Here is a 115,343-nt window from a genome sequence, read left to right as displayed (position 1 = left end):
CTGCTGCAGCATGGTTAGATTTTGTAGATATTGAACAAATTGAAGTTTTGAGAGGCCCTCAAGGGACTTTATTTGGTAAGAATACAACAGCTGGTGCTTTTAATATTACATCAAGATTACCTCAATTTAATCCTGAAGCCACGGTAGAAGTCAGTTATGGTAATCTTGGGTTTATTCAAGCTACAACTTCTATCTCTGGTCCTTTGTCTAAGAAATTAGCTGCTCGTGCTTCTTTTTCAGGTACACAACGCGATGGTGCTTTATTTAATGTACATACTAACAGTAGGATTAATGATATCAACAACTTAGGGTTCAGAGGGCAGTTGTTATATAACCCCCATGAGCATATAAAAATAGTGTTGGCAGGTGATAAATCTGTACAGCGACCAAATGGATATGGCTGGGCTGTAGCAGGTGTTGTGGAAACTCAACGTGCTGATTATAGACAGTTCAATAATATAATAGCTGATCTTGGGTATGAATTGCCTTATCAAAGTGCATTTGAACGTAAGATAGATTTAGATACGCAATCTAAAGCGGATAATGAATTGGGTGGGGTATCCTTGAATGCTGATTTTAAAATCGCTAATGGTACTTTGACATCGACTACAGCATGGCGTTATTGGGAATGGGTGCCATTGAATGATAGAGATTATCTAGGCTTGCCTGTGTATACGATCTCTGCGGGTAATTCTGTGCATAAGCAATGGTCTCAAGAGTTTAGATACTCTGGAAAGATTTCTGAAAATGTAACTGCTGTTGCAGGTTTATTTGGTTTGTGGCAAGACCTCGGAACAGATCCTGTGCATACGGAAGAAGCGGGATCTGCATTATGGCGATTTCAACAAAGCTCTACTAGTCCTCTATGGTCTACTCCAGGCTTATTTGATAATTTTGGTATACAAACTAAATACGGCATCAAAAGCACGAGTTTAGCGGCCTACACGCAGATCGATTGGGCCATTACGGATGCCTTACATCTCTTGCCAGGATTGCGTTATAATTACGATAAGAAGATCGCTAATTATGATCGTAAGACCTATGGAGGGTTGCAAACTACAGATCCAGCACTGATAGCACTTAAGAATGGTGTTTATACGGACCAAACTTTTGATGTCAATGCTGATGATGGCAATTTATCTGGTCAATTGGCCTTACGTTATAGAATTAATCCTAAAATAAATACCTATGCCAATTATTCTATTAGTTATAAGCCTATTGGAATTAATGTTGGAGGGTTGCCAACAGCCAACGGTGCTGTATTAACAGAGCTGGCAGAAGTAAGGCCTGAAGCGGTCAACTATTATGAAATAGGAATAAAAACTAACCCTACGCGAAATTCAATACTTAACTTCAATATTTATCTTAATGATATTAAGGATTATCAAACTCAAGTACAAACACCTGAACCAGGTGTAAATCGTGGCTATCTGGCCAATGCAGAGAATGTTCAAGTAAAAGGGTTTGAGCTAGATGGTTCTTTAAATATTGGTTACTTTTTGCGTATAAATGGTGCTTTTGCATATACGGATGCTAAGTACAAAAAATTTACCAATGCGCCAGTGCCTTTGGAAGAAGTAGGTGGGCCACAAGCGTTTAAAGATATATCGGGTGAAGTATTGCCTGGTGTATCCAAATGGGCTTGGTCACTTGGTGCTGAAGCTAATAAAGGCGGTAAATTGATCGGTATCAATGGCTCTTACTTTGTCGCTGCTGATGTGTTTTACCGTTCCAAATTCTCTTCCAGCTCTTCTCCATCTCAATTCCTAAATATTGATGCTTATGCTTTGTTAAATGCCCGAGTAGGTTTCAAAGGTTCAAATGGTATCACCCTGTATATATGGAGTAGAAATCTTGGTAATAAAGATTATTATGAACAATTATTAGCCGCTCCAGGAAGTTATGGTCAATATGCAGGTGTTGTCGCTGACCAAAGAACCTATGGTGTTACCTTACGCTATACTTGGAAATCATTATAATAATTTAAAAGAATATAAATGATAGCACGAATAGAAGATAAGATAATACAATATTGCATTTGTTATAAAATGCGAATGTGTAAATAAAGACTTCATTTCCCTTAGAAGCGTACAGGAGAATTTTGGTTCTCCTGTTGCTTCAATCTTTGAAAAATAATGTTACAAGTTATCAATTTGGCGTTGGCACTTGTAAGAATTCACTATTAACATTTCTAAAATATGAAAAAAATTGGAGTATTCAATTACTCTTTAGCTGTGCTATTCGCAATATTTTCTTTGCAAATACTGCATGCACAAGAAACGAAACCTATTATCAATGCTGCTCTAGCAGGGCAAGTCATTGATTCAGAAACTAAAGAGCCTATAGAAGGCGTTACCATTCAGTTGGACGCAGTAACGCATAGTGTCAAAACCGATCGTAATGGTAAATTTCAATTTGTAACAGGTCAGAATTTACCTTTCAAAGTGAAAATCTCTTTTATAGGGTATGCACCTCAAGATTTAGTGATTAGACATTCTCCTGTAGTAATTGCTTTAGTGCCTGCTCCTGCTAGTTTGGACGAAGTAGTCGTTGTTGGTTATGGCACACAGAAAAGAAGAGATTTGACTGCTGCGGTATCTTCTATTCCCAATGAATTATTGAAGCAAAATGTATCTTCTTTGGATCAAGTACTCAAAGGTGGAGCATCAGGGGTTCAGGTAACGCAGACATCTGGTCAACCAGGTGGAGGAGTAAGTGTGCGTGTCCGTGGTGGGGCATCCATCCAAGGTGGTAATGAACCATTATATGTTATCGATGGATTCCCAGTTTACAATCAAGCTGAAAGTACTGGTATAGGGTCGGGGGCAGCCCTGAATCCATTAGCAAGTATCAATCCATCAGATATCGAAAGCATGGAAATACTAAAAGATGCTTCTGCTACCGCAATTTATGGCTCAAGAGGCGCCAATGGTGTAGTCTTGGTGACAACAAAAAAAGGATCTGCAGGACGTTCCAAATTGACTTATGACGGAAGTTATGGAAGCCAATCTGTGATAAAAACTATCGATGTCTTGAATGCAAAAGATTTTGCAATATTGCGTAATGAGGTGCTGTATGATGCTTATCCTGCATTGGGGTCGAATCAATACCTGTCGCAGCACGCTATAGATAATTTAGCGGAAGGAACGAATTGGCAAAATGAAGCTTTTCGTACAGCTCCTATTTCGAATCATCAGCTTTCTTTAACGGGTGGTGCAGAGCGTGTTCAGTATTACTTGGGCGCTAATTATTTTGATCAACAAGGGGTAATTAAGAATACTGATTTCAAACGTTTCGGTGTACGAGCAAATATTAATGCAAAACCGTATCAGAAACTATCCGTAGGATTTAACCTCTCTATTAATCGTACAGATGCACAGATAGCTCCCACAGGAATAGTCAACTCTTTACTGATAATGCCTCCTACTGCTACGATTTATGAAGCAGATGGATCATATACGCTACGTAATCCTTTTGAAAATATTTTTGCTAATCCGATAGCAACTCTGTTAGAGACAACGAATCAACAAGTTGGGGTACGTTCATTGGGGACAGCATTTGCACAGTATGATATCATACCTGGTTTGCAGGTGAAGGTTTTATTTGGCGCTGACTTGAATAATAGAAATGATAAATATTATCTGCCTTCATATATTTATGAAGGATCAGGGAATAAAGGAAGAGCAGATCTTGCGAATTTGGACAATTATTCATGGCTAAATGAGAATACAATTACTTATGATAAAACTTTAGGTCATCATAATTTTAACCTTCTATTAGGTTTTACACAGCAAGAAAGTAGAAATTCAATTTTTTCAGCAGGAGCAGAGAATTTTGTAACTGATGAATTATTATATAATAGTTTGCAAAGTGGATCTACTTTGTTAAGACCTGTTTCAGATTCTTACAAATGGGTTTTACATTCTTATTTGAGTCGTATTAATTACAACTATAAAAGTAAATACTATGCATCCGCAAGTATCCGAAGAGACGGTAGTTCAAGATTTGGCGCTAACAACAAATTTGGTAATTTCCCTTCTTTAGCGCTATCATGGCGCGCTTCTCAAGAAGATTTTGTTAAGGAAAATTTGTCTTTTCTGCATGATTTGAAAATTCGTACGAGTTTCGGTACTACGGGAAATCTCGAAATTGGACAATACCAATCTTTATCTACGTTATATGCTTTGAATTATTACTTGGGTGATGCGATTTCAACGGGGTTTGCCCCTCAACGTGTTCCTAATCAAGATCTGGGTTGGGAAACAACCTATCAATATGATGCAGGAATTGATTTTTCGGTGCTACATGATAGATTGCAATTTTCTTTCGATTGGTATTATAAGAAAACTAAAGATTTATTGTTGAATGTGGAATTACCATGGACTTCAGGTTATGCGAGTTCACTCCAAAATTATGGATCAGTAGAAAACAAGGGGGTGGAGATCAGTCTTAAATCCAAAAATATAGCAAAAGAGTTCGTTTGGAATACAGATTTTAATATTTCGTTCAATAGAAATAAGGTCCTTTCATTAGGTTCCACTACACCTTACATTACGGGGAATTATAGAATAGAAGTTGGTAGGCCATTAGGAACATTTTATGGTACAATTACAGATGGTATTTTGCAGTTGGGTGAGGAAAGTGTTAAGGGGGCTTTTACAGGTAATGCTACTCCTAAGGCAGGAGATCGTTTGTACAAAGATGTTGATGGAGACGGCAAATTTACAACAGCAAATGATAGAGATATTATCGGTAATGCACAACCTGATTTTATTTTTGGTTTAACAAATACATTTAAATACAAAGGATTTGATTTGAATCTGTTGTTGCAAGGAACTGTTGGTAATGAAATATTAAATATCAATAGGCAAAATTTAGAAATGTTCACCGGACAGCAGAATGCTTCTGCAGATGCATTGTTGCGCTGGACAGCTTCAAATCCTTCTCATGCTTATCCACGTGCAAAATTAGATCCAGCGCCAGTTTTTTCTAATCAATTTGTGGAAGATGGTTCTTTTGTACGCTTGAAATCCTTGCAATTAGGATATATTTTTCCTAAATCTTGGTTGAAAAATTCATTATCCAATGTGAGATTATATGTAGTAGGTCAAAATCTTTGGACATGGACGAAGTATACTGGTTTTGATCCTGAAGTGACATCAGGTAGTAACATTCAGATAGGTTCTGATGGAGGGATATATCCAACAGCCAAGTCATTCGCTTTCGGAGTATCTATCACATTCTAAAAAGGAGGAATTAACATGAAAAAAATATTTTTATTATTAGCTATAACTTCTGGTTTGTTACTCGCATCTTGCTCCAAATTGGAAGAAAGTCCTGATGCATTGATTGTATCGGAACAATTTTATAAAACCGAAGACCAGGCGACTTCTGCACTTACAGGTACCTATCGTAAGTTATTTGAAAGTGGTCAATCCATCTATAATGGTCTTTTTCAGATTGGCGTAGAAATGGCAACAGATGATTATGAAGCTGGACCACGTGCCCGTAATGCGCATGTTCGTGCCATTGCTGGATTGACACATGATGCTTCAAATGATAGAATGGAACAACTTTGGAAGCAGAGCTATGATGCAATTAACGCTTCGAATGTCAATATCAAAAGTATTGAAGCCATGACAAATGATCAAATATCGGCCACAATAAAATTACGTTTGGTCAATGAAGCAAAGTTTTTAAGGGCTTTACATTATTTCAATTTAGTGAGATGGTTTGGTGATGTACCCTTGATAACTGTGCATTTGACTTCCTTAAGTACTGATCAGTTACATGTCACAAAAGCTGAAGAATCAACAGTATATGCGCAGATCGAAGCAGATTTGATAGATGCCGAGCAACTCCCTAATTATTTGGAGTATGGAGAAAAAGATAAAGCTAGAGCTTCTCGTGGTGCTGCTAAAAGTTTATTAGCTAAAGTATATTTGACACAGCAGAAATGGTCGTTAGCACGCAATAAAGCTAAGGAAGTAATCGATAATGAAGGTTATGAATTGTTTGAAAATTTTGCAGATGTATTTGCAGTGGATAAGAAAAATGGGAAAGAGCATATTTTCTCGGCACAGTTTAAAGGTAATTCAGGTTATCAAGGTAATACCTTAGCTAGCCGTTCTGCACCAGCAGATATTCCAGGTATTAATGGTGATTACGCTGATGCTTTGCACATAGAAGGTGGATTATATAATTCATATGCAAGCTATGACGCGCGTTTGCCTGTAACTTTTTCTACAGGTAAAGTGTCGCCTGTTGATAGTCGTTATTACGCACTCAAAAAGCCGCAATTCAATAAGTACTATGATGAATCAGTTATTGGAAATCAGAGTCAATCTTCCAAGAATTTGCCCATTATACGTTATGCTGAAGTGTTGTTGATGTTTGCTGAAGCGGAAAATGAATTGTCGGCTGAGGCAACAACAGATGCTATTGCTGCTTTAAACGAGGTGAGATCCCGCTCGAATGCTGATTTATTGAGTTCCAGTGTAAGTAAAGATGATTTTAGAGAATTGGTGTTTGAAGAAAGAAGAAAGGAATTTGTGTACGAATACCAAAGATGGTTTGATTTAGTCCGTCGAGGAGCGTCCTATTATATTACTAAATTAAGTGCTGCTGGTAAAACGCTTGCAGCAAGTCGTCATCTTCATTTTCCGACTCCTCAAAGGGAATTAAACTTAAATCCTAATTTGAAACAACACCCAGATTGGGTCAATAATTAATTAAAACGATACATTATGATTAAAGGAATACAAAGTATATTACTACTGTTATTATTCAGTTCTTGGGTAGTAGCACAGGATAAAAGGCCCAATATTATACTGGTCTTGGTAGATGATTTGGGTTTTTCGGATATTGAACCTTATGGTGGTTTGGAGGTGCAAACACCCAATTTATCCAAATTGGCGCTCGAAGGGACGCGTTTTCAAGAGTTTTACAATAACTCTATTTGCGCACCTACACGAGCATCCTTATTGACAGGGCAATATGCACATAAAGCAGGTATTGGCTACTTTAATGTTAATTTGGGCTTACCTGCTTATCAAGGGTTTTTAAATAAAGAATCTTTAACTTTGGCGGAGGTATTGAAAAATTCGGGTTATTCAACTATTATTTCCGGCAAATGGCATGTAGGTGATGACTTTGATCAATGGCCTGCACAACGTGGCTTTGAAAGGTCTTTTGGTTTTATTCCCGGTGCAAGCAATTTTTACGAGATAAATGAACCTGATAAGCGTACAGTCCATTTGTTAAAAAATAATGAAACTTATTATTTACCTAAAGGAAGGTACCTAACGGATGAAATTACTGACCAAGCTATTTCTTTTCTGCAAGAGCAAAATAAAGAAAATAAGCAAAAACCTTTCTTTTTATATCTAGCTTTTAATGCACCACATTGGCCATTGCAGGCTCCCGAAGACGTTATTACGAAGTATGATGGTATCTATAAGATAGGTTGGGATAGTTTACGTATAGATCGATATAGACAAGCAGTTGAGAAGGGCGTTTTTCCTAAAGGACAAAAAATTAGTGAAATAGATGCATCTATTAGACCGTGGAATAGACTCACTTTTGATGAACAGCAATATTGGCAACGTCGTCAGCAAGTGTTTGCAGGTATGATAGATCATATGGATCAAAGCCTAGGTAGAATTTTGGGTACATTAAAGGATCTTAAAAAATATGACAATACAATCATCGTGTTTTTATCAGATAATGGAGCGCAAGGGGGAGATAATACCCGTATTTACACCGTTCGAAATACTGAAACCGTTGGAAGGGCTGGCTCGTATGATATTCAAAATAGTAATTGGTCACAAACAGGAAATTCTCCATTGCGAAGCTATAAAGACAACCCGTATGAAGGAGGCATAGGAGCTCCTTTTATCGTTTGGTATCCCAAAGAAGTCAAAGCCAATGTAATTAAAAAAGGAACTGGCCATATTATAGATATTGCGCCTACATTGTATGATTATGCTAAGGCAAAGTATCCTGATAATTATCAAAATAGTATAACGAATAAATTAGTAGGTGTAAGTTTGCGGAGTACCTTATCTTCCGAGCAACAGCAAGTGGATAGATCGACTCCATTATTCTGGGAGAGAGCAGGGAATAGAGCCGTTAGAAAAGGGAAATGGAAGATGGTTTCCTTATTTAAGAATGGAGGGAAAGTTGAATTGTATAATATCGATGACGATAGGGGGGAGAATATAGATGTTGCTTCTCAATATCCTGAAGTTATTAATGAATTAGAAGCCTTATACAGCAATTGGGCTAAGGAAACAGGTGTTGTAGATTATAATCGTATCAAAGTGCAACGTAACCCTCTAAGATAAATTAAAGAAAATGAAAAAGATATTATTATTAATATTTGCGATAGGGTATAGTTTAATTATTTTTTCGCAGACAAAAAGTAAACCTAATATCATATTGATATTAGCAGATGATTTAGGATATTCGGATTTGGGCGCTTATGGTTCAGAAATAGCAACACCAAACTTAGATAAATTGGCGTCAGAAGGTTTGCGATTTAAAGAGTTTTATAATAATTCTATTTGCGCACCTACCAGAGCATCATTGCTCACTGGTCAGTATCAACACAAAGCTGGTGTAGGATATTTTTCGAATGATTTAGGTTTACCTGCTTATCAAGGGTATCTCAATGCGGAATCGTTGACCTTGGCAGAAGTACTTAATGCTAACGGCTATTTGACGTTAACATCGGGGAAATGGCATGTTTCGGGCAATGGCAAGAGCTATCCTGCAGACAGAGGTTTTGAAAGGGTGTTTCCACAGGGTACCTCCGCAAATTCTGGAGCGCCTACTTTTGGTAAACCTAAAGTGGATGCTGAGGGTTATCCTTTGAGCGAATATTTAGCAACAAATGTAATTCAAGCAAATGCAGGAAAGTTTTTGGATGACGCAAAATCTGTAAATAAGCCTTTCTTTTTATATCTAGCACATACAGCGCCACATTGGCCATTAGTAGCATTGCCTGAAGATATTGCTAAGTATAAAGGTAAGTATGATAAAGGATGGACGGCTTTACGCAAGCAAAGATTTGAGAAACAAAAAGATTTAGGTTTATTTGATGGTACGGTGAATCTTTCTATTCCAGATCAAGATTTGTATGATTGGGAGAGATTGTCCTTTGATCAAAAAAAAATGTGGGCTAAAAAGATGGAAGTATATGCGGCAATGGTTGATCGACTAGATCAAAGTATTGGTTTGTTGATTGACAAATTGAAAGAAAATAATCAATATGATAATACCATAATTTTCTTCTTATCGGATAATGGTGCTCCGGCAGAGGATTTGGTGAAATGGTATGATGGAGCACGCAAAAATACAGGTCCTGTAGGTACAGAAGGTTCTTTTGAGTCTCAAAGTAAGAATTGGTCGTACGCTTCTAATACACCTTTCAAAGCATTTAAAGATTATATGCATGAAGGAGGAATTAATACACCCTTTATTGCATGGTTTCCAAAACAGATAAAGCCTAATGTAATTGTGAAAGGTACAGGTCACATTATTGATATTGCGCCTACCTTATATGAATTAGCAGGTGCTAATTATCCACAGACTTATAAAGATACAGTTCTATCCAATCCATTACCTGGGCGAAGTTTAGTGCCGGTGTTATCAGGGATAAAAAATGAGGTAGATAGACCCGAAGGATTATTTTGGGAGAGAGCAGGAAATAGAGCAGTACGTATTGGTAATTGGAAGTTGGTTTCGACCTATCCGTCATACAATTGGGAGTTATATGATTTAAACAATGACCCTACAGAAACTACCGATATAGCTAGACAACATCATGCTGTCGTTTCTCAATTATCACAAGCTTATTTTCGATGGGCTAATGATAATGGTGTCGTTGATTTTGCGGAAATTGAAGATAAGGAGCCCAAAACGATGCGCAATTTTAGAAAGAGCAAAATACAGGAGCCTGTGGGCTCAGCTTTTGGTTGGTAGGATACATAAAGACATATCTACACAAACTTAAATTATTGTTGTATATTGTATACTTTTGTTTTGAATATAAATTTTTGTTATGAATCCTAATCAATTTTTTTCATTTAGTATTTTCATGTTATCGTTTTTGACTAGTTATGCTCAAGATAGCCTTTCTTGTTGTGCAGAAACAGTAGCGTCTCGATTTGAAAAAATATCAGCAGCTGTGCAAGTCAATAAGAAGATTGGTGATTCAAAAACGACTAAGATGATTTTTATTAAAGGAGGTGTCTTTGCTATGGGTTCTGATTTGTATGCTGACACAAAACCTCTTCGTAATATTGAATTATCTGATTTTTGGATGGATGAGCACGAGGTTACGAATGCACAGTTTGCCCAGTTTGTAGAAGAGACTGGATATGTTACACTGGCAGAGCGGAGTTTAGATCCGAAGGATTTCCCGGGTGTGGATACAGTTTTGTTAAGACCGAGTTCTGCAGTTTTTGCAGCTCCAGAAAGAGTTAGAAACCTTGATGATCATATGAAATGGTGGCGTTTGGTAGAAGGTGCTTGCTGGAAATATCCTGAAGGGAAGAATAGTACTCTTGTAGGACGTGAGCATCATCCTGTTGTGCATATTGCTCATGAGGACGCTGCGGCGTATGCGGCTTGGGCAGGAAAGCGATTGCCTACAGAAGCGGAATGGGAATATGCGGCAAGAGGAGGTAATTCTGGTACTCATATTTATTATTGGGGAGATGAATTAAAGCCAAATAATAAATGGGTAGCAAATATCTATCAAGGGAATTTTCCTATTTCTAATACTAAGGAAGATGGCTTTGAAACTACATCGCCTGTAAAAAGTTTTCCCGCTAATCCTTATGGTTTGTATGATATGGAGGGTAATGTGTGGGAGTGGTGTTCTGATTTTTACCAACCGCGATATGAGCTGACAACGTTGAAAAATCCTACAGGGCCTAGTTCTTCTTTTGATCCTCGCGAACCTCATGTTGTAAAAAAAGTACAGCGTGGAGGCTCTTTCTTATGTACGGATCAATATTGTGAGCGCTATAAAGCAAGCACCAGAGGTAAAGCAGATGTCAATACCTCAACCAATAATGTTGGTTTTAGATGTGTGAAGGATATATAGTATAGCATTTCATTGCGATTCTTTGCTGTAGCATAAAGGATAAATTTGCTTAAGGAAGTTCTTCATTATAAAATATTCGCTGTAAATTTAATACTAATTGAAAAAATACGATGCGATCATAATAGGTTCTGGTCCTAATGGCCTTGCCGCTGCAATAACCTTGCAGCAGCAAGGCCTTTCTACGTTGGTCGTAGAAGGGGCAGAAACCATAGGTGGTGGATTACGCACCAAAGAACTTACGTTGAGTGGATTTAAACATGACGTTTGTTCGGCAATCCATCCTATGGCGATGGCATCCCCATTTTTTCAATCTATTCCATTACGTGATTATGGTTTAGAATTTGTACAGCCGACTATTGCGGCAGCGCATCCTTTGGATAATGGTGATGCTGGTATTTTATATCAGGATATACATCAAACGGCTAAGGCCTTAGGAGCTGATGGGAAAAAATATCTTCATTTGTTGAAAAGTATGGTAGATAGCTATACTGATCTATCCGAAGATACGCTAGGCCCGTTGAGGCTTCCGAAGCATCCTTTTACATTAGCATCTTTTGGGCTGAAAGCACTTCCACCAGCGAGTTGGATTGCTAAGCTATTTAGCGAAGAGAAAACCAAAGCATTATGGGCAGGTATGGCGGGGCATGGTATGCAGCCATTATCCAATTGGACGACATCAGCAATAGGATTTATGTTGATGGCGGTAGGGCATCGTTATGGTTGGCCTATTCCAGTTGGTGGGTCACAGGCTATTGCAGATGCGTTAGTACGTTATTACCAATCGCTAGGAGGAGAAGTGCAGACAGGTTTGTGGGTCAAAGATGTAAAGGATCTCCCCGAGCATAAGCTTTTGTTTTTGGATATGACACCAAAACAAATTCTTGCATTGAAAGGGCTAGATTTAAAAGAAACCTATCTCCATCAATTAAAGAAGTATCGTCAAGGGATGGGGGTTTTTAAGATGGATTGGGCATTGTCCGAACCTGTTCCTTTTACAAATAAAGATACCCGACAGGCAGGAACCGTTCATCTAGGGGGTACATTTGCTGAAATTGCGCATTATGAAAAAACAGCACATCAAGGGCACGTTTTGGATAAGCCTTTTGTGCTCTTTGCACAGCAAAGTATATTTGACAACACACGAGCACCAGAAGGTAAACATACAGGATGGGCATATTGTCATGTACCCAACGGTACAGAAGCGGATTATACGGCGGCAATCGAAAGTCAAATAGAGCGCTTTGCACCCGGTTTTAAGGATACAATATTGGCAAAGCATACTTTTTCGGCAATACAGATGGAGGCGTATAACCCCAATTATGTAGGAGGTGATATCAATGGTGGAATAATGGATATAGCGCAGTTATATACACGGCCGACTTTATCTTTGACGCCATATCGTACCACCAATGCTTCGGTTTATATTTGTTCTTCTTCTACTCCTCCGGGGGGCGGAGTACACGGAATGTGTGGTTTTCAGGCCGCAAAAGTAGCCCTCAACGATCATTATGGTTTAAATATAAATCTCAACATATGAAAAAGGTAGTTTTAGCAGGTGGTACAGGCAATTTAGGCCAATTGTTGACTACAGCATTCCTTAATAATGGATGGCATGTAGTGATATTGACACGAAGGATCGCACAGCCAAATACAGACCAGATTACATGGGTCGAGTGGGATGGCAAAAATATAGGTAATTGGGCACAGTATCTTGAAGGTGCCGATGCTGTAATAAATCTTTCGGGTAAAAGTATACAATGCCGTTTTACGGAAGATAATAAAAGGGAATTGTGGGATTCTAGAATTCTTCCGACCAAAGCAATTGGTATGGCTATACAAACACTTCATAATAAGCCCAGCATATGGGTTAATTTTTCTGGTGTGTCTATATTTAATCAATTATCACATTTACAAGATGAGAATAGTAAAGAAATCGGAACGGGTTTTTTAGCATCGCTAACCAAAGATTGGGAACAATCCTTTTGGGAAAGCAATGTAGCAGATGTCAAGCAGGTTATCCTCCGGATAAGCCCAGTATTATTGAAGGATTCAGGTTTTTTCGCTGAATTACTGCCTTTAGTAAAATTTGGTTTAGGAGGCAAAGTTGCCGATGGTAAGCAGTGGATGAATTGGATTCATTATGCCGATTTGATAGCACTTATCTTTTGGATACTGCAACAAGAGAATCCTTCGCCCATTTATCATGCCTGCTCCCCAAATCCTTCTTCCAATGCGCTATTTATGAAAACTTTTAGAAGTGCTGTCGGCATGCCCATAGGTTTTCCATTACCTTCATTTATGGCCAAAATAGGGGCTTTTGTCAAAGCTGTGGATGCTTCCCTATTATTGGACTCCGTCCCTGTAACGACTACAGTTCCAGCACAACAAGGATTTGTTTTTAAATATCCTAATGCAGAACTTGCAATCAAACAATTATTAAAAAAATCAACCTAAATAATTACATGTCAGTAAAAAAATCATTTTCATTTACAGAGGATTGGGTAGTTGTTATCTTAGGATTAGCTATCATCTTTTTAGCCTTATCGGGTATAATAATACCAAAACCTACCTTTAGTTGGGATTCAGTAGATTCTTTACAAAATAAAGTATTAGCAAAAGATAATCTAATAAAAATTGGTCAGCAGTTTTTACTTGTATATGGTGCTGCCATATTAGGAACTTTATTCCTTAGGAAAAATTTGAATGCGCTATTGGTCGTATTCCCTATTGTGTTTATATTGACTTGTATTGCTATGCTTATTGCAGAAAACGCTCTTATTAAAGACTATAATCTTGATGCAGTTATTTTTGCCTTAGGAATTGGTTTAGCGATAGGTAACTTTTTTAAATTGCCTCTTTGGTTCAAGGAGTCACTAAATACAGAATTATATGTCAAAGTAGGTTTAGTATTGTTGGGAACAACGGTGATTTTTGGTGATATCCTTAAAGCAGGTTCTTTGGGATTAATTCAAGCTTTGGTCGTCGTAATTTCCGTTTGGTACTTTGCATTTTGGCTTTGTAAAAAGTTGAAAATTGATAAAGAGATGTCTTTGATGTTATCCAGCGCAGTTTCTATATGTGGTGTTTCGGCAGCAATAGCTACTTCAGGTGCAATAAAAGGGGATGCTAAGAAATTGTCCTATGTGATTTCTTTAGTGCTTATCACAGCCATTCCGATGATGATATGTATGCCTTATATGGCCGAATGGATGGGCTTATCGCAAGAGGTAACTGGTGCTTGGCTTGGGGGTTCTATTGATACAACAGGTGCTGTAGTTGCTTCGGGCTCTTTAGTAGGGGAGGAAGCTTTGAAAATAAGTACTATCGTCAAATTCTCTCAAAATGTATTGTTAGGAATTGCTGCATTTGCCATTAGTATATACTGGACCTATGCCAAATCCGTTGATGACGAAACTAAAAGAGAAAAACCTACCTTAAAAATTATTTGGGAACGCTTTCCTAAGTTTGTGATCGGATTTGTCTTTGCTTCGTTATTATTTTCTTTCTTTATTTCGCCAGAAACGAATGATCTTGTAAAAGGAAGTTTAAAGAGTATTCAGGGCTTGTGGTTTGTATTGGCTTTTACATCGATAGGATTAGAAACTAATTTTAAAGAACTTTTTGTACACAGCAATAAAAAACCATTATATGCCTTTTTGATAGCACAGACATTTAATGTCTTGGTTACTTTAGTGATCGCTTTACTTTTATTTCGTTAAGTGATTTTGTTTTTTTAAATTATGGAATTGCGACAACTAATGCATCATATAATTGAAATATTCCGTTTATGAGTGAAAAGGAGTTATTACTTCAGTATAAGGTCTCTGGAAATTTAGAATCTTTGGGAAAGGTATATGCTCCTTACATGTCTTTATTGTATGGTGTTTGTTATAAATATCTACAAGACGTAGACCGAAGTAATGATGCGGTAATGCAAATTTTTGAAGAACTGATTGTCAAGTTACGGATTCATGAGGTTGATAATTTCAAAAGTTGGCTGTATGTCTATGCTAAGAATTATTGCCTGATGCAACTTCGTAAAGACAAAAAACAGCAGTATGTAGATCTTGATCACTTTATGTATGAAAGTGAACAGAAATTAAATGATATAAATGATTCACGTTGGCAAGAGCAGCATTTTCATAAATTGGAACTGTGCATGCAAACCTTGAATAAAGAGCAAGAGGTTTGTGTTCGATTGTTCTATTTGAACCAACAGTGTTATAAGGATATTTCAGAAGAAACTGGTTTGGATTTGAATAAGGTAAAAAGTGCCATTCAAAATGGTAAGCGTAACCTTAGGATCTGTATGGAAAGTAAGAAAAATGGAGAATAATTATCAATTATCACGTATTCATAACTATGTCAATGGCTTGATGTCTAAGGAGGATATGTATACCTTGGAACGTGAAGCTTTGGAAGATCCTTTTTTACAAGATGCTATTGATGGGTATAGAATGCAAAATGGGGTTGATGCCAAGCAATTAAGTTTATTGCAACAGCGATTGGCAACACGTGTCGAGCAACATTCTTCTAGCCAGCACAAACGCTTTTACAATTGGCAGCGATTGGCGATTGGTATGGCCGCAGGAGTGATGTTTATTACGGTTTGTACTTTATTGCTAATAAGATATATTCCCAATCATAATAAGACAGATTTGAAAGAAGTTTTGATTACTGATGCACTATACGAATACGATGTAATGCCATTAACGGATCAGAATGATGTATTCCCTGTCGGAGGATGGGAAAAGTTTTATGAAGTATTAAATACTAAATATGCTAATCATCAAAATTATAAAGGAACATTGGATATTCGTTTTGACGTAGATGCTTCAAAAAAAGCGAATAATATCATTATTTCTGGTGCTGATTTTGATAATGATAAAGAGCTCGTTGATCTGATAAGGAATAGCATTACCTGGAATGGTCAAAAAGCTCATTTTAGTGTAAAAATATATCAAATAAGTTTATAATGTTATTGAGAACATCCTTTTTTGGTATTTTTTCTTTACAAGAAATACCGACTTGTAGGTATTTTTAAATGGTTGAATCCTATGTAATATTGCATCAACATATACCATTTGAAAAATATTCTCTCTTCTTGGGGGAGTTAAAAATAAAAGGCCTGCAATTCTGTAGGCCTTTTATTGTTGTTGTTAAAATGCGGAATTATTCTTCCCAACGGATTTTATCCTCTATAGGAGAGCGTGCTGGCTCGCGAGGTTCAGCATTGTGATGTCCTAAATAGAATAAACCGATACATTTTTGGTTTTCTTCGAGATTTAAGAATCCTCCTAAGTGATGGATTAAACCTGGAGTTGCCCAGTAACCACCAATGTTAATAGAATGAGCGGCTAACCATAAGTTTTGAACTGCACAAGATGTCGCTGCAAGTTCTTCCCATTCTGGAAGATCTCCGGTGTAGTTAACAACGATAGCAATAGCTACATTTGATGTAGTTGCTTTCTTAGCCATATTTATTTCTGTGGCTTCACTATATTTCTCAGAAGGTGTAATATTCTTATAAATACGTCCTAACTCAGCACCCAATCTTTCTAATCCTTCATTACGAAAAATTACAAATCGCCATGGTTGTGTACGTTTGTGTGTAGGAGCAGCATTTGCTGCATTTAAAATCGTTAAGATATCTTCTTTAGTTATATCTTGATCCGTAAAACTGTTTTGATTAACCGTTCTACGGTAGTGGATTGCATTTAAAATGTCGTTTGCCATTTAATTTATTTTAGGATTAAAGGTACTAAATATTAAGCTTTTTCTTCCCATAGTGTAGCAATATGAAGAATTGTCTTTACCGCTTTCTCCATATCTTGTTTACTAACCCATTCCATCTTACCATGGAATGCATGTCCTCCCGCAAAAACATTAGGACATGGAAGACCCATGAAAGATAGTCTAGAACCATCTGTACCACCACGGATACTGCGTTGTTCTGCTTTCATACCTGCACGTTCGATTGCTTCCAGTCCAATAGCCATTATTTGTGGGTATTGGTCTAGTATTTCTTTCATATTGCGGTATTGTTCTTTTGTCTCAAAAGTATAGGTAACATTTGGATATTGTGTAACAACAGCTTTGACAAGTTCTTCCAATTCATGCTCATGCTTTGCTAAATTTGCTGTAGCGTGATCACGGATAATAAAATCTATTGTTGCTTTTTCTACAGATCCTGCTATTCCGGTAGGGTGTACAAAACCTTCTTTGCCTGATGTACTTTCTGGGGAAAGTCTTTCGGTAGGAAGTGAATCCACTATTTTAGCTGCAATTTTGATTGCACTTTGCATTTTGTTTTTAGCAAAGCCTGGATGCACAGATACACCATGAATCGTTACTTTTGCTGCATCTGCAGAAAAGGTTTCATCTTCAATAGTTCCTGCTTTTTCGCCATCCATAGTATAAGCAAACTGAGCACCTAATTTCTCTAAATTTACAAAATCAACCCCTCTGCCTATTTCTTCATCTGGTGTAAATAAAATCTTGATATCACCATGCTTGATCGCAGGATTACTCATAAGTATACGTGCGGCATCCATTATTTCTGCTACACCAGCTTTATCATCAGCCCCCAATAGCGTAGTTCCTGATGCAGTGATGATATCATTTCCTATTTGATCGGCTAGGTCTCTATGTTCATTGTATTTGATGATAATCGAATTGTCATCTGGTAAAATGATATCTTGACCTTGGTAGTTGCTATGTACAATAGGTTTTACATTTGTTCCTGAGCAGTCTGGTGAGGTGTCAACATGTGAGCAAAAACAGATAACAGGGACTTTTTTATCACTATTAGAAGGAATAGTAGCATATACGTACCCATTTTCATCCAATTGTGCATCTTCAATACCCAATTCCAATAGCTCTTCAAGCAATAGCCTACTTAGATTTAATTGTTTGTCCGTTGATGGAAATGTTACAGAATTTACATCTGACTGTGTATCAATTTGTACATAACGCATAAAGCGATCTGCAACTTGAAAATTATCTATATTATTTATTGTTGATTTATCCATTTGTTAACAAATTGTTCTTCACACAAATTTAAAAAAGAATATTCGGAGGAAAGTATCTTTTTTGTAAAGAATAAGAGAAGTTGATACTTTGTGCACTATAGCTGTAGATCGTGATCTATTGATATTATAGCTAATTTTTAACGCTTCGTTAGCTAATAATAGGGATAATCTAGGTATTACCTTTTGGGGGAGATAAGCGTTTATATTTACGATTACTTTGTTTCTTGTTAAAGGCAATGCCTCGTATTCTGTCATTAAATGGGCCAATATATTGTCAATATATTGGCCCACTCTCTTCGCTCTGTTAGATAATATCTTTTCGTTGAAGATATAGATAATATGCTCTATTTATATAATTGAATAAACATCGCTTACCACAATAATTCTGCAAATACAGGGAAATGATCCGAAGGAAATTTTCCCATGTAGGTATCCGTTAGGATTCCAAATTTCCGAACTTTAAATGGCTTTGTAACAAAGATATGGTCTATTAATCCAGATTCTTTAATTGTTTTTCCCCATCCATTGAATGTTGAATTGGGTTCATATTTAAATGCTGTTAAATTATAAACATCTTGTACTACTCCACTATTTGCTAAAGTTAGATAAGCTTCATCTTGTTGATTAACATTAAAATCTCCCGTCAATATCAAAGGTAAATCTTTAGCAAATTCCTTTGCTTTTTGAAGAATCAATTTAGCACTTTCTTTGCGTGCAACTACGCCGATATGATCAAAATGTGTATTCATGAAGATAAATTTCTTACCATTTTTACGGTCTTTAAATATTCCCCATGTACAGATACGTGGCAATGCGGCATCCCATCCTTTATTTGGTGTCGTAATATCAGTTTCAGAAAGCCAAAAAGTGCCGCTATTAAGCACGGTATATCTATTTTTATTGTAAAATATAGCCGAATACTCTCCTTTTTGTTTGCCATCATCTCGGCCAACTCCGATATATGAAAAATCTGGAAGGTTTGCTTGCATATCATTTAATTGTTCAATAAAGCCCTCTTGAATTCCGAAAATATCAAATTCATGAAATTTAATAAGGTTGGTAACGGCATTTTTTCGATCGTCCCACATGTTGCCGATATCGCTATTATTTTTTTGACGTATGTTAAACGTCGCAACATTAAATTGTTGAGCTACTATGTTTAAGCTATATAAAAGCGCAAGCAGTGATAATGTTAGATATCTCATTTTGTTAATATTTGTTTTAATAATTCAGGTTCATCTGTGGTTATAAAGTCTACTTTTTCATTGATAAAGTATTCCATTGATTCTTTATCATTTACAGTCCAGACATTGATCTCCATTTTCTTTGATTTAGCCTCTTTTATATATGAAGGGTTGTTTTTAAAGACCTTAAAATTGAAATCAATACCATAAATACCATTGTTAAATAATTCTTGAGGCGTCTTGTCACTTCCTAGATATTGAATTTTTACTTTTTTATCTAATTTTCTTAAATGAAGGCAGGCATCATAACTGAAGGCAATAAATACAGTTTGATTAAGTGCTTTTAAATCTCTCACTAGGTTGTATGAAAGTTCTGCCGCTTTCAGCGTTCTTTCTAAACCTAACTTACTAGATTTTATTTCATAAACCATTTTAGTCTTTTTCTGCTTGATTCCTACGCGCATATATTCCTCAGCAGTGGGAAGCTTTTCACCGTTGCTGAGTTTCTGTTGACTCAATGTTTTGTAATCTGTTGTAGCGACATCAACACCATTAAAGTCATTGTCATGATTAACTATTAAGACATCATCTTTGGTCAAGCAGACATCAAATTCTGATCCCCAGTATTTACCTTTAATTGCTTCTTCAAGTGCTGCGATGGAATTTTGGGGTACTTCAGTGTTTTTCCAAGCACCTCGATGGGCTACAATTTGAGTTTTTTGTGCATACGATAATGTAATCATAGACAAAATAAATAGTGTACTTAAAATTTTTTTCATTGTTTAGGTTATTTTAAATAGATGATATTTGAAACTGTTCTTTCGCCAAGATGGTCAAATTGCTTATTGTCTGAGGGATAATTAACAATACCATGTGCAGGTTGGTCTTTTATGTACATAGCAGTACTACCGCCACCATCCAAATTCATGGCTGTGCTGCAGCCATACCAACGGAATATATCGGCTAGTTCGTGGAGGCTAAGTCCTTCAGCATTGGCATTACGTCCATCCGCTGTCAAAAGGATTAGTTTATGGTTTTTTAGGGCTACCGCAGTACGTGGATGACGATTATTATTAAAAGCGTCTTTACCCAATTGTATATTTTTGCCATCTTCTAATAAGTAGGGGCCTGCTAATAATACATTTTTGAATGGAATGACAGCAATAGAATCGGGGCTAATGCGCAAATTATGCTCATCAAATGCTAAATACGCATTTGCTCTAGCTGATTTGGTACGGGTATAATTGATAACTTTATTATTCACCTTAATATAATCAACAGCACCACCATTTTTCATATCAAAGAAACCACCATTTATGGCAACTAAAGCATGAAGGCTATCAGCGAGTGTAGATGTCTTTCTTCTACTATTGGGTAGTCCTTCTAGACCTAATTTTTGGAGGTTTTTTTTATTTAGCTCAATTTCTATGATATTGATTATCTGGTTACTATTAAATAGTCCTTTAAAATGTCCCTTTTTCCAAGTAACTCCTTCTCGAAGGGTCGATTCTTCCCAGCGGTGATTGACAATATGTAATGAATCCTTGTTTTGTGCTTTGCTATCTAGTTGTAGGAAGGCTAAGACAAGGATAATTAAGCTTAAATAGGTAGTTTTCATATTGATATCTAATTTAAGTATCTAATATGAAATTAGAGTTAATTTATTTTAATATTAATGGTTTATCATAGAATTGTTGCATTAGTGCGCCTCTACTTTTTGTAGTAATACAAGAAAGCGATAATTAATTATCGCTCGCCATTCCATTCGCCATAAAATTGGGCTAAGAAGTCTTCCATGTATTGATGCCTTTGGGCTGCTATTTCTTTGGCTGTAGGCGTATTCATTTTATCTTTTAGTAACAGCAATTTCTCATAGAAATGATTGATAGTGGGAGCTGTTGTATTTTTATATGCTTCCTTGCTTTGGTTTTCTAATACTGGAATTGTAGGGTTGTATATCTCTCGGTTTTTGAAGCCTCCATAATTGAATGCTCGCGCAATACCTATGGCGCCAATAGCATCTAAGCGGTCTGCATCTTGGACGATAGCTAACTCTTTAGAATGGAATTTTACTTCGCCTAAAGATGCTTTATAGGACATATTCAAGATGATGTTTTGAACATGCTCAATCGTAAGTGGATCTACACCTATACGCGACAAAAATTCACCTGCTATACGTGGACCGATAGTCTCATCTCCTCCATTAAATTTGCTATCCGCAATATCGTGTAGCAATGCGGTCAATTCGCAAACTAATCTATCTGCAGATTCTGTCTCTAAAATCAGTTTGGTATTATTCCAAACACGTAATATATGCCACCAATCGTGTCCTGATTCTGCTCCTTCTAGCATTTCTTGGACAAATGCAGCTGTTTTTTCTATGTGTGTCATATGTGTAAATGCAAAAAGCTAATATAGATATCTATATTAGCTTTTTGTGTTAAATGGTATTATATTTCTAACTTTTTTTACCGTCGTATAATTCGTATTGTAACAAACGACAATCTAATTTACCGTTGAAAAATTCAAATCTACGCGATGCTTGTAGCCCTATTTTTTTTGCTAAATCCGGATTTCCCGTAAATACATAGCCTCTATAACCTTTACATTTTTGTTTCATAAAATCACCCATACGTTTATAGGTAACTTCTAGTTTGCTATGAGTACCTAGACGTTCCCCATATTCAGGGTTAAACATGATCACACCATGTTCTTCGGGTATTGTTGTGTCCTCAAAATCACAAACCTCAAAATCTATCAAATGCTCAACACCTGCTGTTCTTGCATTCATCTTAGCGATTTCTATTGCTTCTTCTGAAATATCTGAAGCTACGATTTTTGGAATGTTATGCTTGTCAGCGATGTCTTTTATATATCTTCTATCCTCAAAGAATACTTCTTCATCATAACCGATGAAGTGCATGAATGCATAATTCATACGTTGTAATCCTGGCATACGTTTCTGTGCGATCAATGCTGCCTCAATAGCTAGCGTTCCCGAACCACACATCGGATTTATAAATGGAGATTTACCATCCCATTTTGTAGCCATGATCGTAGATGTAGCTAAGGCCTCCAGCATGGGTGCTTTACCAGGGTGCTTACGGTAGCCGTGTTTTGCTAACGTTTCGCCCGAAGTATCTAAGAAAATCTCCGCACGATCTTCCATCCAGTGTAGGTGTACTGCCGTTTTATGTAAGTCTGGACCGGAGTCTGGACGAACCCCTTTTACTTCTTTGATACGGTCTACGATAGCATCTTTAACTTTTACATTGGCAAACAATGGCGTCAAGATATGTTCGTTATGTACCGTAGAAGTTACCGTGAAATAACCATCAAAAGGAATTACTTTTTCCCATTCTATTTTCACTAATTGTTCGTATAACTCTTTTGGGTCTGCTGCTCTGAATGCACCTACTTCATATAATACTTGACTTGCAGTACGCAAATTTAGATTAAGCTTGATACACTCATTTACTGTCGCATACAATTCCACTCCCGTGTTGAATGCACGTTTTATTTCAAAGCCTAAGGCTACAACTTCTTCCTGAAGATATGGTGACAAGCGTCTATTGCAGGTCACGATTACTTTACTTGCTGTGTTGAAAACTTCCTTCATATTTATGCAAAGTTAACTATTCTAGAACGCAAAAAATATGTATTTTTACGGTTTAATATTTTTAATATGGAATTAAGAGGAAAAGTACACGAAATAGGTGCCACACAAAATGTTACAGATACATTCAAAAAAAGAGATTTGATCGTAGCTTACGCTGAAAATCCGCAGTTTGTTGAATATATTCGTTTTGAAGCAACCCAAGATAGAGTAAACATTTTTGATAATTTGTCAATCGGTGAAGAGATCGAAATATCTTTCAATCTTCGTGGCCGTCCTTGGACAAATAAAGAAGGTGTAACGACTTACTTCAATTCTATAGTAGCTTGGAGAGTGACTAAATTGGCGAATACTGCTGCTGCAGCACCAACTCCTGGCTTTGCAGATATGCCTGCACCAGTAGATATCTCATCAGCAGGAGCTGACGATGATTTACCTTTCTAATCTAGCATAGTATTTTACAATATAATCAAAGACCTTCCCAAAACGAAGGTCTTTTTTATTATCCACTGATGTATTTCCCGCCAGGGATAAGACGAATAATATAGGCTATAATCATAGAAGCTGCTATAGAAAGGACTGTGGCGACAGGTATCACATATACCGTATCCATGTATTTGGATATCCATGGATGGATATAGTTTAATGGGAGGATATGAATCAAGTAGATACTGAAGCTATATTGATCAATTAATGTAACCCATTTTGGCATTGTATGTTTGTCTGCACATGTGATTTTTAAGGCCAAGAATAAAAAGGCTGTAGCCAATGCGGTATTAAAAAAATTATAATTGTAGTAGATAGGATCTAATTTGTGAATCTTAGCACTAAGATACCAGGTGATATAACCTGTAAATAGAATGACAAGGAAATAGGCTATATATGGAATACTTCGTGGTAAAGAGATTGTTTTTTTGCTTAAATAATACCCTAATACCAGATAACCAACATAGCCAGAGAAGAATGTTAAATCTATCTTGGGAACGTAGTCATAGAATATTTTGTAATTTACAAACATAGATAAGAACCAGAGTACTAAGAATATTTCTATTTCTCGCATACTTGCTAGTAGGATTATTTTTTTTAGAAATGGTATCGTAAAATATAATCCTACAATCATATATACGTACCATAAATGTGCATTAGCGCCATGTAAGACTTTATCTCGAGCGATATTCAACACTTGTGATATGGGTAGTGCTGTGAAATTTGTATACCTGTAGAAGTAATATATCAGATAGATCAGCGTCCAAAAGGCAAAAGGATATAGAATTTTTGGAAATCTCTTTTTGTAAAAAATCAATGTATTTTCTTCTTTCGATAGTAACAAAGCACCAGAAAGCGCGACAAATAATGGAACGGCACATCGTGTGGCGGCATTGATCCAATTGGCGTAATTCCAATTGAAGGAGTAGCTATCAAAGTGATTTAAGAAGCCTGTAGAAGCATGTATTAAAACTACAAAAATGGTGGCTATAACACGCAAATAGCTTATATAAATATTTTTTTCTACCATATTGTAAAAATATGTTTTCTACGCTTAACTTGTGGATTAGTGTAAAAATATATTAGAGTTGGTTTTATTTTTGATAATTTAGGAGTAAATTAATAATATGAAAAATGGGTTGGGTAACTAAAAATAGTAGACGGTGGGAATTAAGTCAATTGAAATGGACTTTTGCATCTATTTTGTTAGTGCCGTTTCCTATACATCCATTTGTGATGATGGCACAAGCTTCCAAAAGTAAGGTGCGTTCTTGGTTTGCTTTATCATGGTTACTATTGGCCGTGCAAGTAGCCTTATTTTATTCTCTTTTTATTTTTGTCGGGACTGTATCACAGGGATTATTTTTTACGCTTATTGGCTTCTTTGGCTCCTATATTGTTGGTAATGGCTTATTGTTGAGTCAATCAAAACCTTATTTGAGACGATTGGAACAAGGCGAGGTAAGGGAACTAACATGGATTTCTACTTTAGAAGACCAACGTCGATTAGCATTAGCACAAGTAGAAATGGAAACGCCACAATCTTTTGTGAATAAATTACTTTATTATAAAAAGGAAATTGACAACAAAAGTATCCAATACAATTTGGATAAGATAATTCGTCTTTTCCATTTGGTCGAACAACGCGATATTATGGAAGCCGAAAAATTCTTAGTACGACATGGTACTGTTGTCAATCTTGCTAGAGAATATTATGATTTACAAAGCACTAAATTAAATAATAAAATCACTGCTGAATCTAAAGAAAAACTTGCTAATGTACTATCAAGAGCAACAGAAGCAATAGAATTGGATGTGACTACCTTAATAAAAAATCGTTTGTTAGATGTGTCCGCCGAATCGGATGTCTACCTTCAAACGTTGAAAAATAAAAATTTATTAAAAGATTAAACGATAAAATATGTCTACAATAGATCTTACGACGACAGAAGGAAGTGAAAAGGACAAGAGTCAAGAGATTCAAGTGAATTTTACACCTGAAGAAAAAGCTTTAATACAACAATATAAAGATAATATCAACTTGACGTCTACAACAGATATTATTCAATATGGTGTGGCTAGTCAAACCAAAGTGAGCAATTTTTCTAATGAGATTTTGAAGCAAGTCCGTACTAAAGATATGGGAGGAGCCGAAGAGATTTTATTAAATCTACGTTCTGATATACGTTCTTTTGATGAAAATATTAACAAAAAGCCTCTTATTCCTTTCTTTGATACATTAAAGAAAAAAGTACAGCGATTGCGTACGGAGTATGCTTCTGTAGAAAAGAATATCCATCAGATAGAGTTAAAGCTTGAGGGTCATTATAAAACGTTGCTAAAGGATGTGACTATTTTTGATAAGCTATTCGTAGAGAATCAAAATTATTTTAAAGAATTGTCTCTTCACATTGCGGCAGGGGAGGAAAAATTGCAAGAGGTTCTTACAGTTACATTGCCCCAAATGCGTAAGGAAGCGGAAGAATCTGGTGATCAACACAAGATTCAAACCTACAAGGATATGGAGCAACATGTCGTGCGTTTTGAGCGTAAGATTCACGACTTAAAGCTTACACGAATGGTTGTACTGCAAACGGCGCCTCAGATCCGTATGATCCAAAGTAATAGCAGCTCTTTGATGGAGAAAATCCAATCTAGTATTGTCAATACCTTGCCACTATGGAAAAATCAAATGGTATTAACATTGGGTATCGCGAATGCACAACGCGCATTGGAAGCACAAAAGGCAGTAACGGATGCCACTAATGAATTGTTACGTAGAAATTCAGAAATGCTAAAAGAGTCAACAATCAATGTAGCACGTGAAACCGAGCGCGGAATTGTTGATATTGAGACAATAAAAAAAGCAAATGTCGATATTATTCAGACCATCGAGCAGGTATTGCAAATCCAACGGGATGGTAGAGAAAAACGTAAAGTAGTAGAGCAAGAGCTGTTACAAACTGAAAATGAATTGAAACAGAATCTTTTGAAGTCATCTGCTGATTCAAAATTGATAAATTAATAAAAGAACCGCGTTAGCGGTTTTTTTAGTTTTACGGCTAAATCTTATTTATCGTGGTATTTTCTTTGGGAATATAAGTACGAAATAGTCTTAGATTAAAAGTACTTGTAGTATATACATACTATATTTAATAGTAGTGACTAAAGTTCCATTCAACTATTATTTTGGATACTTTTTTAAGCATAAAAAAAGTCACAATTTTGATTGTGACTAGTATGCTACATTTCCCAACGTTTCTTGGGAACACACGTAATATCTTTTACTTTGCGTAGTATGATAGGTTTCGAGTCTGATTGACTTTCCAAGACCACTGAATCTGCAGAATGGTATTTTAGTTTGAAACGCGGCAAATATTGACCACTTTTATAACAGCCTGAAATTTTTTGCTTTTGATTTTCTTTCGTATAAAGACCTTCTACAATGATCGAATCTCCACGTTGAACATATACACCTTGTGCGTATTCTTTCCAATTGCCATTCTTAAAACAACTATCTGGCATTGTTTTGGTTTTTGCATGCATATCCATTACGGTATACACCGAGTCACATCTAAAGGTGAATTGATGTAAAGTATAGTTTAGCATTTGATCTTGATAAGGAATGCTATCTTGAACCCATACGCCTTGAAGAAATGGCACCCCTTCTGTTTGCATTTCCGAATGCCTTTGGCAGCTCGATAAAGCTATAAGCATACCTATTAGTGAAAATAGGTATGCTTTATAGTATTTTGATATATTTAATAGTTGTCTCAAACTCTTATTTTAAACTTCCAACCATTTCTTCAGGTTTTACCCATTCATCGAATTCTTCCGCTGTTACATATCCTAATGCTATAGCAGTTTCTTTCAACGTAGAATTGTTTTTATGTGCTGTTTGTGCTATTTCAGCCGCTTTGTAATAACCAATTTTTGTGTTTAATGCAGTTACCAACATTAATGAATTGTCTACTAATTCTTTGATGCGTGCATAGTTAGGTTCGATACCAATAGCACAGTGCTCCTCAAAAGAAATACATGCATCACCAATCAAACGTGCTGATTGTAAGAAGTTAGCAGCCATCAATGGTTTGAATACATTCAATTCGTAATGACCTTGTGTACCACCGATAGTGATAGCAACATCATTACCCATTACTTGAGCAGCTACCATTGTTAACGCTTCACATTGTGTAGGATTAACTTTACCTGGCATGATTGAAGATCCTGGCTCATTCTCCGGGATGATGATTTCACCAATACCCGAACGAGGACCTGAAGCTAGCATACGGATGTCATTAGCTATTTTGTTTAACGAAACCGCTAATTGTTTCAAAGCGCCATGTGACTCAACAATAGCATCGTGAGCAGCTAATGCTTCGAATTTATTTGGGGCAGTAACAAAAGGATGACCTGTGAATTCAGCAATATATTTAGCAACAGTAACATCGTAGTTTGTTGGAGTATTTAAACCTGTGCCTACAGCAGTACCACCTAAAGCTACTTCTGACAAGTGGGCTAATGTGTTTTTTATTGCTTTGATACCATAGTTTAATTGTGCTACATAACCTGATAATTCTTGACCTAATGTCAATGGAGTAGCATCCATTAAGTGTGTACGACCGATTTTTACTACATTCATAAATTCTTGAGATTTACGTTGCAATGTATCGCGTAATTTTTCAACACCAGGAATAGTTACTTCAACGACAGCTTTGAAAGCAGCGATATGCATACCCGTTGGGTAGGTATCATTTGATGATTGGGATTTATTGACATCATCATTAGCTTTTAATACGGGCTCACCTTCACCAATTTTGCCACCTGCTAATACTTGCGCACGGTTAGCAATTACTTCGTTTACGTTCATGTTTGATTGCGTACCCGAACCCGTTTGCCAGATTACTAAAGGAAATTGGTCGTCCAATTTACCCGCTAATATCTCGTCACATACAGTAGCGATAGCATCACGTTTCTCTACGGGTAATACGCCTAACTCGTGATTAGCATAAGCCGCAGCTTTTTTCAAATAGGCAAAACCTTCGATGATTTCTTTTGGCATTGAACCAGAAGGGCCAATTTTGAAGTTGTTACGTGAACGTTCTGTTTGTGCACCCCAGTATTTGTCTGCTGGTACCTGAACTTCACCCATTGTATCTTTTTCTATTCTGAATGACATAAATATTTATTGAAAAATAAAAAAATCTAAATAATCAAGTGTTCCACTACTTGATCTCCTATACAAAGTTACTGAATAATAAATAGAATAGGAACTTAGATTAAGAAGCATTATACAACTTTATTGTTAAAAGTTTGTTATATTTATTAATACTTGATAACCTAAATTTTTCTACTATGAGAGTCCTATTTAATCTTTTTAATCTTGGAATAGGCTTGCTTATTGCAAGTCTGAATTATTCTTGTTTTCAGGATCCATCAACAACAAAAGAGGTAGTGACTGATTCTCTATTACAGACAACTAATGATGTAGATTCTTTAGAAGTTCCGCTGTGGGAGTATGATGCTAATAATGACAGCATGATAAAAAATCATATCCCTAGCCAGCTAACTACGGAAATCGTACTGAATGATTTTAATAACCGTTACGAAGGTACTATTCATCTAGATCTTTTGAGAATAGGCCAAGACACTATTTTCTTGACTATAAAAGACGCTAATTATTTGACCCATCATATGGGTACTACAGGCGCCTTCGCTTTTATGGCAGAGTTGGTGTATTCGTTAACAGAAGTTTCTTCTATCGAAGTAGTAAACCTTGAATTTGAAGAAGGAGATCACGCTTCACCAGGTGCTTATAGGCGGGCTGATTTTGATAATTACTTATAATATTATAAGGCTAATCTTTTTTGGATATATTCATTTACATGATGATATAACTGTTTAGGCTTTAGCGTACGCCATGGAATCTCATTGAGCAAACCTCCAAAGTTAATATAGTAATCTATGTTCTGTTGCTGAAATTCTTCGATTACATGTTCTCTAAAATGAAGACCAGCGATCCATCCATCTTCTACTTCTTGAAACCATTCCTCGTAATAGGAATCGTCCGAAGTGTGAAAGTTTAGAACATTTTCGCCAATAAGGATAAAATGATTTATTCCTTCATCGATCATTACATCTAATACTTCTCGTTTCAAGGCCATGATATCATTGTAGATAGCATCATTCCATTCGCCAATAAATTCTATAATCCCATAACCTAAATCATAATCCGCATATAGGACTTTTATATATAGCGTTTGAGAGCCAAAGTCATCCCATTGAGGGTGTAATAAATAGTTATATACTTGTTTATCGAACTCGAATTCATTATATTGAGTTCCGTAGAATGGCGATCTTTCATCTTCCGATGAAATGTAGTCATGTCTCCAATTGTAAAAAGGTTCAATAGCGTGCATTATCAGTAATTTTTTAAAAATTAGCAATTATTTATTGATTATTTAAACATATTAAACCTTATTTTGTTGTTAGTTAATATTTGTATTTCATTATTAAGAAGTTAAAATTACTGCTTACTTTTGTGTAGTAATTAAATCCATGGAAAAAGGAACAGTAAGAAATATTTTTGTTGCTGCAACTTATGCGGCTACACTTCTTTTGGGGTTGATTTTGGGTCAAAATTATGTTGATCAACAAGGTAGTAGCCCCGGCAATTCTTTAATCCCTATTGGATTATCTGATAATTCTTATAAAGTCCAACAAGTACTCGATTTACTCGTTAATAACTATGTAGATAGCCTAAATCTTGATTCACTCGAAAATGGGGCTATCAATCATATCGTATCACATTTGGATCCCTATTCAAGTTATTTATTGCCTAATGCTTCAAAATCTCAATCTGAAGCCTTGGATGGTACTTTTGAAGGAATCGGTTTAGAGTACTATAATTTGAATGATACTTTAATGGTTGTGGGGCTTATGCGAAATGGACCTGCTGAAAAAGTAGGCATTAAAGTAGGAGATAAAATATTGAAAATTGATACTACGGTGGTGTCAGGAAGAAATACACCCCTACAAACAGTAGAAAAATTGATTCGTGGTAAAAAAGGATCAACTGTAGATTTGTTTGTTGTGCGGAATACAGATAATATAATTAAAACATTCAAACTCAGAAGAGACCAGGTGAGTGTTAGTGCTATTGACGTAGCATATATTTTGCAACCTACTGTCGGCTATATAAAAATTAGACGTTTTGGCCTGAAGACAGCTGAAGATTTTAAGCAATCTCTTATAGAGCTGAAAAAGCAGGGTGCTACAAATTTGATCTTAGATTTGAGAGATAATGCAGGTGGATATTTTCATATTGCTATTCGCTTAGCAAATGAATTTTTTAGCGACAAAAAGCTCTTAGTTTTTACCAAAGGGGCGCATGAAGATAAGCGAGAATACTTCTCTGAAGGCAATGGTGATTATGCAAGTGGTAAATTGGTGGTTCTAATTAATGGAAGGACAGCGTCTGCATCTGAAGTTGTAGCCGGTGCTGTACAAGATTGGGATCGAGCATCGATTGTGGGACGCAGATCGTATGGTAAAGGAATCGTACAGGAGCAATTTGATTTTCTCGATGGCTCAAGGATAAACCTTAGTATTGCGCAGTATTATACACCCTTGGGAAGAAGTATACAGCGCGCATATAAAGCCAATTGGTCCAACATGATAGATTATGCTTCTATGTATCGTGGATTGTGGGTTTTGGATACAGCTTTTGTACAAGGACAATTATTTAAAACCTTAGAAGGGCGTGAATTATATAGTGGTGGTGGTATTACGCCAGACTACATAGTGCCGATTGATTCTAATGCATTAAGTATGCTTTATCAAGAGATTGTAGGATCTAATTATTTAGAAGAATTTGTTTATGAACGATTCACTAAAAAATCACCGGCATATAGTGTAGAGAATTTTATCCAAGGTTATCATTTACCTATACAAGAATACAACGATTTTATATCTTATCTAAATACACGAGGTATTGCAGTTTCTGCGAAAAAGAAAAATGATCTTTTGGGGTTAATTCAATCTGATATCGAAGCTATCGTTGCTCGCTATTACTTCGGTAGAGAAGCTTTTTTTAAAGTTAAAAATAGAACTGATCCATTCATAGAAAAAGCAATTGATGTTTTGAAACCGATGAATATAGCTTCTTAAATTAATAGGTTAAATCTGCCCAAATAGGGTAGTGGTCTGATAATCGCTCATTGATAATACCATAATTATCTATTTTGATCTCTTTGGTACAAAAAATATAATCAATTTGGAATATCGGAAGTAATCCAAAATGGGTAACGCCCCAGCCGAATCCTTTTTCTAAAAAAGCATTGTTCATGCCTGCAGAAATTAAATTTACGCTATAAGACATGGGCGTATCATTAAAGTCGCCCATAATTATATATGGATAAGGGCACTCGTCAATATGTGTTCGTAATGATTTCGCTTGATCACTTCTATTCGAGAAAGCACGTTTTAGTTTACGACCTACGCGTTTTGTTTTTTTTTCATCACTAGATTGTAGATTTGTTGTGCTTTTCTGGACAAATTCTTTGTCCTCTTCTTGTAATGCAAATGAACGAAGATGGACATTATATACCCTTATGGTATCTCCTTCACGTTTTATATCAGCATAAATAATTCTATTGAGACCATAGCTATTATGATGGATCGTCCCATAATTGATGATAGGATCTTTTGAAAAAATAGCTTGGCCATAGCCTTCATAGTCATTTTTTGTGCTAGGCTCGAAATAATAGTCCTCAAAATCACCTGCATTTTTCAGCGTTTTTGTAAATTGTTTGGTTCCTTTGATGCGGCTATAAAATTCTTGAAAGCAAATGATATCTGGTGTTAATGCTTTTACTAATTCTAGTGTCTCTTCTCTGAAATTGTCTTTGTCATTATTGTACTTTTTAAACATATGTACATTAAAACTCATAACGCGTAGGTTTGCGTTTGATTTAACAACGATCTTCTCTTTATTATTTTTGAAATTGATATGTTTACTCATCAAGTTCCATCCAGATAGAATGGTGATTAAACTAATTAAGGCATATTTTCTTTTACGTAAAAACCAATAAATGATAAAACCGATATTGATAAGTAAGATTGGAAGATAGGCTAAACCAAAGAATGCTATTGGCCAAAATTTTTGCGGATCAATAATTGAAGCCGAATAACTCAATAGCAAGGCTAATGCTGCAAATATATTAGCGGTGAAAATTGCTTTACTGAAATAGCCTAATTTAGCCTTTAGAATGGTTCTTCTTTGCATTATCAGTTTTTCTTACTTGCTTTAAAAAGTATTTCTTTTTCGTGTTTTGTTAAGTTTTCATACCCTTTTTCAGAGATCTTATCTAGTATTTGATCTATCAATTCTTGATCAGGCTGTTCATTTTTTGGGATATTATAATTTTTGTTCGATCCGTATACAACCTTTAAATGCCTTTTTTTGTTTTTCTTAAATATCGTAGTCCAATCCTTTCCATTGTGCATTGATCTAATAAATAATAGACCATAGCATGTCGCTATGGCAAAAGATAAAGCTGTGGCATATTGATTTTTGCTAATAAATAATATTATTTCTATACCTAGGTATACAAAAGCAATCGTCTTTAGGCTGACATTACCAAATATCATTAATCTTAATTCTGCCTTTGGGGACAATATTAGAAGGCTTCCTAATAATGCAGCAATACCGAAAGAAATAGAAGTCCACTCTATACTGTTGATGCCAAAGAAAGGAATGCTGTTCAGCAAGAGAAAAGATATGGCCCCGACTAATATACCACCAAAAAATGCAACTAAAAAATACTTTGGCTGGAGTAAATTTAGAAACATATTACCTATCCAATATAGCCACAAACAGTCAAAAAGTAAGGGAAAGAAATCTGTATAAATAAATGGATGACTGACAATGGACCATGGTTGACTAATCAAACTACTAAATAAAGGAGGGAGGCTTAAGCTAGTTAATAGCTGTAAATCTGAAATAAAAGTACCTTCGGTCTGAACTAATCTCAAAAAATTAGTTATTATAAATAGTAAGACTGTTATCGCGATGATAATAGTAATAGCCGAAGACGATTTATACGTTTTTTGAACGAATGTGTTGAAGGTACTATTTTTCATATAGTATTAAATTTAATAATAACCTTTCTTAATTCCCCATGCTTTTATTAATAAATAACCAAATAATGCTCCTCCTACGTGTGCCAAATGCGCAATTGAAGAACCATTGTTATTAAAGCCTAAGTAAATTTCGATCAAGATATAACCACCTACAAAATATTTTGCTTTGATAGGCACAGGGATAAACATAAAATACAAGGGCATATTTGGAAAAAAATAAGCAAACGCTAATAACAAACCAAAAATAGCTCCGGAGGCACCGACCATAGGGATTCTATAAATAGTCCCTAATGTCTGCAATTGGTCGCCTGTAAGCTGAAGATTGCTTTGTATTGTATTCTCTACAAGATTGATAGCGATCAAATCGCGCGCAAATGGTGTTCCTGCAATCTGATATACTTCAAAGGCTTGTACCCCATATTGTAGGACTAATGCTCCTAGGGCGCAGATCAAATAATAATTTAAAAATCGTTTAGAACCAAACATACGTTCGATAATAGGTCCGAACATCACCAAAGCAAACATATTGAAGAAAATATGACCTATATCTGCATGCATAAACATATAGGTAATAGGTTGCCAAATATGAAAAAACTCAGAGTCTGGGTAATAAACACCTAACCAATCGTTAGCAGGTTTGACCAATGATGATCCTATAAAACATATTACACAAATTATAAGTATGTTTTTTACGACCGGTGAAAGATTGTTTAATAAATTATTCATCTATAATTCGCGTTTAAATTTTACCAAATTTATCCATTAATTCTTGTAAAGTAATAGTAATAATTGTCGGTTTACCATATATAGAAATGTTAGGGCTTTCGCAAGCAAACAACCTGTCAATAAGGTCTGACATAGAATCATTATCTAATGGTGTACCCGTTTTTATAGCACTACTTTTTGCTAAACTACGGGCGAGATTGTCTCTTTTATCTAATTTTAGCTCTGCTTTATTATTCTTGAAATCTTCCAGCAGTTGCTCGACTACTTTAGTCTCATTTACATTATTACCTAGATCTGCAGGAATACCTTCGATGACGTAGGTAGTCTTTCCAAATGGACGTAGTTGAAATCCTAATGATCGTAATTCAGGCAATAAATCATTCATTAGCTCAAAGTCCGCTGACGATAGCTCTATGGTGCTAGGGAATAAACTTTGTTGACTGCTTCCTTTATTGTCATCCAAATGTGCTTTATATTGCTCAAAAAGGATGCGTTCATGTGCTGCTTGCTGATCTATAAGCATTAATCCTGAGTGTATTTGCGATACAATATATTGATTATGTATCTGAAAGAATAGCTTTCTTGATTCAGCAACAGTTGCTTTTATATCATCGTCTGCTTCGATTTCTTCTACAGGTAACAAAGGCAACTGTACAGCTTCTTCTTGCTCCGCGATCTGGTATAGGCTGTCCCAATTTTCGGGAATACCTATCTTACGATCGATCCCTCTAGCATAGCTGTCGCCACTTTTGTATTTATTTATGGAGTTTCCTTCACCATCGACTTCAAAAGGGTTGAAGTTGGGATTGAAAGTAATGGTAGGAAATTGAATTTCTTCTAACGGTTTGGAAGAGATCATATCACTAAAACTAGTCTCTTGGTCGAAATCTAGTGAAGGCGTGATATTGTATCTTCCTAATGAACGTTTTACGGCAGAGCGCAATATCGCATATATAGATTTGTCATCTTCGTATTTGATTTCCGTTTTTGTAGGATGTACGTTGATATCTATCTTTGCAGGGTCTATATCGATAAATAGTACATACAACGGAAATGTCTCCCCCGCAAGAATCTCCTCATAGGCATTCATCACCGCATGATTGAGGTAATGATCTCTGATGAACCTTTTGTTGACAAAGAAAAATTGCTCCCCACGTGTCTTTTTGGCATATTCCGGCTTCCCCACAAAACCTTGAATATTGATGATGGTGGTTTCTTCCTCTACAGGGACTAATTTTTGATTGTAGTTATTACCAAAAAGATGAACAATACGCTGTTTTAATGATCCTGCAGATAAATGAAACAATTCGTTGTTGTCACTATGCATGCTCAAAAATATATTGGGATATGCTAAAGCAATGCGTTGAAATTCTTCGATGATATGGCGCATCTCCACAGAGTTACTTTTCAAAAAGTTTCTGCGTGCAGGAATATTGTAAAATAAGTTTTTTACAGATATGCTTGTGCCATTCGCTAGAGCTTCAGGAAATTGATTGATAACTTTCGACCCTTCGATTTGTACAACTGTGCCCAATTCATCTTCTACACGTTTGGTCTTCAGTTCTACTTGTGCAATTGCCGCAATGGAAGCCATCGCTTCACCTCGAAAGCCCATTGTGCGAATCGCAAATAGATCCTCAGCTTTACGAATCTTGCTCGTAGCGTGTCTTTCAAAACAGATCCTTGCATCCGTGACACTCATGCCACAGCCATTGTCAATAACCTGAATTAATGTTTTACCAGCGTCTTTTAAAATTAATTTAATTCTATCAGCACCAGCATCTATAGCATTCTCGATTAGTTCTTTAACAGCTGACGCAGGTCTTTGAACGACTTCACCCGCGGCGATCTGATTTGCAACTGAATCTGGAAGTAATTGAATAATATCCGACATACGACGCAAAGTTACAAAAAAAACCCTGCTTAGGGGGTGTAAAATGATGGTCTTTTGCGCTATAGTTTAATAAAAAAGGCGATTTTTTAAATCGCCTTTTTTATATGCTTTTTTAAAGTGTAATCTGTCTTTTGATACTCTCTTCTAGAGAGATAATAGTTTCGGTACGTTGAATACCTTTTAATCCTTGGATATCTTCATTCAGCACCTTTCTTAAATGTGCTGTATCTTTACAAATTATTTTGGCGAACATACTATATGACCCTGTGCAATAGTGTAATTCAACGACTTCTTTCACCTGTCTCAATTGCTCTACTGCATCTACATATTGAGAGCCTTTTTCTAAATAAATCCCTAAAAATGCAGTGATATCAAAGCCTACCTTTTGAGGGTTTATGATTAAATTAGATCCATGAATGATGCCCAATTCTTCCATTTTTTTCATGCGTACATGGATCGTACCTCCAGAAACAATAAGTTTCTTTGCTATTTCGGTATAAGGAATAGAAGCATCTTCCATTAATATGGATAGAATCTGGATATCTAAGTTGTCTAAGTCGTAGTTCGAATAGTTTTTTTCCATAAAATTTGAACAATTATATGTTGTATTCTTTTTTATACATAATAATCTCTAAAGCTATTCTTTAGCGTTCAATACGTAGATTAAGCGGTATAATAGTAGAGAGAATCTTTATTAAATCCTTGTTTTAAAGATCGATAATAGCCTATTAAATTTAAAGCTGGTCCATATAGTGTAGTTGTGACCTTAAAAGAGATTCAAAACTTCAAATACAACCTAAATATACAAGTTATTATTTTTTCTTTTATTTATATTTTACAAAAATAGCAACTAATATTCATTTTCTTTTTTTATTTTCTAAAAAAAAGGAAAACTATTTTACGATATTTATATATTCAATATAAAATGAATACTTTTACTTTTTGTAAATAGTAGCAAAGGTGAATGGCAATGGAGATCGATGATGTAAAAATATCAAGAAAAAAGCCTATTTTTTCTGTTAGTACTGGATTAGCTAAGTATTTGAAAATGTACCAAAGGGACGCACGATTACCCATTAATTATGCTGATCTGCTGAATTTTCAAGAAACCGTTCCTGTAATGGACAAATTTGGGAATGATACCCATTGGGAAACACCATTGTATCCTCCATATGTGCAAGATCAATTGTATGATGGGCTCAAAATTATTTATGCTATTCTCAAAGCTTCTGGTAATACACGTATTGTACAACATAAAATAATTGATAGAATTGAATATTGTGCTTTTGGTAATACAAAGCCATTCCGTATTCGTATCATTAATAGATTGAATGACGTGTATGATTATTTCTATATTAAGCAAGCAGATGCTTCGCGGATATATGGTTTAGAATTAGAAGAAATATTGTCCCCAAATCAAGTCAATTATGTATATGACGGTAATACATTAATTGAGGAACATATAGTAGGGATTCCTGGAGATACATTCAGCAAAACCCGTTTAGGAAATCCTGATTATAATTTGACCCGTATTGCCAAGGAGTTTGTTAAATTTAATGAAAGATGTGCTATCTCCTTGTTGGGGGATATGCGTGCCTATAATTATGTGATGCAAATTACCCCAGATTTTGATGATTTTCAATTTCGCATTAGAGCCATAGATTTTGATCAACAATTTTTTGAAGGCAATCCTCGCGTATATAGACCGCAGTTTTTTAAGGAGAATTTCCCTTTTGTAAAATTGTGTATGGATTACCTAACGGATAAAACTGTACAACAGTACCAACAAGAAGAACGCTCTTCCATCGTTCATCGTGTACGAAGCGAAAGGCACCGCATAAAAGATTTGCGTGATGCTTCTCGTGGACAAGAGTTATCCACCCTTGAGAATATTATGCAGCTTAGAGATGGTTATGCTAAGTCTTATAACGACAACAATTATTATAACTGTAAAAGTATGCCTGATATTGTGGAACTGAATGTTAAGAATGTAATTCGTCAGGTACAGCTCTAGCGTACTCTTTTTTCATTGTCTTTTACAAATGCTGACCAAGTAGAATAACTTTTGTTTCCAACGCTTGTGTTTTGTTGGAAAGAGTGACAAACAGCTACGGCTAATCCATCTGTAGCATCCAGAAATTCGGGGGTTTCTTTAAAGCCTAACAAACTTTGAAGCATCGCAGCAACTTGTTCTTTGCTGGCATTTCCATTGCCCGTCACAGATTGTTTTATTTTGCGCGGCGCATATTCGTGAATAGGAATATCTCTGCTTAATGCTGCAGCCATCGCTACGCCTTGGGCGCGACCCAATTTGAGCATCACCTGAATATTTTTTCCGTAAAAAGGTGCTTCTAGAGCGACACAGTCAGGTTTATATTCTTCTATTAGTGCTAATGTTTTCTTGAAAATGCGTTGCAATTTAAGACCATGATCATCGAGGTGACCCATTTTGATGACCCCTAAAGTCTCCAAGGAAATCTTTTTACCGACTTCCTTGATGATTCCATACCCCATTACAACTGTACCTGGGTCAATGCCTAAAATGATCCTCTCTTTTGCCTTTTCCTTCTGCATGCCCAAAATTACATATTTAATTGGTACTGTTTTTTCTTATTTGTATCGATTTCAGGGAAATATTCTTAAAATTGTGATTAAAACAAATAGTGTTGACAAAAAATCAAAAGAAATATCTTAATATAATCATTAAACTTACCATAGTTGGATTAGCCCTATGGTTTGTTTATACCAAAGTTCATAATCAGAAAAATCTTGCTGCATTCACTAAGCTTGTTAATGGGTTAGATGATAATGTGCTGAATTATGCCTTGATTATTGTTGTTCTAATGATGTTTGCTAATTGGGCTTTGGAAATTGTTAAGTGGCAATATTTGACACGATCATTACAGAAGCTCAGCTTTTGGACCGCTACCAAGTCTGTTTTCTGTGGTTTGACATGGGCAATATTTACGCCCAATAGAATTGGTGAATATGGCGGACGGATTATGCTGTTGAAGAGTGATAATCGCGCTAAAGGTGCTGTATTGATGGGGGTAGGCCTATTTGCACAGTTGGTGCTTACGAGTTTTTTTGGTGCCTTGAGCATAGCTTGGTTTGTCACTACATTTTTGGATACTCCTGTGGCCATCAATTTTGGGATTTGGATGATCGCTATTATCTACGCTCTTGCGTTTGTCGTATTATATTTTAATGTTCATTGGGTAGATTATTGGGTAGGTAAGTTTAAGTTTTTAGCTCGGATAAAGCCTTTTTTTGGCGTTTTGCTTGAGGTAAGTCAAAGGGAATTGCGCTATGTTTTAGTATTATCTTTATTTCGCTTTATAATATTTACTACGCAATATATTATCTTGATGGTTATCATATTACCTGATATTTCGCTCGTAGCGATGGTACTAATGATATTTATTCTTTTCTTTGTGCAAGCGGCTTTACCGACCTTGGATATCTTTGACTTTAGTGTTCGAAGCTTCGTAGCGAGTAATTTATATGCTTATATTACGACACAAGAGATTGCTGTCATGGCGATAGTTTCTTGTGTATGGTTTGTGAACTTAATATTGCCCGCGTTGATAGGGTCTTTTTTTGTGTTGAACGTTAATTATTTAGGTGATAGTAATACTTAATTTTATACTTGTATTTTTTGCGCTAATTTATACATTGATTGTATTGTATATGCGCAAAGGGTGGTCAGTAATACCTTATTTCTCCAAAGAAAGGAAGGTCAATACTGCTGTTTCGGTTATTATTGCCGCACGAAATGAAGAAGATAATATAGCCAGAACAATAGATGCTATTATAAATCAAAATTTCCCTCAGGATAAGCTTGAGCTTATTATTGTTGATGATCATTCCACAGATAATACAGCAGCCATAATCTCTTCCTACGCGGATAGGGGGGTTAGGTTATTACAGCTGGATGTTGGTGATGCCTTGAATTCCTACAAGAAATATGCTATTACCAAGGCGATAGAAATGGCTTCGGGTGATATCATTGTATCTACGGATGCCGATTGTAGGATGGGTAATAATTGGTTGAAGACCGTAATTAGTTATTTTGAAGAAAATGATAGTTATATGGTTTCTTCGCCAGTATCTTATTCAGAAGAAAAAAACCGTTTCGAAGAATTACAAACGTTAGAATTTCTCTATTTGATCGGCTTAGGAGCTGCAGGTATAGGGAATAGATCTCCTACAACTTGTAATGGTGCTAATTTAGCCTACCGTAAATCGTTATTCTTTGAGCTTGGTGGGTTCAATGGTATTGATAATTTAGCATCTGGTGATGATGAATTATTCTTACACAAAGTAGCGGAAAAGTATCCTCATAAAATAGGTTTTTGTAAATCTAGAGAAGCAATTGTGTACACAGATGCTAAGCCTGATTTGAAATCTTTTATTAGTCAACGCAAGCGTTGGGCTTCCAAGAGTACAAAATATAAAGACAAGAAAGTTGTTGCTTTGGGCGTTAGTATTTGGTTATTTAACCTTGCATTGATTCTATCTCTATTAGGTTTTATCCTATTATTGCCACAGTTTAACTGGTTGCTTTTGGTGGCTTTTGTATTGAAGATAATGGTAGAATTTATATTTATGATACCTGTTACCAGCTTTGTAAATCGTACTTCTTTATTGTGGTATGTACCTATACTATCTATCATACATACTGTTTATATTGTATATATAGGCGTTGCCGGCAATATAGGTAAATATGATTGGAAAGGTAGAAATGTTAATTAACCTTCTACCTTTGCACGTATCGTAGTTTCCGCCAATTTGACGATTTCTTCTAATGTTAATCCTTCAGTATTAAGTGGCTCCATAACTTCCCAGCTCATGTCGATGCATGTATTTAACGGATAAGAGCCATATTGAACCATTTCGTAGGATCCTTTTATGGCAATAGGAACAATCAATGCATTAGGATTCTTTTTTACAAGAGTCGCAATTCCACCGATAGAAAATGCTTTCATTTTACCGGTTTTGGTTCTTGTGCCTTCGGGAAATATAAAAGCTGACCAATTGTGTTCCTTCATGTTATTCGCAAGCTTTAAAATCTCCGCAATAGACTGCTTTGTGTCTTTACGGTCAATATTGGCCGCTCCACCATGTTTCAAATTAAAGGAGATGCTCGGAATACCCGCTTTCGCTAATTCTATTTTAGAAATAAATTTTCCATGAAAACGTCTCAAAAAATAAATCAATGGAGGGATATCAAATGTACTTTGATGATTAGCAACAAAGATGATAGGCCTATCTAGAGGCAGTTTTTTATTGTCAATAAATGTTATTGTATTTCCTAAAGTATAATAGCTATATGTCAACAAGAAGTTAAGAATATCGACTGTTTTTTTATGCGCACCGTATCCTCCTAATTTTAAGGCTAACCATTGAATAGGATGAAATATAATCAAACAAAGGCCGAAGCAGATGTAAAATATCGGTGTTAGGATATACCCAAAGATTTTTTTCATAACATTTAAAAATGCAAATATACTAATTTGCCTTAAATGCTATTTTAAAAATATTATTTTGAATAATGTTAATTGTGTTATTAATAATAGTTATATTTAATTCAATAATGTTTGTTTTTATATGAAATTACCTGTGCGTTGCCCTAGCTGTGATACACAACTTGAAGTTATAAAATTGAGTTGCCAGCAATGTAAGACAGAAGTAATAGGATCTTATAAGGTTCCTGTATACAATCAACTGGATGCTGATGAACAAGAATTTATTATCCAATTTTTATTGAATTCAGGAAGCTTGAAGGAGATGGCTAATATTTTGAATAAAAGCTATCCTACAGTACGAAATAAACTAGATGATCTTATAGCTAAAGTAAAAAAGATAAGTGATGAAGAAATATAATGAAAGTCAGAATTTTATGAGTAATTGGCTGATTATTTTGCTTATTATTCTGTTTGGTGTCGAATTTTACGACGTGTATGAGAATTATCAAATTAAGCATTCTGTTGAATTTGGCGTTAGTTTTTGGATATTTTTAGCGGTACTGCTCAGTTTAATTTTGGTTCGATTGAAAGTCGCTATTGATGATGATGGAATAGCTGTGAAATTTTTTCCATTTGTATTGCAAAAGAAATGGAATTGGGACAGTCTAGAATCTGCTCATATCGTTCAATACAGCTTAATGGATTATGGCGGTTGGGGCTATAGAATTAGTAAGAAAGGGATCGCCTATACGACAAAAGGGAAGTATGGCATTCAATTGGTATTGAAAGATGGAAAACAAATTTTAATAGGTACACAGCAACCGAAAGAAGTAGAATTAATCTTATCAAAATATTTTGTTAATACGAATGAACATTAAGCTTGCCAAATTACTAATCAACCCATTTGAAGAGATTTCTTCTACTAAATTATTGATTATTGGTTTGCTAGCATATCTTGCCAGTAGTGTGTTCGTATTTTATTCAAAGTGTCATTTTGAAGGTTTAATTGGTATTAAATCCGGAAGGAACACTAATTTGGCCTTAAGCTTTTATAATAATGGAATAGCTATTGTATTACTTACATTGGGATGCTATATCTTTAGTTACCTCAAAAAATCGAACTTTAGGCTGATTGATATTTTCAATGTTGTATTAATTAGTAGAATCATTATTTACGCATTACTATTAATTTTAATAGAGCCATTTATAGTTAAAAATACCTTGTTAAAAGTGGAGATGGCTATTTTGGATGATGATTTTATGTTGGCTACTTTGACAAATTTTGATCGAACGGTACTCACGATTTTTGGTTTTTTGTGTATCTCATTTATAGTGTATTTCTTTTACTTCTTTATTACAGGACTTCGATTTGTAATAAATTCAAAAACAAAAATGGATAGTATTTGGATTTTACTTATTGTTTTTGGACTGGAAATTGTATTTACATTGTTTCATTTTAATATTATTTAGCCTATGAAAGGTATTTACTTATTGTTGCTGCTTTTAATGCAAGCCTGTACTTCTAGTGCTCAAACTTTTGATGGTGTATGGAAGGGTAGTTTGGATATTCAAGGTCAGCAGCTTCCTTTAGTTTTTGAACTAATAAAGACTGGGGATAAATGGGAGGGATTTATGCAAAGTCCAGCACAAAGTAATGCTAAATTTCCTATATCAACAGTTTCCATTAAGGGGGATTCTATCGCTATTCGTGTGAATGCTATAGGACTAGCCTACAATGGTGTACGAAAGAGTAATATAATTGACGGACACTTCAAGCAAGGCGCTTTTGAGGCAGAGATGAAACTTCACAAAGCTGAAGATAAAGAGAGTAATAAAGTGTTGGTGCGTACCCAAGAAGTACTTCCTCCATACGATTATGATACGATAGATGTTAAGATAAAGAATAGTTATGACAATATTGAGTTGGCAGGAACACTGACATACCCTTCAAAAAAAGGTAAATACCCTGCTGTACTTTTATTGACAGGTTCCGGACCACAAAATAGAGACGAAGAATTGTTTGGTCACAAGCCTTTCAAAGTATTAGCTGATTATCTTACACGCCATGGTATTGTCGTTTTGCGTGTTGACGATCGTGGTGTAGGACAGAGTACGGGAGATTTTTCGAATAGTACAATAGAAAATTTTAGTAAAGATGCTATTTCGGCTTTTGATTATCTAAAAAAACTACCACAAGTAGATAAGGCCAAAGTAGGTATTATTGGCCACAGTGAAGGTGGTTTGATCGCTGAGCTGTTAGCGGGGCAGCATTTGCCTGATTTGGCATTTATAGTTTCTTTGGCTGGGCCTTCATTTTCTATTGATCAATTGATGGTAGAGCAATTGTATGCTGTAGGTAAAGCTTCGGGAATGACGGAACAAGATTTAATTAAGGCTCGAACCATTAATACACGTAATTTTGCTATCGTAAAGAGTGATTTGAATACGCAGGATGCCTATCAGCAATTGCTGCAAAATATGTCTATGGCAAATATTGGTAATAGCAATAAGCAGATGGAAAGAGAACTATTGACCATGCTGGCCCCCGCATATCGTTATTTTATGCGTATAGAGCCAGAACGATACATTGCGCAGATAAAGGTTCCTGTGTTTGCAGCATTTGGTACCTTGGACGTGCAAGTACCTTCAACGCAAAATCTTAAAAGTTTATATAATCTATTACCAAAGAATTCTAAAACGGTACTCAAAGAGTATAAAGGATTGAATCATCTATTTCAAAAAGCTACAACAGGACAGGTATCTGAATATATGGATATACAAGAAACAATGAATCCGCAAGTGATGACAGATGTTGCGGAATGGATTAATGGGTTATAATGTCCTATTTATACCCTAAAAAAAAAAAAGGATTTACTACTAGTAAATCCTTTTTTAATGATTTTTTGATTGCTATTAAGGAGTAGTATTTGCTACTGGTAAAATTTTACCATTGTAAAATTTAGCGCCAGTTTGTGCAAATTCGGCTACATATCTGCCCATTTCGAAAGCCAAGGTGCCTGCTTGTGCGTCAGGGAATGCTTCTTCAAACATTTCCGTTTGCGATGAGCCTAGGGCTAAGCAGTTTACTTTTATGCCTTTAACTTTAAATTCTTCTGCTAAAACTTCTGTAAGTATAGCTAAAGCACCTTTACTTGCCGAATAAGCACTAAGTCCTGAAAACTTAACCGATCCTTGGACACCGCCCATGCTACCAATATTTACAATATGTGCACCTTCAGACATTAATGGAACGATATGTTTGATCATGTTGACATGCCCCAATATATTGGTTTGAAGCATTGAAGCGAACTCTTCGGTACTGGTTTCTAAAAATGGCTTATTAATTAATGCACCAGCATTATTGATCAGAATATCGACTTTATCGAATTTAGATTTTATAAAGGGAATTAAGGAATCCGTATAGTTGTCGTAAACAATATCAAACTGTGCAGGATATAATTGTCCTCCATCAAAATTGAGGTCTTTCGCTATTTCGTGCAGACGTCTCAATTTATCCGCTGAACGTGCTAATGCGATTACATTGTTTTCTTTATTTGCTGTAAGGTCTAGAACAGTTTCAAAACCTATTCCGCTACTCGCGCCAGTAATAATAATATTTGCCATTATTCGTTTTCGTTTATTTTGTCGTCAATAATTTCTTTCTCTACTTCTTTAGCTGATGGTAATTTATCTTCACCAAGGCCTGAGGGTTTTAGTGTGAAATATAATCCAGGGAGTGAGGTGATAAGTGAAATGAAATAAAATATTAAACTTATTGTTGCTGCCAATTGGAAATCTACCTGAAGGTATTTCCCTAATGCTATAGCTGCCGAATCACGCACGCCCAACGCACCTCCTACAGAAGGAATGATCGCTGTGATAGAGGATATGAGAAATATTAATAGATGGGGTGAAAATTTATCATTGTGATTTAATGCTAATAAAATAAGGATAGCGGTGAGAATCTGAAAACCCTGTACGCCCAATGCTTTAACATGTGTCTGTATAAAACGCTTGGCAAAAGGGCGAAAAAATAAATACAATATATAGAGGTAAGCTGCTGTACCAACGAAAGCTAATAGAATCGTTATTTCGTTAGGAATGGCAAAGCGGGGCATGAATACTATAAATGCGCATGAAAAAATTGCTAAGGCCCACAATCCACTTAAGCGGTCAAAAAATACAGCACTCAATAGCTGTCTTGTTTTAAAGCCATATTTCTTCTTTAGAAAATATACTTTATACGCATCTCCACCAACACCACCAGGTAGGAAAAAATTGTACAACAAGCCTAACCAATAAAGCTTTAGGTTGTAGCTTTCAGACAATTTAAGATGGATTGTTTTGAAAAAACTATTTAGGCGTGAAGAAGCGACTACTTGTGAAGTGATATAGCTTAATAGTGCCAAAAATAGGTACCAAAAGTTAGCATTGATAATAGATTGTTTAAACTCTTCGAAATGAAGGTTGCGCGATAGCCAATATAACGCTGCTAAAGTCACAATAACTTTAAAGGCATTTTTAGCAATATTTAAAAAATTTAGTTTAGACATATATCCTATTGTGCAGAAACAAAAGTAATTAATTATCTATAATGTTTCGTAGATTCTTGTGTACAACAGGATCAAGTAAATGCAAAAAAATGCTGTAGCTAGTGAGAATAACCAGTTTAATTCAATTAGTGCATATTTATTTTTCAGTACGTAGATTAATAAGGTGAAAACAGTTAAAAATAATAAAAGTGGAAAAATTAGGACCCATTCATTTGTAAAATGAAGTGTCATATTCATATTTTTATCTGAAAAAAATAAATAAACTGAAAAGGCTAATGTGATTATTAATAAACGTAAAAATGTTTTTGCAACAATTTTACTTATGGTATGATTTTTGGCATTCATGATTTAATAAGATTTGCTATCTTGCAAAGATAACTAAAATGAACTTTTATAATTTATAATACTATGCGAAAACACATTCTAACTATTGTATCAATATTGACTGTTGTATTGTTAGTTACTTCATGCGGAGCTCAGAAAAAGGGGTCTTCGCCTGCTAATTCCTCTACTTCGACAAGTGCTACTGGACCTACGGCTTCTCAATGGAAAGCTGGCGTAAAAGGAACATGGGTACTACAGTCTGTAGAACGTCAAGATATCCCTCAGTCGTATGTTATAAAAAATATATTCGATGAAGCTCCTGTAGATTGTTTTATAGGAAGTGTGTGGAATCTTCCAGGTGGAAATCATAGAGGATCGATTACGTTCAATTCTTCGGGTACTTTATGTGCTAACGGTGCGGTAAGAACTATTGTATGGTCTATTTACAATCCTGGAAATATGGGAGGTAACCCTGAATTTCAATTTAAAAAAATATATGCAGGTGATAAGGCGAGCAACGTAACATCAGGCTATAGATTAGAACTTTCTTATGCTGATGATAGTAGATTAGATATGAAAATGCCTATCCCATTAAATGATGGAAAAACAGGCTATTTACTGTTTAATTTTGCTAAAACAAATTAATCGTATATTACTTAAACATCATAAAAAAAGCAGTTAAAAGAAGTCTTCTTTTAACTGCTTTTTTTATGGAGCCTAGCGACAAAAATACAGTTCGATTATTAATTCTTATATTTTTAATTATCGCTTTTGTTATAGTACTGTGCTTTTGGTAGTTTACCATTTAATGCTAGAAATTAGCATCGCTGCGCTTATAGGTATATCCCAATGAAACCTATTTTTTGAAAGGGGTAAAATCCTAGTAACTGATCTATTCCTTTATAAAATAGCCACTAACATAGATAATGCTAATGGCTATAGTATTTATGTTATTTCTTTATTTAGAAAAATGTATCGTCTTTCTTTTTTAAAAAGTATAATGATATACAAGATAATGCTATAAATAAAACCAATAATCCGAGAATAATTAAGCTGTAATCACCTTTACTTTTTAGTATTGAATATAGACCATATGCAACACAAAAAGCAATAATAAAATAGAATAGTCCTACAGCTAATTTTTTCATCCTAGTTATTTTAAGCGTTATGTTTTCTTAAAATTAACTACAATTATCAAGCTATTTTGTTTGTTCTAATGCCTGTAATATATCATTTATAATGTCTTCTTGATCCTCTAAGCCTACAGATAAGCGGATGGTGCCTGGACGGATGCCCAAATGTATGCGTTGATCTTCTGTCAATTTAGCGTGGGTCGTAGTGGCAGGGTGAGTTGCAATGGTACGTGAATCACCCAAATTGGATGTGTATTTTATCATTTGCAAGGCATCAATAAATTGGAATGCTCTTTCTTTACCTCCTTTTACTTCAAAGGTTACGATTCCTCCACCTGCCTTCATTTGCTTTTTAGCTAACTCAAATTGCGGATGTGAAGGTAAGAATGGATACTTAACATCTGCTATTTCTGCATTTTTTTCCAATTCTGTTGCTAATGCTAGTGCATTGGAACAATGTCTATCCATACGAAGACCTAGCGTTTCTAAGCTTTTAGAGATTACCCAAGCATTGAATGGGGACATAGCGGGGCCTGTGTGGCGTATAAAGAACATCATTTTATTTAATAATTCTTCATTACCTACTACCACACCACCTAATACACGACCTTGGCCATCCATGTATTTCGTCGCCGAGTGGATAGATAAATCAAAACCATATTTCAATGGTTGCTGTAAATATGGTGTAGCAAAGCAATTGTCTATGGAGAAGATGATATTTGGATATTTTGCCTTTAATTGGCCCAATTTCTCTAAATCATATAACTCTAATCCTGGATTAGAGGGGGATTCTAAAAATATAATCTTTGTATTTGGTTGAATAGCATTTTCCCAATCTTCGATATTTGCGGTATCTACATAGCTATGTGTTACACCCCAACGTGGAAATAACTGCGTCAACAATTGATGGGTAGAGCCAAAAATAGCTCGGCTAGATACGATATGGTCACCGCTTTCGATGAATGCTGCAAATGAAGCAAATACTGCTGCCATGCCTGATGAAAATGCTAAGCCTGCTTCTGCCTTCTCTAATGTACATACACGATCAATAAATTCAGTAGTATTTGGATTGGCATATCTAGAATAAACCATACCTTCTTCCTCTTCCGCAAATATTGCTCTACCTTGCTCTGCGCTATCAAATATAAAACTCGATGTCAAATATAATGGTACAGAATGCTCCCTTGTAGCTGATCGAGGAGCTTGTTCTCTGATGATTTTAGATTGATTTTTTTTCATAACTGTGGTAAAGTTAAATATTGTTGAATGAAATGTCGATAAAAATTGTAGAGTTTTTTATGTCAATATGAATTGTCGTGTTAGTCAATCGGTTGAATGAGTTGATGTGGTTTTGGATAAGGGTATTTATAACCATATATAACGGTTTTATTACTTAAAAATAAACCATATGTATAACATATAGATGTCTATTATTATTATCTTTGATTTACAACCAAATGTATTGTTATGAAAACTAACCTTGGCTTAATTCTATTAGGATTATCCCCTTTATTAAGTATAGCTCAAAATATAGCTCCTAAGCCCTATGGAGTTATCCCATCTGAACGTCAATTGAAATGGCATGAGATGGAAACGTATTGTCTTATACATTATACTCCCACTACTTTTCAAGATAAAGAATGGGGATATGGTGATGCTGACGCTAAAATATTTAATCCTTCACAATTTGATGCGAATCAAATCGCTCAAGCAGCAGCTTCAGCTGGATTTAAAGGATTGATATCCGTCGCTAAGCATCATGATGGTTTTTGCCTTTGGCCGACTGCTACTACCACATATAGCGTAGCCAGCTCGCCATGGAAAAATGGTAAAGGAGATATGGTAAAGGATTTTATGGAAGCTTCACATGCCAATGGTATGGAGTTTGGGGTTTATCTATCTGCTTGGGATCGTAATGATACGCGATATGGAACCAGCGATTATACGGACGCATATAGAGAGCAGCTGAAAGAATTGATGTCAAACTACGGAACCTTATTTGCCTCTTGGCATGATGGTGCCAATGGGGGAGACGGTTATTATGGTGGAAAGAATGAAAAACGTGTTATCGATCAAACTACATATTACGAATGGTTTGAGAAAACATGGCCTATTGTGCGTCAATTGCAACCCATGGCGTCAATATTTTCGGATATAGGACCGGATATGCGTTGGGTCGGCAATGAACATGGTTTTGCGGCAGAGACTTCTTGGGCTACTATTACGCCAATCGGGCACAATGGTAAACAGGCGATGCCTGGGGCAACAGATGCTAAGAATCTTCCTACGGGTGATCGCAATGGCGAGCTATGGATCCCTGCAGAATGTGATGTTCCGCAACGACCAGGGTGGTTTTACCACAAGAATCAAGATGCCAAAGTAAAGACTCCAAATCAATTGTTTGAAATCTATATGAAGTCTGTGGGGCGTGGCGCTAATATGAATTTAGGATTAGCGCCTATGCCTGAGGGGTATTTACATCCCAATGATGTTAAGTCTTTAGAGTATTTTGGTAAGAAAGTAAAATATACTTTTGCCAATAATATGGCCAACGGTGCCACAGCTGTAGCTTCAAGCAAACGTAGCAACAGTAGTGAGTTTGATGTGGCAAATATATTTGATGCAGACAGGTATTCCTATTATGCTCCTGCAGATGCTATATTGAATCCTTCGATTGAGATTAAGCTAAAAGGAGAGAAAGAGTTTGATATTATTCGTTTACGTGAAAATATTAAATTAGGCCAACGATTGGATAGTGTACAAGTCGAAGTTTATAATGATGGTAAATGGACAAAATTGGCCTCCGCGACATCTATCGGGGCTAATCGATTGATAAAATTGGAAAAGCCCGTAAAAGCACAACGTTTGCGCGTCAATTTATTTGCTCCTGTCGTACCTACATTGAGTGACTTTGGATTGTTCAAGGAGTTTGATGAGCCTTTTTCTTTTGATGATGATAAAACAAATTATACAAAGTTAAAAAAGAAGGATTATAGCTTCAGTCCTGTTGTCAATGCTGCGTTAGATGGAGATATCAATACTTTTGTGGTATTACCAGATAATAGTAAAGAAATGTCGTTTCAATTAAATAGGCCTATTCAAGCTTTGAGTTACCTACCTCGTCAAGATGGAAATATGGAAGGTACAATTTTGAAATACGAAATATTAACTAGTGATAATGGCAAAGATTGGAGCACCATTCAAATAGGTGAATTCGCTAATATTAAAGCTAATCCTATCGAACAAACTGTAGATTTTTCTCAACCCGTAAAAGCTAAGTTTATGAAACTTGTTGCTACTGAGGTGATCGGTAAAAATGTGACGGTAGCTGAAATAGGTCTTTATAATAAATAATACCTGCATGAAAAATATTTTTGTATGCTTGTTGATTTTTGCCGCTGTACACAGTAAAGCACAAAATCTAATGATGTGGTACGACAAACCTGCCAAACGATGGGAAGAGATGGTGCCTCTAGGCAATGGCTGGATAGGCATGATGCCTAATGGCAATCCAAAGGATGAAAGTATTGTCTTGAATGAGATTTCTATGTGGTCTGGTGGTCCTGAGGATCCCAATAATTATGATGCGTATAAGAGTGTTAAGCAAATTCAAGATCTACTGTTAGCAGGGAAAAATGATGAAGCTGAAAATCTCGTTAACAAGAATTTTGTTACCTCAGGTAAAGGATCGGGGTATGGTAATGGTGCTCAAGTACCGTACGGCAGTTTCCAAAATTTTGGCTTTCTTAATATTTTGCACAATGAGATAGGAGAGGTTTCTAAGTATAAAAGAACATTGGACCTTGCCTCAGCAATTGCTACTACTACATTTACCGCTGATGGTATCAATTATCAGAGAGAGTATTTTACTTCCCAAGATCAAAATGTCGGTGTTATAAAACTAGGCGCCGATAAGAAGTCTGCTATTAATTTTGCGCTTCATTTTTATAGAGAGGAAAATATTAAAAATTATAAAATTGTAGGGAATGAGATTCTTATTCAAGGAGTTTTGCCCAATGGTATTGGTGCTGATGGTATTTCATTTGCGGCTAAGATCAAAGTGGTCACTAAAGGTGGAACTATGATGAATCACGATAATGAGCTTATCGTAAAGAATGCTAATGAAGCGATTATTTATTTTACTGCGTCCACGAGCTATTACGGTACTGATCCTGTACAGACGGCAGCTAATAATTTGAATAATAGCGCTAAATGGAAGTATGATGTACTTAAAAAGAAGCACTTAATTAAATATAAAGAAGTATTTGATCGTGTACAGTTGAATATAGTGGATGCCGAAGATAAAAGTAATGTTCCTACCGATGTACGTATCAAGAGCTTTTATCAAGATCCGAGTCAAGATAATGCTTTAGCAACGTTATATTATCAATTTGGTCGTTATTTGACGATAGCTAGTACGGCACGAAATTCGGATGTCGCGCTACCTCCAAATCTTCAAGGATTATGGGCGCACCAGATTCAAACACCTTGGAATGGTGATTATCACCTCAATGTAAATGCACAGATGAACCATTGGGGAGTCGAAGTCAGTAACCTTTCCGAATACCATGTTCCGTTTATTAATTTGATAAAGCGTATTGCTAAGGAAGGGCAAAAAACGGCTAAGGCATATTACAATGCACCAGGTTGGGTAGTGTACATGATGACTAATGTATGGGGATATTCGGCTCCTGGGGAGAATGCATCCTGGGGATCTAGTACGGCATCGGGCTGGCTTTGTAATCACCTTTGGGAACATTATCTTTTTACAAAGGATCAGCAATATTTGAAGGATATATATCCTGTGCTGAAAGGCGCTGCTCAGTTTTATAAGTCTACTTTGGTATTTGATCCTAAGACACGTACTTATGTAACCTCACCATCTGTTTCTCCTGAGAATGGTTTTAAAATGGCCAATGGAAAGACTGCTTCTGTGGTAATGGGGCCTACAATTGATAATCAAATCGTTAGAGAGCTTTATCAGGCGGTGATAGCCGCTGATTCGATCCTAAATATGAACGATTCATTTGCCCAAGTTTTACGTTCCAATCTATCAGTTATTCCTCCTGCAGTAGTGATTAGTGAATCTGGTAGAGTGATGGAATGGATGGAAGATTATAAAGAGATTGAACCTCAGCATCGTCATGTGTCGCATTTATATGGTTTATATCCAGCAGCTTTTATCTCCCCGATTACTACGCCAGAATGGGCAGAAGCAGCAAAGAAAACATTGCTAGTGCGTGGCGATGAAGGTACGGGATGGTCTAGAGCATGGAAGATTTTATTTTGGGCACGCTTGCATGATGGTGATCATGCGCTCGAAATATTACGTCAACTGATGAAGCCTGCATTCAAAGATGCGGAAACATATAATGGTGTTGGGGCAGGGACCTATCCGAATTTATTCTGTGCACATCCTCCTTTTCAAATAGATGGTAATTTTGGTGGCTCAGCTGGTATAGCAGAGATGCTCTTGCAAAGTCATGATGGTTATATTCATTTATTGCCCGCATTGCCCACTGTATGGAAAGATGGTGAAGTGAAAGGTCTAAAAGCTAGAGGTGGATACACTGTAGATATGAAATGGAAAGATGGTAAGGTGGTTGATTATGCTATTAGTGGTGGTGATAATAAGCACTTAAGGGTTAGAGTTAATGGCGATTGGGAAGAATTAAAAATAGCTAAATAGTTTATTCTAGAAATAATATTAATTGTGAGTTAAATTTTGTATCTTAGGTTAGCGATTTCGCTAACCTAAGATATTTCAAATAACCTCATAAATATGAATAGTCTCCAAAATATTTTTTCTAGACTTTTAATTTTTATCATTGTTTTCTTAAGTATTTCCTGTAAGAAAGTTGATGGCATTAATGATCAAAATGAAGAGGTACATGCCGTAAGTTTTAAGTTCTCCGGTTTTACGAATCAAATATCCCCACTATTAGGTGCTTCAAAAAATAATACCAAATTAGCAACAACTGATAATAACCAAAATTATTCTGAAGGCTACCTATATTATTGGTCTTTCAATAACGACAATTTACTGCCCGATATTAAATTCAATAATCAGTTAATTCCTTCTATTTCTTATAATAATGGTGAAATCCCCAATACCTTTGTCAATTCTACATATTCCTTCGAAAATTTTGCCGCTGGTAGAGCATTAACTTTTGCTGGAGCAAAGGAAATAATCATAAAAATGCCTATAAAAGATGTACTGGAAGTTACAAGCTTAGGCTTTGATCTTGGAAGCCCGGGAACGGGACCCAAGGATTTTGAATTATATTATTCTATTGATAATGGGCTGTCTTACCCTACGTTAGCCTTCAATAATCAATTTGGTAATACCAATACCGCAAACCAGAAGAATACGTACTCATATGATTTGAGAGACATAGATTTTGGTACTGAAGAGTTTTGGGTGAAACTAATTCCAAAGGCTGGCGACAGAGGAAACAGCAGTACTTTTAATGAGAATTCTGGTGTATTAAGGATGGATAATTTCCACTTGACAGGTATAGCGCCTGTTTCCCAAGGAAGTAACGCTATTGATAAAATATATTATTTTCTCTTTAATATGGATAAAGCTGATGTTGTTATTTCCGGTGTTAGTGAAATGAATGGAGATGATGTATTGGATTTAGCAATTCCGGTGGGTGCATACCAGGTTTGTTTTATTACAAATACGTCAAATACAGAGCTTCTGTTTCCAGCCAATCCAACCTTAGCATCCTTCTATGTAAGTAATCTGTTCTCGAATTCCAAAGCTGATATTTTCGGCTATACAGGAGAGCTGGTCGTTGCAGCTGTTCAATCCGAGAATATTGAATTAACGCGCTTTTTTAGTCAGGTAAAAATAGAGTTTACCGATGTTAGAGGCTTAGATCAAGTAACAAAGATTGTAATAGATCAACAACATGATCCTTTTTTCTATGCCCCATTTAATAACGAATTGGCTAATCCTATTTTGGACCAATCATCGATAGAAAGTATTGCGGATTTTTCAGCCAATAAGCAACTTGTTTTTAATCAGTTTTTGGGAATAAAAAATGATATAGTGCCTTTATCTTATGTTGTTCAAGTTTACAATAAAGATGGAATATTACGCACAATTAATTTATCCAGTACATTGAAAAATAATATGCAACTCGTATTTCGTGGAAATTTATTAGATGGTGTAGATTATAATAATTCATTCTCTATTTTTAAGAATGAAGTGTGGGATGGTGAACAAACAACAGATTTTTAAAGTATAATGCACATATTAATTATCATGTTTTACAGGGTAATCTTTGCGTAAAGCCAATAAGTAGATAAGTGAACCTATAAATGGTGCTAATAACAACAATAGAATTAAAAGAATCCGTTGATTTTTATCTTTCGAAAAATCCCTTTTGAATAAATCGAACATACAATAAATCGGTAATATTACGGTAGGAGTCAAAATGATCAATAGAATCAACATTTCCATTACTCCAATATTTATAAATAGGGATGTCATAACTGGTTTTTTTATAAAGATAGAAAATATCTTTAACTTAAAAAATTGTGAAGCAATAGCAAAAGGCTACCCGAGGAGTAGCCTTTTGCTCTGTATGATAGATGTCTATTTAGTGTTTAGATTTGTCATCGTTAGTTCGATCCCAATATTAATGAAGCTTTGAATCATTTTTACCGAATGGTCAATTAACCCTGGTAAATCTTTCTGCTCTTCTTTGTCAAATGGACCTAGTACAAAATCTACTTGGCGTCCTTTTGGATAATTATCTCCAATGCCAAAGCGTAGCCTCGGGTATTGTTGTCCGCCGCAAGTAGCCTCTATGGAACGAAGGCCATTATGCCCTGCTGCCGAACCTTTTGGCTTGATGCGTAGTGAACCAAATGGTATAGCTAAGTCGTCGACGATCACCATTATATTCTCGATAGGTACTTTCAACTGCTGCATCCAATAGTTAACGGCTTTTCCACTCAAGTTCATATAGGTCGTCGGTTTGATGACATATACATTATGACCTCGTTGTTTGAATTCCGAATAATAGGCATGCTTTAATAAAGACCATGTTGCTCCCGCTTCTTTTACCAATTGGTCGGCAACCATAAATCCTATATTATGGCGTGTATCTTCGTATTCCTTGCCTATGTTGCCTAAGCCGATGATTAAAAAGTTCATACTACAAAAGTAAAAAGTTAAACCTCAAAAGTGAAAAAATGATTGTATATAGCATAAAAAAAGGCACCGATAAACGGTGCCTCAAATTTTGTCTTTAGACAAAAATTATTTTTTCTTACCACCTTTAGCAGCTTTAGCAGCTTCTTGCTCTGCTTGACGTAAAGCACGAGACATGATTACTGAAACGATAGTGTCATCAGAATTGTTTAACACTTTAGCGTTATCTAAAACTACTTGACGTACGCGGAAAGATTTACCTACTTCTAAAGATTCCATAGGAACTTCTACCTCTTGAGGTAAGTTCGCAGGTAATGCTTTAATACGAAGTGTACGTAATTTTTGTACTAATTTACCCCCCATTTTAACACCTGGTGAAGTTCCTGTCAATTTGATAGGAATATTCATAGATACTTCTTTATCATCTGATAATTGTAAGAAATCGATGTGTCTTACAACGTCAGTTAATGGGTGGAATTGAGCGTCTTGAACGATAGCCTTTACTTGTTTTCCATCAATGTTTAATTCTACGAATACAACTTCTGGAGTGTAAAGAACTGCTTTCAAATCAGCTGCGGATACAGAAAGGTGAGTTTGTTCGTTGCTTCCGTAAAGTACAGCAGGTACTAAACCTTGGTAACGTAATTCTTTTGCATCTCTTTTCCCTACGTTCTGTCTTACAGAACCGCTAATAGCAATTGATTTCATTTTATGTAATTTATTTATTTTGAGGAGCAAAGATAAGCAAAATATATATAGACGACAATTTGTTTTTTAATAATGGTAAAATCTAAGATACATAATTGCTTTATTACTAGAAAAAGAAGATTGTTTTTTTATATTTGGATTGTAATAATGAGTTATTACATGATTTAAACCTAAGCAAATCATTATAAAGATATGGAAAAACAAAATTCTTCAAGACGTGATTTTATAAAAAAATCATTGATTGGAGCTGCAGCATTTACTATTGTACCTCGTTTTGTCCTTGGTAAGGGATTTTTAGCTCCTAGTGATCACTTAACAAAAGGTGTCATCGGTGTAGGGTCAATGGGAAGAGGACATTTTAATTATGCCGGTACCAAGACTATTGCCATTTGTGATGTTGATACACGCCATTTGGCATTAGCACAAAAAGCTTTAGGTGGGGGAGTAAAAGAACACCATGATTTTAGAGATTTAATTGCTAATCCTGAAGTAGATATTGTACATATTGCTACGCCTCCTCATTGGCATGGTTTAATGTCTTTAGAGGCCGCTCGTGCCGGTAAAGATATTTGGTGTGAAAAACCAATGACCAGAACTATCGGTGAAGGTAAAAAAGTGAAAGAAGCTGTTGCGCAAAATGGAAATATCTTTAGACTAAATACTTGGTTTCGTTTCGATTCCAATTTTTATGGTATGAATGTACCGGTTAAGAAGATTAAAAAAGTAGTTGATACGGGGATGTTAGGATGGCCTTTGAAAGTTACTATTAGTAAGCACACAGGTTTTGATTGGAAATTCTATTGGGTAGGTAAAGAAAATCTACCTATTGAGCAAGTGCCAAAAGAATTAGATTATGAGATGTGGCTAGGTCCAGCGCCAGAGAAACCATACAACTCGCATCGTGTACATACAACGTTCCGTGGATATTGGGATTATGATGGTGGTGGTTTAGGTGATATGGGGCAACATTACTTAGACCCTGTACAATATTTCTTAGGTAAAGATAACGAAAGCCCTGTGAAAATAGAGGTAGACGCTCCTCAGCAACACTCTGATGCAGTAGGTGTTTGGCGCAAAATTACTTATACTTATGCTGATGGCTGTCAAATTATTTTAGATGGCGAAGGTACCGAAGTAGGTAAAGCATATATAGAAGGACCTAAAGGTAAATTATATCGTGGATTTAAGTCTGATATTCCTGATTTGGAAAGAAAATTAGCGCAATATCCTGACCCGGCACCACAAATGACAGATTTTGTGGAAGCTGTGCGTACACGTGAAAAATTCGCCTTAAATGAAGATAACGGTTATTATTCTTGTACATTAGTTAATCTTGGTTTAGCGGCATTACGTCTGAATCGTACGTTACACTATGATTCTGCAAAACAAGAATTTATTAATGACGAAGGAGCTAATAGATTAATTAATCAACCTATGCGCGGTCCTTGGACTATGTAACCTAACTGATCAAATGAAAAAGATTTTTAATACCCTATCAATATTATTGTTGTTGCAAACGGCATCCTATGCACAACAGCCTATTCATCGCTCTTCTGATACAAAAATCGCTGATGTATTAGCCCAACAGCCTGCTGAAGATTACGCTAAATATATGGCGGTGATGAAAGAATTAGAAGGATTTACATCGGAAGATGTTACGATTCTATTACAAGGATTAGGCCCTCAAGGTTCGAATAATGCGCCTCGTGAGTTTGCTACAAACTCTTACGCGTTATTTGTAATGCAGCCTGGTAAAGAGCAATTGCGTGAAACTTATGTAAAAGGTTTATTAGCATCTCTTGATAAAGTAAAAGATCAAAACAATAGAGCATATGTTCTTGAAACATTAAAATTCTGTGCTAAGAATGAATCTATTAATAAGGTCGCTTCATACTTGAAAGATGATTTCTTGACAGAAAAAGCAGCACGTGTATTGTCGGCTATTCATACGCCAGAAGCTGCACAAGCATTAAATGCTACGCTGGCTGCTGATGTCAATGAAAAAGTAGCTACCGCTATTGTCACAGCGTTAGGCGCTTTGAAATCTGCTGAAGCTGAAGCTAGAATTATTGCTTTGTTAGATACATATGCTAACTCTCCGAATTTTGTATACACAGGCTTAACTGCTTTGAGTAAAATAGGTGGTACACAATCTTATGATGTATTTTATAAACATGCTAAAGCCGTAGATCTAGCTTTTGATAGAACCAATGCTGCAGGATTAGCAATAGATTATGCAAATACATTATTAAAAAATAATAATAAAGTGTTAGCTAATAAATTAGCAACACAAATCTATAAAGAAGCATCTGTAGATAAAGGAATTGGAGCGAAAATCGCAGCTTTGGAATTGTTAACTCGTATGAATCCAAGTGCACAGAAGAAAAATTTATTAAAATTGTCTTCGGATAGTAATCCTATACTTCGTAATACGGCTTTAATGTTATTGGCATCTGAAGCAAATACTGCTGATTTAAAAAAATTAGCCTCTTCTATTACAAAATTATCACCTGAAGCACAAGAGTCCGTATTAATTTTCTTAGCAGCAAATGATGCTAAAGATGCTGTACCTGTATTGCAAAAGAATTTAAAGAAAATAAAGGATAGTACTGCAAAAATAGCTGCTTACAAGACGTTGACTGCATTAAGTGGTGGTACAAATACCGAATTTTTAATTGCACAATTGGGAGAAGCAAATAAGGAAGAATCAGTAGCCCTAAAAAATCTTTTACTTACTTCAAAAGGAGCTAATGTAATGGAAGTGGTTAATGTTTCCATGCCTAATGTAAATGAAATTACGCAGTTGGCGCTTTTAGATGTATTAGCTAAAAGATCAAATGCTAATTCAGCAAATCAAGTGTTTGCTTTAATTGAAAATGGATCTCCGGCAGTGCGTAAAGCAGCATTTGCAGCATTACCAAATGTCGTTAATGATCAGGATTTTGATAAAATAATTGAAATATTAGGTAAAGCGGATGCTAGTGAGATTGCTTTTGCGCAACAAGCAGCAACTGTAGCATTGCAAAATAATACCGATAAATCTGCTAAAGTCGCTAAATTGGCAGCAAATATTTCTCGCTCTTTATCTCCGTCATCGGCGAGATATTTCCCAATATTTGCAGGTGAAGGTAGTCCGACTGCTTTACAAGCTGTTACTAACTATACAGGAAATACTAATCCTTTGAAAGGTGATGCTATCGCTGCATTAGCTGCATGGTCTAACACTTCTTCTTTGGATGAATTGACAAAATTACTTCGTACTGAGAAAGATCCCCAAGTATTTAAAACGGTATTTGCTGGTTTTATTAAGCAACTGAATGCAAGTGCTATTCCTGGAGATCAAAAAACAATTTTATTACGTGATGCTTTTGCTTTAGCGCAAACTCCAGAACAGCGTAAATCTGCATTGGCAAGCCTGAAGGCTACAAATACATATATGGCTTTAGTTTTTGCTAGTAAGTATTTGAAGGATGCTGAGCTTTCTGCTGTCGCTACGGATGTAGTAATGAATATCGCGATGGACAATAAAGAGTTTGTCGGTACGGATGTTCGTAATTGGTTGGATATTGCTCAAAATAATCTATCGGGTAGCGAAAGCTCTTACCTAAAAGAAGCTATAGTGCGTCATTTGGCTGAAATGTCAAAAAAAGAAGGCTATGTTTCTTTGTTTAATGGTAAGGATTTGACAGGTTGGAAGGGTTTGGTAGAAAATCCTATCAAGAGAGCTAAAATGTCTGCCGCTGAATTGGAAGCTAAGCAAATCGAAGCTGATAAGAAGATGAATGCTACTTGGTCTGCTGTTAATGGTGAGTTAGTTTTTAATGGTCACGGTGATAATATTGCGACTGTAAAACAATATGGTGATTTCGAATTGTTGTTAGACTGGAAGTTAGATAAAAACGGTAAAGAACCAGATGCTGGAGTTTATTTACGTGGTACTCCTCAGGTTCAGATATGGGATATTTCTAGAACTAATGTGGGTGCAGAAGTAGGTTCTGGTGGTTTATACAACAATCAAAAGCATCAATCCAAACCATCTACAGTTGCAGATAATCCACTTGGTGAATGGAACAATTTTAAGATCAAGATGGTAGGGGAGAAAGTATCTGTTTGGTTGAATGGTGTTTTAGTAGTTGATAACGTTCCTTTGGAGAATTTCTGGGATCGTAACCAGTCCATCTTCCCTATGGAGCAAATTGAATTACAAGCTCACGGTTCTCAAGTATGGTATAGAGATATTTACTTAAAAGAGATTCCTCGTAAAGAAATATATTCATTGTCTGAGCAAGAGAAAAAAGAAGGCTTTGAAATGCTATTTGATGGCACTAATTTAGATAAGTGGACAGCAACCTCTGCTTATGAAATTAATGAAGAAGGGGCATTGCGTTCTAATCCTGATGCTAAATATGGTAAAAATTTATATACCAAAGAACAATATGGTGACTTTGTATATCGTTTTGAGTTTAAATTAACGCCAGGTGCTAATAATGGAGTTGGTATTCGTACGCCTTTAGATGGTGATGCCGCTTACCAAGGTTATGAAATTCAAATATTAGATGATGATGCTGATGTTTACAAAAAATTAGCTCCATACCAATATCATGGTTCTGTTTATGGTATTATACCCGCTAAAAGAGGAGCATTAAAACCTCTTGGTGAATGGAATCAAGAAGAAATTCGAATCCAAGGTGATAAAATTAAAATTACATTGAATGGTAAGGTAATCGTTGATGGTGATATTAAGGAAGCATCAAAAAATGGTACTTTAGATAAAAAAGATCATCCTGGATTGAAAAATAAAACCGGACATATTGGATTTTTAGGACATGGTACTGAAGTGTTCTTTAGAAATATCCGCGTGAAAAAAATCTAGTATAGAATAGGATTTTAACAAATACTAAAAGCAGTTTCTTTAATTATTTTAAACTGCTTTTAGTATATTTCATTGACTTGTAGGACTTAAACTACAAATACATTTATACTTTTAAGATTTATAATTAGAATCTAAATTATACTTATGTTTGTTTAGATTATTGATCTAATAGGATTTTACTGTGGTCAATTATAAAAAATATTAATAGCACACTAACTATTAAATTAAAGGGGCTGTCTCAAAAAGACAGCCCCTTTTAATATGTGATTATATACGAAATTAATCTACACTAAATAATTCTGCAATGGAAGCGTGTTGGTTGACACTTTTGATTGCTTTACCAAACAAATCTGCTGTAGATAATACTTTTATTTTAGTACTATTTTTAGCTTTCTCAGGATCTAATTGAATAGTATCTGTGACAATCATTTCTGACAACATAGAGTTTTCAATAGTTTCGTATGCTTTGCCTGATAATACAGCATGTGTACATACCGCTCTCACTGAATTAGCACCATTTTCCATGATCAACGCTGCTGCTTTTGATAATGTTCCTGCTGTGTCACAGATATCATCTATCAATACAACATCTTGGCCTGTAACATCACCGATAATTGACATCGATTCAATTTCATTTGCACGTTTACGACGTTTGTCACAGATGATAACCTCTGCATTGAAAAATTTAGCAAATGTACGCGCTCTGTATGAACCTCCCATATCTGGAGATGCAATAGTCAAATTAGGAAGATTTAATGATTTGATGTAAGGAACGAAAATTACCGACCCATCTAAATGATCAACAGGGATATCGAAGAAGCCTTGAATCTGAGCTGCGTGTAGGTCCATCGTCATAATACGAGATGCACCAGCGGCTGTAATTAAGTTTGCAATCATCTTTGCTCCAATCGCAACACGAGGCTTATCTTTACGATCTTGTCTTGCAAAACCAAAATATGGAACAACAGCAGTAATATAGTGTGCTGAAGCTCTTTTGGCTGCGTCGATCATTAATAATAGTTCGAAAAGATTGTCGGTAGGTTGATTTGTTGATTGGATTATAAAAACGTCACTGCCACGTACTGATTCGTTGTAGAATGGCTGGATTTCGCCGTCACTAAATCTGGAAAGGGTTTTCTCTCCGAGTGGTTTTCCATAAGCCGTGGAAATTTTTTCTGCAAGTTCTTGTGTGCCAGAACCAGCGAATAATTTAACCGTGTTAAATTGCAAAGGCATGCTGTTGTATATTTAAAAGTAATATATAAATGATTATTCAATCAGAGCGCTCATTTTTAGATTCTGTCGTTACTTAACGTAAATTTCAAATCATTAAATGATAAGGCAAATTTAGAGAATAGAAATTGAAATAAAAAGATAAAGATTAGGATATTACAATTAAGTGTGCCTAGTACAAAAAAAGAGAGCTACTTTCGTAACTCTCTTTTTTATGTTGTCCGACCTGGATTCGAACCAAGACAAACAGTACCAAAAACTGTCGTACTACCCTTATACTATCGGACAAGCATTTTTTTGCTGATGCAAAGATAATAATTGATGACTAAATTGCAAATAGAAATTAATTTTTTAAAAAAATATTATAAAAAAGAAAGAGAGCTACTTTCGTAACTCTCTTTTTATGTTGTCCGACCTGGATTCGAACCAAGACAAACAGTACCAAAAACTGTCGTACTACCCTTATACTATCGGACAAGCGATTTTTTGCTGATGCAAAGATAGCAAATCAAGATTAAAATACAAATATTAAGATATTATTTTTTTATCAAAATAACTGTAAAAAAAGAAAGAGAGCTACTTTCGTAACTCTCTTTTTTTGTTGTCCGACCTGGATTCGAACCAAGACAAACAGTACCAAAAACTGTCGTACTACCCTTATACTATCGGACAAGCGAATCATTTGTGTTGTTGTCAGTATGACTTCGTTCACATTTGATGATGCAAATATACGGCGCTTTCTGAAATACACAAATATTTTTTTGCATTAAATTGTTTCGTTACTGATTCTCAGGAGGATATTTTTTTATTGGTTGCTATAGAAACTTCTACTTGACGCCAAAAAGTATAAAATCTATGTTAAAATGTTATTTAATTATTCATTTATATAGATCTAATCGTTATTTTCGAAGCAAAGTTTTAAAATGACCTAATGTTACCTATTGTAAAGCTATATGGGAATTGGGAACTCAAAGAAATCGTATGATGAATTATAACAAGATTAATAATCTATTAGGGTGGTTTTGTGCTATTCTTGCTACATTGGTGTATGTAGTTACCGCAGAAAAAACTACCAGTTGGTGGGATTGTGGTGAATTTATTGCTTCAGCTTACAAGATGCAAATTGTACATCAGCCAGGTGCTCCTTTATTCTTGATGGTACAAAATGTATTCTCAAATTTAGCATTGGGCGATGCGACACGAATCGCTTATTGGATGAATATAGGTTCTGCAGTATGTTCTGGATTGACAATTTTATTTTTATTTTGGACAATCACTGCTTTAGGACGTAAGATTTTTATTGGTAATGCTGATTTGTCGGCGCCATTAAATGAAAATGATGTATTGAAAGTAATGGGTGCTGGACTTGTCGGTGCTTTAGCTTATGCTTTTACAGATACTTTTTGGTTCTCGGCTGTAGAATCTGAAGTATATGCCATGTCCTCACTTTGTACGGCTATTGTTTTTTGGGCGATATTGAAGTGGGAAGTACGTGCTGATGAAGAAGGGGGCGATCGTTGGTTGATCTTAATCGCTTATGTGATGGGCCTTTCAATTGGTGTTCACTTATTGAATCTTTTGGTTATTCCAGCGATAGCATTGGTTGTTTATTTTAGAAGAGCAAAAGACGTAACTACCAAAGGTGTTATCCAATCGTTGTTAGTAGGTGTTATTATTCTTGCTTTGATTCTGTGGGGGGTTATTCAATATTTAATTAAGTTTGCTGCATTCACAGATTTGTTTTTTGTAAATACATTAGGTTTAGGATTTGGTACTGGGGTCACATTCTTCGCTTTACTAGTCGTAGGTGGATTGGTATTTGGAATCTGGTATTCTATCAAAAAAGTGAAACCTATTCTTAATATTGCATTAATATCTTTAGGATTTATAATATTTGGATACAGCTCTTTTGCGATGATTTTGATTCGTGCAAAAGCTAATCCAACCTTAAATAACTCTGATCCTGATAATGTGTTCACCTTTTTAAGTTATTTGAACCGTGAGCAATATGGTGATGAACCACTGTTTAAAGGGAAATACTTTGATGCCAAACCTATAGATGTATTTGATAAAGGTAATGTCTATCGTAAGGATAAAGATAAATATGTAGTTGCTAAGAAAAAAAGTGATTATGTATATGAACGAGAAACTATATTTCCACGTATATATAGTGATAAAGGGGATCACCCTAATTTTTATAGACAATATTTGGGTTTAGGGCCAAATGAATCTCCAACATTTGCGGACAATTTGAAATTCTTCTTTGGTTATCAAATTGGGCATATGTATGGTCGTTATTTTATGTGGAATTTTGCGGGTCGTCAAAATGATATTCAAGGGCAGGGGTCTCCATTTGAAGGAAATTGGATATCTGGAATTAAGCCCATTGACAATGTTATGTATGGTGGTCAATATGATTTGCCTGCCGGTGAATTGGACAATCCAGCACGCAATGTTTATTTCTTTTTACCGCTAGCTTTGGGGCTGATAGGTGCTTACTGGCATTTTGGGAAAAATCAACGGGATGCCGGCGTGGTATTCTTATTGTTTTTCTTTACCGGATTAGCAATTGTATTATATTTAAATCAGTCGCCTCAGCAACCTCGAGAGCGTGATTATGCCTATGCAGGGTCATTTTATGCCTTCTCGATATGGGTCGGTATTGGTGTGCTAGCTATTGCTGATTTCTTAGCTAAAAAAATAAAAGCTAAAACAGCGAGTATGGTTGCTATTGCGGCAGGTGTATTAGGTGGTCCTGTGATATTGGCCGCTCAAAACTGGGATGATCACGATCGCTCAGAGAAATTCTTGGCTAGGGATATGGCTAAAAATTACTTGGAATCTTGTGAACCTAATGCGATACTATTTAGCTATGGTGATAATGATACATACCCATTATGGTATGTGCAAGAGGTAGAAGGTTTCCGTAAAGATGTACGTGTTGTCAACTTAAGCTTGCTTTCATCCGATTGGTATATGCGCCAGATGTCAGACAAGGTAAATGATGCTGATGCATTACCTATCAATATTGATCCTGAGAAATTTAAAGATGGTGTACGTGATGTAATCTATTATCAAGATTTTCAAATACCAGGATATGTCGATGCGGATGACTTGTTAACTATTATGTTGTCTGATGACAAAAATAATATGGCACAGTTGCAAAGTGGTGACTGGACAAACCTATTGCCTACTAAAAATATGCAATTAGCGGTAGATAAAAATGCGGTTATTGCCAATAAAGTCGTTCCTAAGGAATGGGAAAATGCCATTGTCGATACGATGAAATGGACATACTCTATGAATTACGTGAGTAGAGCTGAATTGTCTCTGTTAGCCATATTGGTAAATAATAATTGGAAGCGCCCAGTTTATTTTACTACGACTACTCCGGAGACAAATTATATTGGTTTAGATAAGTATTTAGTTTCTGAAGGCTTTGCATTGAAATTAATGCCGATCGATAGATCTATTCTTATTGCTGATGAAGAAGAACAGTTGATGAATGTTAATAGTATTTACAATAATATTATTAATAAGTATACTTGGGGTAATTTATCCAAATCTAAATATTTAGATCCTGATTCTTATCGTTATATCAGTTTGTATGTAAGTGGTATATTTGGCGAAACTGCTCAAAATTTACTCCAACAAGGTAAAAAGGAAGAAGCGCGTAAGGTCGTGAATAATGCTTACGACAATATGCCTAAGCGTACCTTGCAAATGAGTGAGCCGATGAGTTATGTGATTTTAGTAGATGCTATGTACAAAGCAGGTGAAGCAGCCAAAGCTAGGGAAGTGTCTCTACGTAACTTAGAATACATTAAACAGTATATGAAGTATTATTCCTCGGCCAAAGATCAAGCGAGTCTTAGTAATGAGCGTAATGTTCGTATGGCTTTAATTGGTTTGCAACGGTATAAAATGCTAGCTGATGAGTACAAAGATAAAGATGTACAAAAAGTAGCTGATGAATTGTTGAACACGTATAGTTACTATTTTCAACAATAGTTGATTTTAGGGTATGATATATATAAAGGGAAGCATTCTAAAGTGCTTCCCTTTTTTTGTTGTAATAAAGAATATAAAAATTTATATTTGGCCATTATAAATCGCTACAGCCTAAAGAAGAATAAAATTTTGACACTGAAAACATAAGTTGGCAACCTTTTTTCGGTAACGTTAACAATTAAAGTGATTCTTTCATTTTTACTTCAGTCAGCCTGTAAGGAAAAACAATATACCGTTAGTTGTGAATTAATGACCAACATACTAGAACCTAATTTAAAATTATATAAATAATGTTTACAAGTACTAACAATCTATTTTATGATCGTAGTAAATATGTTAATAATGCTTCTTGGAGGACATCATTAGCATTGTGCTTACTATTTTCATCCTCATATCTGAATGCTTCTGCTTCAGATTATCCTAGCATAGGATCCGAAACTACTGGTTATAATTTTTCTGCTGTTGCAATACAATCAGTAATTACTGGTAAAGTAATAGATAAAGATGGTAAACCTATAGACAGAGCAACAGTTGCCGTAAAAGATGGGGTATTGTCTGTAAAAACTGATGATAGTGGTCATTTTAGAATTAATGCTTCTACGGGTAGTGTCTTGGTTATATCTAGTGTTGGTTATAAATCTTCTGAAATAAAAGTCTTACCTAATAAAAATAGCTATGATATTATCCTAAATAATGAGTTACAGGATCTTGATGAAGTAGTAGTCGTGGGCTATGGTAGTCAAAAGAAAGTAAATCTTACAGGTGCAGTTTCTGTTATAAAAGGAGATGATATTACTAAACATCCTGTAGGGCAGACATCTGCAGCATTGCAGGGCGCTGCACCCGGGCTGACAGTGACCCAGGGCTCTGGACAACCTGGACGGGATGTCGGTACATTGCGTATTCGTGGGATAGGAACTATTGGTGACGCTAATCCATTAGTGCTAATCGATGGTATTGAAGGAAATATTAATAATGTGAATGCGGCTGATATTGCTAATATTTCAGTTTTGAAAGATGCTTCATCCGCTGCGATCTATGGCGCGCGTGCTGCTAATGGGGTTATATTGATTACAACAAAACGAGCTAATGAAGGTGGCTTTTCATTAAGCTATAATAATTATTTTGGGATACAAAAACCAACTGAAGCACCACAAATGGTTAATGGTTTAGATCATATGTTATTGCTTAATGAAGCCTATACAAATGTTGGTTTATCTCCTGTGTTTACGGATACCTACATTGATCAATATAAAGTAGGGATGAATTCTAATCCTGATCTTTACCCTAATACGGATTGGACTAAATTAACAATGAAGGACAATGGCTTTGTGCAAAATCATCATGTTAGTGTTAGTGGAGGATCTGATCGTGTGCGTGTATTTAGCTCCTTAGGATTGGTAGATCAAAAAGGAATTATTGCTAATACTAATTTTAAAAGGTACAATTTTCGATTAAATACCGATATGAAGATCTCGGACAAATTTTCGTCCGCTGTAGATATCGCATTTGCTAAATCTGAATTGATAGAGCCTTCCTCTGGTGTAACAAATATATTTCATTATATAAGGCGTATTCCTGCTAACCAAGCTGGATTGCTGTCCTCAGGTCAATATGGTGAAGGCTGGAATGGTAATAACCCATTAGCGATGGCCAAGGATGGTGGGATAAATGCCGAAAACCCAATTGATTTGATGTTCAATTTAGATCTTAAGTATAAACCTTTTGATGGTTTTACAGCTCAAGCGGTTTATTCGCCTAAATTTTTAACGTCACACAATAAGAGATTTACTAATACAATTCAATCTTATTATGCCGATGGATCCAAGGCGTATTTGACGCCTCAAAGGAATTCATTGGATGAACAATTTAATCAAACTTGGTACAATAATTTACGTTTTATATTGACGTATGACAAGAATATTAATGATAACCACCATATTACTTTGATGGGTGGATATCAGCAGGAAGATCAATCGTACAAATATTTGAATGCGTATAGAGAAGTATTTTTGCTGCCTGAGTTTCAAGAGATAAATGCAGGTAATAGCGAGAATCAACAAAATGGTGGTTCTTCTTCTGTTTGGGCATTGAAATCTTATTTTGGACGCGTTAATTATAATTATCAAGGGAAATATCTGTTTGAAGCCAATGCACGTTATGATGGATCATCGCGATTTGCAACTGGCAATAAATATGCATTTTTCCCTTCTTTTAGTGCAGGATGGAGAATTAGTGAAGAAAGCTTTATGGCAGCTACACGTGATGTAATTACAGATATGAAATTCCGTGCATCTTGGGGTAGATTAGGAAATCAAAGTATCGGAACTTACCCTTCTTCTTCGGCGATTTCACTTGGGTCGACCAACTATAATTTTGGCAATAATCTATATACTGGAGCCGCATTAACGACAATGGCTAATTCCGAAATTAAATGGGAAACTACCACAGTTACTGATATCGGTATAGATCTTAACTTATGGAGAAATCTAACTATTACAGCTGATTATTTCTATAGAAAAACAGATGATATTCTTTTACAATTGGATATCCCTAAAGCATTAGGGTTAAGTAATCCTTACCAAAATGCAGGTGTTGTGGAGAATAAGGGATGGGATATAGCGGTCGCTTATCGCAATGTTTTGGGCGATTTAAAGTATAATATAGCTGTCAATTTATCAGATGTTAAAAATAACATATTAGATATGAAAGGTGTTCTTAGAACTGGTTTAACTGTAAATCATGAAGGAAATCCTATTGGGTCATTGTATGGCTATGAAGCATTGGGGTATTTTCAATCTGATAGTGAAATAGCTTCTGCAGCGAAGCAATTTGGTGTAGTGGCACCGGGTGATATCAAATACAAAGATCAAAATGGAGACGGTGTCATTAACAGTGCTGATGAAGTAATAATTGGTAGCCCTATACCACGATATAGCTATAGTGCCAATATTGGCTTAGAATATAAGGGCTTTGATCTTTCGATCTTTTTACAAGGTGTAGGTAAGGCTGATGGTTATTTGTATAATCAAGGGATTTTTCCTTTTTTTCAAGGAGGAACTGCTCAAGAGCAACATAAAGATAGGTGGTCAGCAGATAATCAGGATGCTTCATTCCCAAGGTTAGCATTTAATGGTACTAATAATATTCAGAATTCTACATTTTGGATGAAGAATTCCGCTTATTTACGATTGAAAAATATTGGACTTGGTTATACTATTCCATTAACAAAAATTGGAAGTACAACCATTAATAATTTACGTGTATTTGTAACAGGTCAAAATCTTTTTACTTCAACTAAATTCTGGAAAGGATTTGATCCAGAAGGGCCTATTAGTACAGGAGGATGGTATCCACAAATGAAAGTTTATAGTATGGGCCTAAGTGTGAAATTTTAATACTTACAATGACAATGACAATGACAATGAAAAGAAATTTATATAGCTGTGCACTTATCCTAGGATTATTAAGTGCTTCATGTAGCAAAGATTATTTGAATCGCTATCCTACAGATAGCCCATCTAGTGATACCTTTCTAACGAATGAAGATCAGTTAGATATGGCTGTAATAGGTGCTTATAATACGTTATATAGCAATCCAAGTGTAGCTCCCCTTCCTTTTGCATTTGCAATAGATTATGCCTCTGATATAGCTTGGGAAAGAAATACCAATGACTTACAAAAATTAGGCGGTGGGCTGGCGGATGTAAATAATACATTCACTTCAAATTATTGGTCTCTCCTTTATGCAGGCATAAGTCGATGTAATGCTATTCTAGACAAGGCTAATCAATTAGCTTTAGTTGTACCAGCAGAAAAGCTAGATACAAGAATTAGTGAAGTTCGTTTTTTGCGTGCTTATTATTACTTCTATTTGAATGAGTTATTTGGTGGAGTACCGCTGATTACTCGAACCTTAAATCTTTCTGAGGCAAATGTACCAAAGTCGACCAAGGAAGAGGTCAATGACTTTATATTGAACGAATTGGATGATATCACCACTAAATTACCTATTACCATAAGTGCTGAGAATACTGGGCGGATATCGAGGGGTGCAGCATTAGCATTAGCTTCTCGTGCAGCGTTGTTTAACAAAAAATGGGCTAAATCTGTCTCTGCTGCTAAAGCATTAATGGATTTAAATCATTATGAATTAAATCCAAATTTTGGCGAATTGTTTACCTATAGTGGTGAAAATTCTAAAGAGATTATTTTAGCGACACAATATAATAAAGCTTTAGATAAGATTCAGGGTATTCCATCCCAATATTTATCAAGATATTTAGGTGGTTTTTCTAATAAAATCCCTGTCCAATCTTTGATTGATTCATATGAATGTACTGATGGTCTTAGCATAGACAAATCAACTTTATATAATGTGAATAAGCCTTTTGAAAATAGAGATCCTCGATTGGCACAAACTATTGTATTACCACAATCTTTACTATGGGGGACCGTGTTCGAAACTCATCCCGATAGTTTGCGTACTTGGGATTATTCATCAGGGTCTGCTGTTCGTGTGAATAATACGGATGCGACCAATGCTTATAGTACTTTTTCGGGGTTCCTGTGGCGCAAATATACCGATGAATTGGATCGTCCTGATAGAACAAAATCTGAATTGAATACTATTCTTATTAGATATGCCGAAGTGCTATTGAATTATGTAGAAGCTAAAGTTGAATTGGGAGAAATTGACGACTCGGTATATGATGCTATTAATGAAATTCGTCAAAGGCCTAACGTGAATATGCCTATTATCACCAAAGGTAAGTCCATTGATCAAATGCGATCAATAGTACGCAAAGAACGTAAATATGAATTGTCAGGAGAGGGATTGAGATGGTTTGATATTCGCCGTTGGGGTATTGCACACGAGGTCATGAATGGTCCATTATTGGGTAGAATTCGTAATGGATGGTTGTCTAATCCTCCAGAAATTGATGCTAATGGTACTCCGGATTATACCAATGTCCGTAATAAGGCAGAAATGCGTATTATTGAAAATCGTATTTTTAATAAGGATAGAGATTATGTGTGGCCAATTCCAAGATTAGAAACGGAAGTTAATACTAGTTTAGAACAGAATAATAATTATTAAATAAATGAAATAAGGCTCTTCGAAAAATTGAAGAGCCTTTTTTTGGTTAAAATCATTTATTTTTTATAAAAAAAAGTCTATTTTTGTTTAAATATTCCAATAATGAAACAATCTATTTTATTAGACGGTCCTAAGTTTCAAATAACAATCAAGCGATTGTGTCAACAATTAATTGAAAATCATGGTGATTTTAGTAATGCAGCCTTTGTCGGTATTCAGCCGAGAGGTACCTATTTGGCGAAGCGTATAGCCAAAGAACTAAAACAAATGATCGGTAAAGACGTTGATACAGGTATTTTAGATATTACATTCTTTCGAGATGATTTTAGAATGAAAGGTAGTACACCTTTACTCGCCAATAGTACACAGATTGATTTTATTGTTGAAGGCAAAACGGTTATTTTTATTGATGACGTTTTATGGACAGGTCGTACAATACGTTCAGCAATGGACGCTATTCAAGCTTTCGGGCGCTCCCAGAAAATTGAGCTTTTGGTCCTGGTAGATCGTCGATTCTCCAGACAAATCCCTATTCAGCCGGATTATATTGGGATTCAGGTAGATTCGATAGATTCGCAGAAAGTAATTGTCAGTTGGGAGGAGATAGACAAAGAAGATAGTATAGTTTTAATAACAGAGAAGAAATAAGTTTTTCAAGCGAAAAATATTACACCATGTCAGCAATTACAGAGCAGTTAAGTACACGCCACTTATTGGGAATTAAAGACCTAACTGAAAATGATATTCAACTTATATTAAATACGGCAAAGAATTTTAAAGACGTATTAAATAGACCTATTAAGAAAGTACCCTCATTACGTGATATTACAATAGCTAACGTATTTTTTGAAAATTCAACTCGTACACGTTTATCGTTTGAGTTAGCAGAAAAAAGACTATCTGCTGATACGATCAATTTTGCAGCATCTTCTTCTTCGGTAAGTAAAGGTGAAACGCTAATTGATACTGTTAACAATATATTGGCGATGAAAGTTGATATGATTGTGATGCGTCACCCTTATGCAGGAGCAGGTATATTTTTGAGTAAACATGTTAATGCACAAATTGTCAATGCTGGTGATGGTGCACATGAGCATCCTACGCAAGCATTATTGGATTCTTTTTCCATACGTGAGCGCTATGGTGATGTAGCAGGTCGCAAGGTTGCTATTATTGGTGATGTGTTACACTCTAGAGTAGCCTTGTCTAATATCCTTTGTTTGCAAAAACAAGGTGCTGAAGTAATGGTGTGTGGGCCTACAACATTGATTCCGAAGTATATATCTTCATTAGGTGTAAAAGTAGAACACGACTTGATGAAAGCATTGAATTGGTGTGATGTTGCTAATATGCTACGTATTCAGTTAGAGCGTCAAGATATAGCATATTTCCCTTCTTTGCGTGAATATTCTATGTTATATGGCTTGAATAAGGAGATTTTAGATTCTTTAGATAAGGAAATTACGATTATGCATCCAGGTCCTATTAATAGGGGGGTAGAGATTACTTCGGATGTAGCTGATAGTAAGCATTCTATCATTCTTGATCAGGTGGAGAATGGTGTTGCGGTACGTATGGCCGTATTATATTTATTGGCTGGCAAACGCGGTTAACAAGATATTTATTAGTTTAACAAAGGCCTTGATTTAGTAGATCAAGGCCTTTGTTTTTTAGCTAGATTTTGGAGGAAAGAAGAATTGTTTTGGGTTGATTTTGAACAGTGTCCATACTGCTCTAAACATATGTGAGATCTCTGTATATTCTATTTTTCGCGCTTTCATCGCCAAATAAAATGATAATGTAAAGCTAACAATGAAGTTGAAAAATCCGATTACTATCATACCTATAATAGCCCAAGTTATCATCTCTGTAGGGGCATGATTATCACTTCCAAAAATACCTAATGCTATATTGCCACTGGCAAATGTAATGTGTCTAATATCTATGTCAAGGCCTAGAAATAAACCTATACTTCCGGTTGACCCCATAAATACACCAAACCAAAAGTTCGAAATTACGCCGGCCCATTTGTCCTTGTACCATTCCGCAAATTTGTTTGTTTTATCCTTGCCTAATATTTTCTTCAGTAATGGATGTTGTTGGATACGATAATAAACAGCGTTGAACTTATCCCTATTAGCTACATTGCCGGCAATTATGCCCGAGAGGAATAAAAATATCCCTGCAATAGACGCATGGAATATTGCCGGTGAATCTATAGGGTCCAAGTCATGCAGTAGATGCTGCCATTTGCTTGCTGCTATATTGATCGTTAATAATTTGTCAATACCCCATATAAGGAATAGCGCAATAGGAAATGCTACAAAAATATTACCTATAAAAGCGATAAATTGAGAACGAGAAACTTGAGATACAAAAGTGGCAAATGACCAATATCTATGGGCAATGCCTTCATTTGTATTCACATTTCTTTCTAATGAACTAGCAAGGGCTGATGCGGTCATGGATGGTTGCTTGGTGGCTAGTGTTCCACCCAATAGATAGATTGCTATAAAGCCTATGGAATAGTTCATACTGTATAAAAAGGCATGACCAAATTCACTGGTTTCTACATTGCCTAGTAGTAATTTGATAATACACATAATACCCACTATAAGTCCGCCGCCACAAGCGGACCATAGCATATTGATGTATTCTTTTTTGGTGCTTGTGATATAATGCTCTCCTGTATTAGCTTTATGCTGTGTGATTTCGTAAGCTACAGATTGTGTACTTTCTCTTATTAACTTCGAAACATCAGTCTTATTACAATTTATAGTGATTAAGAGGATGATGAAATCAATGTTTTTTTCATATGCTTCATTTTTATTATCTAATGCTAGGTAAGGCAATACTTTTTTTATCCTTTGAAGTTGCTGACGTACTTTGAATAGGGATTGGTTTACTTTTATAGAGATACCTAGTTTGTTCGCATTACTATAGGCCGTATCTATATATTTTTCACACTGATTTAGGAGTACAAATAGTTGTTTGTAATTCAAATCATCGGATCGCACATAACGTATATCTTGCTCTCTTAGTTGGTTAATGAAGAGAGTCGTTTCCCGTTGTAAACCAATAAAAGGGCTGTCAAAATTTCTAGAATTAGGAACCATCTTGCATATATCTGGCTCCATTGCTCTTCCTGTAACACGTTGTGTTAATACCTCTACTGCATATATCAATTCGTAGAACGGATGATTGCTCGTTTCCGTATCATAAAAAGTCTTATAGCCTAATAGTTGTAATAGTTCATACAATTGTTTCTTCGGAATTTGATTTATCCATTTTGGATCTTTTGCAGAGTAGAAGATTTGATTTAAAACAAATTCCAACGTGTCTGGAGCTGGTTGATAGGGCAATATTTTTTCTATAATTCGTTTTCTTACTTCATAGAAAAAGTCACTATAATTTATAATACCAGAGTCAGAAATAATTTGATCGAAATCTTTTTCCGATATTAATTTATCTAAGACCTCTTTGAGAAATCTTTTATAATTATCGTTCTCTTTCAATAATAAGTTGAGTGTATGAATATTGATTTCCTCCTCCCAATTTTTGCTGTCTTGTCTATAGTAATTGCCCAATGCAATAGCGAAGTCAAAATAACTTTCGGCGCCGTTTAATATATGTTTTTCAAATATGGTATGAAGCTCTAGGCTATTTTTACTGTCAATAAAATTCATTTTTATTTCCTCAATAGATACTGATTTAATCAAATGTAAAGAAATGACAATGTTCTTTTTGCATTTGATGGATAATAAATTTATTAGATTGATTATATGATGTGTTAAAAAAATGTTAAAAGATGGAGTTATTAACACATGTTGACAACTTTTGAGGAAAACTTGCGATTATAGATTTAATTTAGTATCCTGAAGAATAGTGTTTAGCGAAAGCTAACATTTTAGTGTAGAATTGAGTAGTTAGAAAAGAAAGATTACATTAAAAGATTTAAATATTGCTATGTACAAAAAAATATATGGTATCGGTGTAGCTTTAAGTTTGATGTCGGTGACAGCTTTTGGTCAACAAACAGCTTGGCAAGATATTAATAGAGCCTATAAATCCGGTTTAGAATTATTTGAGAGAGGAAAGTTTGGCTCGGCAGCAAAGCAATTTGATCGAGTCGAAGAACTTCGTACAAAGACGTCTTTACAGCTAGATGAAACAGAAGAGTTGTTGTTAATCAAGGAGAATGTACGCTTTTATCAAGCCGTATGTGCATTGGAATTAGATGATACCAATGCAGAGTCACAACTGTTGAAATATATCAAAGATTTTCCTGCAAGTGCTAATGCTAAAGCGGCATATTTTCAAATAGGTCGTTCTTATTATGCTAAGAAGGATTATCCTGCAGCTATAGCCTGGTTTACTAAGATCGATGCTAATAATCTAGCAGGTGCTGAAGGTCAAGAATACCGTTTCAAATTAGGATATTCATACTTCATGACTAATGATTACAAAGCGGCAAAGCCTTTGTTTGATAAGCTAAAAGATGAAAGAAGCCAATATCAAGAAGCGTCGATCTATTATTTCGCTTATTTATGCTATTTGGATGCCGAGTATAAGACAGCATTGAATGAGTTTGAACGCTTAAATGGATCGAAGACTTTTGAAAATTCTTATCCATATTATATTACAGCTTTGTATTTCTTAGATAAGCGTTATGACGATGTATTGAGTTATGCTTTGCCTATTTTGAAAACGACTAAACAAGAACATGAAACGGATATGTTTCGTATCATTGCGGCGACGTACTTCATCAAAGGTGATTTGGCATTGTCAAAAGACTATTATGATAAATTTCAAGCTTTAGATCAGGGCAAGACACAGAATAATCAAGATAGTTACCAAATAGGTTATATTGCTTACCGTCTGAAAGATTATCCTAAAGCCATTCAAGAGTTAGAAAAATTGACCGAACCAGATGCATATTACCAAAGTGCAATGATTACATTAGGTGATGCATTTATAAAAACTGGCAATAAACAAAGTGCGCGTAATGCTTTCTTCCGTGCTTCAAAATTAGATTTTGATCCTCAGTTGAAAGAAGAAGGTTTGTTTAATTATGCTAAATTGTCATACGAATTAGAATTTCATCAGGTAGCATTGGATGCTATTCAAGAGTATTTGAATACGTATAGATCAACGACAAGAAAAGAAGAAGCTAACACATTGCTGGCTGAAGTATTAGTAAGTACTAAAAATTACCGTGCTGCGGTTGATGTGTTAGAGAATATTCCGCGTAATTCAAAGGAAGCGAAGACTGCTTATCAAAAAGTAACTTACTATAGAGCGTTAGAATTCTATAATGAACGCGCTTTTGAAAATGCAATCTCTATGTTCATGCGTTCAGAAGAAAATCGCTATGACGAGGAGTTATACGCTATGTCTAACTATTGGAAAGCCGAGGCTATGTACGAAGTACGTAAGTATAAAGAGGCGACATTAACGTTCAATAAATTCTTACAATTGCCTGGAGCACGCAAAACTGATGTATATCATTATGCAAATTATGCCTTAGCATATGCAGCTTTCCGTAATGATAATTATAATACTGCAGCAAATTATTTTGAAAGATTCCTTGCTGGTGCTGGTAAAGATGGTATCGAATTGAATACACGTAATGATGCAGTAGCACGATTAGCAGATTCATATTTTGCCACCAAAAATTACGGTAAAGCATTAGCTTATTACGACAGATTAATTAGTGCAAATGCGCAAAGCCAAGATTATGCATTATTCCAACGTGGTATTATTCAAGGCTTACAAGGGGATAATGATACAAAAATAGCAACCTTAAACTCCGTAATTAGCAAATATCCAAAATCTAATTACGCTGATGATGTCGCTTTTGAAATTCCTTATACATATTTCTTGATGCACCAATATGATAAGGCTATTGCTGGATTACAAAGCATGGTAGAAAAATATCCACGTAGTTCCTATGTGCCACGTGCTTTATTGACGATCGGTTTGGTACAATATAACCAAGATAATAATGCAGCAGCTTTATCTACATTTCAAAAAGTCGTAGATCAGTATGCGACAACGGATGAAGCTAAACAGGCGATTCGTTCAATAGAAAATATTTATTTGGACAATAATGATGCTACAGGATATATCCGTTACGCTAGTTCGACCAATATCGCTGACTTATCTACTGCGGAGCAAGATTCATATAATTTTGGAATAGCACGCAATTTGTTTGAACGTGGAAATTGGCAAGGTGCTGTAGAAGGCGTTAATGCTTATTTTGATAAATATCCTAAGCCTATCAATGAAAAATTTGCGCGTTTTATTCGTGCAGAGAGTAATGCTAATTTAGGTAAAGATGAGGAAGCGCTTCATGATTTTAATATTATCATGAATGACTGGACATCTGCGTATACAGAGCGTACTTTATTAAGCGTTTCTAAATTGCATTTAAGAAAAAAAGCATATAATGAGGCTGTTCAGGTATTGAAAAAATTAGAGCTTACTTCCGAATACAAAGAAAATTACGGCTTCGCCATCAAAAATCTTTTAATTAGCTACTATAATATTAATAATTATGTTGAAGCCCTTAATTATGCTAAATTATTAAAAGAATACGAAAAGGCTTCTCAAGAGGAAATCGGTCTCGCTCATTTATATGCTGCTAAAGTTTATTTAGCAACTAATAAGGCAGCTGATGCTACTAAAGAGCTGAATTTAGCAGCCTTAAAATCTAAAACAGAAACGGGTGCAGAAGCTCGATATTTAGTCGCAGAGCAACAATTGAAAGCTAAACAGTATGACAAGGCTATTGAATCTGCTTTTGATATATCAAATTCATTCTCATCTTATGATTTCTGGGTGGGTAAAGGTTTTATATTGATGTCTGATGCCTATGTAGGCAAAGGGGATAAATTCCAAGCTAAAGCTACTTTAGAGAGCGTAATTGATAATTACGAAAATAAAGAAGACGGAGTGTTGAAAACAGCTAAAGAAAAATTAGCTAAACTAAAATAACAAGAAGAAGGAAATAAGATGAAGTTGCACAAAACAGTATTTAAGAATTACGGCATAGTAGCTTTGTTACTGGGATTAGGTACACAAGCTCATGCTCAACAGGTAGATCCTATAAAACCTGTAACCGTAGATTCGTTTGATGTAGTACGCGATTACAAACCTATTCTTGCTGATGCGGTAAAGATTCGACGTAGCCCAGATATGACTAATAAGCGTAGTTATATGCCTAAATTAAGCTATGGTAATGTCCCTGACAAAAAATTGGATATTAATACAGGCTTAAGGGAATTGAATGTTCAAGAATTACCTTTTACTAGAACGCAAGATCCAAAAAGTAATTATGCTAAATTTGGCATAGGTAATTTGGGTACTATTTTAGGGGAAGCATATATTGCAGTTGAAGATTATCAAGATCTTCGTTTTGGGGGATATGTCAAACACTTGAATCAAAAAGGAAGCTTGGATGATCAGAAGTTCTCACGTCAAGAAGTCGGCGTTTTTGCTAGACGTGTGATGCCTGGCTTTACAATTGATGGTACTTTGGGTTATAATCGGTATGCTACTCGGTTCTATGGTAACCCTGTAGATATAGCTAATATTTCACTAAACCCAGCTCGTGAAGCACAAAATTTTAATGATATCTATTTCTTAGGTGAGTTAGTAAGTAACTATGATCCTAATAATACAGAAGCATTGTCGTATTCAGCTAAGATCGATGCATATACTTACAGTGACAAATACAAAGCAAGTGAAAATTCAATAGCCTTGTCTGGTTATTTGAATAAGCGCTTAAAAGCTTTTAATGTCGGTGGTAATGTTGCGGTAGATATCAATAGTATTGGTGGTGCTGGAAATGTACAAGGCGATAAGAAAATCAATAATTCTTTAGCGACGATAAATCCGTATATAAGTTTCAAAGGAACTAATTATACCTTGACTTTTGGTGCTAATTTGGTTTCTGAATTTGGGGATTCTACACGTTTCAATATTTTCCCTTCAGCAGAAATTGATTTTGCTTTGGTACCGACCTATATGCATTTGTTTGGGGGAATTACTGGCGGTGCTAAAAAAGCATCTTATAAATCTTTTACCCAACAAAATCCGTACTTAGGACCTGACTTGAACTTCCAAAATATGATTGAGCGTTTAAGTTTCTTTGGTGGTATCAAAGGAAATGCAGGAGCTACTTTCGGCTATAAAGCCAAAGTAATGTACAAATCTATTGAAGGTTTACCATTATTTGTGAATAATGAGAATACACCTTTCCAATTTGATGTCGTATATGATGGTAATGCCAACGATAAGGTTAAGTATTTCGGTATTGAAGGGGAATTAAATGTACGCCTGTCGCAATTGATTAATATTGGTGGGCGTTTGAATATTGATAACTATACAACAGTGTCCCAAGAGGAAGCTTGGTTTACACCAAAATTACGTGTAGCAGCAAATGCTAGATTTAATATCTCCGATAAATTGTATATCGATGCGGAAGCGTTATTCCATGGCTTATCATATGCTAAAGCCTATGACTACGATGTTAGCTTATTAAATTCTGGAATCTCGAATCCTTCAGCTGTTATTCCTAATTCTTATCACAAAGTAAATATCCCTGAATTTTTTGATTTAAATGCAGGTGCTGAATATAAAGCTACCTCTCAATTAGGGATTTTTGTTAAAGTAAATAATATATTTAATAAGGAATACGAGCGCTATTTGTACTACCCAAAAATGGGTTTCAACATGATAGGTGGTGTTAATTTTTCTTTTTAACTTTGTATAAAATAGCAGTCATCGATGAATTTAGGTAAACTAATAGATTCTTTATTAAGAAGACATACATCTGTATATGTAAAAGGATTGGGTGTATTCAAAAGAGTATATACACCGGCAACATTTGATTCTAAAAGAAATGTTTTTTTGCCTCCGATTTCATTGATTGAATTTGATCATTTTGAAACGCAGGGTTATGATTTCTTAACTTACTTACAGCAATTGGAGCATCTAGAAGCAGTAGAAGCACAATTAAAGTTAAATAATACTGTAGCGGGTCTGATGGATAAAATTCATCAAAATGGTGAAGTTGTCCTTGAAAACTTAGGTACCTTGGTTAGCTATGGTAATTCTTTTGTCTTCAAGCCTTTAGATTTAAGTGGTTTTCATTATACTGCTATTAGTGACGACCAAACAGAAAGCGTATCTGCTGTTACGACGCACGATATACTGAAAGAGGAGTCTCTTACAGATAGTAATGAGCAATTAATAGTAGATAAACAAAATGTTGATCTAACGGCACCTGTAGAACAGGCGGCTGAGGAGGATATAGCTATTTCGGAAAATAATAGTCTCGAGCAAAGCAGTAATGCAGTACAACCAGAGATGTATGAGGCTGCTGAAAACAATCATCAACCTGCTAAACGTAGTAATGCCGGTATTTTTGGATTAATAGCGATTATCGCCATATTTATTCTAGGAGGTCTATATTATTATAGTACATTTGAATCCTATAGTCCGGTCATCGAACCTTCAGCAGTTATGGAAGTACCTGTTATTGACAGTATTTCTTCTAACACTGATTCGGTAGGACAGTACACGGATTTGCCTGTTGATTCAAGTTCTTTGGTTGTAAAAGATAGTCTGCCTGAAGTAGTAAGTGAAAAGATAATCGTCGATAATAATAAATATATTATTATTATAGGAACTCATCCTACTTTAGAATTAGCTAATGCTCAAGCTCAATCTTTTAATAAAAAGGGCCATAAGACAGTACGTGTTTTAGAACCTAATTTGTCGAAAAATAAAAAACGTGTTATTTGGGATTCATATCCTACACGCGAATTACGTGATTCGGCAATGAGAGAAGTTCGCAAGCACTTCAAAGAAGATGCTTGGGGAACAGAAATAAAATAACAATAAACATAAACCAAAATATAATTTTTTTAATACTATGTCATTATTACAAGGTGCTTTACCAGTGGACACATTGAACCAAGTGCAGCAGCAAGCTGTACAGTTGGCCGCTCCAGTTGAGGATTTGAATTTAATTGAATTACTAATGAAAGGTGGTTGGATTATGATCCCCATTGTTTTATTATTCTTTTTAGGGTTAGTAATTTTTATTGAACGTTATATTACAATTCGTAAAGCTTCCAAAGCAGATGGAGGACTAATGGCACAAATTAAAAGTAATGTATTATCAGGTAAATTGGATGCAGCAATTGCAGTAACAAGATCTAGTAACACTGCGCTAGCTCGTATGTTGCAAAAAGGATTGACGCGTGTTGGCCGTCCGATTAAAGATATTGAAGGTGCTATCGAAAATGCTGGAAAATTAGAAGTAGCTCGTCTAGAGAAAAATATTAATATCCTTGGTATTGTAGCGGGTATTGCACCAATGCTTGGTTTCGTAGGTACTATTTTTGGAGTTATTCAGATCTTTCGTGATGTTGAGTTAGCAGGTGGTATTGATATTGGTTCCGTATCTGGTGGTCTTTATGTAAAAATGATTGCTTCTGCTTCTGGTCTTACTATTGGTATATTAGCATATATCGGTTATCATATTTTGAATATGATGGTTGAGCGCTTGATTCTAAAGATGGAGACTGAAGCTGTAGAGTTTATTGATTTATTAGACGAACCTGGAGTTTAATTTTATAAGATTTAAAAGTCTTATAACACTTGTTGTATGGAATCGTAGATTAATATGCATCATACACCTAGCTATAGACTTTTTACAATTTAAATTACTTTGTAAATAGTATGAATCTAAGAAATAGAAGAAATAAACCAACCGCTGAAGTACATACTGCAGCATTGAATGATATCATGTTTTTTTTGATGTTGTTCTTCTTGTTGGCTTCAGCAGTAGCAAATCCTCAAGTAGTCAAGTTATTGTTGCCAAAATCGAGTGCCGGAGAACAATCCGTAGCAAAGAAAACAATAACGGTTTCAATAACGGGTGATTTAGCTTATCATGTAGATAAGCAGACTGTACCGTATGAATCCTTAGAATCCGTCCTGCAATCCCAAATACATACGGGGGAAGATGTAACTATTATGCTTTATGCAGATAGTACTGTGCCTATTCAAAATGTGATTGCTGTAATGGATGTTGCCAATCGATTAAAAATCAAGTTGGTATTAGCTACTGAGCCTAAAAAAGATTAGTGATAGTATACTAAGTTCTTTTTATAATTTTTAAGGAGCTTGATTATAATTAAATTGATATTATGTATTATCATTTAAAAGAAGAAAATAATATGCCAAAAGCACTAGGGATTTCATCCCTAGTGATGGTTATTTTAATTGTTATTGGTTATTTTATCGTGTTTTCTGAACCCGATCTTCCTGAATATGGAATGGGTGGGATAGTGGTTAATTATGGAACCTCCGAAGAGGGAATGGGGGATGATTATATGAGTATTGAAGAGCCTTCGATGGATGAAAATGCTAATAATGTAACGCCTGATAGAATTGTCCCAACAGAAACACCTACGCCAACACCTACTCAGCAAACGGCTGATAAAGCGGTGGCAACTCAAGATATGGAGGATGCTCCGGCAGTAGCAAAGGCTGCAAAGCCAGTGAAGAATGTAGCGCCAGAAACAACCAAAGAAGTGAAAAATAGTACGCCTACCGTCAATACCAATGCCTTGTATAAAGGGAAGAAAAATGACGGTAAAGGCCAAGGTGATGGAACGGGTTCTACCCCAGGTAATCAAGGTTCTGCTCTAGGTGATCCATTGGCATCGAATTATGGTGATGGTGGCTCAGGATTTGGTGATACACCTATTTCTTTGTCTAGTAGACATTGGTCACAACGTCCTAATATAGATGATAAAAGTCAATTTTCGGGTGTAGTCGTTTGTGAATTAGTCGTGGATAAGAATGGTAATATCATCAGTGTACGCCCTGGAGTCAAAGGAACGACTTATTCGTCTCCTACTGTATTCAGTATGTTGGAAAGGGAGCTGAGAAAAGCAAGATTCAACGCTGTGCCGAATGCACCTGATAGAAGGACTGTACATGTCTCTATCAATTTTAAACAACGCTAATTTTATTGAAATGAATACTTATACAGAGGTAATCGATTATTTGTATAGTCGATTACCTATGTTTACAAGAGACGGTGCTTCTGCTTACAAGAAGGATTTAGACCGTACTATAGCATTATGTGAGGCCGTAGATAATCCGCATAATAAGTTTAAAACTATACATGTAGCAGGTACGAATGGGAAGGGCTCATCCTCTCATATGTTGGCTGCTATTCTCGCCAAATCTGGTTATAAAACAGGTCTTTATACTTCTCCTCACCTTGTAGATTTTCGGGAAAGAATTCGAATTAATGGGGAGCAAATAACAGAACAGTTTGTGGTGGATTATGTAAATAATCAGAAAGACTTGATGGAAGAGATTCAACCTTCTTTTTTTGAAGCTACTGTAGCAATGGCTTTTGATTATTTTGCCCAAGAGAAAGTAGATATAGCAATTATAGAAGTAGGATTGGGGGGTAGATTAGATAGTACTAATATTATTACTCCTGAAGTATGTCTTATTACCAATATTGGTATGGATCATATGAATCTTTTAGGTGATACTATCGAACAAATCGCTGCTGAAAAAGCAGGTATTATTAAAGCAAACATACCGGTCATAATTTCTGAAACTAATCCTAATACAGCACCTGTTTTCATTGATAAAGCTACTGATGTACTTGCTCCTATAAAGTTTGCCGATCAATACATTACTGCTACACGTCTCTATAAAGATGAATTACTGCAGCATGTACGAATTGAATCTGATTTCAAGAGTAAAGAATATGATTTGGATTTGACAGGTTCTTATCAATTAAAGAATGTTGTCGGTGTGCTGGCTGTTGTTCATGAGTTATGTCGATTAGGGTTTAATATTACGGAGGATAATCTAAAGTATGCCTTAAGTCATGTCCAAGTATTGACTGGTCTGCAAGGTAGATGGCAGACATTAAGTAGTTCACCTTTGATTATATGTGATACTGGCCATAATGAAGATGGTATCAAAGAAGTAATAAAAAATTTGAATGAGGTATCGTATAATACGTTACATATCGTCATCGGTGCCATGAAAGATAAAGACTTGGATCATATGCTACCCTATCTTCCTAAGGATGCAAAATATTATTTCGCTAATCCGGATATGCCTCGTGCTATGGAGGCCTCAGAATTAGCCCTCAAAGCACAAACACATGGATTGAATGGAAATGTATGTGGTTCTGTAATTAATGCCTTAGAGGAAGCTAAATCGTGTTATCAACAAGGGGATTTAATTTTTGTAGGAGGATCCAATTTTGTCGTAGCCGAAGTGCTCCAAGGGATGGCATAAGATAATCGTCTTTACCATATTTAAGAAAGGTGAGTTTGTAATTAGTGTTACATTTTTTTAGCAGTAATTATTTTGATATTGTAATTAATATGCTTCTACAGCTATTTAAAGTAGTTTTTTGAATAAATGTCTGAAATACAAATTAATTATTTTCAATTATTTTCAAATAAAATATAAAATATGAATTTTTATGCCTAACCTTGTATCAATAAAAATAAAATAATATGAATAAAGGAACTGTAAAGTTTTTTAATGAAACTAAAGGATTTGGTTTTATTACACCTGAAGATGGTACTGCTGATGTATTTGTACACATTTCTGGATTAAGAGACCAAGTAAAAGAAGGTGACTCTGTTACTTATGATGTAGAAAGAGGACCTAAAGGCTTAAATGCCTCTAATGTAAGAGTAAACTAATTTCTATTATATTTCTTGCAAAAAAGGCGAATCTTACGATTCGCCTTTTGTTTTTATATAGTGTCTGACACATTATAATGAGTAGACACAATAAATACCGATATTATAAAACTATAACCTCAGTTACTTGTAGTCCTTGTTTAGAAGATCTTGATTTAAATTTCACTTTTTGATCTTGTTGTAGTACAAAACCTAGAATTTTGAAATTAAAGTAAACATTTTCACGTGTTTCATTATCTCTAATAAAACCGTATTGGCCTGCTTCATTGTAAAAAGAAACTTTACCAAAAGAATAGACATCTTCGAATGTAGGTGTTAATAAATCTTCCTCTTTGAATTCGTATTTTTTTACGGGTGGAGTATCTGATATATTACCATTCTCATCAACATAAGCAAACATCTCTTCTAATGCTTTACCTTTTTGATTGTTTTCACCTCTAGATTCTCTTTTTTCTTCTTTGGCTTTTCTTTTTTGCAGTTTTTGTTTAGCAATTTCTTTTTTTCTAAATGTTTGTTGGCTTTGACCCATATATTGATATTAATTTTAAAATTTTAGAAAAGTCTTGATAACCGACGAGATATTCTGATGAGAATTATGGAACGCAGATATGATGGCTTTTGGTAAAGGTACTCAAAATGTAGGTATTTGTCAAGCATATTGTAAAGCTAACAGTATGAAGCGACTAACAGATGTACCCAATAATACGCTTTATAAGCATTTGAAGCCATTTATATATTTTACTGCTACTGAAAAATATTTTTTTTAGTAACAGTAATTATTAATCATTTATAGTCAATTCACCTCGAATATCTCTTTCTACCCAATGTGCTACATTCTTCTGATCTTCAAATTCGCCTTGTAGGTACATTAATTTCGTTACTGCAGCTTCGAAAGTCATGTCATAGCCATTAAGTACGCCGATTGCCTTGAGGCCTTGGCTAGTTTCATATCTCCCTAGCTCTACAGATCCAACTTTACATTGAGATATATTTACAATATTCTTTCCTTGAACGATAGCTTCTTTTAATAATGCTAAAAACCATTCTGCCGTTGTTGTATTGCCTGAACCAAATGTCTCCATTACGATAGAACGTACATCCGAATTTAAGACTGCTTGTATACTTTCTTTTGTAATGCCTGGGAATAGTTTTAAAACACCAACACGATTGTCCAATGCATGATGGTATTGTAATGTTTGTCCTGTATTATTTAGTAATGCTTCGAGGTTATACTTCAAATGTATACCGGCTTCTACTAATACTGGATAATTAGGAGATCTGAATGCTTCAAATTTTGCTGAATTATATTTGAAAGATCTGTTTCCTCTAAATAACTTATTATCAAATAGAATACATACTTCTTGAATGATAGATTCGCCATTATGTTTTGCAGATGCGATTTCTAATGCTGTCATCATATTCTCGCGCGCATCGGTACGTATTTGACTAATTGGTAGCTGTGAACCTGATAATATTACGGGTTTACGTAAACCCTCCAAAAGAAAACTTAATACAGATGCCGTAAATGCCATCGTATCTGATCCGTGAAGGATTACAAAACCATCGAATTCTGCATAATTGTCTTGAATAAGCTTGACCATGGTCAACCATATTTCAGAAGTCATATTTGAAGAGTCTATGATAGGGTCAAAGGAGTGAACTGTAAGTTCGTAATCTGTTCGACTTAGGTCTGGAAGGTTTTTCTTTATCAACTCGAAGTCAAATGGTATGAAAGTACCTGTTTCATCCTCAACCATTCCTATGGTTCCTCCAGTGTATATGATAAATATCTTTTTCATTTTATATGCCAAATACTACTCGTGAATTTTCCGTAGTGATCGCTGCTAATTTCTCGATGCTAATCTCATGCAAATCTGCTACTTTTTCTGCAATATAATGCAAGTAAGAGCTTTCATTCTCTTTTCCTCTAAATGGGCTTGGTGCTAAATAGGGAGCATCTGTTTCCAAAACAATATCTTTAAGATCCAATTCTTTAACGACCGTATCTAAGCCTGCTTTCTTGAAAGTTACAACACCACCTATTCCCAATTTGAAACCTAGATTTATCGCTCTTTTTGCTTGCTCCAAATTACCCGTGAAACAATGGAAGATACCATATAACTTGTCATCATGTAGCTCTTCTAAAATTTCGAATGTTTCATCAAACGCTTCTCTACAATGGATGTCTATCGGTAAACCTAATGCTTTGGCCCACTTTATCTGTGTTCTAAAAGCATCTTGCTGAATAGCTAATGTGCTTTTATCCCAATACAAATCCAATCCTATTTCTCCTATAGCATATATTTTATGGGCATGGATAGCTTTCTCAATTAGCGCTAGTTCTTCAAGGTAATTTTCTTTTACACTGCAAGGATGTAAACCTAGCATTGGAAAGCATATCTCTGGATACGATTTTGATGTGCTTAATACTGCTGATACCGATTCGCTATCTACATTGGGTAAAAAGAGACGTTTGATGTTTTGGTCTAAACACCTATTTATTTGGTCCTCTAATGTATTTGTTCCTATATTATAATAAATATGGGTATGTGTATCGGTAAGAGTATAGCTAGAATTCATCTTTTTTCTTATTGCTTCAAAAATACTAATTTGTTAATAATATATTGTTAACGTAACGAAAAAACGCGATTCTATTAATAGAATCGCGTTTATATTTTAAATATGGCAATACTGGCCTGTTATTTAAATAGATTTTTTAATCTTAGTTTGCAGGTATCTCACCCGGTGCTGGAGCAGGTGCTGCGATTCCTTGACCTTTGATTACATCAACCAATTCTACTTCAAATACTAATGGTGCATAAGGAGGGATTTTTTGGCCTGCAGGACGGTCACCGTATGCTAATGCTGAAGGGATGATAAATGTAGCTTTTGTACCTTTTGTCAATAACTGTAAACCTTCTGTCCATCCTTGGATAACGGGTTGGTTACCTAAACTGAAACGCAATGGCTCAAAAGTACGCATAGGATCCATAGCTAATTTAGCTTTTTCAGCTTCCGCTTTTATTGATGAATCGAAAACAGTACCATTTGTTAATTTACCTGTATAGTTTACAACTACTGTATCACCTAATGCTGGTTTATTACCTTTACCTTCTTCTGTAACTACATATTGTAAGCCTGAAGCTGTTTTCTTAGGTTCTAATTTATTATCGGCTACATATTTAGTGATTTTTCCAGCTTCAGCTTTTTGAAGACCTTCTAATTCACCTTTAAAATAAGTATCTAGTTGACCATATAATGCTGAATCAGTTAATTGACCTTTTTTGAAGTGCTTTCTAACCTTAACAGTAAATGTAACAAATTTATCAGCAAATTCTGGTTTTGGTTGACCTGTTCTAGCTGCCATAGTATCTAAATTTAATTTGAATACTGCAGAGTCACCTTCTCCTAAGAATCTGAACATCGAGTTATAATCACCTTTGTATCCACCAGGGATTGAATCTCCAGCGATTTGAACAATTTGAGGTAAGCCTAAATCGTATGTACTGTTTAATAATGAATCGTTTCTGTCTGATTTGATTGTCATATCTACTGATAAGAAATCACCTGCAATAGCTTTGTCACTACCTGCATCTTTAACGATATTATACTCTAAACCACCATCACCTTTTTTAAAGTTTTGGCATGAAACAGCTAGCAAAGCTGCTGCTGATAAAAATAAAATTGATTTTTTCATTTTATTGATTAATACTTATTTTCTTGTTAATATTTCTTTATAATCTGGTAATATAGATTTAAATAAGTTGACTACTGTATTCAAATCGGATGATGAACTACCGCCTGAAGCATTTAAATGACCCCCACCGCTAAAATATTTTTTACATATCTCATTACAAGGTATTTCACCGATTGAGCGTAAAGATAATTTAATTAATTCACTTCTGTCAATTATTAATGCAGCTAATCTTATTCCTTTTATAGAAAGGGCATAATTGACTAACCCTTCTGTATCTCCTGTGCTTATTTCAAACTTCGATAAATCTTCTTTGCTTATCGCAAAATAGGCTGTATTATATTCTGGAATTACTTCCAAACAATTTAAAAGCGCATAGCCCAAAAATTTTAATCTACGCTCAGATGAACTGTTGTAGATTTGCTCATGGATCTCCCAGTTTTTTGCGCCTGCATCTATTAAGCTAGCGATGATATGGTGAACAGCCGATGTGGTATTCCTAAAGCGGAATGAACCTGTATCTGTCATTATTCCTGTATAAAGGCAGGTCGCAATAGCAGCATCTATTTTTTCGCCTCCTTTTAGTACATCGTCGATAAAGGTGTATATTAATTGTGCTGTTGCAGCAGCATTAGAATCCCAATATACCAAATCAGCAAAATTCTCTGGATCCAAATGATGATCTATCATCCATTTCTGACCTTTAGCATTCGCAATAAGAGGTTCTAAGACATTTGTTCGTGACAAGGCACTATAGTCCAAGCAAAAGATAATATCTGCCTCAGCTAATAATTCGCCCGTTAGAGCTGGTTGCTCAGGATATATAATTACTTCTTCTCGTCCTGGCATACAATCCAAAAATGATGGAAAGTCAGATGAAACAACAACATGTACCGTGTGATTATATTTCTTTAAAAAATGGTATAATCCTAATGATGAGCCTAAAGCATCTCCATCTGGTTTGTGATGAGTTGTTATAACAATTCTTTTAGGTGTGGTCAGTAATTGTAAATTTTCTTCTCCTGTAAACATAATTATAATAAGACTACAAACGTACAAATTATTCGTGTTGGTATAAAATTATTTTTTTTGCTTGAAAGCATATAGTTTATGATCTCTGCGCATACACAATAAATATATTTCAGAGTTGTAGTCTATTTTGCCATAATAAAATAATGGTTGACCTTCTACAGGAAATCCATTCACCAATTGACCCGTTTCATTTATTAAATATAACAAATTAGTTGATTTTGAAGCTATTCCTAAATAGGATAGGTCTTTATTTTGCGTGTTGCTGAAAAACTGTAACTCATCTGTTATAGGTTTGGTGAAATTATAGATAATTGCCGTTTTTAATGTGTCGGCAATATCAAATACCTGTAGTTCATTACTATTCACAATAACAACATTACTATTTGTTGTATTTGTAATACGACCAAAATCACCTATATATCTTATGGAATCTGCTAGGATGCGCCATCTTTGATGTTCTTTTTCATTACTAAATAGATTTAATCCTCCTTTATCATCTAATGCTACTATTTTGTAATTAGAGTTTATCTCGATATTTTTTACACCTGTATTATTTAGTTTTACCTCGTTTGTTTTTTGACCATTTTCATTCAACCAATAGATGTTACCTTTATTTGTGCCAATGATATAGTGTTTTTCATGTGCTATAATCGTGGTCGTTATTTTTCCATCCGTTGTGAAACTATTCCAATTTTTAAGGGTATTGCCATTTAAATCATAAGCTAACACTTTGTCTGTTGTAGGTACAAGGATTACTTTTTCACCATTAATAATAGTGATTAGTGGGCTAGCAGTTGCTGTTGATTGTATATTTACAGGGAATCCTTTTAAAGATTTGCCCTCGGTATCGAAGCGGTATAAATTGTTCTTGTCTGTAATCAGTAGGATTGAACGATCTTCTAATTGTTGCATATTACCGATGACGCGTCCCGCAAATACTTTGGACCACATTTCTTTACCCGATGGGTGAATTGCATGAATCGTATGATCTAGCTGTTGAATTAATATAAATTGATTCGTATCGGATTGATTGAATATAAAAGGTTGCGTGATTGCTTTATTTCCCAACTCAATACTCCACTCTGCTACCGTGCCTAATGTATTCTTACTTTTATAGATACCGTATATTTGTGACGATATATTACCGTTGTTGCCTGATAATTGTATCGACCATGAGAAGAAATCTTGAAAGCCATAATTCTCCTTATTTTTATAATTATCTCTGAATGGTTGATTTAATGAATTTAAAAACTTGGAACTTGCATTTTTTGTATGGGCAAATATAGTAATGTTAGCTTCCTTTCCCTGAAGCTTTTCAAGCTTGATGAATCCAAGTGTACCTGTCAATAAATCGTTCTCAAAATAATCTTTGCGATACGCTCTTAACGTAGAAAGATTATTAGCGACGATCATCACGCTGTCCACAACAGTATAATAAGGACGTTGAAAATCTTTAAATGGATCACCATAATGTTTATATAATATACCCGATGTAGCAAAACGGCCTATAGAATCACCTGTTGATTCCATGATGGTCTTGGTAAGACTTTGAAAGGCTAGGCTGTCATTGATTTTTACAAAACCAATATAATTTTGAGCATTAGTTTCTACTAGAGCAAATTGATTGCCCAATGCTTTGGTAATTAGTTCTGCTGCTTTAGTGGTATCTATCTGCTCGATTACCTTTTCCTCTCTTCTTTTTTGAAGATTATGTAAGTCTTTTTGAAATGTAGGACGGTTGCTAATGCTAAATTCGGCATAGATAGCCGTATTGGACGGAAAATAAGTATATAAATCTTGGGGCGCTTTTGCTTGATTCTTAAAAATAGAAGCAAAGTTATCGGGGTATTGATCCAGTTGACTCTCACCAGTGAGGATTAAAGCATCTTGTTTGAAATTAATATTCCATGCTGATTGCCCTTGTAACTTTCTAAATAAATTAATAAAGGGACCTTTGTTGTTACGCTGTGTGATGTCTACGATCGAATCATATTGTTGGTGGGGAAAATAAATACTTAAGGGCGTATTTCTAGGATTATTCTTTAAGAAAAATTCAATCTGATCTTCGGATAGATGTTTACTATGTTTATCAACTATTTTTGGGATCAAGGAAATAGAAGGCGTTGCAAACAATATATCTTTAAAGTAAAAGGCATTTAAAATAGAGTCCTTTTCCCCATATTTGATTTGAAAAATTTTTTGACCTAATGTATCGATGGTTGTCGTTTTGAAGGTTTTACTAATTTCGTTTACCATACCTACCAATTCAGCTGATGGAATATCTGTGGAAGAAGGAATTGTGAACAATGGTACTATTTTCTTATCTTCAGGATGGAATGAAATGTAAATGTCTGAGTCCGCTATATATGTTTTTGATTTTTCGGTGTTTAATATTATTGTTTTGAAATCATTCCATAATTTCATGTTATCGACACCTAAAATAGCATCGAAAATTTCGAAATCTTTAAATACATTTTCAGACGTTTCATCATTGCCTACAGCAGCTATAAATAGTGTGTTTTGTGGTAAATATCGCAATGATCGAGACGATTGACTATGCTCATTATCTAAGTTTTTGAAATAATATATTGTGGCAGCAATTACGGTGATAAATAGTACTGCTGTTAGAATAATCGTATTACGCATATACAAACCTAACTAATTATGATTAATTTTAGTAAGTTTACGAAGGAAATTGACGAAAAATTTTATTGTTTTGTTATATATTTTAATACATTTATAAATATTAAAATACATTAGATATTTTTTATATAATTCATGAATAAACAAATTATACTTACAGCCTCATTATTTGGCTTGATAGCGGTAGTTTTGGGCGCTTTTGGTGCACATGGCTTAGAGGGTAAAATAAGTGAGTATCATCTAGGAACTTGGAAGACAGCAAATGAATATCAGTTTTATCATACTTTTGCTTTATTGTTTTTATCTACTTTCTCTAGAGCCAAAAGTCAGTCTATCCGTGTTTCTTTTATAGCCTTTACTATCGGTATAATCTTATTCTCGGGCTCTCTTTATTTATTAAGTGTACGATCATTGTTAGGTATTGAGTCTGTTTCTATTTTGGGACCTATTACGCCATTGGGTGGATTGTGCTTTATGATAGGTTGGATCGGATTATTTATCGCTGCTGTTAAAAATAGGGCTTAATCTTGCTATTAGTTAATAATATCTATCTTTTTACTGCTTTTTTTCTTGCTTCCCTTTTAGGGTTCTTATCTGCTTAAATTAGTCATGAAAGTTTTATTACCTTTGTGTATATGTCTAATGCCGATTTATTTGCTGATAGGAAAACACTTTTTGTAGAAGTGGTTTTACCACTGTCTATAGCTAAAACGTATACTTACCGTGTTCCTTTTGAACTGAATGATCAAATCCAAATTGGTCGTCGTGTAATCGTTCAATTTGGTCGAAATAAAGTTTATTCGGCTATCATAAAGTCCATAACAATGGATGCTCCACAGAAATATGAAGCCAAGTATATAATGGATGTCGTAGACGAGCATCCTATTGTAGATGAAGGTCAATTACAACTGTGGCAATGGATGGCAGATTATTACTTATGCTATCTTGGTGAAGTAATGCAAGCTGCACTTCCGGCTGCACTTAAATTAGCATCCGAAACAAAAATAATCGCCGCCAATAATAGCGATTTGGATCGCTCTCAATTATCGGATAAAGCATTTTTATTGTTGGATGCTTTGGATATTGCTGGTGAATTGAAAGTTAGTGATGTCAGCAAAATATTAGGACAAAAATCTGTTTTCCCTTTATTAAAAACTCTTTTTGAAGATGGCTATATTCTAATATCCGAAGAAATAAAAGAACGGTACAAGCCAAAAACAAAAAGCTTTTTGCGATTAGCAGCGGAATATAACGATGGGGAAGGTAAACGCCTCTTGTTAGATAGCCTCAACAGAGCACCTAAACAACAAGATGCCGTAATTGGTTATATTCAATTGTCTAAATCGAAACCAGAATTAACCAGGCAAGAATTGATGGAAGCTACTTCTTGTGGAGCTACTGCCATTACTGCATTAATAGATAAAGGTATTTTTGAGCTTAAAGAAAAAGTTGTTAGCAGATTTCAAGGGACGGATGTTCTTTTAACCAAAGAATTCTCCTTTAGTGAAGATCAAACACGTGCTTTTGCGGAAATAAACGACTATTTTCAGACCAAAGATGTGGTTTTATTGCATGGCGTGACTGCATCAGGAAAAACACAAATATATATACGCCAAATTGAACAAGCTTTAGCATCGGGAAAAAATGTATTATATCTTTTGCCGGAGATAGCCCTAACTACGCAGATAACTGAACGCTTGAAACTCCATTTTGGAAATGACCTTGGGGTATACCATTCTAAATTCAATGACAATGAGCGTGCTGAAGTATGGCACAAAGTATTGAAAAATGAGTATAAGGTTATTATTGGTGCTCGTTCATCTGTGTTCTTACCTTTTCATGATTTAGGCTTAATCATCGTCGACGAAGAGCACGAAAACTCATATAAGCAATATGATCCTTCGCCACGATATCATGCCCGTGATACTGCTATCTATTTAGCGTATTTACATCATGCTAAAGTTTTATTGGGATCAGCGACACCATCTGTAGAAAGTTATTACAATGCTAAAGCAGGTAAATATGGCTTAGTTCAGCTTTTTAAACGATTTGGTGATGCTCAGCTACCCATAATAGATGTCATCAATGTAACAGAGGAGGGACGTAAAGGAAATATGCATTCTTATTTCAGCTCCAAATTATTGCATGCAATGGAAGAGGCTGTCAAGAATAAGGAACAAATAATATTATTTCAAAATAGAAGAGGGCATACGCCATTTTTGCAATGTGGAACCTGTGGCTATGTTGCCAAATGTGTCAATTGTGATGTTAGTTTGACCTATCATAAAACTTCTCATTTATTACATTGCCATTATTGTGGGCATTCGGAGCAGAATATAAATGTATGTCCGGGATGTGGTATGCCGCATATGGAAAGCAAGGGCTTTGGAACAGAAAGAATAGAAGAAGAGCTAGAGATTTTGATGCCTTCTCTGCGCATAGGTCGTTTGGATTTGGATTCTACCAAAGGGAAATATGGTTTTGATAAAATAATATCTGCTTTTGACGATTATGAATATGATGTCTTGATTGGTACGCAGATGGTAGCCAAGGGCCTAGATTTTGGACGCGTTAGTTTGATTGGAATTATTAATGCTGATTCTATAATCAATTTTCCTGATTTTAGATCCTATGAAAGGTCGTATTCTCTTTTTTCGCAAGTTGCAGGTCGAGCCGGAAGGAGACAGAATCAAGGTCAAGTAATTATACAAACCTATACTCCTAATCATCGTGTATTGGAGCAGGTCGTGCAGCATGATTATGAAGGCATGTTTATGAAGGAAATAACCGAAAGAAAGAATTTTCATTATCCTCCTTTTTATAGACTAATCAAATTAGATATCAAACATTCGGATCAACAACAAACCTTAGATTCTGCCCAAAAGTTAGCTAACTTATTAAAGGTGCATTTAGGAAATAGAGTGCTAGGACCAGAGCCTCCATTGGTATCGCGTGTTCGCAATAATTATATTCAGACAATCATATTGAAGATTGAACGGACGAATGTCAGTATTGTAAAAGTCAAGGAATTGATTCGTTCTTCGATATTAACTTTTGAATTAGATAAATTGAATGCTGGAGTGCGAATAGCGATCGACGTAGATCCATATTAACGAAAAAAGGGCTTTGAATCATTTCAAAGCCCTTTTTTCTTTTACAATTTTACTGTTGTTATTTTCCATGGATTTTTGACAGCTTTGTGTGCCGCATCTTTCGCTATGTTAGCTTGCAATTCTGTGACCTGATCTGGTTTGTAGTTATTCTTTCTTACATCGAGATTGAATATTTTTTCATACCATGTACATGCAGCCGTAAATCGGCCATAATCTAAGTTTAGATGGTAGCCATCTCTTGTATAATGATCTCCAATACTGGAAGTACGTGCATTTTGTATCGCTGTACCTGCTGGTATTACCATGGAGAATACTTTAGATTTATTGATCTTTTGAGTAGCAGCTATAATTCCTTGGTACATCTCCAGTTGATTATTATTGTAGTTTGCAAATCCTTTGTGAGGAGAGTCTTGTTGATACGCCCATGTTTGATGGTATATTAATTTTGTTTTTTTAGGTTTCAACATATTTACATATGTAACTAAAGCGGGAAGATCTTTTATAATTACAGCGTATTGTCCAGAGTAAGGACTTGCTTGTTGTAAGCTGATATAATCCCAATCTTCCTCCTTAATCACTTGCTCTATACTACTATTTTTAGTGTTCGTTTTGACGCCATCTGTAGTTACTTTTCGGTACGAATAAGTAGGCTTGTTTTCGGTAGCATTTTTAACGTGTAATTCGATCGAAGCGCCTCCGATATACATATTCCCTATAATGACTTTTTTATCTGCTTCTTTTGCTAACTCAAATAAATAGTTCTCTATAGCATCTTCTGAAAAGCTATTTCCAATAGCCAATATTTTTATTATTTTTTCTTGTCCATATGTTGGAATCGATAGCAAAATCCCAAATAAAATAGTACAAATAGTTGATCTCATAAATTATATAATTTTTATGTATAGATGTTTAGTTTATTATTAATTCATTTAAATAGTGTTGGAAATTAACCTTAATATTTAAATGTGTAAATATGATTGCTTATTTTAGAAGGTGAAAATACAAAATCTCTTGTAAAGACCTAATAAAAAGCTAACTATACTGTGCAGAAATATTTTGTATTTAATCTTTAATAATGTCCTTTAATTGGGGTATTTTTGAAAAAGAATGGCATATAAATTCGTAGATAATTATAGAGAAAAGGGTGCTCGAAAGAAATTAGTCGCACATTTAGAAAGTAGGGGGATTCAAGATCGAAATGTCTTGAAAGCCATAGGTAAAGTGCCTAGACATTTCTTCTTTGATGAAACATTTTGGAATCAAGCTTATCGTGATATTGCTTTCCCTATTGGGGATGGTCAGACAATATCTCAACCTTATACGGTAGCTTATCAGTCCGAATTATTACATGTGCAAAAGGGTCATAAAGTATTAGAAATTGGAACAGGATCAGGTTACCAAACTTGTATTCTCTTAGAATTAGGTGCTGAGGTGTATACCATTGAAAGACAGGAAAATATTTATAATCGTACTATTCAGGTATTGCCATATATGGGGTATAAACCAAATTTTTTCTTAGGTGATGGCTCTAAAGGTATTCCAGAACATGGTCCATATGACAAGATTATTGTTACTGCAGGAGCGCCATTTGTTCCCGAAGTAATGCTCAAGCAGTTGAAGCTTGGTGGTTTACTTGTTATTCCGGTAGGGGATGAGAAATCTCAAAAGATGGTCACTATTCTGCGCATAGCAGAAAACGATTTTGAACGTATTGAATTAGATACTTTTAGGTTCGTACCACTGGTGGGTGACAAGGCATGGTAAAAATAGTTTAATATGAATCTACTTCTCAAAGGCTTTTCTTATATTAGCTTTGATGAATGAATTTTATTATAATAATATCAAAAATACCGAAGAAGTTCTCATTTCTTTGGAAAAGCAAATTAATAGGAATAGTTTATTTCGCTTGGCTGTAATTATAGGCGGTTCTATTATTTTATTTCAAATCTTTCAGACCAATAACGTTTGGCTGCTATTACTCGCTGTTTTTCTTATCTTAATTCTCTTCGCTTTCTTAGTAAGGAGACAAAGTCAATTGGAGAAAAATAGAGACGAAAACTTGGCTTTTCTTCGTGTCAATAAAAATGAAGTTTCCATAATTGAAGGGGAACTAAATATGTACGACCATGGTGTTTTATATGATAATGGTAAGCATCCTTACGTTTCTGATTTAGATATATTTGGCCCTAATTCTGTTTTTAACCTTGTCAACCGTGCAGCAACAGCTGATGGTGTCGAGCGATTAGCATCTTGGTTTTTAGCTCCTTCATCAAAAGATGTAATTGTAGCTAGACAAGAGGCTGCAGCTGAATTGGCGAATAAACATAGTTGGAGTCAAAGGCTTCAGACAAAATTACTTTTCAATCTCGGTAAGCAGATTAATATTAAAACTTTTTTAAGCCGCTATTTAAGTGATGATGCGCTCAAATTTGGTTCTTCATTCTTGAAGGTATATGTTGCTATTGCTCCTTATTTATTTGTTGTAGGTACTATTGTTTCATTGATATTTTATCCAGTATGGAACTATATGTTATTACTCGCTATCGTACATTTAATGTGGACATTGGCCTTAGCCGGAAAAGTGAGCTATTTCTCTAATCGTATCGATAAAGTCGGTGTTACCTTGATAGCTTATGCGGATGCCATTAAAATGCTCGAAGATGAGCAGTTTGAATCTACTTATACCAAGGATTTACAAATTAGTTTGAAAACAGATAAATCAGAAAAACTGTCTATCGCATTCAAAACCTTGGGCTCTTTGGTCGATAAATTGGATGCACGCAATAATATCCTTGTAGGTGCCTTACTAAATATGATATTCTTGTGGGATTTTAGACAGGTATTAGCGATCGTAAATTGGAAAAATAATTACGAAGGTGATGTGTTGAAGACTTTTGATATTGTTGCTGATTTTGAATCTTTAGTTAGTTTAGCGACACTAAAACGCAATTCACCACAATGGACGACGCCTACCATCATGGACAATCCTTTGGTTGATCGTATACATGCGATTCAATTAAATCATCCTTTAATTCCCAAGAAAAATGCTGTAGCGAACGATTATGATGCAAGTTCACACAGGCTAGCTTTAATAACAGGGTCTAACATGGCAGGTAAAAGTACATTTCTCCGTACCCTAGGGGTCAATGCGGTTTTGGCATACGCTGGTGCTGTAGTTTGTGCGGAGCAATTGAGTTTACCGATTTATAAGTTGGTATCTTATATGCGTATCAAGGACAACCTCAATGAAAGTACATCTACGTTTAAAGCGGAGTTAGATCGTATGAAATTTATCCTTGAACTGGTTGCGGTAGCTCCGGATTCATTTGTCCTTATTGACGAGATGTTGCGCGGTACCAATTCTGTAGATAAATACCTTGGTTCAAGAGCTATTATCAAAAAGCTGATTTCAATGAATGGTATGGGAATGGTGGCCACACATGATTTGCAATTGGCTACGCTGGAAGATGAATATGAAAGCATTCTCAAAAATTACCATTTTGATATACAAGTGATCGAAGGTGAAATGCTGTTCGACTATAAGTTAAAAAATGGTAAATGTACCGTTTTTAATGCTTCAATGTTGTTAAAAGGGATTGGTATTGATGTGGAAAGCTAGGTTATACCTATCTTTGCACAAAAGTTTATAGTAATGACAATCGAAGAGAGAATTGAGCAATCGGAAACGCGTATTTGTACTACTGTTTTTCCTTTTTTAACGAATCATCATGATACATTGTTCGGTGGTAAAGCAATGGCAATTATGGATGAGGTAGCATTTATGGCTGCTACTAGATTTTGTCGTAAGACAATAGTGACGGTTTCGTCGGATAAAATTAATTTTGAAAAGGCAATCCCTGGAGGAAGTATTATTGAAGCTATAGCGCGTGTAGATAGTATTGGGCGGACCAGTCTAAAAGTTAAAGTGGAGATTTATGTGGAGGATATGTATAAAGAAGGTCGTGAACTAGCAATTCAAGGGATGTTTAGCCTCGTGGCATTAGATGATCAAAAGAATCCTATTCCAGTAATGGAAGGATTAGAAAAAGATAATTAACAAAACAAATTAGGCTGTGAATCTTTACCACAGCCTAATTTGTTTTTTGTCCTTCAGATTATTTCTCTATTTATACCTAATTATATACAAAGCCGTAAGAGAGATAAGTATCCCAACAATATATTAGACACTACGCTTGACAGGTGCTAAATCTTTCAATTCTTCTTCATTGAATAAGCGATAATGTACTTTGAAGGTTTTACCAAGTGGTGTCTCTAAAGAGAATCCCCCTGGCCCAAATCCTTCGAGCACATCTAATGTAAAATGAGAATACTGCCAGTATTCAAATAAATCACGATCGATCCAGAATTCATATCCCTCTACTAATCCGATCATTGCATCATTCATCCGTGGGAAGTAACCGCCTTTTTCAAAACACTGCGGTTGTGTTCCTTCACAACATCCTCCAGCTTGATAGAACATTAATTCTCCATGCTTTTCGGACAAAGTATGAATAAGCTCTTTAGCAGCTTCGGTAATAGCTAATCTACTGACCATAATTTTATGTTTAAAAATAAATGGGGTTATCTAATAATAACCCCATAATCATTGTTTTATTGTGTTAATCCTAGAAGAAACCTAATTTTTCTTTACTGTAAGAGATTAACATGTTTTTTGTTTGTCTGTAATAATCTAACATCAGTTTGTGGTTCTCACGACCGATACCTGACTGCTTGTAACCACCAAATGGTGCGCCAGCAGGATATGAATGGTATTGATTAACCCATACGCGACCAGATTGAATAGCACGTGGAACAGTATACAACTGGTGCGCATCTCTTGTCCAAACACCTGCACCTAATCCATAGATCGTATCATTAGCAATCTCAATAGCTTCTTTTTCATCTTTGAATGTAGTTACGGCTAATACTGGGCCAAAAATTTCTTCTTGGAAGATACGCATTTTGTTATGTCCTTTGAATAGCGTCGGCTTAATATAGTAACCTTCTTCAAGACCATCACCTAAGATGTTCTCGTCGCCACCAGTCAATAATTCTGCTCCTTCTTCTTTACCTAATTTGATATATGATAAGATTTTATCTTTTTGAATTTTTGAAGCTTGTGCTCCCATCATTACGGTAGGATCTAATGGATTACCTACTTTGATTTGGTTTACTCTTTCGATCACACGAGCGATAAATTTGTCATATATATCTTCTTGTATTAAAAGACGAGACGGACAAGTACAGATCTCTCCCTGATTTAAGGCAAATAAAACAGCTCCTTCAATAGCTTTGTCTAAGAATGCATCATCTGCATCCATTACCGAGCTAAAGAATACATTAGGTGATTTACCGCCCAATTCTAATGTAACAGGTATAATGTTTTCTGTAGCATATTGCATTACCAAACGGCCTGTAGCTGTTGATCCGGTGAATGCTGCTTTAGAAACTTTAGGATTCGTTACCAAAGCACGACCTAATTCTGAACCAAAACCATTTACTACGTTGATAACGCCTGCAGGGATTAAATCGCCAATCAGCTCCATTAATACCATAATAGAAGTAGGCGTACTTTCGGCAGGTTTTAATACCACTGTGTTACCTGCAGCTAATGCTGGTGCTAGTTTCCAAACTGCCATTAATAATGGGAAGTTCCATGGGATAATCTGTGCTACAACACCGATAGGCTCATGTACAATAAGAGATACAGTATTAGAATCCAACTCGCTCAATGATCCTTCTTCAGCGCGAATAACGCCCGCAAAATAACGAAAGTGATCGATTGCTAATGGGATATCGGCATTCAATGTTTCGCGAACTGCTTTACCATTATCTACTGTTTCTACGGCGGCGATATATTCGAGATTTTGCTCGATGCGGTCTGCTATTTTATTTAAAATAATGCTTCTTTCGGTAGCTGAAGTTTTACTCCATGTTTGGAATGCTTCGTGTGCAGCATTTACAGCTAGATCTAAATCCTCCGCTGTTGAATGTGCTACTTGAGTAAACACTTTACCATCGATAGGTGATAAATTGTCAAAGTACTTTCCTAAAACTGGAGCAACAAATTTTCCTCCGATGTAATTGTCATAACGCTCTTTAAACGTTGGTCTTTTAATAGTACTCATGTTGTTTTATTTTATAATAATTAATACTTTATTAACAAATTTATAACGAAAGAGTTCGCTAGAATAGTATTATAGACTCAAAACATAGCACAAAAATGACGCAACGAAGTCATGAATTTCTTCTTTAGAACACTATATTTGATAACTGCCAATTATATATTATTTTTAGTCATGGGGAATAATACATTAATACATACATTGCCATTTTCACAACGTAAAGAAATTAGTACGCTGATTGAAAATCGAAGAGCATTTACCTTAGGTGATATGGAATTGAATGTCTTTGAGACTTATCAACCTGCTTCGCTTGTGCCGTTACGGTTTGATGATCTTGTCTTTATTAATATGATACAGGGGAAAAAGGTAATGTATCTCAATAATATTAATGCATTCGATTATTTACCGGGACAGACAATTGTATTACCGGCTTATACAACTATGGAGATAGATTTTCCCGAGGCAAGCATGATGATACCTACTCAATGTACTGCTTTGACGGTGAGTCAAGATAAAATAAAGGCGGTCATGAGCTATCTTAATGAATTTTATCCTTTAACTAATAATAATCAAGGATGGAATATTATTCCTGATTTTTTTCACCTTTATAATACTCCTGCTATTGCTGCTATTGTTAATAAACTGTTTTCTTATATTACCAGCACCAATCCAATGAAAGATGTATTAGTAGATCTCACTTTTAAGGAATTATTTGTTAGTATAATACAATCTCAATCCTTATTATCTCTAGATTTAGGCAATTCTATTAATTCTGTATTAGTGCATTTAAAAGATTTTATTAAAAGAAATATCACCGAAAAACTTACTATTGAAACTTTGCAAAAAGTATCGAATATGAGTAAAGCCAGTTTGACGCGTATGTTTAAAAGAGAATTAGGCGTCAGCCCAATGGAATATATTATCAGGATGCGGTTAGATAAAGCAAAGCAATTATTGACTATTACAAAAAGTGTAAAGGAGTCGTGCTTTGCTTCAGGTTTTAACGATGTGAATTATTTTGTGCGTTTATTTAAAAATAGAGAAGGAATAACGCCTGGTAATTTTGTATTACGTACTTTCTGAATTGTGTAATCTTAAGATTCGCCCGCCAAACTTTTGTATATATGAAATCATCCCAACACAAAATATTAGGATGATTTATAGGTTATTCGTTTTCCTGTTTTAGAAAACTAAAGTTATCGAAGCTCTTGCTGCAGCACCCATTATAGGTCTAGCCATTATTATTCCTTCTCCTGAAGGAGAACCTGCTCTAGGATCGCCTTCAGTGATGCCAATTGTATTGAATATGTTTGTGCCATCGATAGCAAAACGTATCTTTCCGAATTGATATGACGTTCCTAATCCCACTTCTGAAAAACCAGGTAGTGTTTGGACATTTAGCTCATCTTGGAAACGTTTACCATAATAATTCATACTTACATATGTTCTCCATGATTTTGTGATATACACTGCCGGTGATATGTTGAAATATAATTTTGGCATTCTACGCACTATTTTGCCTTCCAAAATACTTCCTGTTTCTAGGTTCTTGTATGTAGGGTTTTGAAATGTTCCATTAAAGGAAATTTCCAAAACCTCTCCAAACAAACGTGCAAAACCATCTATTTCGATACCCATATTTTCCGTGTTGGCGAATGTGTTTTCTGATGATCCGTCAGAGAATACATCTGTGAATGATAGATTCTTGAGGGTGGAGTAAAATGGAATTACGGCTACGTCAAATGTAGATGAATAGTATTTGTATCCTACTTCAATTTGATTTGTAGTTACTGATTTTAATGGGCCATCGGGATTGGGGTTTGAGAAGTAATTGTAATATGCCTCTTCATTAGGAGATCTAAATCCTTGAGAGAATCGTGCATAAACGGCATTCTTACCATTAATTTTGTAGTTTGATGCCAATGAGAATGAGACTTTATTAATGTCATAATTCCAGTACGTGAAATTGTTTCCTAATATACTCATGTTGTTTGCTGCGGTAGTTGTTTCGAAACCATGAACACCATCTGTTGTTAGGCCTGAGTTATTTAAGTTCCCTGTTAAGGTATTCGCAAAATTCCCTTGGTAGAAGTCGTTGCTGTAACGAATACCGCCGTTGATGCTTAATGCATCCGTGATGTTATAATCTACGTTTACGTATAGATCATTTAAGCTTCCTTGTGTTTCAGTATCTCGTTGCAAGAATGTCATGTCAGTAACACCATTATAAGTTTTGGAATAGCCAATATCTGTTGGATTAAGGGATTGGTCAATCAAATTTAGAAGTTCAGGTCGGTCTGTTGCTGTAGTTAGGATGTTACTCCAATTCCAATATTGATGTGATTTCCAATTTGACTTGTAGAATCCTGCAGTAATATTACCTTTATCAAAAGTGTAGTTAAATTGTAGATCATTGACAAAATTATTGATTTGCTTATCTATAGCCCAGAATCCTAGTTTCTGCACATATTCGGGATTTACAATTTGGCCATTGTTCACCAAAGAATACTGTGAATTATTGCTTGATATTCCTGAACTTAGACCATAATCTGACGCACGCTGTGGTCCTCCCGCAGGAAATATACCAGTGTAATTCATGTTTACCCCTGTATATCTCATTTTGTTAACTACGGTGATATTACTTCCTAGATCATATTTGAACTCAGCACCTATAGCATCTACTTTTGGATGAATTCCATCTTGAAGATTTCTCCTAAAGTATCCTCCGCCAGCTTGTGGAATATTTAATTGACTTATGGATTTGTAACTATATGTTCCATAATTAGGGTTGAATCCTTCAAAAGAACTTATTTTATTCCCATCTTGAATTAATGGAATAGGTAAGTAAAAGGTGTTTCTATCGTCTAATTTTTTATAATTTACTTTTACATGTCCTTTATCAAATAGGTATTTAAGATTAGCACGTATTTGTCCTCCTTGGTTTGCCTTAAATCCTGTTTTTCTTATACCATCGTCAGAACGGTAAAAACCACCAATATTAAAAAATAATTTATCCTTAACTAATGGTCCCCCAATATTAATGTCTGAACGCATGAGTCCATATGTGCTTGTTTCAATTTTTGCAATACCCGTGAAATCTACTGTACCTTCTTTGGAGATAAAGTTTATAAGACCACCTGGTGAATTAGTGGCGAAAATTGACCCAGAACCACCTCTTAGTGCTTCTAGTCTATTGGTATAATTATCAACCCTAAAGAAATTGTCTGCATTAGCAAATTGCAATGCTCCATCCTCAAATATAGGAAGGCCATCTTCTTGTATCTGTACGAATTCGTAGGCACCGGCAGAAGGAATACCTCTCGAGAATAAATTGTTACCAACTTCACCAGCGGAAGCTTCTACCGCAAAACCTGGCACTCTTTGTAGTAAAGCAGCAGCACTTATTGGATTTTGTTGTTGGATTTCTTTGGCCGTGAAGGTTGAAATTGCGGTACTAGATTCTATTTTTCTTTTAGGATTCATATTACCCGTAACGACAATTTCATCCAGACTACTTTTCTTCAAAGTGTCTTGAACGACGACTTGTTCTTGAGCATAGGCTTGCTGAATATACAGCGTTGCTATGCTACTCATTAAAATTATTAGCTCTTTTTTCATAATATTATTTATAATTGTTTCAATTTTATATATACGCCATTAGTCCAGCCAAAGCCATCTTGATTAGGATATTCTCCACCACCTGCGATACTTTGAGTATCTATAGCATTGTATTTTTCCATTAGTTTGCTGCTGTTGCGATAAATTCGTTCTACATTCGTACACCAATTGTTTTTTATTTTTTCTGCTAATTCAAGCATATCATAATTCTGCATGGCCACATAACCAAGCCATTGATATGGAGCCCACGCATTAGGAGAATCCCATTGTTGGCCTGATTCTATCGTAGTGGTGATTATTCCGCCATTTTTAAGGAATTTTTGTGCTATGTTTTCAGCAACTCTTTGTGCTTTTTCTTTAGGCGCTATACCTAAAAATAAGGGGTATAAACTAGCCGCATTCTGGGAAGTACTCCGTCTATCTTCTTTAAATAGATAGTCTGTATATAAGCCCATTTCTTCATGCCAAAAATATTTCTGTATAGCCTCCTTTCGACACTTAGCACGGTCCAGATATATTTTATTTTGCTCCGCTAGATTAAGGCGTTGTGTAACTTTTTCTAAACTGTGTTCGAGATGCCATAATAGACAGTTTAGGTCTATCTGTGCAAGGTCAAGGGTGTGGATACTGCTGATGCTTTCCTGATTTCGAAACCATCTACTTGAAAAATCCCAACCGGACTCACAGGCTGCTCTTACATTTCTGTAGAAATCTTGATTTTCTGCTTTGCCATAGTCGGCGAGGTCGATCATATAGCTTTCTGGTCTTGGTATATTTTCGTCGTCATAATATCGGTTCAGAATATCTCCTTTAACTGTTTTTATAACACGTTTGTAGGATGAATTAATCCCTAAATTTTCCATACCATCCATCCAAAATTGATATTCTCTTTCTAGTGTTTTATAGTATTGTGTATAAATCTTTTCATCTTTTGTGCTTTCATATAGCAAATCCAACATCAGAGAAAAATATGGTGGTTGTGATCGGCTTAGGAAATAGGTTCTATTACCATTGGGAACAAAACCATACCTGAGGATAAGGTAGGAGCAGTTGTCTACAATATGTCGCATCATCTCTATCCGTCCTGATGTTTGCAGTCCAAGCATAATATAATAGCTATCCCAATAGAAGAATTCGTCAAACCTTCCTCCGGGTACAATATATGGGTAGGGTAATGTTAGCAACGTTCCTTTATAATGCGCTGAAGTACGTGTTAATTCATCCCACAGCTTTTCTATGTGTTCTTCTATTGGTAATTGAAATTCGCTAACAAAATCTGTAGGCTCTATTGCAGGTTTAATATCGAAATTTGTGAGTACAAATGTTTTTAATTCTTCTTTTGTATATCGTTCAAGTGTATTAAACTTGTACATAATATCTATTGTAGAAAATTTAGGTACTGCATCAGCCATAGTTTTTTGATCTTCAAAAATAATTGCCTGTTGTACAGCCTCGAAAAGAGGGGATAGCTCCTGTATATATAATGGGTCCTTCATTTATTTTTCAATTTTAGGATTTGAATATGAAGTGCTATGGCAAAGAATAGTAAAAGTGCTAAAGGTATAATGGAAAGATAAAATGCATATTGACCACTGAATTTCTCAAATATTATTCCTGTAATAATTGATCCTACGGTACCTCCAATAGCAGAAAATACTACTATTAAACCAGACATACCACTTTGTACGTATTTAGGTACTGAAGCCAATATAACTGAATTTATCCCTGGGTAAATTGGCGCTAGAAAAATACCCATCAAAGGGAACATATATACCGCAATTGGTGCATTGAACCAATTTGTATGCGCGTTCAACTCAATATCTTTAGTTAATGGTAATATAATTAGTATACTAATTGCAAAAGCTATAATGCAAAATGAAACCACATAGATCCATTTGATTTTTTGGGAAATAAATCCTGAAAGGAAACGTCCTAAAGCAAAGGCGCCAGCTAAGATTGCTCCTGCTTGCACTGCCATGGAAGCAGGTAGTTTTAGTATTTCTTTATAAAAGGTCGGTGTCCATGTTTGAAAACTCTGCTCTACTAAAACAAAAAGAAAGGCACATATCAAAAAGAATAGTACTCTTCTTAAGCCAAATAAACTAGTGCTATTTTTTAGGTCATCTTTGAAACCACTGTTATTTAGTAAAGTGTCTTTTTCATCTAGCTTAGTGAAAAATAAAAAGATGAATGATAATGTAGCTAATATTCCTAGAAACCAATATACTTTTAGCCATGCCGTTGACATAGGGTCATCGTCATTAATGAAAAGGCTGAAAATTAAATTGCCTGTTAATACGCCGACCATAAAAAAACCTTCCAAGAATCCCATGAAACTTGCATGTTCTTTGTCATTATTTGTGATAAGTCCAATTGATGTAAATACAGATATTTTAATTAATGCAAATGATATCCCGACTACAGCAAATTGGAGCTTAAAGAACCAAAATGAATCTGCAAATGGCATGATATAACACATTACACTAACTAATAATAGTGCGATTAACATGGATTTTTTGATCCCAATTCGAGGTAAAAATGAAGCTAATAAAAACGAACATATCGCTATAGGAAGGTCCTTGAAGCCTTCCAGTACACTGGCTGCCGCCTTACTGATATCAAAGTTGCGTTGTACCTGTAAAATAACTGTGCCTACAGAATTTAGCAAGATCGCAAATACAAAATAGTTCAATAATAGAACTGCCTTTATGTAATAGGGTTTCATAATGTTATAACTAGTATTACAAATTTATTAACCTTTTACCGAAAATATTTTAACGCAATAAAGCAATGTTTTAACTATATAAATATAAAAAGGTATATTTAGTTAATAAATCTATTAATGTAATGAGAGTTAGTTATGAATCAGTGAAGCCTAATAAGGGTTGTTCTTTCTGTACCTTACATATTAATGTCCCAGTGAGCGAGTTAAATTGGGAGTATCATTATCATCCTGAAGTGGAGTTGGTTTGTGTTATGTATGGTAATGGAACGAGGCAAGTAGGTTATCATAAAAGTAACTATATAAATGGTGATCTCGTTCTTATTGGTTCTAATATTCCGCATTCTGGATTTGGACTTAATGCGCTAGATCCACATGAAGAAATTGTAGTACAATTCCCAGAGAATATATTTTCCTTTTCCAAGGAAGTCGAAGAGATGACAAAAATCTCTAAATTATTATCTCTATCGAAATTAGGGATTCTTTTCAGTACAAAAATTAAACAGCAAATTATCCCAAAACTTTATGAATTATTGGACGCAAATCCTCGAAATAGGTATAGGTTATTATTTAATATTTTATTTGATCTTGCAGATACTGAGGAGTTCTCCCTTTTGAATAAAGAAGTGATGCCACACACGATTATTTCTAAAAATAAGGATAGATTGCAAACTATATTCACATATATAGAAAAGAACTTTAAGAAAGAAATTGCCATCAATGAAGTGGCTGAATTAGTGAATCTTACCTTGCCTTCGTTTTGTAATTTTTTTAAAGAAGCTACTAAGATTACTTTTACTGATTTTATAAATCAGTATCGTATTGATAAAGCATGTTCATTGATTGCTCAAGGTAAGACGATATCTGAAGCATGCTATGGGACTGGATATAATAGTTTGTCTTATTTCAGTAGAACATTCAAAAAATGTATTGGCAAGACTCCTACTGAATTTCGTAGTGAATTAGGAAAAAGATAGCAACATTATAATTTTAATAGTATTACTATCTTTTCCCATAAAATTACTGAAATAGGAGGAGCACTAAAGTATTTTTCCTATTTCAGTAATTATATTTAAGCGTTAAGCGTATTCAATATGTTGGTGTTCGTATAATTGAACACTGCTGAGTGATCTATATTTTTTTTTGGTGGAATTGATTAAAATTTCATCACCCTATCTAGTTCACGCTTGGATTCTCTTTCCTTGATTGTTTCACGCTTATCGAAGTCTTTCTTTCCTTGGGCTAATGCTATTTCTATCTTAGCAAAGCCTCTTTCGTTGATAAATATTTTGAGAGGAACGATTGTAAAGCCCTTTTCTTCTCCTTTTTCTCTTAATTTTTTAAGTTCTTTTTTACTCAATAAAAGTTTGCGATCGCGTTTGGATTCATGGTTGTAAAATGAGCCAAAGGAATACTCTGCAATATGCATGTTACGGATGTATAAGCCATCTGCAAAGAATGAGCAAAAACTGTCATTGATATTTGCTTTTCCTTCTCTGATAGATTTTATTTCGGTACCTAATAGTTGAACTCCTGCTGTATATCGATCTATTAAGTGATATTCAAAGGATGCTCTTTTGTTTTTTATATTTACTTGAGCTGATATAGCCATGGTTTGCAAAATTATTATTAACAAAGATAATAATTTACAGAACTATTTATCGGGTTGCTTGTTGTTTGTTTATTAACAATAATTTATATTTATAATATTATAAGTTTTTTTTACCCCAATTTTAGGTTAAAGTTTTGTACTTTTACACGTTTTAATATGGAATGACGTTTAAGTACTCTTTAACGCACTGTTATTTTAACGTCATATTAAAATTAAATGTTTCTAAGACATAGAAATTAATTAGTACTTTTGACGTTTGGAAAAAAAAAGTCAAAAAGGTAAGTTTATATCGAATTATATAGTAATATCAATAGCATGAGCAAGGGAAAGTTAAGCGAGAGAACATCAAAATTTCTTAAAGAGCAGCTAGATCCAATCAAAGCCAATGATTTGTATGCTTATTTTAGACCTATCCAGTCTAAACAAGATACAGAGGTAATTATTGATGGGAAAAGAGTTTTGATGTTTGGTTCTAATTCCTATTTAGGATTGACAACCGATTCACGTATTATTGAAGCTTCACAAAAAGCTTTATCTAAATATGGTACTGGGTGTGCAGGTTCTCGATTTTTGAATGGAACGCTAGACATTCATGTTGAATTAGAAGAAAAATTAGCAGACTACGTAGGTAAAGAAGCCGCTGTATTATTTAGTACGGGCTTTCAATCCAATCTAGGACCTTTGTCGTGTCTTACAGGTAGAAATGATTATATCTTATTAGATGAACGCGATCACGCTTCTATAATAGATGGTAGCCGTTTGTCGTTTTCGAAAGTTATTAAGTATGCACACAATGATATGGATGATTTGCGTGCCAAATTATCTAGACTTCCTGAAGAAAGCTTAAAACTAATAGCAACAGATGGTATTTTCTCTATGGAGGGCGATATCGTGAAGTTACCCGAATTGGTGAAAGTTGCCGAAGAATTTGACGCTGCTGTTTTGTGTGATGATGCCCATAGTTTGGGTGTTATCGGTAAAAATGGTGCCGGTACGGAAAGTCATTTCGGAATGAAAGATAAGGTGGATTTGATAATGGGTACATTCAGTAAATCATTAGCTTCATTAGGCGGCTTTATCGCTTCGGATAAAGACACTATTGAATACTTGAAACACCGTGCGCGTTCTTTAATGTTTAGTGCAAGTATGACGCCTGCTTCTGTAGCTTCAACGCTTAAAGCATTAGAAATTATACAAACAGAGCCTGAGCATATCGAAAAATTATGGGCTAATACCCATTACGCTAAAAAATTATTGCTGGAGAATGGTTTCGATTTAGGTCATACTGAAAGTCCTATCCTTCCTATTTTTGTGCGTAATAATGATAAAACATACTACGTTACCAAAATGCTTCAAGATAATGGTGTTTTTGTTAACCCTGTAGTAGCGCCAGCAGTACCAGCAGAAGAATCTTTAATCCGTTTCTCTTTAATGGCAACACACTCATTTGATCAAATTGACGAAGCAATTGAAAAAATGGCTAAAGTTTTCAAAACGGCTGACGTAGAAACTTTTGTAGGATAATTTTCAAAATTTAATATAACGACAATGATTAATATCATACCTGTCGAAACGAAAAAACAACGTGCGGAATTTATAGATTTTCCGCATGATTTGTATTCGGAGGATCCGAATTACGTCCCTGAGCTATTTGTAGGTCAGGATGATCTCCTTAATCCAACTAAACATCCTTTTTATTTACATTCTTCGGCACAGCCTTTTTTGGCTTATCGCGATGGCAAAATTGTAGGACGTATTGCTGCCATTTGGAATGTGGAGCACAATAAGTTTAATCATGTCAATGAAGGACAATTTGGTTTTTTTGATTGTATTAATGATCAAGAAGTAGCCAATGCTTTATTTCTAACAGCTGAAAAATGGGTGAAAGATAAAGGTGGCAATAAATTGGTAGGACCGATAAATTTGTCTACAAATGAAACTTGTGGTTTGCTGATTGATGGGTTTAATCTTCCACCGATGGCGATGATGACGTATAATTATCCTTATTATATCAATTTAATTGATAATTATAATTTCGGTAAGCAGGTTGATCTAAGAGCTTATTTAGTAAAGACCGATACCGCAAGTCTACGATCTGTAAAGTTACTTGATCGCTTAGAAGAACGTTTAAAAAGATCGGGAATTACCTTAAGGGAAATTAATCTTAACGATTTTAAAGCCGAGGCAGAGCGTATTAAGAAAATATATAACAAAGCGTGGGATAAAAATTTAGGATTTGTCCCTATGACTGATGCCGAATTTGCGTGGGTAGCTAAAGATCTGAAGATGATTGTTGATCCAAGTTTCTGTTCTATTGCAGAGAAAAATGGTGAAATTGTGGGCTTTTCTGTAGGTATTCCTAATATTAATGAAATTTTAATAAAGATTAAAAAAGGTCGTTTATTGCCAACTGGGATTTTTAAATTACTTTTAGGTAAGAAAAAAATAAAAACGCTTCGCGTAATGATGTTGGGTGTATTAGAAGATTATCGTAAATTGGGTATAGAAGCTTGCTTGTATGGACGTATTATAAAAAATGCGAAAATAAAAGGTATTTATGGGGCTGAATGTTCTTGGATGTTAGAACACAATTATATGATGAATCATGCTATTGAACAAATAAATGGTGAATTGTATAAAACTTACCGTATCTACGAAAAATCAATATAATAAATGAAAGTTTTAGTAACAGGAGCTAGTGGTTTTGTTGGTTCTCATTTGGTCCAAGAAGCTAAAGAACGTGGGTTCGAAGTGCATGCTGCTGTTAGGAAGTCAAGTGATATTACAGCTATTCAAGATTATGTGGCTAAATTTGTTTATGTTGATCAAGGTAACTATGAACATGTCAGTAAGTTGCTGAATGACGAATGTTATGATTACATCATTCACGCAGCAGCTTTAACAAAAGCCAAAACTAGTGCTGAACTTCATACTGTAAATGTTGGTAATACATATAATATACTAAAAGCTGCATTTTCGTTACAAAAACCTCCAGAACGAATAGTTTTTGTAAGCAGTTTGGCCGCAATTGGTCCTGTCGGATACGATGCCAAAACAGATATTTTGGAAGATAATAGCTATAATCCGGTTACCGCTTATGGCAGAAGTAAACGTGATGCAGAGTTAATGATAAAAGAAAAATTTGCAGATAAGCAAATTTCTGTTTTTAGACCTACTGCTGTTTATGGTCCTCGAGAAAAAGATCTTTTCATCCTTTTTGATACCCTGAACAAGGGCTTAGATCCTTATATTGGAAGGAGTCCTCAAAAATTAAGTTTCGTATATGTAAAAGACTTGGTGCAAGCTTTATTATTGGGGTGTACCAAAGATCAAAGTGGTTTGCAATTCTATAATATATCGGATGGTAATGTGTACTCTAGGTATGCTATGGCTGATATCTTTAAGGAAGTGTTTAATAAAAAAACATTTCGTATTCATATACCATTTTTTGTAGTGGCTTTGGTAGCAAAAATTTCTGCTTTAATATATAAAAATTCAAAAAATACGCCTACCATCTATCCAGAGCGGTTGGGTGAATTAACCGCCTCTAATTGGGCATGTAATATTAGTAAATCGATTGAAATTTTGGGCTATACTCCAAAATTTGATTTGAAAAAAGGATTAACAGAGTCATTGTTGTGGTATAAGCAAAATAATTGGCTCAAATAATAGTTTAAAAAAAGTTATGAGTAAAGGTAAGATTGATAAGAAGATTTTTGCAGATCGTCAAAGAACAAATATATTAAGTAATTTAGAACAACGTTTTATCACTTTTTTGTTGCCAAAAATTCCAAATTGGTTGTCCTCTGATGGACTTACGGCAGTCGGTTTTTTGGGGTCTGTGATGATTTTAGTAAGCTTTTTATTAGGGGAGTATGTAGATAGAAATTTGTTATTACTAGCAGTTATCGGTTTTTTTGTGCAATGGTTTGGTGATTCATTAGATGGCAGAATTGCTTTTTATCGCAATAAATCTAGAAAATGGTACGGATTTGCCCTTGATATCGTTATGGATTGGGTGAGTACAGTGTTGATAGGATTGGGCTATGTGTTTTACGCTTCTGATGATTTCAAATATTCCGGATTTGTGCTTGTAGCATTGTATGGTTGGGCGATGATTATTTCCCAATTGAGATATAAGATCACAGATAAATACACCATTGATGCTGGATTATTTGGTCCTACGGAAATTCGTGTTGTTATATCATTAGTGATTATTTTAGAAACTATAATTGCTGGCTCTATTAATTATTCTGTTATGGCGATATGTGCCATATTGTTTATTATTAATTTAGTAGATACGAAGAAGGTATTGGACTTAGGGGATGAACGAGATAAAGCTGATAAGTTAGCAAAGGAAAGTAAGAATGACATTATTTAATTTTTCTAAAGTAAAGGAATTTTTAAGAGCGCAGCTCTCCGCATTTGTCGGAGGGCTGTTTGATTTTGGTATCTATACCTTATGCTATAAGTTCTTCGGTATATCGGCCCCATTTTCAAATGTTGTCAGTGGCTCATTAGGTGCAGTGGTCAATTTTACTATTAATAGGTATTGGTCCTTCAAAAGTGCTGATCAAGCGATCGGTCAGCAATTATGGAAATTTGTTATTGTCGTTATTGGCAGCATTACCCTGAAGTCATCTGGTATTTATGTATTGGTGGATTTACTGCACATGAATTTTTTAGCCTCTAAAGTTATTGTAGAGATAATAGTATCTCTAGGTTTTAATTTTGTTCTTCAAAAATTTTGGGTTTTTAAAAAGTAAATAGTGTATTGTTGTTTAAGTGTAGTGTTTATTACTGTACCTAAGCTTATATATTTTATTGTCTTTACCTTTAAAGATGTATATGCAATCATTTTAACCGGCATTAAGTCAACAACTTAGCGACTATTCCAGAAAATAAGCAATAAAACACTTGGAAGTAGGGTATATTTTATGCTATCTTTGCACCACTCCGCAAGGGAGGAACGGTTGGTAACAACCTTGAAAAAGTAGAGTAGAAGATGTTTAAGCATAGAAATATGCGAAAAACAAAAAGAAAAAATCTTCAAATAAAATTTGGAGATTAGAATAAATTTTCTACCTTTGCAGTCCCGACGGAAACGAAGGGAAAACAAAAAACGATAAGTACAGCAGTAATGCTCGAAATATAAGCAGAAGCGCGATGCGGATGCGAAGAAAGTTCTTTAAGAAAATGATCATGTAGCGTAATGAGTAGTTGAGAAACGAAAGTTACAATTTAACTTTAA

The 115,343-nt window shown here is 35.2% G+C and carries 93 protein-coding genes (1 of these 93 running past the window's edge); 54 read left to right on the top strand and 39 right to left on the bottom strand.

Going from position 1 to position 115,343, the window contains the following annotated elements:
- From IP023_RS03325 to IP023_RS03275, 11 genes are all read left to right on the top strand, one after another.
- On the top strand, positions 1–1,979 hold the 3' portion of the coding sequence (locus IP023_RS03325; RefSeq protein ID WP_241788833.1) for a TonB-dependent receptor. It extends 613 nt beyond the left edge of the window; the window shows 1,979 of its 2,592 coding nt (coding positions 614–2,592); its start codon lies off the left edge, out of view; the stop codon is at positions 1,977–1,979.
- 219 nt (positions 1,980–2,198) lie between these two features.
- Positions 2,199–5,246, top strand: coding sequence for a SusC/RagA family TonB-linked outer membrane protein (locus IP023_RS03320; RefSeq protein ID WP_241788832.1), 3,048 nt, complete (start codon positions 2,199–2,201; stop codon positions 5,244–5,246).
- A 15-nt stretch (positions 5,247–5,261) separates the two neighbouring features.
- A complete protein-coding gene (locus IP023_RS03315; RefSeq protein ID WP_241788831.1) occupies positions 5,262–6,731 on the top strand; it encodes a RagB/SusD family nutrient uptake outer membrane protein in 1,470 nt (489 codons plus the stop codon).
- Positions 6,732–6,746: 15 nt separating this feature from the next.
- On the top strand, positions 6,747–8,345 hold the full coding sequence (locus tag IP023_RS03310) for an arylsulfatase (RefSeq protein ID WP_241788830.1): 1,599 nt from the start codon (positions 6,747–6,749) through the stop codon (positions 8,343–8,345).
- Positions 8,346–8,355: 10 nt separating this feature from the next.
- Positions 8,356–9,984: an arylsulfatase gene (locus tag IP023_RS03305; protein ID WP_241788829.1), complete on the top strand. Its 1,629-nt coding sequence runs from the start codon at positions 8,356–8,358 to the stop codon at positions 9,982–9,984.
- Positions 9,985–10,063: 79 nt separating this feature from the next.
- Entirely contained in the window at positions 10,064–11,113 is a 1,050-nt protein-coding gene (locus IP023_RS03300) for a formylglycine-generating enzyme family protein (protein WP_241788828.1), read from the top strand.
- A 97-nt stretch (positions 11,114–11,210) separates the two neighbouring features.
- The gene (locus IP023_RS03295; protein WP_241788827.1) at positions 11,211–12,650 is read left to right on the top strand and encodes a phytoene desaturase family protein; all 1,440 of its coding nucleotides are present in this window, start codon (positions 11,211–11,213) and stop codon (positions 12,648–12,650) included.
- Positions 12,647–13,567 carry a TIGR01777 family oxidoreductase gene (locus IP023_RS03290; RefSeq protein ID WP_241788826.1) on the top strand — a complete coding sequence of 307 codons (921 nt, stop codon included), beginning with the start codon at positions 12,647–12,649 and terminating at the stop codon, positions 13,565–13,567. The genes IP023_RS03295 and IP023_RS03290 overlap by 4 nt, the downstream gene beginning before the upstream one ends.
- 8 nt (positions 13,568–13,575) lie before the next feature.
- Positions 13,576–14,832, top strand: a complete 1,257-nt coding sequence (locus IP023_RS03285; protein ID WP_241788825.1) for a YeiH family protein — start codon at positions 13,576–13,578, stop codon at positions 14,830–14,832.
- Positions 14,833–14,900: 68 nt separating this feature from the next.
- Positions 14,901–15,449, top strand: a complete 549-nt coding sequence (locus tag IP023_RS03280) for an RNA polymerase sigma factor (protein WP_241788824.1) — start codon at positions 14,901–14,903, stop codon at positions 15,447–15,449.
- Entirely contained in the window at positions 15,439–16,089 is a 651-nt protein-coding gene (locus tag IP023_RS03275) for a hypothetical protein (RefSeq protein WP_241788823.1), read from the top strand. The genes IP023_RS03280 and IP023_RS03275 overlap by 11 nt, the downstream gene beginning before the upstream one ends.
- A 196-nt stretch (positions 16,090–16,285) precedes the next feature.
- Here the strand turns inward: IP023_RS03275 and IP023_RS03270 are convergent, their stop codons facing one another.
- The 7 genes from IP023_RS03270 to IP023_RS03240 form a co-directional block, all read right to left on the bottom strand.
- Positions 16,286–16,849: a nitroreductase family protein gene (locus IP023_RS03270; RefSeq protein ID WP_241788822.1), complete on the bottom strand. Its 564-nt coding sequence runs from the start codon at positions 16,847–16,849 to the stop codon at positions 16,286–16,288.
- Positions 16,850–16,881: 32 nt separating this feature from the next.
- Entirely contained in the window at positions 16,882–18,144 is a 1,263-nt protein-coding gene (pepT, locus tag IP023_RS03265) for a peptidase T (protein WP_241788821.1), read from the bottom strand.
- 371 nt (positions 18,145–18,515) lie between these two features.
- Positions 18,516–19,349, bottom strand: a complete 834-nt coding sequence (locus tag IP023_RS03260) for an endonuclease/exonuclease/phosphatase family protein (protein WP_241788820.1) — start codon at positions 19,347–19,349, stop codon at positions 18,516–18,518.
- Positions 19,346–20,071, bottom strand: coding sequence for a glycerophosphodiester phosphodiesterase family protein (locus IP023_RS03255; protein ID WP_241788819.1), 726 nt, complete (start codon positions 20,069–20,071; stop codon positions 19,346–19,348). The genes IP023_RS03260 and IP023_RS03255 overlap by 4 nt, the downstream gene beginning before the upstream one ends.
- A 44-nt stretch (positions 20,072–20,115) precedes the next feature.
- Complete coding sequence (locus tag IP023_RS03250; RefSeq protein WP_241788818.1) at positions 20,116–20,946, bottom strand: phosphodiester glycosidase family protein; 831 nt, start codon at positions 20,944–20,946, stop codon at positions 20,116–20,118.
- 128 nt (positions 20,947–21,074) lie between these two features.
- Positions 21,075–21,719: an HD domain-containing protein gene (locus IP023_RS03245; RefSeq protein ID WP_241788817.1), complete on the bottom strand. Its 645-nt coding sequence runs from the start codon at positions 21,717–21,719 to the stop codon at positions 21,075–21,077.
- 67 nt (positions 21,720–21,786) lie between these two features.
- Positions 21,787–22,947, bottom strand: coding sequence for a THUMP domain-containing class I SAM-dependent RNA methyltransferase (locus IP023_RS03240; RefSeq protein WP_241788816.1), 1,161 nt, complete (start codon positions 22,945–22,947; stop codon positions 21,787–21,789).
- Positions 22,948–23,013: 66 nt separating this feature from the next.
- Here IP023_RS03240 and IP023_RS03235 point away from each other — a divergent pair, with 66 nt between their 5' ends.
- Positions 23,014–23,388 (top strand): DUF3127 domain-containing protein, encoded by a 375-nt coding sequence (locus IP023_RS03235; protein ID WP_241788815.1) that lies wholly within the window; start codon positions 23,014–23,016, stop codon positions 23,386–23,388.
- 58 nt (positions 23,389–23,446) lie between these two features.
- Here the strand turns inward: IP023_RS03235 and IP023_RS03230 are convergent, their stop codons facing one another.
- Positions 23,447–24,460 (bottom strand): acyltransferase, encoded by a 1,014-nt coding sequence (locus IP023_RS03230; RefSeq protein WP_241788814.1) that lies wholly within the window; start codon positions 24,458–24,460, stop codon positions 23,447–23,449.
- 104 nt (positions 24,461–24,564) lie between these two features.
- On the opposite strand from IP023_RS03230, the gene IP023_RS03225 reads away from it, so the two are divergent.
- Positions 24,565–25,341: a hypothetical protein gene (locus IP023_RS03225; RefSeq protein WP_241788813.1), complete on the top strand. Its 777-nt coding sequence runs from the start codon at positions 24,565–24,567 to the stop codon at positions 25,339–25,341.
- A 10-nt stretch (positions 25,342–25,351) separates the two neighbouring features.
- On the top strand, positions 25,352–26,455 hold the full coding sequence (locus IP023_RS03220) for a toxic anion resistance protein (protein WP_241788812.1): 1,104 nt from the start codon (positions 25,352–25,354) through the stop codon (positions 26,453–26,455).
- A gap of 218 nt (positions 26,456–26,673) precedes the next feature.
- Here IP023_RS03220 and IP023_RS03215 read toward each other — a convergent pair whose 3' ends face one another.
- Both IP023_RS03215 and fumC read right to left on the bottom strand, forming a co-directional pair.
- Entirely contained in the window at positions 26,674–27,108 is a 435-nt protein-coding gene (locus IP023_RS03215; protein WP_241788811.1) for a fumarate hydratase, read from the bottom strand.
- A 103-nt stretch (positions 27,109–27,211) separates the two neighbouring features.
- Positions 27,212–28,609 carry a class II fumarate hydratase gene (gene fumC, locus IP023_RS03210; protein ID WP_241788810.1) on the bottom strand — a complete coding sequence of 466 codons (1,398 nt, stop codon included), beginning with the start codon at positions 28,607–28,609 and terminating at the stop codon, positions 27,212–27,214.
- A 176-nt stretch (positions 28,610–28,785) separates the two neighbouring features.
- On the opposite strand from fumC, the gene IP023_RS03205 reads away from it, so the two are divergent.
- Complete coding sequence (locus IP023_RS03205; RefSeq protein ID WP_241788809.1) at positions 28,786–29,277, top strand: hypothetical protein; 492 nt, start codon at positions 28,786–28,788, stop codon at positions 29,275–29,277.
- Positions 29,278–29,279: 2 nt separating this feature from the next.
- Here IP023_RS03205 and IP023_RS03200 read toward each other — a convergent pair whose 3' ends face one another.
- Positions 29,280–29,849: a hypothetical protein gene (locus tag IP023_RS03200; protein ID WP_241788808.1), complete on the bottom strand. Its 570-nt coding sequence runs from the start codon at positions 29,847–29,849 to the stop codon at positions 29,280–29,282.
- A gap of 139 nt (positions 29,850–29,988) precedes the next feature.
- Here IP023_RS03200 and IP023_RS03195 point away from each other — a divergent pair, with 139 nt between their 5' ends.
- The gene (locus IP023_RS03195) at positions 29,989–31,599 is read left to right on the top strand and encodes a S41 family peptidase (protein WP_241788807.1); all 1,611 of its coding nucleotides are present in this window, start codon (positions 29,989–29,991) and stop codon (positions 31,597–31,599) included.
- A gap of 1 nt (position 31,600) precedes the next feature.
- Here the strand turns inward: IP023_RS03195 and IP023_RS03190 are convergent, their stop codons facing one another.
- The 5 genes from IP023_RS03190 to IP023_RS03170 form a co-directional block, all read right to left on the bottom strand.
- A complete protein-coding gene (locus IP023_RS03190) occupies positions 31,601–32,716 on the bottom strand; it encodes an endonuclease/exonuclease/phosphatase family protein (RefSeq protein WP_241788806.1) in 1,116 nt (371 codons plus the stop codon).
- Between the two features lie 2 nt (positions 32,717–32,718).
- Positions 32,719–33,573, bottom strand: coding sequence for a rhomboid family intramembrane serine protease (locus tag IP023_RS03185; RefSeq protein WP_241788805.1), 855 nt, complete (start codon positions 33,571–33,573; stop codon positions 32,719–32,721).
- Between the two features lie 12 nt (positions 33,574–33,585).
- Entirely contained in the window at positions 33,586–34,299 is a 714-nt protein-coding gene (locus IP023_RS03180) for a rhomboid family intramembrane serine protease (protein WP_241788804.1), read from the bottom strand.
- A gap of 13 nt (positions 34,300–34,312) precedes the next feature.
- Positions 34,313–36,193 carry a DNA mismatch repair endonuclease MutL gene (gene mutL, locus IP023_RS03175; protein ID WP_241788803.1) on the bottom strand — a complete coding sequence of 627 codons (1,881 nt, stop codon included), beginning with the start codon at positions 36,191–36,193 and terminating at the stop codon, positions 34,313–34,315.
- Between the two features lie 112 nt (positions 36,194–36,305).
- Complete coding sequence (locus tag IP023_RS03170) at positions 36,306–36,776, bottom strand: Lrp/AsnC ligand binding domain-containing protein (RefSeq protein WP_241788802.1); 471 nt, start codon at positions 36,774–36,776, stop codon at positions 36,306–36,308.
- A gap of 387 nt (positions 36,777–37,163) precedes the next feature.
- Here IP023_RS03170 and IP023_RS03165 point away from each other — a divergent pair, with 387 nt between their 5' ends.
- Complete coding sequence (locus IP023_RS03165; protein WP_394801844.1) at positions 37,164–38,207, top strand: hypothetical protein; 1,044 nt, start codon at positions 37,164–37,166, stop codon at positions 38,205–38,207.
- On the opposite strand, the gene ruvC is transcribed toward IP023_RS03165, so the two are convergent.
- Positions 38,204–38,767: a crossover junction endodeoxyribonuclease RuvC gene (gene ruvC / locus IP023_RS03160; protein WP_241789125.1), complete on the bottom strand. Its 564-nt coding sequence runs from the start codon at positions 38,765–38,767 to the stop codon at positions 38,204–38,206. The genes IP023_RS03165 and ruvC overlap by 4 nt on opposite strands.
- A gap of 92 nt (positions 38,768–38,859) precedes the next feature.
- Between ruvC and IP023_RS03155 the strand changes: the two genes are divergently transcribed.
- Positions 38,860–39,834, top strand: a complete 975-nt coding sequence (locus tag IP023_RS03155; RefSeq protein ID WP_241788800.1) for a flippase-like domain-containing protein — start codon at positions 38,860–38,862, stop codon at positions 39,832–39,834.
- Between the two features lie 49 nt (positions 39,835–39,883).
- Complete coding sequence (locus tag IP023_RS03150) at positions 39,884–40,948, top strand: glycosyltransferase family 2 protein (RefSeq protein WP_241788799.1); 1,065 nt, start codon at positions 39,884–39,886, stop codon at positions 40,946–40,948.
- Here the strand turns inward: IP023_RS03150 and IP023_RS03145 are convergent.
- The gene (locus IP023_RS03145) at positions 40,945–41,682 is read right to left on the bottom strand and encodes a lysophospholipid acyltransferase family protein (protein ID WP_241788798.1); all 738 of its coding nucleotides are present in this window, start codon (positions 41,680–41,682) and stop codon (positions 40,945–40,947) included. The genes IP023_RS03150 and IP023_RS03145 overlap by 4 nt on opposite strands.
- Positions 41,683–41,803: 121 nt before the next feature.
- Here IP023_RS03145 and IP023_RS03140 point away from each other — a divergent pair, with 121 nt between their 5' ends.
- Genes IP023_RS03140 through IP023_RS03125 form a run of 4 tightly spaced genes read left to right on the top strand, consistent with a single transcriptional unit; the run spans position 41,804 to position 44,499 of the window.
- Positions 41,804–42,079: a DUF2089 family protein gene (locus IP023_RS03140; protein ID WP_241788797.1), complete on the top strand. Its 276-nt coding sequence runs from the start codon at positions 41,804–41,806 to the stop codon at positions 42,077–42,079.
- On the top strand, positions 42,066–42,539 hold the full coding sequence (locus IP023_RS03135) for a hypothetical protein (RefSeq protein ID WP_241788796.1): 474 nt from the start codon (positions 42,066–42,068) through the stop codon (positions 42,537–42,539). Before IP023_RS03140 ends, IP023_RS03135 begins: the two co-directional genes overlap by 14 nt.
- Positions 42,529–43,131 carry a hypothetical protein gene (locus tag IP023_RS03130; RefSeq protein WP_241788795.1) on the top strand — a complete coding sequence of 201 codons (603 nt, stop codon included), beginning with the start codon at positions 42,529–42,531 and terminating at the stop codon, positions 43,129–43,131. Before IP023_RS03135 ends, IP023_RS03130 begins: the two co-directional genes overlap by 11 nt.
- A gap of 3 nt (positions 43,132–43,134) precedes the next feature.
- Complete coding sequence (locus IP023_RS03125; RefSeq protein ID WP_241788794.1) at positions 43,135–44,499, top strand: alpha/beta hydrolase family protein; 1,365 nt, start codon at positions 43,135–43,137, stop codon at positions 44,497–44,499.
- A 75-nt stretch (positions 44,500–44,574) separates the two neighbouring features.
- Here the strand turns inward: IP023_RS03125 and IP023_RS03120 are convergent, their stop codons facing one another.
- Positions 44,575–45,285 carry an SDR family NAD(P)-dependent oxidoreductase gene (locus IP023_RS03120; RefSeq protein WP_241788793.1) on the bottom strand — a complete coding sequence of 237 codons (711 nt, stop codon included), beginning with the start codon at positions 45,283–45,285 and terminating at the stop codon, positions 44,575–44,577.
- Positions 45,285–46,214: a lysylphosphatidylglycerol synthase transmembrane domain-containing protein gene (locus IP023_RS03115; protein WP_241788792.1), complete on the bottom strand. Its 930-nt coding sequence runs from the start codon at positions 46,212–46,214 to the stop codon at positions 45,285–45,287. Before IP023_RS03115 ends, IP023_RS03120 begins: the two co-directional genes overlap by 1 nt.
- 408 nt (positions 46,215–46,622) lie before the next feature.
- Here IP023_RS03115 and IP023_RS03110 point away from each other — a divergent pair, with 408 nt between their 5' ends.
- On the top strand, positions 46,623–47,183 hold the full coding sequence (locus IP023_RS03110) for a hypothetical protein (protein WP_241788791.1): 561 nt from the start codon (positions 46,623–46,625) through the stop codon (positions 47,181–47,183).
- Between the two features lie 554 nt (positions 47,184–47,737).
- Here IP023_RS03110 and IP023_RS03105 read toward each other — a convergent pair.
- Positions 47,738–48,910, bottom strand: a complete 1,173-nt coding sequence (locus tag IP023_RS03105; protein WP_241788790.1) for a trans-sulfuration enzyme family protein — start codon at positions 48,908–48,910, stop codon at positions 47,738–47,740.
- Positions 48,911–49,138: 228 nt separating this feature from the next.
- On the opposite strand from IP023_RS03105, the gene IP023_RS03100 reads away from it, so the two are divergent.
- From IP023_RS03100 to IP023_RS03090, 3 genes are all read left to right on the top strand, one after another.
- Positions 49,139–51,025 (top strand): alpha-L-fucosidase, encoded by a 1,887-nt coding sequence (locus IP023_RS03100; protein WP_241788789.1) that lies wholly within the window; start codon positions 49,139–49,141, stop codon positions 51,023–51,025.
- A 7-nt stretch (positions 51,026–51,032) separates the two neighbouring features.
- On the top strand, positions 51,033–53,360 hold the full coding sequence (locus tag IP023_RS03095) for a glycoside hydrolase family 95 protein (protein ID WP_241788788.1): 2,328 nt from the start codon (positions 51,033–51,035) through the stop codon (positions 53,358–53,360).
- A gap of 93 nt (positions 53,361–53,453) precedes the next feature.
- Positions 53,454–54,920, top strand: a complete 1,467-nt coding sequence (locus IP023_RS03090) for a hypothetical protein (protein ID WP_241788787.1) — start codon at positions 53,454–53,456, stop codon at positions 54,918–54,920.
- 15 nt (positions 54,921–54,935) lie between these two features.
- Here IP023_RS03090 and IP023_RS03085 read toward each other — a convergent pair whose 3' ends face one another.
- The 3 genes from IP023_RS03085 to IP023_RS03075 form a co-directional block, all read right to left on the bottom strand.
- Entirely contained in the window at positions 54,936–55,172 is a 237-nt protein-coding gene (locus IP023_RS03085) for a PLDc N-terminal domain-containing protein (protein WP_241788786.1), read from the bottom strand.
- Between the two features lie 105 nt (positions 55,173–55,277).
- Positions 55,278–55,841 carry an aminoacyl-tRNA hydrolase gene (gene pth / locus IP023_RS03080; protein ID WP_241788785.1) on the bottom strand — a complete coding sequence of 188 codons (564 nt, stop codon included), beginning with the start codon at positions 55,839–55,841 and terminating at the stop codon, positions 55,278–55,280.
- 105 nt (positions 55,842–55,946) lie between these two features.
- On the bottom strand, positions 55,947–56,546 hold the full coding sequence (locus IP023_RS03075; protein ID WP_241788784.1) for a 50S ribosomal protein L25/general stress protein Ctc: 600 nt from the start codon (positions 56,544–56,546) through the stop codon (positions 55,947–55,949).
- Between the two features lie 192 nt (positions 56,547–56,738).
- Here IP023_RS03075 and IP023_RS03070 point away from each other — a divergent pair, with 192 nt between their 5' ends.
- Positions 56,739–58,004, top strand: a complete 1,266-nt coding sequence (locus tag IP023_RS03070; protein ID WP_241788783.1) for a Gfo/Idh/MocA family oxidoreductase — start codon at positions 56,739–56,741, stop codon at positions 58,002–58,004.
- A 13-nt stretch (positions 58,005–58,017) separates the two neighbouring features.
- A complete protein-coding gene (locus tag IP023_RS03065; protein ID WP_241788782.1) occupies positions 58,018–61,419 on the top strand; it encodes a DUF1080 domain-containing protein in 3,402 nt (1,133 codons plus the stop codon).
- A gap of 279 nt (positions 61,420–61,698) precedes the next feature.
- Here IP023_RS03065 and IP023_RS03060 read toward each other — a convergent pair whose 3' ends face one another.
- Positions 61,699–62,655, bottom strand: coding sequence for a ribose-phosphate pyrophosphokinase (locus IP023_RS03060; protein ID WP_241788781.1), 957 nt, complete (start codon positions 62,653–62,655; stop codon positions 61,699–61,701).
- A gap of 978 nt (positions 62,656–63,633) precedes the next feature.
- Between IP023_RS03060 and IP023_RS03055 the strand changes: the two genes are divergently transcribed.
- The 5 genes from IP023_RS03055 (at position 63,634) to IP023_RS03035 (ending at position 73,377) form a co-directional block, all read left to right on the top strand.
- Positions 63,634–66,663, top strand: a complete 3,030-nt coding sequence (locus IP023_RS03055) for a glycosyltransferase family 117 protein (protein ID WP_241788780.1) — start codon at positions 63,634–63,636, stop codon at positions 66,661–66,663.
- Between the two features lie 290 nt (positions 66,664–66,953).
- Entirely contained in the window at positions 66,954–70,061 is a 3,108-nt protein-coding gene (locus tag IP023_RS03050; protein ID WP_241788779.1) for a SusC/RagA family TonB-linked outer membrane protein, read from the top strand.
- Positions 70,062–70,087: 26 nt separating this feature from the next.
- Positions 70,088–71,764 carry a RagB/SusD family nutrient uptake outer membrane protein gene (locus IP023_RS03045; protein ID WP_241788778.1) on the top strand — a complete coding sequence of 559 codons (1,677 nt, stop codon included), beginning with the start codon at positions 70,088–70,090 and terminating at the stop codon, positions 71,762–71,764.
- A gap of 102 nt (positions 71,765–71,866) precedes the next feature.
- On the top strand, positions 71,867–72,412 hold the full coding sequence (gene pyrR / locus IP023_RS03040) for a bifunctional pyr operon transcriptional regulator/uracil phosphoribosyltransferase PyrR (protein ID WP_241788777.1): 546 nt from the start codon (positions 71,867–71,869) through the stop codon (positions 72,410–72,412).
- 26 nt (positions 72,413–72,438) lie between these two features.
- Positions 72,439–73,377 carry an aspartate carbamoyltransferase catalytic subunit gene (locus IP023_RS03035; protein WP_241788776.1) on the top strand — a complete coding sequence of 313 codons (939 nt, stop codon included), beginning with the start codon at positions 72,439–72,441 and terminating at the stop codon, positions 73,375–73,377.
- A 57-nt stretch (positions 73,378–73,434) separates the two neighbouring features.
- Here IP023_RS03035 and IP023_RS03030 read toward each other — a convergent pair whose 3' ends face one another.
- Positions 73,435–75,483, bottom strand: coding sequence for a site-specific recombinase (locus IP023_RS03030; protein ID WP_241788775.1), 2,049 nt, complete (start codon positions 75,481–75,483; stop codon positions 73,435–73,437).
- 247 nt (positions 75,484–75,730) lie between these two features.
- Between IP023_RS03030 and IP023_RS03025 the strand changes: the two genes are divergently transcribed.
- The 8 genes from IP023_RS03025 (at position 75,731) to IP023_RS02990 (ending at position 85,533) form a co-directional block, all read left to right on the top strand.
- Positions 75,731–78,760, top strand: coding sequence for a tetratricopeptide repeat protein (locus IP023_RS03025; protein ID WP_241788774.1), 3,030 nt, complete (start codon positions 75,731–75,733; stop codon positions 78,758–78,760).
- Positions 78,761–78,778: 18 nt separating this feature from the next.
- Positions 78,779–80,530, top strand: coding sequence for a TonB-dependent receptor (locus tag IP023_RS03020; protein WP_241788773.1), 1,752 nt, complete (start codon positions 78,779–78,781; stop codon positions 80,528–80,530).
- A gap of 24 nt (positions 80,531–80,554) precedes the next feature.
- Positions 80,555–81,667 (top strand): HU domain-containing protein, encoded by a 1,113-nt coding sequence (locus IP023_RS03015; RefSeq protein WP_241788772.1) that lies wholly within the window; start codon positions 80,555–80,557, stop codon positions 81,665–81,667.
- Positions 81,668–81,704: 37 nt separating this feature from the next.
- Entirely contained in the window at positions 81,705–82,406 is a 702-nt protein-coding gene (locus tag IP023_RS03010) for a MotA/TolQ/ExbB proton channel family protein (RefSeq protein ID WP_241788771.1), read from the top strand.
- 110 nt (positions 82,407–82,516) lie between these two features.
- Positions 82,517–82,924, top strand: a complete 408-nt coding sequence (locus IP023_RS03005; protein WP_241788770.1) for an ExbD/TolR family protein — start codon at positions 82,517–82,519, stop codon at positions 82,922–82,924.
- Between the two features lie 62 nt (positions 82,925–82,986).
- Positions 82,987–83,811, top strand: coding sequence for an energy transducer TonB (locus tag IP023_RS03000; RefSeq protein ID WP_241788769.1), 825 nt, complete (start codon positions 82,987–82,989; stop codon positions 83,809–83,811).
- A 10-nt stretch (positions 83,812–83,821) separates the two neighbouring features.
- Positions 83,822–85,117 (top strand): bifunctional folylpolyglutamate synthase/dihydrofolate synthase, encoded by a 1,296-nt coding sequence (locus tag IP023_RS02995; RefSeq protein WP_241788768.1) that lies wholly within the window; start codon positions 83,822–83,824, stop codon positions 85,115–85,117.
- A gap of 224 nt (positions 85,118–85,341) precedes the next feature.
- Positions 85,342–85,533 carry a cold-shock protein gene (locus IP023_RS02990; RefSeq protein WP_241788767.1) on the top strand — a complete coding sequence of 64 codons (192 nt, stop codon included), beginning with the start codon at positions 85,342–85,344 and terminating at the stop codon, positions 85,531–85,533.
- Positions 85,534–85,636: 103 nt separating this feature from the next.
- Here the strand turns inward: IP023_RS02990 and IP023_RS02985 are convergent, their stop codons facing one another.
- The 6 genes from IP023_RS02985 to IP023_RS02960 all read right to left on the bottom strand — a co-directional run bounded on the left by IP023_RS02985 (position 85,637) and on the right by IP023_RS02960 (position 92,905).
- On the bottom strand, positions 85,637–86,062 hold the full coding sequence (locus IP023_RS02985; protein ID WP_241788766.1) for a cold-shock protein: 426 nt from the start codon (positions 86,060–86,062) through the stop codon (positions 85,637–85,639).
- Between the two features lie 250 nt (positions 86,063–86,312).
- Positions 86,313–87,332 (bottom strand): asparaginase, encoded by a 1,020-nt coding sequence (locus tag IP023_RS02980; protein WP_241788765.1) that lies wholly within the window; start codon positions 87,330–87,332, stop codon positions 86,313–86,315.
- A gap of 1 nt (position 87,333) precedes the next feature.
- The gene (locus tag IP023_RS02975) at positions 87,334–88,113 is read right to left on the bottom strand and encodes a TatD family hydrolase (protein ID WP_241788764.1); all 780 of its coding nucleotides are present in this window, start codon (positions 88,111–88,113) and stop codon (positions 87,334–87,336) included.
- 142 nt (positions 88,114–88,255) lie between these two features.
- Positions 88,256–89,230, bottom strand: a complete 975-nt coding sequence (locus IP023_RS02970; RefSeq protein WP_241788763.1) for an FKBP-type peptidyl-prolyl cis-trans isomerase — start codon at positions 89,228–89,230, stop codon at positions 88,256–88,258.
- A 15-nt stretch (positions 89,231–89,245) separates the two neighbouring features.
- Positions 89,246–90,259, bottom strand: a complete 1,014-nt coding sequence (locus IP023_RS02965) for a DHH family phosphoesterase (RefSeq protein ID WP_241788762.1) — start codon at positions 90,257–90,259, stop codon at positions 89,246–89,248.
- Between the two features lie 48 nt (positions 90,260–90,307).
- Complete coding sequence (locus tag IP023_RS02960; RefSeq protein WP_241788761.1) at positions 90,308–92,905, bottom strand: hypothetical protein; 2,598 nt, start codon at positions 92,903–92,905, stop codon at positions 90,308–90,310.
- 132 nt (positions 92,906–93,037) lie between these two features.
- Here IP023_RS02960 and IP023_RS02955 point away from each other — a divergent pair, with 132 nt between their 5' ends.
- Entirely contained in the window at positions 93,038–93,427 is a 390-nt protein-coding gene (locus IP023_RS02955) for a DUF423 domain-containing protein (protein ID WP_241788760.1), read from the top strand.
- 110 nt (positions 93,428–93,537) lie between these two features.
- Positions 93,538–96,015 (top strand): replication restart helicase PriA, encoded by a 2,478-nt coding sequence (gene priA / locus IP023_RS02950; protein WP_241788759.1) that lies wholly within the window; start codon positions 93,538–93,540, stop codon positions 96,013–96,015.
- Between the two features lie 41 nt (positions 96,016–96,056).
- On the opposite strand, the gene IP023_RS02945 is transcribed toward priA, so the two are convergent.
- Positions 96,057–96,896 carry a DUF4886 domain-containing protein gene (locus IP023_RS02945; protein ID WP_241788758.1) on the bottom strand — a complete coding sequence of 280 codons (840 nt, stop codon included), beginning with the start codon at positions 96,894–96,896 and terminating at the stop codon, positions 96,057–96,059.
- A gap of 226 nt (positions 96,897–97,122) precedes the next feature.
- On the opposite strand from IP023_RS02945, the gene IP023_RS02940 reads away from it, so the two are divergent.
- The 3 genes from IP023_RS02940 to IP023_RS02930 are packed head-to-tail and all read left to right on the top strand — an operon-like array spanning position 97,123 to position 100,072.
- Positions 97,123–97,779: a protein-L-isoaspartate(D-aspartate) O-methyltransferase gene (locus tag IP023_RS02940; protein ID WP_241788757.1), complete on the top strand. Its 657-nt coding sequence runs from the start codon at positions 97,123–97,125 to the stop codon at positions 97,777–97,779.
- Between the two features lie 52 nt (positions 97,780–97,831).
- Complete coding sequence (locus IP023_RS02935; protein ID WP_241788756.1) at positions 97,832–99,634, top strand: MutS-related protein; 1,803 nt, start codon at positions 97,832–97,834, stop codon at positions 99,632–99,634.
- A 33-nt stretch (positions 99,635–99,667) separates the two neighbouring features.
- A complete protein-coding gene (locus IP023_RS02930; RefSeq protein WP_241788755.1) occupies positions 99,668–100,072 on the top strand; it encodes an acyl-CoA thioesterase in 405 nt (134 codons plus the stop codon).
- A gap of 123 nt (positions 100,073–100,195) precedes the next feature.
- On the opposite strand, the gene IP023_RS02925 is transcribed toward IP023_RS02930, so the two are convergent.
- Together IP023_RS02925 and IP023_RS02920 are read right to left on the bottom strand one after the other, a co-directional pair.
- Positions 100,196–100,570, bottom strand: a complete 375-nt coding sequence (locus tag IP023_RS02925) for a DUF779 domain-containing protein (protein ID WP_241788754.1) — start codon at positions 100,568–100,570, stop codon at positions 100,196–100,198.
- Positions 100,571–100,640: 70 nt separating this feature from the next.
- Positions 100,641–102,143, bottom strand: coding sequence for an aldehyde dehydrogenase family protein (locus IP023_RS02920; RefSeq protein WP_317224523.1), 1,503 nt, complete (start codon positions 102,141–102,143; stop codon positions 100,641–100,643).
- 111 nt (positions 102,144–102,254) lie between these two features.
- Between IP023_RS02920 and IP023_RS02915 the strand changes: the two genes are divergently transcribed.
- Positions 102,255–103,223, top strand: coding sequence for a helix-turn-helix domain-containing protein (locus tag IP023_RS02915; RefSeq protein WP_241788753.1), 969 nt, complete (start codon positions 102,255–102,257; stop codon positions 103,221–103,223).
- Positions 103,224–103,322: 99 nt separating this feature from the next.
- Here the strand turns inward: IP023_RS02915 and IP023_RS02910 are convergent, their stop codons facing one another.
- The 3 genes from IP023_RS02910 to IP023_RS02900 are packed head-to-tail and all read right to left on the bottom strand — an operon-like array spanning position 103,323 to position 108,483.
- The gene (locus IP023_RS02910) at positions 103,323–105,758 is read right to left on the bottom strand and encodes a TonB-dependent receptor (RefSeq protein ID WP_241788752.1); all 2,436 of its coding nucleotides are present in this window, start codon (positions 105,756–105,758) and stop codon (positions 103,323–103,325) included.
- 8 nt (positions 105,759–105,766) lie between these two features.
- The gene (locus IP023_RS02905) at positions 105,767–107,254 is read right to left on the bottom strand and encodes a trehalase family glycosidase (protein WP_241788751.1); all 1,488 of its coding nucleotides are present in this window, start codon (positions 107,252–107,254) and stop codon (positions 105,767–105,769) included.
- Positions 107,251–108,483, bottom strand: coding sequence for an MFS transporter (locus tag IP023_RS02900; RefSeq protein ID WP_241788750.1), 1,233 nt, complete (start codon positions 108,481–108,483; stop codon positions 107,251–107,253). The genes IP023_RS02905 and IP023_RS02900 overlap by 4 nt, the downstream gene beginning before the upstream one ends.
- Before the next feature lie 122 nt (positions 108,484–108,605).
- On the opposite strand from IP023_RS02900, the gene IP023_RS02895 reads away from it, so the two are divergent.
- Entirely contained in the window at positions 108,606–109,457 is an 852-nt protein-coding gene (locus IP023_RS02895) for an AraC family transcriptional regulator (protein ID WP_241788749.1), read from the top strand.
- A 179-nt stretch (positions 109,458–109,636) separates the two neighbouring features.
- On the opposite strand, the gene smpB is transcribed toward IP023_RS02895, so the two are convergent.
- Positions 109,637–110,092 (bottom strand): SsrA-binding protein SmpB, encoded by a 456-nt coding sequence (smpB, locus tag IP023_RS02890; protein WP_241788748.1) that lies wholly within the window; start codon positions 110,090–110,092, stop codon positions 109,637–109,639.
- Between the two features lie 315 nt (positions 110,093–110,407).
- On the opposite strand from smpB, the gene spt reads away from it, so the two are divergent.
- The 5 genes from spt to IP023_RS02865 are packed head-to-tail and all read left to right on the top strand — an operon-like array spanning position 110,408 to position 114,858.
- Entirely contained in the window at positions 110,408–111,616 is a 1,209-nt protein-coding gene (gene spt, locus IP023_RS02885; RefSeq protein ID WP_241788747.1) for a serine palmitoyltransferase, read from the top strand.
- Between the two features lie 24 nt (positions 111,617–111,640).
- The gene (locus IP023_RS02880) at positions 111,641–112,762 is read left to right on the top strand and encodes a hypothetical protein (RefSeq protein ID WP_241788746.1); all 1,122 of its coding nucleotides are present in this window, start codon (positions 111,641–111,643) and stop codon (positions 112,760–112,762) included.
- A 3-nt stretch (positions 112,763–112,765) separates the two neighbouring features.
- Entirely contained in the window at positions 112,766–113,761 is a 996-nt protein-coding gene (locus tag IP023_RS02875; protein ID WP_241788745.1) for an NAD-dependent epimerase/dehydratase family protein, read from the top strand.
- A gap of 16 nt (positions 113,762–113,777) precedes the next feature.
- Positions 113,778–114,473 (top strand): CDP-alcohol phosphatidyltransferase family protein, encoded by a 696-nt coding sequence (locus tag IP023_RS02870; RefSeq protein ID WP_241788744.1) that lies wholly within the window; start codon positions 113,778–113,780, stop codon positions 114,471–114,473.
- On the top strand, positions 114,460–114,858 hold the full coding sequence (locus IP023_RS02865; RefSeq protein ID WP_241788743.1) for a GtrA family protein: 399 nt from the start codon (positions 114,460–114,462) through the stop codon (positions 114,856–114,858). The genes IP023_RS02870 and IP023_RS02865 overlap by 14 nt, the downstream gene beginning before the upstream one ends.
- The last annotated feature ends 485 nt before the right edge of the window (positions 114,859–115,343 follow it).

The organism is Sphingobacterium rhinopitheci (assembly GCF_022627575.1).
GTDB classification, from domain to species: domain Bacteria; phylum Bacteroidota; class Bacteroidia; order Sphingobacteriales; family Sphingobacteriaceae; genus Sphingobacterium; species Sphingobacterium rhinopitheci.
Note: the sequence above shows the minus strand (reverse complement) of the source record. Positions and strands in the feature narration are given on the sequence as shown.

Bases quoted from the DNA above. Each gene is read 5' to 3' on its own strand.
- IP023_RS03320 (WP_241788832.1), top strand. From the start codon at position 2,199: ATGAAAAAAATTGGAGTATTCAATTACTCTTTAGCTGTGCTATTCGCA.
- IP023_RS03315 (WP_241788831.1), top strand. From the start codon at position 5,262: ATGAAAAAAATATTTTTATTATTAGCTATAACTTCTGGTTTGTTACTC.
- IP023_RS03310 (WP_241788830.1), top strand. From the start codon at position 6,747: ATGATTAAAGGAATACAAAGTATATTACTACTGTTATTATTCAGTTCT.
- IP023_RS03305 (WP_241788829.1), top strand. From the start codon at position 8,356: ATGAAAAAGATATTATTATTAATATTTGCGATAGGGTATAGTTTAATT.
- IP023_RS03300 (WP_241788828.1), top strand. From the start codon at position 10,064: ATGAATCCTAATCAATTTTTTTCATTTAGTATTTTCATGTTATCGTTT.
- IP023_RS03290 (WP_241788826.1), top strand. From the start codon at position 12,647: ATGAAAAAGGTAGTTTTAGCAGGTGGTACAGGCAATTTAGGCCAATTG.
- IP023_RS03285 (WP_241788825.1), top strand. From the start codon at position 13,576: ATGTCAGTAAAAAAATCATTTTCATTTACAGAGGATTGGGTAGTTGTT.
- IP023_RS03280 (WP_241788824.1), top strand. From the start codon at position 14,901: ATGAGTGAAAAGGAGTTATTACTTCAGTATAAGGTCTCTGGAAATTTA.
- IP023_RS03275 (WP_241788823.1), top strand. From the start codon at position 15,439: ATGGAGAATAATTATCAATTATCACGTATTCATAACTATGTCAATGGC.
- IP023_RS03270 (WP_241788822.1), bottom strand. From the start codon at position 16,849: ATGGCAAACGACATTTTAAATGCAATCCACTACCGTAGAACGGTTAAT.
- pepT (WP_241788821.1), bottom strand. From the start codon at position 18,144: ATGGATAAATCAACAATAAATAATATAGATAATTTTCAAGTTGCAGAT.
- IP023_RS03260 (WP_241788820.1), bottom strand. From the start codon at position 19,349: ATGAGATATCTAACATTATCACTGCTTGCGCTTTTATATAGCTTAAAC.
- IP023_RS03255 (WP_241788819.1), bottom strand. From the start codon at position 20,071: ATGATTACATTATCGTATGCACAAAAAACTCAAATTGTAGCCCATCGA.
- IP023_RS03250 (WP_241788818.1), bottom strand. From the start codon at position 20,946: ATGAAAACTACCTATTTAAGCTTAATTATCCTTGTCTTAGCCTTCCTA.
- IP023_RS03245 (WP_241788817.1), bottom strand. From the start codon at position 21,719: ATGACACACATAGAAAAAACAGCTGCATTTGTCCAAGAAATGCTAGAA.
- IP023_RS03240 (WP_241788816.1), bottom strand. From the start codon at position 22,947: ATGAAGGAAGTTTTCAACACAGCAAGTAAAGTAATCGTGACCTGCAAT.
- IP023_RS03235 (WP_241788815.1), top strand. From the start codon at position 23,014: ATGGAATTAAGAGGAAAAGTACACGAAATAGGTGCCACACAAAATGTT.
- IP023_RS03230 (WP_241788814.1), bottom strand. From the start codon at position 24,460: ATGGTAGAAAAAAATATTTATATAAGCTATTTGCGTGTTATAGCCACC.
- IP023_RS03225 (WP_241788813.1), top strand. From the start codon at position 24,565: ATGGGTTGGGTAACTAAAAATAGTAGACGGTGGGAATTAAGTCAATTG.
- IP023_RS03220 (WP_241788812.1), top strand. From the start codon at position 25,352: ATGTCTACAATAGATCTTACGACGACAGAAGGAAGTGAAAAGGACAAG.
- IP023_RS03215 (WP_241788811.1), bottom strand. From the start codon at position 27,108: ATGCAAACAGAAGGGGTGCCATTTCTTCAAGGCGTATGGGTTCAAGAT.
- fumC (WP_241788810.1), bottom strand. From the start codon at position 28,609: ATGTCATTCAGAATAGAAAAAGATACAATGGGTGAAGTTCAGGTACCA.
- IP023_RS03205 (WP_241788809.1), top strand. From the start codon at position 28,786: ATGAGAGTCCTATTTAATCTTTTTAATCTTGGAATAGGCTTGCTTATT.
- IP023_RS03200 (WP_241788808.1), bottom strand. From the start codon at position 29,849: ATGCACGCTATTGAACCTTTTTACAATTGGAGACATGACTACATTTCA.
- IP023_RS03195 (WP_241788807.1), top strand. From the start codon at position 29,989: ATGGAAAAAGGAACAGTAAGAAATATTTTTGTTGCTGCAACTTATGCG.
- IP023_RS03190 (WP_241788806.1), bottom strand. From the start codon at position 32,716: ATGCAAAGAAGAACCATTCTAAAGGCTAAATTAGGCTATTTCAGTAAA.
- IP023_RS03185 (WP_241788805.1), bottom strand. From the start codon at position 33,573: ATGAAAAATAGTACCTTCAACACATTCGTTCAAAAAACGTATAAATCG.
- IP023_RS03180 (WP_241788804.1), bottom strand. From the start codon at position 34,299: ATGAATAATTTATTAAACAATCTTTCACCGGTCGTAAAAAACATACTT.
- mutL (WP_241788803.1), bottom strand. From the start codon at position 36,193: ATGTCGGATATTATTCAATTACTTCCAGATTCAGTTGCAAATCAGATC.
- IP023_RS03170 (WP_241788802.1), bottom strand. From the start codon at position 36,776: ATGGAAAAAAACTATTCGAACTACGACTTAGACAACTTAGATATCCAG.
- IP023_RS03165 (WP_394801844.1), top strand. From the start codon at position 37,164: ATGGAGATCGATGATGTAAAAATATCAAGAAAAAAGCCTATTTTTTCT.
- ruvC (WP_241789125.1), bottom strand. From the start codon at position 38,767: ATGCAGAAGGAAAAGGCAAAAGAGAGGATCATTTTAGGCATTGACCCA.
- IP023_RS03150 (WP_241788799.1), top strand. From the start codon at position 39,884: ATGCGCAAAGGGTGGTCAGTAATACCTTATTTCTCCAAAGAAAGGAAG.
- IP023_RS03145 (WP_241788798.1), bottom strand. From the start codon at position 41,682: ATGAAAAAAATCTTTGGGTATATCCTAACACCGATATTTTACATCTGC.
- IP023_RS03140 (WP_241788797.1), top strand. From the start codon at position 41,804: ATGAAATTACCTGTGCGTTGCCCTAGCTGTGATACACAACTTGAAGTT.
- IP023_RS03135 (WP_241788796.1), top strand. From the start codon at position 42,066: ATGAAGAAATATAATGAAAGTCAGAATTTTATGAGTAATTGGCTGATT.
- IP023_RS03130 (WP_241788795.1), top strand. From the start codon at position 42,529: ATGAACATTAAGCTTGCCAAATTACTAATCAACCCATTTGAAGAGATT.
- IP023_RS03125 (WP_241788794.1), top strand. From the start codon at position 43,135: ATGAAAGGTATTTACTTATTGTTGCTGCTTTTAATGCAAGCCTGTACT.
- IP023_RS03120 (WP_241788793.1), bottom strand. From the start codon at position 45,285: ATGGCAAATATTATTATTACTGGCGCGAGTAGCGGAATAGGTTTTGAA.
- IP023_RS03115 (WP_241788792.1), bottom strand. From the start codon at position 46,214: ATGTCTAAACTAAATTTTTTAAATATTGCTAAAAATGCCTTTAAAGTT.
- IP023_RS03110 (WP_241788791.1), top strand. From the start codon at position 46,623: ATGCGAAAACACATTCTAACTATTGTATCAATATTGACTGTTGTATTG.
- IP023_RS03105 (WP_241788790.1), bottom strand. From the start codon at position 48,910: ATGAAAAAAAATCAATCTAAAATCATCAGAGAACAAGCTCCTCGATCA.
- IP023_RS03100 (WP_241788789.1), top strand. From the start codon at position 49,139: ATGAAAACTAACCTTGGCTTAATTCTATTAGGATTATCCCCTTTATTA.
- IP023_RS03095 (WP_241788788.1), top strand. From the start codon at position 51,033: ATGAAAAATATTTTTGTATGCTTGTTGATTTTTGCCGCTGTACACAGT.
- IP023_RS03090 (WP_241788787.1), top strand. From the start codon at position 53,454: ATGAATAGTCTCCAAAATATTTTTTCTAGACTTTTAATTTTTATCATT.
- IP023_RS03085 (WP_241788786.1), bottom strand. From the start codon at position 55,172: ATGACATCCCTATTTATAAATATTGGAGTAATGGAAATGTTGATTCTA.
- pth (WP_241788785.1), bottom strand. From the start codon at position 55,841: ATGAACTTTTTAATCATCGGCTTAGGCAACATAGGCAAGGAATACGAA.
- IP023_RS03075 (WP_241788784.1), bottom strand. From the start codon at position 56,546: ATGAAATCAATTGCTATTAGCGGTTCTGTAAGACAGAACGTAGGGAAA.
- IP023_RS03070 (WP_241788783.1), top strand. From the start codon at position 56,739: ATGGAAAAACAAAATTCTTCAAGACGTGATTTTATAAAAAAATCATTG.
- IP023_RS03065 (WP_241788782.1), top strand. From the start codon at position 58,018: ATGAAAAAGATTTTTAATACCCTATCAATATTATTGTTGTTGCAAACG.
- IP023_RS03060 (WP_241788781.1), bottom strand. From the start codon at position 62,655: ATGCCTTTGCAATTTAACACGGTTAAATTATTCGCTGGTTCTGGCACA.
- IP023_RS03055 (WP_241788780.1), top strand. From the start codon at position 63,634: ATGATGAATTATAACAAGATTAATAATCTATTAGGGTGGTTTTGTGCT.
- IP023_RS03050 (WP_241788779.1), top strand. From the start codon at position 66,954: ATGTTTACAAGTACTAACAATCTATTTTATGATCGTAGTAAATATGTT.
- IP023_RS03045 (WP_241788778.1), top strand. From the start codon at position 70,088: ATGAAAAGAAATTTATATAGCTGTGCACTTATCCTAGGATTATTAAGT.
- pyrR (WP_241788777.1), top strand. From the start codon at position 71,867: ATGAAACAATCTATTTTATTAGACGGTCCTAAGTTTCAAATAACAATC.
- IP023_RS03035 (WP_241788776.1), top strand. From the start codon at position 72,439: ATGTCAGCAATTACAGAGCAGTTAAGTACACGCCACTTATTGGGAATT.
- IP023_RS03025 (WP_241788774.1), top strand. From the start codon at position 75,731: ATGTACAAAAAAATATATGGTATCGGTGTAGCTTTAAGTTTGATGTCG.
- IP023_RS03020 (WP_241788773.1), top strand. From the start codon at position 78,779: ATGAAGTTGCACAAAACAGTATTTAAGAATTACGGCATAGTAGCTTTG.
- IP023_RS03015 (WP_241788772.1), top strand. From the start codon at position 80,555: ATGAATTTAGGTAAACTAATAGATTCTTTATTAAGAAGACATACATCT.
- IP023_RS03010 (WP_241788771.1), top strand. From the start codon at position 81,705: ATGTCATTATTACAAGGTGCTTTACCAGTGGACACATTGAACCAAGTG.
- IP023_RS03005 (WP_241788770.1), top strand. From the start codon at position 82,517: ATGAATCTAAGAAATAGAAGAAATAAACCAACCGCTGAAGTACATACT.
- IP023_RS03000 (WP_241788769.1), top strand. From the start codon at position 82,987: ATGTATTATCATTTAAAAGAAGAAAATAATATGCCAAAAGCACTAGGG.
- IP023_RS02995 (WP_241788768.1), top strand. From the start codon at position 83,822: ATGAATACTTATACAGAGGTAATCGATTATTTGTATAGTCGATTACCT.
- IP023_RS02990 (WP_241788767.1), top strand. From the start codon at position 85,342: ATGAATAAAGGAACTGTAAAGTTTTTTAATGAAACTAAAGGATTTGGT.
- IP023_RS02985 (WP_241788766.1), bottom strand. From the start codon at position 86,062: ATGGGTCAAAGCCAACAAACATTTAGAAAAAAAGAAATTGCTAAACAA.
- IP023_RS02980 (WP_241788765.1), bottom strand. From the start codon at position 87,332: ATGAAAAAGATATTTATCATATACACTGGAGGAACCATAGGAATGGTT.
- IP023_RS02975 (WP_241788764.1), bottom strand. From the start codon at position 88,113: ATGAATTCTAGCTATACTCTTACCGATACACATACCCATATTTATTAT.
- IP023_RS02970 (WP_241788763.1), bottom strand. From the start codon at position 89,230: ATGAAAAAATCAATTTTATTTTTATCAGCAGCAGCTTTGCTAGCTGTT.
- IP023_RS02965 (WP_241788762.1), bottom strand. From the start codon at position 90,259: ATGTTTACAGGAGAAGAAAATTTACAATTACTGACCACACCTAAAAGA.
- IP023_RS02960 (WP_241788761.1), bottom strand. From the start codon at position 92,905: ATGCGTAATACGATTATTCTAACAGCAGTACTATTTATCACCGTAATT.
- IP023_RS02955 (WP_241788760.1), top strand. From the start codon at position 93,038: ATGAATAAACAAATTATACTTACAGCCTCATTATTTGGCTTGATAGCG.
- priA (WP_241788759.1), top strand. From the start codon at position 93,538: ATGTCTAATGCCGATTTATTTGCTGATAGGAAAACACTTTTTGTAGAA.
- IP023_RS02945 (WP_241788758.1), bottom strand. From the start codon at position 96,896: ATGAGATCAACTATTTGTACTATTTTATTTGGGATTTTGCTATCGATT.
- IP023_RS02940 (WP_241788757.1), top strand. From the start codon at position 97,123: ATGGCATATAAATTCGTAGATAATTATAGAGAAAAGGGTGCTCGAAAG.
- IP023_RS02935 (WP_241788756.1), top strand. From the start codon at position 97,832: ATGAATGAATTTTATTATAATAATATCAAAAATACCGAAGAAGTTCTC.
- IP023_RS02930 (WP_241788755.1), top strand. From the start codon at position 99,668: ATGACAATCGAAGAGAGAATTGAGCAATCGGAAACGCGTATTTGTACT.
- IP023_RS02925 (WP_241788754.1), bottom strand. From the start codon at position 100,570: ATGGTCAGTAGATTAGCTATTACCGAAGCTGCTAAAGAGCTTATTCAT.
- IP023_RS02920 (WP_317224523.1), bottom strand. From the start codon at position 102,143: ATGAGTACTATTAAAAGACCAACGTTTAAAGAGCGTTATGACAATTAC.
- IP023_RS02915 (WP_241788753.1), top strand. From the start codon at position 102,255: ATGAATTTCTTCTTTAGAACACTATATTTGATAACTGCCAATTATATA.
- IP023_RS02910 (WP_241788752.1), bottom strand. From the start codon at position 105,758: ATGAAAAAAGAGCTAATAATTTTAATGAGTAGCATAGCAACGCTGTAT.
- IP023_RS02905 (WP_241788751.1), bottom strand. From the start codon at position 107,254: ATGAAGGACCCATTATATATACAGGAGCTATCCCCTCTTTTCGAGGCT.
- IP023_RS02900 (WP_241788750.1), bottom strand. From the start codon at position 108,483: ATGAAACCCTATTACATAAAGGCAGTTCTATTATTGAACTATTTTGTA.
- IP023_RS02895 (WP_241788749.1), top strand. From the start codon at position 108,606: ATGAGAGTTAGTTATGAATCAGTGAAGCCTAATAAGGGTTGTTCTTTC.
- smpB (WP_241788748.1), bottom strand. From the start codon at position 110,092: ATGGCTATATCAGCTCAAGTAAATATAAAAAACAAAAGAGCATCCTTT.
- spt (WP_241788747.1), top strand. From the start codon at position 110,408: ATGAGCAAGGGAAAGTTAAGCGAGAGAACATCAAAATTTCTTAAAGAG.
- IP023_RS02880 (WP_241788746.1), top strand. From the start codon at position 111,641: ATGATTAATATCATACCTGTCGAAACGAAAAAACAACGTGCGGAATTT.
- IP023_RS02875 (WP_241788745.1), top strand. From the start codon at position 112,766: ATGAAAGTTTTAGTAACAGGAGCTAGTGGTTTTGTTGGTTCTCATTTG.
- IP023_RS02870 (WP_241788744.1), top strand. From the start codon at position 113,778: ATGAGTAAAGGTAAGATTGATAAGAAGATTTTTGCAGATCGTCAAAGA.
- IP023_RS02865 (WP_241788743.1), top strand. From the start codon at position 114,460: ATGACATTATTTAATTTTTCTAAAGTAAAGGAATTTTTAAGAGCGCAG.